Source organism: Flavobacterium sp. W1B (assembly GCF_047344965.1).
Taxonomy (GTDB): Bacteria; Bacteroidota; Bacteroidia; order Flavobacteriales; family Flavobacteriaceae; genus Flavobacterium.
On the sequence record NZ_CP178845.1, the window covers coordinates 2,422,203 to 2,537,545 of the forward strand.

The following is a 115,343-nucleotide window of genomic DNA, read 5'->3' on the forward strand; positions in this document are numbered from 1 at the left end:
TACTGATCAAAAAATTGCTGTTTACGATTTAGGTGGAGGTACATTTGATATCTCTGTTCTTGAATTAGGAGACGGAGTTTTTGAAGTATTGTCTACAAACGGTGATACTCACTTAGGTGGAGATGATTTTGACCACGAAATTATTGACTGGTTAGCTGAAGATTTTAAAGCGGCAGAAGGTATCGACTTACGTCTTGATCCAATGTCATTGCAACGTTTGAAAGAAGCTGCTGAGAAAGCAAAAATTGAATTGTCTTCTTCTGCTGAAACTGAAATCAACTTGCCTTACGTAACTGCTACAGCTTCAGGACCAAAACACTTAGTTAAAAAATTAACTAGAGCTCAATTTGAAAAATTAACTGACGCATTAGTAAAACGTTCTATGGAGCCAGTTGCTAAATCATTGAAAGATGCAGGTTTAACTGTTTCTGATATTGATGAAGTAATCCTTGTAGGAGGTTCTACTCGTATGCCAAGAATTGCTGAGGAAGTTGAAAAATTCTTTGGTAAAAAAGCGTCTAAAGGAGTTAACCCTGATGAGGTTGTTGCAATTGGAGCAGCTATTCAAGGTGGAGTTCTTTCTGGAGATGTAAAAGATGTATTGTTACTTGACGTTACTCCTTTATCTTTAGGTATCGAAACTATGGGTGGTGTTATGACAACTCTTATCGAGTCTAACACAACTATTCCAACTAAAAAATCTCAAGTATTCTCTACTGCTGCAGATTCTCAACCAACAGTTGAAATCCACGTATTGCAAGGAGCTAGAGCAATGGCTGCTGATAACAAAACTATTGGTCGTTTCCATTTAGATGGTATTCCACCTGCACCAAGAGGTGTTCCACAAATTGAAGTAACTTTTGATATTGATGCTAATGGTATCATCAAAGTTTCTGCAACTGACAAAGGAACTGGTAAATCTCATGACATTCGTATCGAAGCTTCTTCTGGATTAACAGCTGAAGAAATCGAGAAAATGAAAAAAGATGCAGAAGCAAATGCTGAGTCTGATAAAATCGCTAAAGAAAGAGCTGAAAAATTGAACGAAGCAGATGGAATGATCTTCCAAACTGAATCTCAATTGAAAGAGTTAGGCGCTAAATTATCTGACGAAAACAAAGTAGCTGTAGAATATGCATTGACTGAATTGAGAATGGCTCACCAATCTCAAGACATTCCTGCAATTCAAACTGCATTAGATAATATCAATGCTGCTTGGAAAACTGCTACTGAAGCAATGTACGCTCAAGGAGAGCAAGGTCAAGCTGCTGCACAGCCACAAACTGAAGCAGAAGGTGACAATGTTCAAGATGTAGATTACGAAGAAGTAAAATAATTTTGATACCGTAGAGACGGACTCTGTCCGTCTTTACTTTTGGTATAAAATAAAAAAAACCGAGCTAGTGATAGCTCGGTTTTTTTGTTTGTATATAAAAATTTAAACCCGACAGGTTTTTAAAAGCTGTCGGGTTTGTTTGTATTTACATTCTTATTTTGGATTTAAAGTTTTCTCAATTCGAGATGCTAAATCCTGTAAATGCAGTCTGCTTAATTTGTCGGTTGTTTTCAAAGCAGCTAATTTCAATTCTGTTTTTAAACTAACCAATTGGCCTCTGGCAATGGAAGGTAAGTCTGTATCGTTTAAGTTGACTGTCGTCGTATTAAAACCATAGGTTACTCCCACAGGAATGCTTCTTACCGTTGTACTTCCCGGTGTCAATAAAGCACAAAGTTTAGTTACGTATAATTTTTGCATATTCCTTCTATAGATATCTATAGTAGCACTCGTTTTTAACTCAGAAAATATTCCGTTTTTAAGATCTGTCAGCAATTCATCTACTGAATAGTAGTTTTTACCAACGGAAGAAGCCTCAAGTAAGCGAACCATTCTGTCTCCAGCCAATAAGTTGCTTAGGGTCGAGTTCTGCATTCCTTTGATTGCTTCGAGCCCATTATCGGGATTAATTTTTGAAAGAATATTTGGATCCATCAACCATTTTGGAGTTGTAAACAATTGAGCATTTAAAAAGCTTACCGCTTCTTTTTGGATATCTCTTGGAACAATTTCAAACTGATTTCCTGCCATATCATAGGTTGTTGGGGTATCATAAACACCACCTACGTTTTTGGTTACATGGCCCATATATCTTCTAAATTGACCAGTAAGGGAGCTATATAAACCATCAAGTTCAGCATAACTTTCTCCTTTTTCTTTGCTCCATTCTAATAGATTAGGAAGGATTCTTTTTAGGTTTTTGATACCATAAGCCGAAGCTTTCATCGCATTGTCTCCAATGTCTTCTGTTTGATATCTCGGATCATAAGGGCTTATTTCGGTACCAAACCATAAACGGTTATTTTTGTAAGCCTCTTTGGTCATTTCATTAAGAATAGCTTTTTCCTCTTTTTCATTATTGGCTTCTGGAAAATAAGAATAACCCCATTTGATTGCCCATTTGTCATAATCACCAATTCTTGGGAAAAGATCTTTTACTCCATCTTCCGGTTGTGCAACATAGTTGAAACGTGCATAATCCATAATTGATGAGGTATGTCCGTGTTCTTTTTGATATTCTTTGTCTCTTAGTTTTTCTACCGGAGTGGCTGAACTGGCTCCCATATTATGACGAAGCCCTAAAGTATGTCCTACTTCATGAGAAGACACAAAACGAATTAATTGCCCCATTAATTCATCATCAAATTGTTTTTTTCTGGCTGCAGGATCTACCGCCGCAGTTTGAATCAAGTACCAATCACGCAATAAACTCATTATATTGTGGTACCATCCGATGTGACTTTCTAAAATTTCACCGGTTCTTGGATCATGGACATTTGGTCCGTAAGCATTTTGGATTTCTGCTGCAAAATAGCGCAATACAGAAAAACGAGCGTCTTCTAAACTCATTGTAGGATCATTCTCTGGCCAATATTCACCACGAATAGCATTTTTCCATCCAGCATGTTCAAAAGCAACTTGCCAATCGTCAATTCCTTGTTTGATGTGTTTCTTCCATTTTTCAGGAGTAGCCGGATCAATATAATATACAATTGGTTTTTCAGGCTCTATCAATTCGCCTCTTTTTTGTTTTTCAGCGTCTTCTTTTGATTTTGGTTCCAAGCGCCATCTTACAGCAAAGACTTCTTTATCTGATTTTTGAGAATCTTCTTCAAACAAACCATATTGATTAGCAAAATAACCTACACGAGCGTCAAATGTTCTTTTGCGCATTGGTTTTTTTGGTAAAGCAATCATCGAAGTGTTTAATTCCACAGTTAGAACTCCAGAATCTAGAGCTGCAGGCAAATTAACCCCTATTCTTGGAGTTGGATTTAATGAAATTAAATTAGGTGTGGTCGAAAAAGTTTTAACCGTTCTGATTTCAGTATTGATAGGATAACTGCTTATTTTTTGGATAAAAGAACGCTCTTTTTGAAAAGCTTGAATATTAAGCGTTTGTTTTTTTACAGGATCTAAAGAAAAAGTTTGAATATCAGTTTCAAAAGTACTGCTCATATCGATAACGTACGAAGCGTCTGTTTTATCGGCATCATTTTTTTTGATGGCTAAAATATCATAGCTCGCTATAATAGGATTTGCAGATGAGTTTTTTACTGCTTGTGCCAATGGCTTTTCGGGATCTGATGACATGATTACATAAGTAACCGAACGCAGCAAAATGGTATTATTGATTCCTTTTTCAAATTGAACAACTTGTCTGTTTACTTCTTCTCCACCAAAAATTCCTCCTCCGGCTGGAGTTTTAGAAAAACGAGTAGTTGTCATAATCTCGGTATCTAAAAGTGTAGCAGGAATCTCAAAAAGATATTTATTATCGGTTTTGTGAATATCGATGAGTCCTTTTTGAGTTACGGCAGTAGAGTCGATAACCTTATTGTAAGGTTTAGGACCCTTTTTTTCTTCCGGTTTTTTAGCGGCCGCAGCCGAAACAGAATTTGTCTGTTTGTCCTTCTTTTTCTTGCTTTGAGCTAATGTTCCCTGATGAAGACCTAAGATTAGGCAGGTACTGATTAAGAGTACTTTTTTTTGCATTTAATTAAAAGATTTAAATTGTTTAAAGAATAGTCATAAATTCATCTAATTTGTTACATATAATAGATGAGTTTTTTTGCTTTTTCCAAAGATAATGTTATTTGTAAGTATTATCGCTTATAAAATTAGGAATATCAATTGTATTAAATTTTTAGTACATGATTTATCTCATATTTAGGATCGATACTTTAAATTACTTTTGTCAGGCAAAGACTATTTATACAGTGGCTGTTTTTAACGATTCCAAAAATGTTAAGGAACTATTCATTGACAAAAGTTTTTCGTAATATTACTATATAAATAATCTTGCATGAGAAAAATTAAATACAAAAAAGGCCGAAAACTGCAACCGTATATCCTTGAATATACGGGCATTCATAAAAATAATGAATCAGAAATGCAGTTGTTTGTGTACGATAGTTTAGATCTTGTAGAATATAAGGATTTTGAGGTTCAGGATTTAGATAAATATATTAATACTCAAAAAACAAATTGGCTTAATATACATGGTTTAAACAATGTTGAATTGATAAAAACTATTGGTAGTCATTTTGAGATTGATAATTTCATGCTTGCCGATATTTTGAATACCACTAAAAGAACCAAGTTAGAAGAACTTCCGGAAATTCTTTTTTTTAATATCAAATCGCTTTTGCCGGTTGAGGATTCGGATAATATAAGAGTAGAACAGATTAGCTTTTTGATGAAAGAAGGGGTTTTGATTTCGTTTCAGGAAAAACGTTCTGATTTTTTTGCACATATTCGAGAGCGAATCCGAACACATTCCGGAATTGTAAGAATTAAAAAGGCAGATTATTTGCTTTATATTTTGCTCGATGCCATTATGGAAAATTTCTATATCACCATCGAAAATGAAGAGGATAAGATAGAAGAATTGATTAACCTTACTAAAAACAGCACCGACCCTGTAATTCTAGAAAAAATTGAAAAACATCGGGATAATTTTAATTTTCTGAAACGTTCTATTATTCCGCTTCGGGATTCTTTGTTTGATATCAAAAGTATCAAAGAGGATAATTTGTTTAATGTAATGGAAGCCGACAGTTTCATTTTTTTTACTCGCCTGCATCAAAAAAGTTTAGAGTTGCTAGAACAAATTGAATCCGATATGGGATCACTGGAAAGTGCTTCGAATTTCTTTTTTTCGGCGCAGACACACAAGATGAATGAAATTATGAAAACCCTGACTATAGTTTCGGCGATATTTATTCCATTGACATTTATCGTGGGAGTTTATGGGATGAATTTTGAGCACATGCCCGAATTGAAATATGAAAATGGTTATTATACCATCATGGGCATAATGATTTTGATAGGAATCATGATGGTATTTTATTTTAAAAAAAGAAAGTGGTTTTAAAATTTTAGATTATTAAAGTAGATAGGATAAAAAACAAAATAAAAATGAACAAAGCCATATATATAGCAACAAGTGAGCATAATAGCGGAAAATCTATTGTTACTCTTGGTTTAATGAGCATGCTTATTGGTAAAACTGCCAAAGTGGGTTATTTCAGACCTATAATAGAGGATTTTGAAGATGGTAAATTAGACAATCATATCGAAACCGTAATTTCTCATTTTGGGTTGGATATTGCGTTTGAAGACGCTTTTGCCATCACAAAAAGCAAACTTATCAAAGAAAAAAATAAAGGAAAGATAGGAGAGGTTTTAGACCTTATCATCGAAAAATACAAACGATTGGAAGAGCAATTCGATTTTGTTTTGGTCGAAGGAACCAGTTTTAGCGGCGAAGGAACGGTCATAGAATTAGATATGAATGTTTTAATAGCCAAGAATTTGGGGATTCCAACGATAATTGTTGGTTCGGGAATTGGTAAAACATTAGAAGAATTAATAGACAGCCTTTATCTGGCTTACGATTCATTCAAAGTGAAAGATGTTGAAGTATTGGCTGTAATAGCTAATAAAGTGCAGCCAGAAAACATCAAATTGGTAACCGACGGTCTAAAAGCAAATTTGCCCAAAGAAGTTTTGGTGAATGCTATTCCCGTAATTTCTAATTTGAGCAATCCCACCATTAAAGAGATAGTTGAAGAATTGCACGCTAAAGTCTTATTTGGGGAAGAATTTTTAAATAATGAAATTGGGAATTTTAGTGTAGGTGCCATGCAATTGTGTAACTATTTATTACACCTAAAAGAAAATGCCCTTGTTATTACTCCCGGGGACAGAGCTGATATTATTCTTGGGGCATTGCAAGCCAATGAATCGGCGAATTATCCAACTATTTCCGGAATCATTTTAACCGGAAACATTTTGCCAGAAGAAAGCATTTTAAAACTAATAGAAGGATTAACAAGTGTAGTTCCAATAATTTCGGTAGAAGGAGGAACTTATGGCATAACCAATAAAATAGGGAATATTAAGTCTAAAATTTATGCCGACAATAAACAGAAAATAGAGACTTCGATAAACACCTTTGAGAAATATGTCGATTTAGATAATTTATCCCAAAAATTGAGTTCATTTGAAGTAGAAGGGATGACTCCTAAAATGTTTCAATACAATTTGGTAAAAAGAGCAAAGCAGCAAAGAAAGCATATTGTTTTACCCGAAGGGAATGATGACAGAATAATAATAGCAACTTCCCGATTATTAGCAATGAATGTCGTTGATATATCTATTATTGGAAATAAAAAACAGATTGAAAATAAAGTGGCCGAATTAGGTATTACTTTCGATTTTTCGAAAGTAAAAATCATAAATCCTATTGAATCAGAAAATTATGAAGATTATGTGAAAACCTATTACGAGTTAAGAAAAAACAAAAATGTTTCTATGGCTATGGCCAAAGATTTAATGGAAGATGTATCTTATTTTGGAACAATGATGGTTTATAAAGGAGATGCTGACGGTATGGTTTCTGGTGCCGCTCACACTACGCAACATACTATTTTACCTGCCTTACAATTCATAAAAACCAAACCGGATACTTGTATTGTTTCTTCGGTATTTTTCATGTGTTTAGAAGATCGGGTTTCTGTTTTTGGAGATTGCGCCATTAATCCAAATCCTACTGCGGAACAATTGGCTGAAATTGCCATTTCTTCAGCCGATTCGAGTCTGGCATTTGGAATAGAACCAAAAGTGGCGATGCTTTCTTATTCTTCGGGGGCATCAGGAAAAGGAGACGAAGTGGAAAAGGTTAGGAAAGCTACCGAGATAGTAAGAGAAAAACGCCCCGATTTGAAAATTGAGGGACCAATACAATACGATGCTGCAGTAGATATGGAAGTAGGGAAAAGTAAAATGCCCAATTCTGAAGTCGCAGGACAGGCAAGTGTGCTTATTTTCCCGGATTTAAATACAGGAAATAATACGTATAAAGCCGTTCAAAGGGAAACAGGTGCTTTGGCCATTGGACCTATGTTACAAGGTTTAAACAAACCAGTAAATGATTTAAGCCGTGGCTGTACGGTGGATGATATCATAAACACGGTCGTTATTACGGCAATACAGGCGCAAGGCTTGTAAAAAGAGTTCAATTTAGAAGATTAACACAAACTAAATCAACTTAGTCACCCTTTTCTTTGGAGAGGGACGGGGAGAGGAACACAAACAAAATCGATTCAGTCTCTTTTTTCTTTGGTGAATGATGATTAAGAAGCAAAATATATAATAATGAAAATAGTAATCATAAATTCGGGAAGTTCTTCGATAAAATACCAATTAATCAATATGCCTGCCTATGAGATTATTTGCAGTGGTATGATTGATAGGATAGGATTAGAAACATCTAATTTGAGTTATGAAACCAAAGAGAATCGTATTGAAGAAAAAATATCTATCCCAAATCATAAAACAGGACTAAAAAAGCTTGCCCAGTTATTGCTAGATGAAAAGGTGGGCGTAATCAAAAGTACGTCGGAGATTGAGGCTGTGGGACATCGTGTGGTGCATGGCGGGAGCAATTTTTCGAATACCGTTATCATTAATAAAGAAGTAAAAGATAAAATAGAGCGACTTTTTGATTTGGCTCCTTTACATAATCCAGCCAATTTAGAAGGAATAAATGTTGCCGAAGAAATTTTTGAAAGCGCCAAGCAAATAGCTGTTTTTGATACTGCTTTTCATCAAACCATTCCGGTTGTAGCCTATAAATATGCAGTTCCGAATAAATTATTGAATGAGAATAAAATCCGTGTTTATGGTTTTCACGGTACCAGCCATAAGTATGTTTCAGAACAGGCTATTCTTTATTTGAGAGATAATTTAAAAATAAAAGCGTCTAAAATCATTACGATTCATTTAGGAAATGGCTGTAGTATGACGGCGGTGAAAGACGGAAAAAGCATCGATCACACCCTCGGTTTTGCCCCGATGAACGGTCTTATTATGGGAACCAGATGCGGCGATATAGATCAATCGATTATCTTTTACATGGTTAATTCTTTAGGATATACACTTGATGAAGTCAATTCAATACTTCAAAAACAAAGCGGCATGCTTGGTCTAACGGGTTTTAGTGATCTGAGAGATATAGAAGAAAATGCCGAGAAAGGAAACAAAGACTGTCAACTGGCTTTAGCGATGAACGCTTATCGAATAAAAAAATATATTGGTTCTTATACAGCGGCTTTAAATGGTTTGGATGCGATTGTTTTTACGGCTGGAATCGGAGAGAATTCCTCTTACATCAGAAAATTAGTTTGTGCGGATATGGATTGTTTCGGAATCGAATTAGACGATGCCAAAAATAATATTCGTTCTAAAACGACCAGAGAAATAAACACCAAAAATTCGAAAACAAAAATCCTTATAATTCCGACCAACGAAGAAATCGAAATCGCTAAACAAGTTCATGAATTGCTATTGGGTTAGAAAAAGCTCCAAAAAAAAACCGTCTCAAATTGTGAGACGGTTTTTTTTAAATAAAACTATACTTTTAATATAAATTCGGGAATTTAGCAGGATTGACCTCATTCATCATAGCGTAAACTTTTTCAAAAATATCTTCTGCAGAAGGTTTTGAAAAATAGTCACCATCCGTTCCATAAGAAGGTCGGTGTGCTTTTGCTGTTAAGGTTTGCGGTTTGCTGTCTAAATAATTATAACCATCTTGTTGTTCCACGATTTGTTGTAAAATATAAGCTGAAGCTCCGCCTGGAACATCTTCATCAATCACCAAAAGGCGGTTTGTTTTAGCGATACTTTTTACAAGATCATGGTTTATATCAAATGGTAATAAAGATTGTAAATCGATGATTTCGCAATCAATACCAACTTCCATAAGCTCTTTGGCAGCTTGTTCTACTAATCTCAATGTAGAGCCATAAGAAACCAGTGTTATATCATTACCTTCTTTCATGGTTTCAACAACTCCAATCGGTGTTTTGAATTCGCCATAATTTAGAGGCGTTTTTTCTTTTAAGCGGTATCCATTTAAACATTCGATCACTAAAGCCGGTTCGTCACATTCCAATAAAGTATTGTAAAAACCTGCCGCTTTGGTCATGTTTCTTGGTACCAATACATGGATTCCTCGAAGGGCGTTGATAATCATACCCATTGGTGAACCTGAGTGCCAGATTCCTTCCAATCGGTGTCCTCTAGTACGGATGATTAAAGGTGCTTTTTGTTTGCCAACAGTTCTGTATTGTAAGGTCGCTAAGTCATCACTCATGATTTGGATAGCATACAATAAATAATCTAAATATTGAATTTCGGCAATAGGTCTTAAGCCTCTTAAAGCCATTCCAATTCCTTGACCTATAATTGTGGCTTCACGTATTCCGGTGTCAGCTACGCGCAGTTCACCGTATTTTTCCTGCATTCCTTCTAAACCTTGGTTTACATCACCAATGGCTCCTGCATCTTCACCAAAAATTAAAGCTTCGGGGTATTTTGTAAAAATAGCATCAAAATTATCACGAAGAATCATTCTTCCATCTGCATCTTCTTTTGTGTTTTCATCATATTTAGGCAAGACTTCTTTTACCGAAAACACATTCAAATCAGAATCAGAATGTAAATTACTACTAAAATTAGGTTGGTTTTCAGTAATGTAAGAGCTAATCCAATTGGATAATTCGTTTTTACCACTATCGTTTTGAACCAAGCGCAATGATTTACGTGCTGCAATAAGAATTTCCTTTTTTAAAGGAGATTTTATACTGCTCAATTCACTAGCATTTTTTAAGATGCTTTCTTTATTATTACTTGATTCGGCAATTTTTTTCAATAAAGAAATCAATTCTTTTTGGCTTTTTACGATTGGATCTATAAAAGCGTTCCAAGCGGCTTTTTTACCTTCAAGGACATCGTTTTTTGCTTTTAAATCAATTTCGGCAATTTCTTCCGGAGATGCAATGTTAATCGCAATCATCCATAATTTCATTTGGCGGATGCAATCAAAATCTTTTTCCCAAGCAAGACGATCCGCATCTTTGTATCTTTCGTGTGATCCTGAAGTAGAATGTCCTTGAGGTTGAGTCAATTCGTTTACATGTATCAGTACCGGAACGTGTTGCTCACGCGCAATTGCAGATGCTTTTTCATAGGTCGCAATCAGATCAGAATAATCCCATCCTTTTACTCTTAGGATTTCATAGCCTTTGGCTTTGTCGTCTCTTTGATATCCTTTTAGGATTTCAGATATATTTTCTTTTGTGGTTTGATGTCTTGCATGAACCGAAATTCCGTATTCATCATCCCAAACACTTACAATCATAGGTACTTGTAGTACACCTGCAGCATTGATGGTTTCAAAAAATAATCCTTCAGAAGTACTTGCGTTTCCAATAGTTCCCCAAGCAATCTCATTTCCGTCAACCGAAAAATTAGATTGATTAGTTATTCCAGAAACATTTCGGTATATTTTTGATGCTTGAGCAAGTCCCAATAATCGAGGCATTTGCCCGGCTGTAGGAGAAATATCAGCGCTTGAATTTTTTTGTTTTGTTAAATTTTTCCAAGAACCGTCTTCATTTAAACTGTGTGTGGCAAAATGCCCACCCATTTGTCTACCGGCAGACATAGGATCTTGTTCTATATTGGTGTTTCCGTATAGTCCGGCAAAAAACTGCTCAATAGTCAATTGACCAATAGCCATCATAAAAGTTTGGTCGCGGTAATAACCTGAACGGAAATCACCATCCTTGAAAAATTTGGCCATTGCTAACTGAGGAACTTCTTTTCCGTCACCGAAAATTCCGAACTTAGCTTTTCCGGTCAATACTTCTCGACGTCCTAATAAACTACATTCTCGGCTTGTTATGGCAATCTTGTAGTCGTTCAATACTTCGGTTTTGAAATCTTCGAATGTCAATGTAGTATTGGTTTTTTCTTTTATCATAATTGAAAAGTATAACTTAGTGCTGCAAATTTACTTAAAAACTAGCTATTATCATAATTCAATAAAAGAAATAAAATTTAATTATGTGTAATTTTACCTATTTTAAATAGTTTATTTTTTAATTATATGTAATTAAAAACATATTTTATTGAGAATAGTTTAATTGAGGTGTTTTTATTTTAGCAATTAAAACCATTTTCGATTAAATAAATTGATTAAAACTTTTGGTGATAGGGTAATCACAAAACGTATTTTTTCATTGTATTTGTTTTGTCCTATTTCCCAACCATTAGAAGAATAGACCGGCAAATACATTTCAAAATAGTCAGGTACTAAATTAAGACGGATTCCACTGTCAAATAAAACTTTGCCATTTTGATAACTGTTCTTGACAAAGCCTACATCGCCATAAACTTCGATCCAGTTCCAAATGTTATAACCTCCATTCAAAGTGGTAATCCATCGATTAGCAAATGGAGTGTTAAGTTTGGATTTAAAACCGCCCTCGGCAATAATTAATTGTTGGCTAAAGAAACCGCTACTCTCGGATCGGCCATAATAATTATAGTCAAATAAATAGTCCGTTGGTCTGTCTAATGCAAAGCTAAAGAAATCCGAATTGGTTTTATTATACAAAAAACTACCGGCGTAAAAGCGTAAGTTGATTTGGTGGTTGTTTTCGAATAGTTTTCTATAACTCACTTCGGCTGCGGCTTTTCCAAATTTCCCCGAAATTTGAAGATCAGTCATCAAACTAAATTGATTGGTGATTTCGTTTGTTGAATTGAAATATTTAGCATTAAAAACCGAATAATTTTCTTTTGAATTATCAATGACTATCTCACTTTTTTGTCGGTTGATCATTATTTGGCGAAATAAAATCAATTGCTTGTGGTTGTCCCTAAAATCGTTTTCGCGAATGCGCAATTGAACCGTCGGATTTATTGATAGGTAAGTGGCATCCGGGGCATAATGAAAATAGGAACTAGAAAGTGAATACCTCACATTGTAAAGCGCACTGTTTCTGTAATTTTGATTGACTACAAAATAGCCCGATCCTGAAAATGTGCTTGATTTTGTAGAATAGGAGGGATTGATATCAAAAACAAAAGGCTTGTCTAGAATGGTTTTATTGTGGAGTCTTAATCCCGGTGATAAACCATCGTATAAATTGTAGGTTAAGGTAGGAACATATAAAACCTGATTGTAATAAGGGTCTTCAAGATCTTTCATAAAGACAAACTTTATGGGGCGATTATTAGGGAAGAAGCTTTTTAGGGATTTCCAGTTGTTTCTTAAATTGTATTCAGGAACTTCATTCTTGTAATTTAAGACAATTTTATCGGCATTGTTTCTTTCCAAAGTAAAGACCGTATCATTAGCTTTAGGTTCTAACCATTTTTTCAATACAATTTTTCCGTTTTTGACTCCATAAATAGGAACAGGAACAATAACGCCAGTTTTATTTTTGATAGAAAAACTGATGCTGTCTTTGGTTTTGCTAACATTTGAAAATTTATAATCGATAATTTTTCTCGAATTTATGATGGTATTGAAAAACCAATCTATATTTTTTTCAGTATTTGATTTTAATAAGTTTTCAAAATCTTTTTCAGAAAGTTGTCTTTCTTTATTTTCGGCATAGAATTGATGGATGCTGTTGGTCACCGAATTTTCGCCAAGGTAGTTGTCTAAATAGCGTAAACTCAATCCGGCATGGTATTTTCCGGCAATCTGTTCGTTGAATTTGATTAAGGTGTTTTTCGGGCTGCCTAGAGATTGATCTAAGTTTTTTCGAGCCATCAACATATAGAAATAGCTGTATTGCTCATTAAAATCAAGATTTGTCAGATTATAACTCCTCAATAATTTAAAGGATGAGGCACTACCCAACATTTTGCTGTTGGGATGATTTTCTTCTATGTATTTCATCATGGCAAAAACCTGTATGCCGTTATAAATCCAACTGTTTTTTCGATTGTCTAACCGAAGACTATTTTGAAGGTAAGCATTCAAATAGGTTTTTAAGAATTTAATCTCAAATGTAAATTCATCCGAAAAAGGGCTTATAAACGAAGGCAGTTGGTTTAATCCGTAAAAAGGATTTCGTTCATAATCGGTTTTGGAAACAACGATTTTGTCAAAAGGATATTTTCCTATCAAATCATTTACATAACGCACCACATTGTCAATAATAAGTGCTTTTTGAACGGTGCTTAATTTTTCTTCCTTCAAATTAGTAATCACATCTAGCGAATTGCTTTTGAAACTGTAAAAGCTGGATTTAGGCTCTATAAAAAGGCTGAAATTAATTCTGTTTTTTCCTGATAATTTATAAATAGAGGAGTTCTCTTTTTGTGCCAATTCAACAATATCTAAATCTGAGGTAACTTCTAGGTTTTTGGGTAGTTTCAATTCGATATCAAAGTCAGAAACAGCATTGGCAATGTCGTCCAAGTTTTCATTGTTGTATTGTGTAAAAGCGTGGTTTTCAAATCGGGCAGGACTTAGGTACCATGTTTTTAGGTTGATGTCTCCCAAGGCATCGTAACCGTATTTTGTAAATTTATCATTGGGGATTTTTACTACATAAGTAAGATGAATAGTCGTTTTTTGTTTTGGAGCTAATTTTTCTCGGAGCTTTACGTTAATAATATCCGGATTTTCCGCTGTTCGATCCCAAGAGAGGAATAATTTATTAGCGTCAATAATGGTAATATTACTGGTACTTCCTTTTTCTTTTTCACTGGACAAATGAAAACCTCTGTAAAATTCATCCGAAAATCGTTTGGCCAAAGGCGATTTTACATTTGAATAAGCATTATTCCAATCATTCAAAACAATGGAAGACAGCGTATCATTAGAATCATTAAAAAAAGAAATTTCTTGCTGGATATTTAAGATTTTATTCTCAGAATCTACTTCAACAAACATTTGGGAATGGTGTTGGGCATATTGTTTTATTGATGTCAATAAAACTAGAAGGCAAACCGCAATTTTGTAGCTTGATTTCAATTGTAGGTTTTGATTTATTGTAGCACAAGTTACATTTATTTATGTAAAATACTTAGTATTGAAGTTAAAATACTAAAAAAAAGATAAGGCTGTTCTTAAAAACAGCCTTATTCTTAAAAATTAGGTTTCAAATTGTACTTTTTATAGAAAGTATCCAATACTTCGACCACTTCTTCCTCGGTATCCACAATTTTTATTAATTTCAAATCATCAGGGCTCACGGTTTGTTCTTTTTCGATTAATACCGTTTTTACCCAGTCAATCAATCCTGACCAAAAGCTTGTTCCCACGAGTATTATTGGGAATTTAGCAATTTTTTTGGTCTGAATTAGGGTTATCGCTTCAAACAATTCATCCATCGTACCAAAACCGCCCGGCATAACCACAAAACCTTGGGAATACTTTACGAACATCACTTTTCGAACAAAGAAATAGTCAAAATTCAAATTTTTATCGCCATCAATATAAGGGTTAAAATGCTGCTCAAATGGTAACTCTATATTCAATCCAACCGATGTTCCACCGCCAAGATGTGCCCCTTTGTTCCCCGCTTCCATAATTCCCGGACCACCGCCGGTAATCACGCCATAACCTGCTTTACTGATTTTATAGGCAATGCTTTCGGCAAGTTTATAGTATTTGTCTTCTGGTTTGGTTCGTGCCGATCCAAAAATAGACACACAAGGACCAATGCGTCCCATGCTTTCATAGCCGTTTACAAATTCGGCCATGATTTTAAAAATCGCCCAACTGTCATTGCTTCTTATCTCGTTCCAGGTTTTTTGTTTTAATTTATCTTGGATTACCTTATCCTCGTCATTGTCAAAATCTTCTAATCTCATATTCGTATTGTATTATTAACTATTATTTTTTTGGAGTTTTATTCAAATATTGCTGCTATCTGAGCTATGACTCCAATCTACTAAAGTAATTCTTTTTTCAAGAATTAGGCACTATAGTTTTTTAATTTTAATAATTTTTTAGAAGTTATTTTCTTTTTTGAATAAGGATTAGAATAAAAAATAGAATTCCCAAGAGACTTTGATAAGTAAAAATAAATAAGAAAATCTATATTCGCGAAAACAGAAAGATTATGCCTATTTCTATTGAGGTTCATCATGGATTAGAAGCCGGTTTTAGTATTGCAAAATATTTGAAGGGATTTCAAACGAAATTAGACAAATAACAACTACCGATGTTGTGTATAATTATTTTATTTTCAGTTTAAGAACCTGCAAATGGTGTTCCTAAAATCCCAACTGCAAGTTCTACCCAAATAAGGAATAATGAAAGTAAAATCCCTAAACAAATGATGATTCTGCTATTGGAACCTTTTACTTTTCTCATTACGATTTCACATAATAAGCCTGTTCCGAGCAATAGAACTCCCATTATTACAAAGTCTGAGATTTTCCAGTCGACTTCATTAGTGAATTGCATTGCTATGAATGGAATGAGTAATAGAATAACTACTACTGTAAGAATGATAATTAGTCTTTTGCTTTTCATTTTTTTGGTGTTTTTACATTTTATTTAAAACCTAATATTTCCTTTGAATAATCAAACCTTATATAATCTGAAGGAAAACCCGCCATTGATCAAAGTTGTTAGTTGTAGGCTGTTATATTTACATTCCCGGCCAATACAGAACATTAAATTTGTGTCCATCCGGATCAGAAAAAACAAAATTATAGCCTTTCTCATAATCTTGCGGATTTGAAAAAATTGTTCCGCCAGCAGACTTTACTTTTTCAGCCCATTTATTTACATCTTCTTTACTATTTGCAGAAAGGGAAAAAATAACCTCATTTTGGTTTTCAGCATTGTTGAGATTGCCGTTTTCTTTCTTTTCTAATCTCTGCTTAGTGAAAAAGTTAATAACAAATTTATTTTGACCAAATAGAAAACTTGTTGACTCTTCTGACGAATATTTTTCATTTGATTCAAAACCTAATTCTGTATAAAACTTTCTTGTTTTATCTAGATTATTTGATACTAAGTTTGCCCATATTAAATTTGATTCCATGACATTTAGCGTTTAAATCCTTTCTTGTAAAGTTATGGAATTTATGAACCAAGTTGTTTTATTCAGATAATTAAAAGTTAGGTTGTTAGCAGTAGGTCGAACTAACTTTCCGTTAATATTTTCCTTAAAAAAATAAAAAATCTCTGAGAATCGGCTGTATAAAATTTTTACCCGACTAGGGGTTCATTGTTTTATTTTTCTGTTATCCTTTGGGTCAAAATCTACCGTCCATTGAATGCCAAATTTGTCGATAAGCATACCAAAGTAAGAACCCCAAGGACTATTAGCAATTGGCATTTCAATTTTTCCATCAACTGAAAGTCCATTAAATAAGTTGTTGGCTTCTTCTTTGTTTTCGGCACTTATTGAAATGTGGAAATTATCTCCAACAGTAAATTTTTTCTCGGTACTTTCTAATATTGCGTCTGAGCCCATTAAAACATTGTTTTTTCCAATAGGCAAAGCAATGTACATTATTTTATCAAGGTATGCTTCGGGTATTTTATGCTCATCAGATTGCGGTAGGTCTTTATAGCGAACCATCTTAATAAATTCTCCACCAAGTATGGATTTGTAAAAGTTAAATGCTTCTTCGGTATTCCCAGCGAAGTGCAAATAAGGATTGAATAGTGCCATAATTTTGTTTTTTAATTTTGGTACAATAACAGTCAACATTCTAGTGCTTGGTGAGTTTTGGGTAAATTGAAACTGAGTTCACTCGGCTGAACTAAACGAAGTTAGGAAATAAAAACGTTCCTGCAACAACAAAAACGGCAATAGCATAAAAACTGCTGCTAGCTGGAATGTTTGATTAACAAAAAACATTAAAATATTATCTTGAGATAAAACTCATACCTATTATAAATTATTTACAAACTGATATTCAATTTCATCATCTTGAAGGTTTGCAATTTTAATAAAATTTAGGCGCTCAAGAAGTTTTGTTGCGCTGTTATTTTGTTTAGTTGTAATCGCAATTATTTTTGTTAATCCAATATCGTTAATCCCAAATTCGGTTGCGAGTTTCATTGCTTCTGTCATAAAACCTTTTCCTCGAAATTCAGGTCTTAAAACGCAACCAAGTTCTCCAACTTTTTTGTCAAACCCACGATAATATCCTAAAGTTCCAATAATTTCATTTGTATTCTTGTCAGCAATGCCCCAATGAATTGATAATCCGTTTTGATAGTCTAAGTTAATTTTATCTTGCATTTCTGTTGCGTCTTCAACAGTCATAGCTGGTCGGGAATCGTAAAAAGATATTTTAACAATATCCTTGATGTCGTCGATTTGAATTTGCCTCAAGACAATAGTGTCTGAAATAATTTCGGGGAATTTATCGTAAGGAGGTAGTTTCATTTTGGTTGTTTCTATCGTTAAATAAATAATTGATATTAAAATAGTTATCGTTATTGCAATAGAATTACTGCTAATGTTATGCCTAACGGAGGTTAGCGGCAGGAATAACTATTTATTCGCTTTTTATCTTTTCGAAAATTTTCTTCATCGTTGTCGCATCAATTGACTCCATATCAATTAGCTTAAGTGATTTTACCATTTTCAATGTGCTTGTCTTATATGCTAAGAAATGTGGCGTTTTTAAGTGCGCTTCGTAAGCAATTCTATTTGCGTAGATTTCAAGAATTTTTATTTGCGCAGGATTGTCTTTCTCGAACATTGGATAAATTGATATTACACCAGGTTCTAACTCAACGGATAAACGCGCTTCTTCCTTTAAAATTTTAATATACTCGGGAAGAAAATTGATGTCAATCTCTATTTCAGACATTCTGACCATCATTTCGTTATTTTGTGCAATCATGTTAGGGATTGATAAAAGGGTTAAAATAAATGTTGCCCAGATTTTCATTTTATGTAGTTTTAAAGATTTTATGACTTGCACGATCAATTATGCCTGAGACGTTCTGATGCTTCAAGAGTTTGGGGATTAAAGATGCGAGTTTTTTCCAATAAACACAAATTTTACAAGTGCAAAACTTGCTGCAAATTCAGTCTAAAACCCAATTATCTTGTAATGGTTGTTTGAGGACGTTATTATATTTCAAATTCATATATTTTCTGTACAAATTCTTTTCTCTGATACCAATCATTGTAAACAAGTTCAATATTTTTAATCTCAAAAGTTCCAAATTCATAATCGGCATATTTGTCAATTATTTTCAAAAAATCGTGTTTTTGGTTAAAAGGACTTTTAAAGCGAACTATTGTTGAATGTGCTGTTTGAATGGAATATCTTTTGTCTAAACTTTGTTCCAATTTAGAGTTCTTAAATTCAACTCTCAAATTATCTCTTATTTCATTTAATTGGTTATTGTTCATAAATCCTTGTAGCATGATACAGGAATTTGAAGCAGTTAAACCTTTGAAATTAATTTCAATATTTTGATTAAGAGGTAAACATTTTTTTACTAATTCAATATACTTAAGTGGTTCGATATTTTCAATACTAAAACCCTCATAACAAGATATTATAGACATAATTGTAATATGAATATCAGAATTAGGATAATAATATTGATTCGGTTCAACCTTTTTTAGTTCGTTTATAAATTTTTGAATTTTGTCTTTTACTTCATTTGAAGGTCTTATAAGTAAAGTGATTCCAAATCTTTGGTCAAACTTTGAATCTATTAAATTGTCAATTTGATATTTGTCTGAAGAAATGTTATAAATAGATTCATTATATAGTTTACTGTAATGTTCTTTTATGTTCATTGATTATCAGTTTTTTTGCGATTTTTTTTATCAATGTCGCTTAACATCCCTCGCTTTGCGTGGTTGCGAGCTTCGGAACTGCGGTTTTTCGGCTAAGATATAATTTCTTGTAAAAAATAAACTTGAATTTACCACATATTTCGCTATCTCGCAAAACCGCTGTCGGCTGCTGGCTATTTTTAACACTAATGGTAACTTTTTACCGTTTAATAGCTTGATTTTCAATATCAGCTCGGTCAAAATGAGCCCGCTTCTCAATAATTTTTCCTTCTTCGATGGTAAGCCACATCATTAATGAAAAACGAATAGTATTTCCTTTGGGTTCCAGTCCCATCAATGGATTTTTGTTATGCTTTCCTTCGTGAATCATATAAACTGCTACTTTATTGCCTTCCGCAATAAGATCTATGATTTGAAAAGAGAATTCTCCAAAGGCATCAAAATTTTCTTTTCTGATGCTACAAATCCTCCTGCTCCAGGAATCGGATGATCTACCTGATGATAGAAGATAAAATATTGGTGTAAATAAGTACTTGCAGATTCGTAGTCTTCGCGATCTACAGCAGCATAAAAGTCACGTACCAGTTGCTTGTTATATACTATATTATTTTCCATTACAAACTTACTGTTTCTCCATCTTCCGGAATGATTATATTCTCGCCAATCGACTTTTGATCAACAAACTGTCTTAGTTCTTTTCTCGATAGCGTATTATGATAAACACCTTCCATATGCACAACAACGATGTCTGCTTTTGGAGCCGCTTGATGTGTTTTGTAAATATCTTCTTTACTCATAACCAATTGATCACCAATAATGAATCGGTTATCACCACCGTTTACTACAATTACTTCTGGCTTAAATTTGGCAATCGTTTTTTCAACTTCTTCATACCAAACTGTATCTGCAGCAATGTAAAGTGTTTTTTCTGATGAATGGCGTAATACAATTCCAGCTACCTGTCCTGCAAGATTAAGAATAAATCCTTTTCCGTGTTGCGCTTTGGTTCTGCTTAATTTAATATCTCCAAAGGTTGAATTCTCGGTCAATATTTCAAGATTGGTAAAGCCCGATTTCGTTATTGTTTTTTTATCATTTTCATCCTGAACAAAAATTTTAATGTTTTTTGGTAATGCATCTGCAGCCGCTTTGTCCCAATGATCAAAGTGAAGATGTGTTAAAACCATAAAGTCAATGTCTTTAATAATCTCTGCAACAGGAAGCGGAAGTTCGTTATTAGGGTTTCTTTTCCAATTCCAATCTTTGGCAGGCATTGGACCACGGGCTAATGCTCCTTTTTTAGAAAACATAGGATCTACCAACATTTTCTTTCCTGCATATTCAACAACCATTGTGGCGTTTCTGATCAATTGTACCTTCATAATATATGTGTTTTAATTATGGTACAAAATTATAGCGGTTATAAGAATGCTTTTCTACCTATTGGTTATCATTACCTACCATTTTGATAAGTCGACTGAAATTCTGAAGCCGTTAATCCTGTTTGTTTTTTAAAAAAACGCATCAAATGATTGGGTTCTGAATATCCAAGTCCAAAAGCAATTTCACTAATTGTTTTACCAGAATATAGCAAGTCATTCTTGATTTCGGTTAACAATCTGTTTTTTAAAAGCTCAGTAGCGGTTTGATGAAATTGCTTTTTTACAGCACTGTTCAATGTAATTCGACTGATGCCTAAAAGTTCGCTATAATCCTCTATGCGTTGTTTTTCTCTAATGTGTTGTTCCAACAATTTTTTAAACGCATAAGCATGATTTGTGGTGTCAATTTGAAATGGCAGATTGTTATTGATGGCATAATCTCTATTAAGACGATGCAATACATAATAAATTAGTGAACGAATAATGTGAGCACTATCCAGATTAGGAGAGATAAGCTCCGATTTAATCTCTTTTAAATTATTGATGATACCTTGAATTTTTCCACTATCTAAATCTAATTTCGTGGGATGGTCATATTGATAAAAATATAATAGCTTATAAGTAAAAAGCTTATCAGCAAAAAAATCGTTTAAAAATTCTTCTTTAAAAATTAGAATCGTAAAATCTAATTCGTTTACATTAACTTCCCATTTTTTGAGTTGAAAAGGCGAGATAAATAAAATACTATCGTCAGTGATTTGTATTTTTCTATTATCAATAAATACAAATCCATTTCCCTTATTGAGAACTATTATTTCAAAATAATCAGAATTATGGGTATCAGGCAGCATATAAGCTTCTGCAACCCAAGCTTCATTTAAAACGTTGAGTAAAAAATCAACGCCGCACTCCGTTTTATTAAAATGTATAGTTTTCAATAGTCTGTTATTTTTTTTTAGCTTGCAGCCAACGTCCTGGCGCTACAAGAGGTTTGGGATTAAAGATGCGAGTTTTTTCCATTATGCACACCCGTGCCATAGCGAACGGACGAAGTAAATTTTACAAATACAAAACTAGCTGCAAATTCAGCCAAATGCCCAAATCTTGTCAAACTGTTGTTGGCAGTGTTTTCAATGTTGTTTATATTCCATATTGTACATATCAAACCCTTCTGCCCAATAGTCTCTTTTAATTTCAAACAGTTCAAAACCTTGTTTCTCATAGAATTTGTATGCGACTTGTGAAGTTCTTACAGTGATTTTTTGTATTCCGTCAATAGAATTTAGTTTGTCTATTCGGTGCTTCAATAATTTTGTACCCAAAGATTTTTTCTGATAATCAGGGTGAAGTATGTCCCAACTAATTTTTCCTGTCGTATTGTTGTCTGCAAAGTTAATTCCACCACATCCAACAATTTTTTGGTCGTAAAGTAAAACATAATAAAGTTCCCTTTCTGTTTCCAAATATTTATTCAAGTCTTCTTCTTCGTCAACTGCGAAATATTCAGGCGTATTTAACTTTATTAAGTTAATGACTTTATTTTTGTCCTTCGTATCGTATTCTCGTATCGTAATTAAGTTTGTCATTTTAATTTTCAATCTGTTAGATAGTTTTCTTTCGATACCGATGTCGTTTTAGCCTGACCGCTAACGTCCTGGCGCTACAAGAGGTTTGGGATTAAAGATGCGAGTTTTTTCCATTATGCACAAATTTTCCAAGTACAAAACCATCTTTAAATTCAGACTAATCCCCCAAATCTCTTGTAACGGCTGTTACCAGCAGGTTTTATTTTAGGCTCCATTTACTATTTCTACTTTTTCCAGAATTTTTAACATAGTTTAATTTTTTTAGAAAATTCGAAGTTGAACCCGCAAACTTGAACCCAAGTAAGGTCATTATTTCTTCATTAGTAGCGTAACGATGTTTTTTTAAGTAAAGGTAAAGCTTAACATGTTTCTCTGAATTTGAGGCAGTTTTAAATGCTTTAGACACACCTAAAGCAACAATTCCTTTGGCTGATGTACAAATATATAGACCATCATAATTTCCATGATATGTAAAATATTCTTTAAAATCTTCTCTTTGCATTGATTTCTCAATTTCATTCCAAGGAGAATGAACAACTTTAGCAAGTTGTTTATCTAGTGAATTTATACTTGCGAAACCTATTTTATGGAGATTGTTAATAATATAAAGATCTGAAATACTACATTTTTTAATATATTTCTGTGTAAGTAAAAACACTTCAGCTTTAAAATATTCAGCAGGCATTCTCACTTCAATATTTTATAAATTTTCTTTCCAAACTGGAAAATCTCTTCCGTAAGTCAATGAATTCAAACCGATTCGAAGAACACCCATTCCAGCTCTATCAACTAATTGGAAAGCCATTAATGTTTTTGCTAGGGCTTTATTTCTGTGGCGTGGTTCATGATAAGAGATATTAGAACTATTAACGCCTCCATAAAATGTGCCTGGGTTTGTAATTACTAATTCATTTTCTTTAAAATTAACGGAAGTCATACCATCCAAAGTATAATCACGATGAACTATAGAATTTAGAAAAGCTTCATGGAAAGCTTGTTCATCCATAGTATTTAATTCATAATCATTTCCTTCATAAGGGAGCATGATTTTCTTGTTACAAGCTAAAAAATATGTTTTTATTTTTTTTACTGAATTCCATATGCAATCGTCCCATACATCATTTATTTTTAGTTCGCCATCAGCAGTTTTCCATGAAAATCGATATTCATATAATCCTAAATTTTTATGAATGATTGACCTATTCCCTAGAAAAAGAAGACCAGAATTATTAAGTCTTCCGTTTTTCGTAGCATCAATTGCTTCCAAAAAACCTAAATCACTAATATCATTTTCTTCAATTCCTCGCCTTTTGCAAAAATCTAATTTTGCTTCCTTAAGAGCAGTCATGTTTAAACTTAGTTCAATTTCTAAGTCATTTTCTTCACCACTCCAATCGTATGACTGAAGATTTTTAACTAAATTTTGAATCTGATCAGGAGTTGCTGGTACACTTGACTTACCTTCTCTTATATAAACTTTTCCAGAACTTGTACTTACTAAAGAATGTGTTACGTTGGGGATTTTTATTATTAAGTAGTTTTTACTATCAAAGTGTATTTCTGAAAGTTTAATTTCAATTTTGGGGTTTATTTTGCCTAATAATCTTTCTTTTGTTGTATCCAAATCTACTTTTTGAAAACCATTTAATTGAGTTTCCCATTTTTGATTTTTAATACTTGAACTATCTACTACACCAACAATTATTTGACCTCCATATTTGTTGGCCAAAGCACAAATTTCATCTGACAAATTTGCATTATGTAATGCGCTTTCGGAATTATAACATTTAAATTCTAAAGTTTCAGATTCAAAATTTTCGCTAGGCTGAGTTTTAAGTTTTTCTAATATATCAATCATTTGATGAAAAGTAAATTTTTGTTAAGTTTTATAATTTGCTAATATATATATAACTTTAACTATTTAACTGTAAGTAAATTCAAGTTATTAACAGTTTTCCAGATAATATGTGTAAACTTGCCACTAACGTTCTGGCGCTACAAGAGGTTTGGGATTAAAGATGCGAGTTTTTTCCATTATGCACAAATTGTCCAAGTACAAAACCATTTTTAAATTCAGCCAAATACCCAAATCTTTTGTAACGGCTGTTATGGGCTGTTATTGTTTTTCAAAGTATTTAACAATAAACGGCAGATAACTTTCATCATCATTATTTTGGATTTTTGAATCTAAAACAGCGTACATATTAAAATGAAATTTTTCGGATGGTATTTCCACGTATTTGAAAGGTTGCCTTTTTAAAGCGTCTGAAATTTTAATTTTCAATGGGTGAGGCAAAATTTCTAATAACTCTAAGTATTGCTGTTCATTAAAATCAAATGTACCTGCGAATTCTTGTGTAATTCCTTCTGCTACATAAGTTCCATAACTACAATTAATTGTATATGAGTTATCTGTTAATTTAGCAATAAAACCAATTCCTTCCATAGGAAAGCACATAGGCAAAAAAAAGTTTTCTTCTATGCCAAATCTCATAATATATAAGCCCATATCACTGTTGAAGTTCCTTAAGTGAGGTTTTTTAACGAATTCTGGACTTAAATATTTTTCTAATTCTTTCCAATTTTTTTTTAAATCCTTAATGTGAAATTTTAAAATGGGATTTGTTTGTTTTACATCAAATATGGAAAATTCCTTTCCATTACAAAGGCAAAAAAAATCACTTCTTATTTCCTGATGTACAGCATAGCTATATGCTTGAGAGACATTTTTTCCTTCAAAGATATTTTCAGAAGGGCGCTTGGCATCTAAAATCCATTTATTCTCACCATCAATCTCGAAAGTATAATCAGGGATTATATTTACGCTATGCTTTTTTGTCCCGAAATAACAAAATGGATGTTTTAGATTCTTACTTCTTATTATCTTGTTTTTGTTTGAGGCACTATATCCAAGTTTTTTTAAAATAGGAAAAACTATTTCTTCTCTTACAGCATCTTCTTTGAAATCTTGTGATTCTAATAAATTAAAGTCAAAATCTTTAAATAAATCTTCAAATTCACTATCATTTCCCAAAAGTTGATTCAAATAATCATATTTCATAATGTTAATTTTAACTCATTTTATTGTTAGTTGCGAGATAATAGCCCATAACTAGTATATACAATCAAATATATACAAGTTTTCAGCAGAAAAGATTAATAAATAAACTTTTACTTTTGTTATTACATAGTTTATTGTCCTCTTTTTAGAAGTTTTTGATGTAATAGGTACAAATGTTTTTGATAGGACATTCAGGGCATTTTGGTTTAGGGCGGCAAATTTCTCGTCCCAGAAAAGAAATTGCCATACCAATTTCACCCCAAATGTTTTTTGGCAATACTTGCATCAATAGTTTTTCGGCTTTGATACCGTCTTTGGTTTCGGGTAGCAATCCAATTCTCGGTGCTACACGGATTACGTGTAAATCAGCAATAATTCCTTCGGCCGGAGCATGAGATTCACGCATGATAACATTAGCTGATTTTCGTCCAATGCCTTTCAAAGCGATCAATGCCTCCATCGTCAGTGGAATGTTTTCATCTTTTTTGATAGTTTGAGCAATTTCGAGTAACCAATTGGCTTTGGTTGCAAAGTTTCGGACTCCTGAAATATAAGGCAATAAAGCATTTACATTCGAAACCGCTAGACTTTCTATATTTGGAAAGACTTCAAAAAGGGCAGGAGCTATTTTGTTGATATTGGCATCAGAATCTTGGGCAGAGAGTACAACCATAACCACCAATTGATACCTATTTTGGTAGTTCAAAGGATGTTTTTGATCTTTGTATTGTTCCAGAATCGGGGCTAATTTTTGTACCCAATTTGTACTTTCTCCAAATAAATCCATCAGTTATTCTTCTTTAAAATCTACAGATAACGAATTCACACAATAGCGCTGACCGGATTTAGTGGGGCCATCGTTGAATACATGTCCTAGATGCCCGCCACAATTGGCACAAACGATTTCGGTACGGATCATTCCATGTGTTTTATCCAGAACATTTTTTACTTTTTCTGGGATGGCATCGTCAAAGGAGGGCCAACCACAATGGGCTTCAAACTTGGAACTGCTTTCAAACAAAGGTTCCCCACAACCGCCACAGCAATAAGTTCCTGTTTCAAAAGTAAGGTTGTATTTGCCTGAATGTGGGTATTCGGTTCCTTTTTGGCGTAGAATTCGGTATCTTTCTTCACCCAATTGTTCTTTCCATTGTTCTTCGGCTTTTTGTAAAGGATATTCCATCTTGTATTTTAAATTGTTATAAAGTTAATACTTTGTTTTATAGTTATTTATTAGTGATGAATTGTACTGTTTTTTCAACCACCTTCTGGTTGCCAAGGATTTTTCGATGACCTAGTCCTTTTGTCAGCAAAAGTTCACTGTTTTTTAAATATTTGTGGATGTGAATTCCTGCCTTTACGGGAACTTCATAATCATTTTCGTCGTGAATTATCAATGAGGGAATTGTAACTTCTTTGGAGGCTTTGTAGGCAGAATAATCATCCATTGTGCCTCCGTATTTTTTTTCGAAATGCAAACGCAAACCTGTGGCTATACTTGGTTTCAATTCTAATTTTGCAATAAAATCGTCAATAATGTCCTGTACGATATCTCCGCTTCCAATAATAGCCAAGCGATCTATTTTTAGTCCGCTTTTTACGGCATTCAATACCGACATTCCTCCTAAAGAGTGTCCGATTGCTGCTTCAAAAGGACCATATTGCCTGTCTAGTTCTAAAATGGTAGCGATAAAATCGACCATGATACTACTATTTCCGGGAGATTTTCCGTGAGCAGGAGCATCAAAACTTATTGTTGAATAACCTGATTTTAATAGTTCATCGGCAATTTTAACCAATTGGGTTCCACGACCGGACCATCCATGAACAAGTAAAATTTTGCGCTCACTTTTTCCATATTGGTATACAACGACTTGTTTGTTTATTGCCGGAATAGGTATTAATTTTTGAAGGCTGTTACGATCCATTTCAAATTCTCTTTTTGGAATTTTATGTTTTATAGGAGTCGTAAATAATTTTACAGCATACAAAGTGGCAAGTTTAGGAGAAATAAAAGCGATTATTTTGCCGGTTATGATAATAAACCTTGGTATTTTTAATATTTTTTCAGGGCTAGCACCGATTTTTGTCATTTTTGATTAAGTTTATTTTATGGGTTTTTCAGCAAATTAAGAAAGTCTAAAAACTTTTCTTTTTAAATGAGGTAAAAATAGCATTTACTTTACTTAGAAAGAATATTTAGTTTATGATAACTAAAAATAATTTTCTGTCATAGACGAATTTTAATTATCCTAAAATTATTATATTTTAGGATAATTAAAATTAAAATAATGAAACATTTGAATTTAATTTATTAAATAAAAACTTATTTAATTGTATTTTTGTTTTTTAAAATTTAACAATCATGAGAAAATATTTAATATTAGGAATTAGCACTTTAGGATTAGTGTTTTCCTGCGCAACAAATCCTATTACAGGGAAAAAACAATTAAATTTTGTTTCTAATAGCGAATTGTTTCCAACTTCTTTTCAGCAATACGGAACTTTTTTAAAAGAAAATAAAGTAATTGTGGGTACTGCCGATGCAAAAAGAGTAGAAAAAGTTGGAATGAGAATCAAAGATGCTTCGGAAAAATACTTAGCTTATTTAGGTAAAGCAGAATTTCTAAAAGATTACCGTTGGGAATACAAATTAGTTGACAATAAAGAAGTGAATGCCTGGTGTATGCCAGGAGGAAAAATTGTGGTGTATTCGGGTATTTTGCCGGTAACAAAGGACGAGGCAGGTTTAGCAACGGTTATGGGGCATGAAGTATCACACGCTATTTCCGATCATGGAGCACAAAGAATGAGTGCTGCTCAATTACAACAATATGGAGCTGCTGGAGTTGCCGCCGCCGTCGGTAATAAAAGCGCCTCAACCCAACAAATTGTGAATCAGGTTTATGGAATGGGTTCAGAAATAGGAGGAATGATGCCATTTAGCAGAAGCCATGAGACTGAAGCTGATAAAATAGGATTGACATTAATGGCAATTGCGGGCTATAACCCGGAGGAAGCTATAACTTTTTGGCAAAGAATGTCGGCTCAATCAAATGGACAAGCCCAACCAGAAATTTTAAGTACGCACCCTTCTGATGCTACTAGAATTGCTAATTTGAAAGCATTAATTCCTGAAGCAAAAGCGACTGCAGCTAAAGTTGGAATACTTCCTAAATAAGACGCGAATTTTACATTTTTATAAATGAAAGGCCATTTCTATTGATTTGGCTTTTTTTATGAAAAAGCATAATATTCTTTAAAAGAAGCGAGTTTGTATTTAAAATAAATTGGAACAAAAATTACATATATGATTGCATTACAAAAAGGTGATAAAAAATTGATTAATGCCTGGGCTTTTTATGATTGGGCTAATTCTGTTTATAGTTTAGTTATTGCAACAGCAGTTTTTCCTATCTATTACGAAGCTGTGACCAATGATAATAATGGAATGGTTCATTTTATGGGAATAGAATTTAATAATTCTACTTTATTGTCTTATTCTTTGTCTTTTTCCTTTTTGATAATTGCTTTATTGTCTCCAATTTTATCCGGAATAGCCGATTATACCGGAAATAAAAAACGCTTTATGCAGTTTTTTTGTTATCTGGGATCATTTGCCGTAATGGCAATGTTTTTCTTTAAGGATCAAGATACCTTATGGATTGGGATTTTAGCCACTATTTTGGCGAGTATTGGTTTTTGGGGAAGTATCGTTTTTTATAATTCCTATTTACCTGAGGTTGCCCATCCGGAGCAATTTGACAGAGTAAGTGCCAAAGGTTTTATGTATGGTTATTTAGGTTCTGTTATTCTATTGGCTTTCAGCTTAACGCTGGTAATGATGCCAGAATGGTACGGAATTACAGATGCTTCTTTACCGCCGCGTATTTCCTTTTTGTGCGTTGGTATTTGGTGGATTGGTTTTGCTCAAGTGACTTTTTATTATTTGCCGAATAATGTGTTTCATAAAAAACCAAGAAAGGACTATATCTTCAAAGGATTGAGAGAGCTTAGAGTCGTTTTTAAAAGCTTAAAACACTTAGGTAGGCTAAAGCAGTTTTTAACCGCTTTTTTTCTATACAGTATAGGTGTACAGACTATTATTTTGCTTTTAGGTATTTATGCAAAGAAAGAATTGGGAATTAGTACTAGCAAATTAATCATAATAATTTTATTGCTAAATGTAGTTGCTATTTTCGGAGCTTATTTATTTTCAAGAATTTCAGATAAAATAGGAAATATAAAAACACTGAAATTGACTATAGCCATTTGGGGATTTATTTGTTTGTGGATTTATTTATTGGATGCTAAAAACATATATATTGATATTCAGGTCTATGCGCTTGGGGGAATGATAGGAATGGTTTTGGGAGCAATTCAGTCCTTGTCACGTTCTACCTATTCAAAATTATTACCTGAAACCGAAGATCACGCCACTTATTTTAGCTTTTTTGATGTAACCGAAAAAATTTCCATTGTATTAGGTACTTTTATTTTTGGTTTTGCGGCTTCCGTTACAAATTCAATGCGAAATTCTATTTTTATATTAGCTATTTTCTTTTTACTGGGTTATATCGCGCTTAGTTTTATGAAGAAAATAAGAGACTCTAAAGACTAGATATTCGCAAAATAGAATTAAAACCAAAAGGTTTTTTATTAGCAGTGCTTTTTTAAAATGGCATGGAGATTGCCTTTTTAATAGGAATAATGGATATATGGTTTTAACTCGATTTTATAGCGATAAAACGATGTGTTTATTAGTTTAATTAAAATTTTTAATGACAAAAAGACTTAAATATATTATGTCAAACCATAAAATACTTACAATTGACAATCTGTCACTTCAAGAATTTGATTCTGATGCCGAATTAATTCCATTATTGACTCCGGAAGATGAGGAAGAAATGATTAACGAAGAATTACCGGATTCTTTGCCTATTTTGCCGTTGCGAAATATGGTTTTGTTTCCAGGTGTTGTAATTCCAATCACTGCGGGTCGTGATAAATCTATTAAATTGATTAATGACGCCAATGCAGCAGGAAAAATTATTGGAGTTGTAGCCCAAAAAAATGAAGAAGACGAGGATCCTACAAAGGATGATATTCATACGATAGGAACTGTTGCTAAAATTTTACGCGTTTTGAAAATGCCGGATGGTAACACTACCGTTATTCTTCAGGGAAAAAAGCGTTTTGAAATTGATGCAGTCGTTTCTGAAGATCCTTATATAACTGCCACAATTAAAGAGTTTGAAGAAAACAGACCCGATAAAAAAGATACCGAATTTTTGGCTATTCTGGATTCTGTCAAAGAACTGGCAATTCAAATTATAAAGGAAAGTCCAAATATTCCTAGTGAGGCAACCTTTGCTATAAAAAACATTGAAAGCCAATCTTTTCTGATCAATTTTGTTACTTCTAACATGAATTTATCAGTTAAAGAAAAACAAGATCTATTAGCTATAAATAGTCTGAAAGACAGAGCTCTAGAAACACTTCGTTATATGAATATTGAGTTGCAAAAACTCGAATTAAAAAACGATATTCAATCTAAAGTTCGTTTTGATCTGGACCAACAACAAAGAGAATATTTTCTTCATCAACAAATGAAAACCATTCAGGAAGAATTGGGTGGTGTTTCGCAAGAAGAAGAAATGGATGAAATGCTTCAAAAGTCTAAGACCAAGAAATGGGACGAGAAAACACAAAAGCATTTCGAAAAAGAATTGTCCAAAATGCGCCGAATGAATCCTCAAGCACCTGATTTTGGAATTCAGAGGAACTATCTGGAGTTGTTCTTAGAATTGCCTTGGGACGAATATTCTAAAGACAATTTTGATTTGAAACATGCTCAAAAGATTCTTGATAAAGATCATTTTGGTTTAGAAGAAGTTAAGAAAAGAATGATTGAGCATTTGGCAGTTCTGAAATTGCGAAATGACATGAAATCTCCAATTATTTGTTTGACAGGACCTCCGGGAGTTGGAAAAACATCAATTGGTAGATCAGTTGCCGAAGCTTTGGGTAGAGAATATGTGCGAATTTCTTTAGGAGGATTGCGTGATGAAGCGGAGATTCGTGGTCACAGAAAAACATATATCGGTGCTATGCCGGGTAGAATTATTCAAAGTTTGAAAAAGGCAGGAACATCAAATCCGGTCTTTGTTTTGGATGAAATTGATAAATTATCGAGCAGTAATCAGGGAGATCCGTCATCCGCTTTATTGGAAGTATTAGATCCGGAACAGAACAATTCTTTCTATGATAATTTCCTTGAAATGGGTTATGACTTGTCAAAAGTAATGTTTATCGCTACTTCTAATAATATGTCGGCTATTCAGCCTGCTTTGAGAGATCGAATGGAAGTTATTAAAATGTCAGGCTACACTATCGAAGAAAAGGTAGAGATTGCGCGCCAGCATTTATTTCCAAGACAATTAAAAGAACACGGTTTAACGTCTAAGGATTTGACCATTGGTAAAAAACAATTGGAAAAAATCGTCGAAGGATATACTCGTGAATCAGGTGTTCGTGGATTAGAAGCTAAAATTGCTCAAGTGATCCGAAATGCGGCCAAATCGGTTGCGATGGAAGAAGAATACAATAAGAAGGTGACCGATGAGGATATCGTGAAAGTTCTTGGTGTTGCTAGATTGGAAAGAGATAAATATGAAAGTAATGATGTTGCGGGCGTTGTAACAGGATTGGCTTGGACTAGTGTAGGAGGAGATATTCTTTTTATAGAATCATTGATTTCTCCGGGGAAAGGCGCCATGACAATTACCGGAAACTTGGGTACGGTAATGAAGGAATCGGCTACAATTGCTTTAGAATATATTAAAGCCAATGCGCAACTTCTAGGTTTAAATTCGGATATTTTATCAAAATACAATATCCATTTACACGTTCCGGAAGGCGCTACACCAAAAGACGGACCGAGCGCGGGTATTGCAATGTTGACCTCTTTGGTCTCTTTGTTTACTCAAAAAAGAGTGAAGAAAAATATCGCTATGACCGGCGAAATTACGCTAAGAGGAAAAGTATTGCCAGTGGGCGGAATCAAGGAAAAAATCTTAGCAGCTAAGCGCGCTAATATTAAAGAGATTATTCTTTGCCAAGATAATAAAAGCGATATCGACGAAATAAAACCACAATATATTGAAGGTTTGACTTTTCATTATGTTAAGGAGATGAGCGAAGTTTTGAAGATTGCAATTACAGATCAAAAAGTAAAAAACGCCAAGATCTTGTAAATTGGTACTTTTTCAGATAAATAAAAATTCCAAAATCAAAACTTAAGAGGATTAAGTAATGGTTTTGGAATTTTATTTGTTTAGAATTTGAAATAGAAAAATAAACATTTGTTGTATTATAATTTTATCTTCGCAATCGAATTCAAGAGGAGAGGAATACCTAATTAAAATTGATTTTACACTAAAAATAAACAGTTACTATAACTTTCAAGAATACTATTTTGGATAAAAAAATTACAATTGCTATAGATGGATTTTCATCTACTGGAAAAAGTACATTGGCTAAACAACTCGCCAAGCAATTAGGATATGTTTATGTTGACACAGGCGCCATGTATAGAGCTATCTCTTTATTTGCGATGCAAAATGGTTATATAAACGAAGATTTTTTTAACAAAGAAACCTTAATTGATAGTTTGCCGACAATCCGTTTGCAATTTAAATTTAATCCTGATTTGGGTTTTGCCGAAATGTATTTGAACGATACAAATGTCGAAAGGGAAATCAGAACCATTGAAGTATCTCGCTTCGTAAGTAAAGTTGCAGAACTATCCGAAGTTCGAGTGAAATTAGTGGAACTGCAAAAAGAAATGGGCAAAGACAAAGGTATTGTTATGGATGGAAGAGACATTGGTACAGTAGTTTTTCCGGATGCCGAGCTTAAAATATTTATGACAGCAAGCGCAACTACACGTGCACAAAGGCGTTACGATGAGTTGCTGCAAAAAGGAGATAGCGTTTCTTTTGAAGAAGTGCTGAAAAATGTGGAAGAACGAGATTACATTGATACCCACAGAGCAAATTCGCCATTAGTAAAAGCAGAGGATGCTATCGAGATTGATAATTCAGAGCTTACGCGAGAAGAACAATTTGGTATAGTTTTGAGTTTAGTTAATGAGATTACTAAAACGATATAATTTTTTGTAAATCTTTTTTTTAATATTAGATTTACGCCTTGTTCTTTTTTAAAAATATAAAATACAATTCATCTTATGGGGATTAAAAATAGATTGGTAATAATGAGCTTTCTTCAGTTTTTTGTTTGGGGAGCCTGGCTTATAACAATTGGGAATTATTGGTTTGGGACTAAAAATTGGGAAGGTACTCAGTTCGGTCTTGTTTTTGGAACCATGGGAATTGCATCTTTGTTTATGCCTACACTTACCGGTATTATTGCTGATAGATGGATTAATGCCGAAAAATTGTACGGCGTTCTTCATATTTTTTATGCACTAGTTTTGTTTGGAATAGCTCAAATAACGACCCCAGATAACTTTATATATGTAATGTTTGCGGCAATGTGTTTTTATATGCCAACTATTGCTTTGAGTAACTCAATTTCATATACTTCGCTAAAATTAAATAATAAAAATATAGTAAAAGATTTCCCGCCAATTCGTGTTTGGGGAACTATAGGTTTTATTGTTGCTATGTGGATTACAAATTTAAGTGGCAGTAAAGCAACAGAATATCAGTTTTATATTGCTGCAATTGGTGCATTAATTCTTGGGGTTTATGCTTTTACATTGCCAAAATGTGAACCACAGCGTTTGATTAAAGAAAATGCAACTTGGATTGAAACTCTTGGATTGGAATCTTTTAAGCTATTTGGAAATTATAAAATGGCTTTATTTTTTGTTTTCTCTATGTTTTTAGGAGGCGCTTTACAGCTAACAAATGCTTATGGAGATGTGTTTTTAGATGAGTTCAAGCATTTTCCAAAATATGCAGATTCTTTTGTAATTCAATATTCGACTATTATTATGTCGATCTCTCAGGTTTCTGAGACTTTGTTTATTTTGGCAATTCCGTTTTTCTTAAGACGTTTTGGTATCAAACAAGTAATGCTTATTAGTATGCTGGCTTGGGTATTGCGTTTTGGATTATTTGCTTTTGGAGATCCTGTTGGTGGTTTGTGGATGATTATTATGTCTTGTATTGTTTACGGAATGGCATTTGATTTCTTTAATATTTCAGGTTCATTATTTGTAGAAAGTAATACCGATTCAAAAATTCGTTCTTCGGCTCAAGGTTTGTTTATGATGATGACCAATGGTGTAGGAGCGGTTTTGGGAAGTTTAACTTCCGGATGGGCTATTGATCGTTTTTTTACAAAATCATTTAAGAACACTTCTGAATTAGCTGGATTTTTGCAAACCGATGCTACAAATTCAAGAATGTTAGAATTTGTAAAAGGTCAGGGGAATTCTATTTCTGTAGATGGAATCTTTAGTAAAGAAATTCTAATGAAAGATTGGCACACCATCTGGCTGTCTTTTGCAGCTTATGCGTTAATTATAGCAATTGCTTTCGCTGTTTTATTCAAACATAAACACGATCCGAAAGAGATAGAAAAATTGAGTCATTAATATATTAGGTATAATGATCAACCCGACAGATTTTTATTTTGTTGGGTTTTTTATTGCCAAAAAATCCCTGTAAAAGCTATTTAGCCCCGATAGAGCCGATATCCTTGCAGTGAAACGGAAAGATAAAGGCGATAGCGGGAACTTTTCTTGGCTGAAAATAACTCAATGATTCGCTTCTTATTGAAAACAAAAATAGTTACTGATTATCAGGTTGTTATGTTTTAATTACTAATTATTGCATCTTTTTTAAAATATTTTGTTGTTTCATATAAAAGAATTACTTTTGCAGTCCTTTTGGCGATGAGCGTTTCCTTTAGGATTCAACTATTTATGTAAAACAACTTCTGTTTTTTTACCGCATTAAGAAACGCAAAGAAAGCAGAATACAAATTTTTATCAGCATGTCTGAACAATTAAAATCACAAGAAGAGTTTTTAGCAAATTTTAACTGGCACAATTTCGAAGAAGGAATTGATGTAGTTGACGAAAAAAACTTATTAGAATTCGAAGAACTAGTTTCAAAAACTTTCATCGCTACAGATCAAGAAGAAGTAGTAGAAGGTGTAGTTGTTAGAATTACAGATAGAGACGTTATCGTTGATATCAACGCAAAATCGGAAGGTGTTATTTCATTGAACGAATTCCGTTACAACCCAAACTTAAAAGTAGGTGACAAAGTAGAAGTATTGATTGATATCCGTGAGGATAAAACAGGTCAATTAGTATTGTCTCACAGAAAAGCACGTACTATCAAATCATGGGATAGAGTTATTGCTGCAAACGAAACAGGAGAAATCGTTAATGGTTTTGTGAAATGCAGAACTAAAGGTGGTATGATCGTTGACGTTTTCGGTATTGAAGCTTTCTTACCAGGATCTCAAATTGATGTTAAGCCAATTAGAGACTACGATGTATACGTAAACAAAACAATGGAATTCAAAGTGGTAAAAATTAACCACGAATTCAAAAACGTTGTTGTATCTCACAAAGCGCTTATTGAAGCGGATATTGAAGTACAGAAAAAAGAAATCATCGGTCAATTACAAAAAGGACAAGTATTAGAAGGTGTTGTTAAAAACATTACTTCTTATGGTGTGTTTATTGACTTAGGTGGTGTTGATGGATTAATTCACATTACTGACCTTTCTTGGAGTAGAATCAACCACCCAAGTGAAGTTCTTGAATTAGACCAAAAATTAAACGTTGTAATCCTTGATTTCGATGATGAGAAAACAAGAATTCAATTAGGATTGAAACAATTAAACGCTCACCCATGGGATGCTTTAGATGCTAATTTAACTATTGGTGATAAAGTAAAAGGTAAAGTAGTTGTAATCGCTGATTACGGTGCATTTATCGAAGTTGCTGAAGGTGTTGAAGGTTTAATCCACGTTTCTGAAATGTCATGGTCAACTCATTTACGTTCTGCTCAAGATTTCGTAAAAGTTGGTGATGTTGTTGAGGCTGTTATCTTAACTTTAGACAGAGATGACCGTAAAATGTCATTAGGTATCAAACAATTGTCTCAGGATCCTTGGACTGATATTACTTCTAAATACCCAGTAGGTTCTAAACATACAGGTATCGTTAGAAACTTTACAAACTTTGGTATTTTCGTAGAATTAGAAGAAGGAATTGATGGATTAATTTACATCTCTGACTTATCTTGGACTAAGAAAATCAAACACCCATCTGAATTTGTAAATGTTGGTGAGAAACTTGATGTAGTTGTATTAGAATTAGATGTTGACGGACGTAAATTATCTTTAGGTCACAAACAAACTACTGCTAATCCTTGGGATCAATACGAAGATTCTTTCGCTGTAGGAACTATCCACAATGGTGAAATTTCTGAAATTGTTGACAAAGGAGCTACTGTAGAATTCGGAGATGATATCGTTGCTTTCATTCCTACTCGTCACCTTGAAAAAGAAGACGGAAAGAAATTGAAAAAAGGTGATACTGCTGATTTCAAAGTAATCGAATTCAACAAAGAATTCAAAAGAGTAGTTGCATCTCACACTGCTATCTTCCGTGAAGAAGAAGAGAAAAATGTGAAAACTGCAACTGAAAATACTTCATCTGCTTCATCTACAAATGCACCAGCTGCAACTTTAGGAGATAACAATGATGTATTGGCTGCATTGAAAGCTAAAATGGAAAAATCTGAGAAAAAATAATTTCTTGATTTTCTAAATATTAAAAAGCCCCACAGCAATGTGGGGCTTTTTTTGTGCCATATTTTTTTAGGAGCAGGACAATAAGTGGTATCAAGATTATTCTCTCCCGCTGTACGCAGTATCTTTTTTATTGCCAGAGCTATATTTTATCCAAAGGTCATTTTCACACGCAATAAAAAAGGATACTTGCTGCCATCGGGGCTAAAAACAACTTCCGTAATATCAATTTTGATTTAAATTTTAAATTTATTAGCCTGTAGAACAGTGGTTTTAAAAAAAAAGTTTCATTTTTTTAAAACCAAAAGTAATCCTACAGCGTAAATGTCTATATATAACTTAAAAAATAGATTTTATGAAAACTAGAAAATTTTTATCAGTAGCATTATTCGCATTAGTATTCGGAGCTACTTCATTTGCTCAAAAAACAGTAATGGTTGGTGGAGCTGCGATGTATCCTTCAAAAAACATCATTGAAAATGCCGTAAACTCAAAAGACCACACCACTTTGGTTGCCGCTGTAAAAGCAGCCGGCTTGGTAGAAACTCTGCAAGGAAAAGGACCTTTTACCGTTTTTGCTCCAACAAATTCGGCGTTTGATAAGCTACCAAAAGGCACAGTAGAGAATTTATTAAAACCTGAGAATTTAAAAACCTTGCAAACTATACTAACCTATCACGTTGTAGCGGGAAAAATGAATGCTTCGGATATTTCAAAAGCAATTAAAGCCGGAAATGGGAAAGCGATGTTAAAAACAGTTAGCGGCGGTACATTAACAGCTTGGATGAAAGGTAAAAAGCTATATATCACGGATGAAAATGGTTCAATGTCAGAAGTTACAATTGCCGATGTTAATCAATCAAATGGTGTTATTCATGTAGTTGATGCGGTTTTATTACCGAAATAAGAGTTTTTTTAGAAGTTAGATTAAATGTCAATTGAAATGCTCTGTTCGTAGAATAGGGCATTTTTTTATAAGTCATCATAAATGATTCAAAAAACATTTTATTTATTGTGTTAAATTAGTTAAAAAAATGTTATTTTTGGCTAAAAACTAAGATATATGTCAAAAAAAATACTTTTTTTTTCCAAATCTGGTGTCTTCCATTTTATTCTTGTTCTCTTTTTTTCTTTATTGGCTACAAAGAGTAAGGCACAATGTGCAGGGCAAGATAATAGTATTGAAGTTTGTGATATTATAAATCCAAGCAGTAAATCAGTAGATCTTTCGGCATTATTAGGAGCTCATACTTTAGGAGGTATCTGGAACGATGACAATCTTTCTGGAGGATTAAACAAAACTACTGGGATTTTAAATGCACAACTCATTCGCAAAAGTGGTACCTATACTTATACTTACTCATTAAATAATGTTAGCGGCTGTACGGATTCTGCGATAATTACGGTAATTATTGGTGGATATGCCGGCGTGGCTGCACCTAATGCTTCGGTATGTAGTGATGATGCCAATTTTAATTTATTTCAGGTTTTCTCGGGAAATTCTCCTAGTCCTCAAATAAATGGGACTTGGATTGATAATGATGGCACTAATGCATTGACGGATAATTTTTTTAATGCATCAATTGCCGGTCCTGGGAATTATTCTTTTACTTATATATTGCCTGCAATTGGTACATGTTCACCACAATCATCAACTATTAATGTTTCGGTATTTCTTGCTTCTGAGTCAGGAAATCCAACTGATTTAAAGTTATGTTCTGATGGGCTGGCAGCTTATACAAATTTTAATTTGAATGAATTATTAACTGGCGAAGATGATGATGGTACATGGAAAGAGTTCGGCACTTCGGAAATAACGGGTCCGACGGACAATCATATAAATATCCAAAATATTTATAATTCAGGAGGCGCTGGTAAGTATAGATTTGCCTATACTGTTTTATCAAAAAATGCTATTTGTACAGACAAAACGACATTTGTAGACATCGAAATTGAAAAGCAACTCGATTATACAGGGGCGACACTGGTAGTAAACTCAGATATTTGCGAAAATGAAATCGCTACAGCAAGATATACTGCTGTTTTAACCCAAGGATTACAAAATATTCCTAATGGAGTTTATGATGTAATATATACCGTTTCTGGGGTTGCATTACCTATTACAATTACTTCAAATTTTAATAATGGGGTTTTGACTTTCCCAATTGCTGCCACTTATTTTCAGCAAGTAGGTAATTATACGGTTAGTATTTTGAATATAATCAATAAGGTAAGTCGAGGTATTTGTGTAAACATAATTCCACCTATTTTTGACGTTCTTCATGTTTATCCGATTCCAAAAATAAATAGTGCTACGCTTAAAATTGATGCTGTTTGTCAAAATTTTGATGCTTTAGTTGAGTTTTCAGGAACCTCAAATCTAACAGATGGGAATTATAACATTCTTTATAATTTATCCGGAAGCAATACAGCTACGGCACAATCAATTGATATTAATGTTACCGGCGGAATCGCTTCATTTTTTATTCCAGCTGCATTAATACCTAATGCCGGGACTACAACATTTACAATTACCAATATCACAAACCTAATTACAAATTGCACAAACACTGCCACACTTGCTAAATCGTTTGTTATTAATGCATTGCCGGATGTTACTAATTTGGTAGTTACAATTAAGGATGTCTGTATAAATCAACCGGCTACTGTAGAGCTTTCTGGATTAGTGAGTTTGACCTCAATTTCTTTGAGCTATATTCTTTCGGGAATAAATAATGTTGCTCAGCAAACGCTAACCTTAACGGTGAACTCGGGGAAAACTAGTTTTACAATCCCAGCTACTGATATTGCTAGCATCGGCAGTACATCATTTAGTATTACTAATCTTATTAATTTAAGTAATGGCTGTTCGGCCATAATTAATCCTAATTCTAAGAGTTTTTCAATTCATGCACTGCCAAACAATCCAATAGTTACAGATCAAGAATTTTGTAAAGCGGCTAATGCTACGGTTGCAAGCTTGATTCCAAATGGAACACAATATCGATGGTATAATTCAGCGACAAGTACGACTGCTTTAATCCCAAATACACTTTTGGTTTCAGGCAATTATTACGTAAAAGAAGTGAATCCTATTACAGGATGTGAATCCGGCTTAGAGCTCGCTAAAATTGTAATAAATGAATTATCATCACCGACTTTAAATCAAGATGGAGAAAAATTTTGTGGCTTAGATAATCCTACTATTCAAAATTTATCAGACAATGTGAGTTCTAATGGTATTTTAGTTTGGTTTGATGCTGCAGTAAACGGAAATCAATTGTCTAGTACTACTTTGCTTCAAGATAATGTAATTTATTACGGATTTGATTCTACGACTGCCAATAGTTGTTTGTCAACAAATCCATTGCAAGTTACTGTGTCACTTACCAATTGTGATGTTACTTCTAATTTCTTTATACCTGATGGATTTTCACCAAATGGAGATGGTGTAAACGAAACATTTAGAATTCCAGATATTGATTTTTTATATCCCAATTATACACTGGAAATTTTCAATCGATACGGAAATTTAATGTACACAGCCAATAGAAATAAGCCGGACTGGGATGGTTCAATATCTGATTCGAGTACTGATATAAATGGAAAAGCAGCAAACGGAGTTTATTTTTATGTCATCAATTTTAATAAAGGGAACACCCCTCCAAAACAAGGAAGACTTTATTTAAATCGCTAATTGTTCTATTAAATTTAAAACAAATTTTTAAATGAAAAAAACACTACTATTTTTAAGTTTTTTCTTTATCATAATAAAAGTATCAGCACAACAAGATCCGCAGTATACACAATATATGTACAATATGAGCGTGGTAAATCCTGCGTATGCAACCGGAGTTGAATCAACTTTAAGTCTTGGGTCTTTATATAGAACACAATGGGTAGGAGCTGTCGGAGCACCAAAAACATTGACTCTTTTTGCCCATATGCCCGTGAATAAAAAAGTTGAAGTTGGCTTTTCATTAATTTCGGATGATATTGGAGACGGCGCCAAAAAGGAGGATAACTTTTTTGCTGATTTTGCTTATTTGTTAGAATTCAATAATAATCATAAATTATCTTTAGGGCTAAAAGCGGGTTTTACATCGATAAAAACTAATTTTAATGGCTTTGTTTTTGAAAGTGGTGACGCTTCAACCGATTTGGCATTTTCAGAAAACGTTAATAATATAATGCCCAACATTGGAGCAGGTGTATTTTATTTTACCGATAAATATTATGTGGGTTTATCGGCGCCTAATTTGCTTGCCACAAAACATATTGAGCAACGTTCCGGAATTTATGCTTTTGGTTCCGAAAATATTCACGCATTCTTAACAGCAGGTTATGTGTTTACTTTATCGGATACGTTTAAATTCAAACCTTCTTTTATGTCAAAATATGTCAAAGGAGCGCCAGTTTCATTAGATGTTTCTGCCAATTTTTTATACAATGATATGTTTGAATTTGGGGCCGCCTATCGATTTGGAGATGCCGTTAGTGCAATGATGAATGTAAAAGCAACATCTAGCATCAGGGTTGGTTATGCCTATGATTACAACACTTCTAATCTGGGACAATTCAATTCAGGAACGCATGAAATTTTTGTATTGTTTAATTTGGATTTATCGAGTAAAGGATTCGATAAATCACCAAGATTTTTCTAAGACATAAAATATGAAAAAAATACTACTCATTTTAATCGTATTTTCAATACAATTAATAAACGCCCAAAATCAAGATTTAAAAAGAGCCAACCGCTTTTTTGACAGAACTTATTATAATGAGGCTATTCCGTTATACGAAACCATTGTTAGAGAAAAAAGTTCGGCAGCAATAATTAAAAACCTTGCCGATTCGTATTATTATACCAATGATTTTGCAAAAGCCCAGCGCTATTATAAACGATTGATAGATAATTATGATAAAGATTTAGGAGAGGAATATTATTTTAGATATTCTCAAACTTTGAAAGCTACTGGGAATTATAAAGAGGCAAATTCAGTTATGAAAAACTATTTTTCTCTATTAGCGGATAAACAAGCTTTGACAAATTTTGAAAAAGGACTTCTTACTCTCGAAAATGTTTCTGCTATTGGTAAACGATTTGAAATTAAAAATTTAGCAATAAATACTTCAAATTCTGAGTTTGGTACTGTTCCAGAAGGAGGAAGTTTGGTTTTTTCGGGAGTAAAAAAGAAAGCGGGTTTATTTGATAAAATGTACAAATGGAATGGTGAAACCTATTTGAATTTAATGTCAATTCCTTTAAAAAACATAAATTCGGGCGATTCAATTGTTAATTATTTTTCTAAGGAAATAAATACTTCGATGCATGAATCCAATGCTGTTTTTACCAAAGATGGAAAAATAGTTTATTTCACCAGAAACAATTATAAAAAAGGGAGAAGAGGCAGGAATAAAGACAAAGTTTCAAATCTTCAAATTTTTAGAGCAGAGTTTGTTGATAATAAGTGGACTAATATAGTTTCTCTGCCATTTAATAGCGATGACTATTCTACGGAACATCCTGCACTGAGTACTGATGAAAAGACTTTATATTTTGCGTCAGATATGCCGGGAACATTAGGATCGTTTGATATTTTTTCGGTATCAATCAATGGCGATGCATATGGCAGTCCTAAAAACTTAGGGAATCAAATAAATACTTCTAGGAAAGAACAGTTCCCTTTTATTTCCAAAGACAATAAATTATATTTTTCGTCCAATGGACACGAAGGTTATGGCTCATTGGATGTTTTTGTTTCGCAATTAAAAAACGGAGTCTTTTCAAAACCAGAAAACGTAGGATTACCTTTGAATTCAGGCTATGATGATTTTGCTTTTTATATAGATTCAGAATCTAATGAAGGTTATTTTTCATCCAACCGATTAGGTGGAAAAGGGAGTGATGATATTTATTCGTTAAAAGAAGTGAAGGCATTGCTAATTGAGGACTGTAAGCAATTTATTTCGGGTATAATTTCAGATGTTGATACAAAATTACCATTAGAGAATGCTGTAGTTATTTTACAAAATTCGGGTGCAATAGAAATTCAAAGAATTTCAACTTCCGCTGACGGTAAATTTAATTTTACGGTTTCTTGCGAAACAGCATATAAGATAAATGCATCGAAAGAAAATTACGATAATAATTCAAAAGCTGTTACTCTTAATAAAGAACGAGATAAAATTAATGATGCTTCAATGGAATTAAAATCGATGGAAGCAATAAAAAGAGAAAAGCAATTACTTTTTGATGAGCAAAACAAAGCAAAATTGGCTGCAATTGAGTTTAAGAAAAAAGAAGCTATTTTAGCTGAGGAGCAAAAGAAAAAAGAACTTGTAATTGCTGCTAAAAGGGATAAAGATCTTGCGGTAGCCAAGAAAAAAGAACTTGAGATTACAGCCAAAATAAATAAAGATTTAGCCGAAGCTAAGAAAAAAGAGAAAACTGAGGCTATTATTGCAAATGAAAAAGATGTCGTGAAAGAAAAGGACAGATTACTAATTAAAACAGATCCGATCTATTTCGATTACAATTTATGGTATATCAGGAAAGAATCCAAGCCTATTTTGAACAGAGTTATTGAATTAATGAAGAAATATCCTGAAATGGTTGTCGAAATTGGTTCGCATACCGATAACAGAGGTAATAGTAAGTTCAATATGGATTTATCTACTAAGAGGGCGCAATCAACAAGAACTTACTTTGTGGAGCAAGGAATTCCTGCGGGACGAATTTTTGCAAAAGGATATGGAGAAACGGTTCAGATTGTAAAATGTGTTCCTGAGGATTCTTGTTCTGAAGAGCAGCATGAGTTAAACAGGCGCAGTGAATTTGTAATTAAAAGTTTGTAAAACGTAAAAATCCCAATTCTGAATTCAGAATTGGGATTTTTTAATTCTATAAAAATAGAATTTATCTTAAACTTGCTCCAAGTTGGGTTTCGAAATTATTTTGCAATTTGCTCATTATTTTGTCAATTTGTGCGTCTGTCAAGGTTTTTGTGCTGTCTTGAATACTAAAGCTCAATGCATACGATTTTTTGCCTTCAGGAAGATTGTTACCTTCATATACATCAAATAGATTGATGTCTTTTAATAAAGTTTTCTCCGTTTGTCTGGCAATCGCATATATGCTGTCGTAAGTAACGTTTTGATCAATTAGCAAGGCTAAATCTCTGCGAACTTCCGGGTATTTAGGAATTTCGGTGAATTTTATTTTGCTTGCTATTGCTTTTAAAATGGCATCCCAATTAAAATCAGCGTAAAAAACCTCTTGTTTGATGCTGAAATGTTTCAATATTGATTTTTTTACCACTCCAAATTCAACCAATGTATTATGTCCGGTACCTATGGCGATTCCTTCCGAGAAAACATCGGATGAAACGGGAATACTTTGTGTTTTTTGAATTCCAAATCTAGAAAGAACGGCATCAACATATCCTTTAAACAAAAAGAAATCAGATGGTTTTTGAGCATTAGTCCAGCTTTCTTTGTTTCTGTTTCCGGTAAGAAACAAAGTCAAATGCTTGTGCTCCTCAAAACCGGAAAGAAATTTATGGTAAGATTTTCCAAATTCAAATAATCTCAAATCGCTGTTTTTTCGATTGATATTGTACGAAATAGCTTCTAGTCCTGAAAACAACAAAGATTGTCGCATTGTAGCTAATTCATTGCTCAACGGATTTAACATTGTTACATTATGAACTTCTTTGAGAACATCAGAAAGTTCTACATAAGAAGCCGTTGTCAACGAATTGGCCATTATTTCATTAAATCCTTGTGAAATTAATTGGTTGGCAACGATATTCTGTATTTTGTAATCTTCGTTTCTAGGGGAATTAGATACGGTAGCATTCAGTTTTTCTGAAAAACTGATGTTGTTGTATCCATAAACTCTCAAGATTTCTTCAATAACGTCAATTTCTCTTTGTACGTCTACACGGTAAGAAGGAATTAACAAGCCTAAACCAATTTCAGAAATACTATTTACCTTAATATCTAAGGAAACTAATATTTGTTTAATGGTATCTTTTGGAATTTCTTGCCCAATAATTTTGGCTACATTAGCAAAATTTAAGAAAACGGAGAAATCCTCAATTTTCTTTTGGTACACTTCACTTACATCAGATGTAATTTCGCCACCAGCAACTTCTTGGATTAACAAAGCAGCACGTTTTAATGCGTAAGCTGTAATTGTAGGATCGATTCCTCTTTCAAATCTAAAAGAAGCATCTGTGCTTAATTGATGTCTTTTTGCTGTTTTTCTAATACTTACCGGATTAAAATAAGCACTTTCTAAGAAAATAGAATTGGTTTGCTCATTTACTCCCGAATTTTTACCTCCAAAAACACCTGCTATACATAAAGGTCCTTTTTCATCACAAATCATTAAATCTTCTTGATGAAGAGTTCTCTTAACATCGTCAAGAGTTGTGAATTTAGTTCCTGCAGCAAGGGTTTTAACAATTATTTTTCCATTGATTTTTGATGCATCAAAAGCGTGCAAAGGTTGACCTAAATCATGCAATACATAATTCGTGACGTCAACTATATTGTTTTTAGGAGTAATTCCTATGGCTTTCAATCGGTCTTGTAACCAGCTCGGAGATGGTTTTACCGTAATTCCTGAAATAGTAACACCACAATAACGTGGAGCTAAAAGAGGTTCTTCAATAATGGTGTCAATTTTGAGAGTTCTCATGTCCACTCTAAAATTGCTTACCGAAGGGGTGATTAGCTCAACATTTACACCGTTTTGTAGCAAACCGGCTCTTAAATCGCGAGCTGTCCCTAAATGACTCATAGCATCGGCACGATTAGGAGTTAGCCCAATTTCGAATACTTCGTCATTTTCTATTTTAAATACTTCAGCGGCTTTTGTTCCAGGAGCAAGCTCATTGTCAAGTATCATGATTCCATCATGGCTGTTTCCTAGTCCTAATTCATCTTCGGCACAAATCATTCCATGACTTTCCTGTCCTCTAATTTTTCCTTTCTTTATGGTAAAAGCGACTCCGGTAGCATCATACAATATGGTGCCAATTGTAGCAACAGGTACTTTTTGTCCGGCATCCACATTAGCTGCTCCACATACAATTTGTACTGGCACACCATCGCCTAAATCAACGGTAGTTATTTTTAGTCTGTCAGCATCAGGATGAGGAATACAAGTAAGAACATGTCCTACGACAATGCCTTCTAAACCGCCTTTTACCGATTGGTATTTTTCAACAACTTCTACTTCAAGACCTAAATCAGTAAGTAATGTTGCTGTTTCCTCGGACTTCCAATCTATTTTTATGAATTGTTTTAACCAGTTGTAAGATATTTTCATCTGTCAATTTTAATAAGGTTGCAAATATAAGGATTGCAGTTTGGAGAAAGAAACATTTTATTGGTTTTTTAAAACTCATTGCTATACTAAATGGGTGAAGAAATTTATACTTTATGGAGTAAAATACAAATGGCTGTATAAAATGAAAAATATATTTAAAACGCCTTTTTTATTCAAGAAAACATATAAAAATTAGATTGATTTTTTATAGTAATTCTTCGACATGCCTTTTGATGTTTTCTGCTATTTTTTTAGTTGGCAAATCATTAGCGTCAATCCCAAAAGGATCTTCAATCTCTTCGGCAATTAACTCTAGACTCGCTAAAACATAGAATATAAAAACAACCACAGGAATCACATAATAGCCCAAGTTAAAAACATACCCAAAAGGTAATGTCATCACATAGAAGAAAATGAATTTTTTAATAAATGCACTGTAAGAATAGGGGATAGGTGTGTTTTTTATTCGTTCGCAAGCACCACAAATTTCTGTAAAAGATTGTATTTCGTGATTTATAATAATCAGTTGATCACCTGATATTTTATGAGTAAGATACAAATCATTTACTTTCTGAAAAAGCATTTTTGCCAATTGATTAGGTCTGTGCTTGTGTTGGTCAATTTCTAAATGAACATCTTCAAATAGTTGCTTGCCTGTTTCCTCATCTTTTAAATGTTTGTTTAAAATAGAAGCATAACCAGGAATTAGTTTTCTGAAAAAAGCACGATCGCTTTCGTCCTTTAAAATTACCGAAAGTTTTATGGCAAGATTTCGACTATTATTTACTAAACTTCCCCATGTTTTTCGACCTTCCCACCAGCGGTCATAGGCGGTGTTGGTTCGGAATACCAATAACAAAGAAATCACAAACCCCAGCATACCATGCATGATGGAAATGTTTTTGACATTGCTGTTTGAAGGCAAATCCCAGTATTCCATTTCCAGATAAGCAACTCCGCCTGAATAAATTCCGATGGTAATCATCATCGGAATCAATTTCCGAAAAGTATCGGCTTTATGAAAGTGAAAAATAAAAGTAATCCAATCCTTTGGGTTGTATGATATCATTTACGCGAAATATTTCCGCAAATTTAATTTAAAAATTAATGCTACCTGCTAATTCTTTCAATGCAATTTCAGATAATTTTGCCTGAAATTGTGCGCTGCTATAACGTACTATTGCATTTACATGATTTAATTGTGCGGTTCTAAATTCTAATGTAGTTATGGTTCCGATATGAAATTTATCCAATGTAATGTCTAAATTCTGTTTGGCAATGGCTACATTTTTTGTTTCCAATTGAATCAACTCTAAATTAGTTAAATAGGTTTGATAGGCAGTCGATAATTGCGCATTTAATGACAAACTTTGTTCTTCAATCAAGATTTTTGAATTTTCAATTTCAATGGCAGCAATTTTTTCGTTTCGGTTTTGTGCAAAACCGTCAAACAAATTTAGACTTGCACTAAAGCCATAATTTAATCCTCTAGCAGAGGATTGTGTTGTAAAACCAAGGCTCGATTGACTTTCAGAGAAATTGTATCCTGTATTTACTTTTACCGTTGGGTATCTTCCAGCTTTAATTTGTTTCAACTGCAATTCACTAACTCTTTTATTTATGATTTGAGCTTCTAGTTGAGGGTTTTGTTTTTCGGCCAAGGCGGTTAATTCAGCAAGTAACAAACTATTGTCTACTACAATTTGATCAGAAACCTTAAAATTCGCTGTGGCTACTCTAGCGAGAATCTGGTTCAATAGTATTTTAGTATTGGCATACAATTCTTTCTGTCTTAATAGGCTAACTTTATCAGTATTTAGATCGACTTGGGCATTTAAAACTTCAAGTTTTGATGCTTTCCCTATCGAAAAGCGATTTTGCGCCAAAGTCAATCTTTGATTCGAAATAACAAGGGTCGTGTCTAAAGCGGTTAATTGTTGTTGTTGTTGTACCAAGTCAAAATAAGTAGCATAAACATCACTTATTTTGGTTAAAATAGCCAACTTTAACTGGGTTTCTCCTAATTTTTGTAACTCCTTTAATTGGTCTCTTTTTGCAAACATTTTCATGCCGTCAAAAACGGTCCAGTCTAAAGTTACACCATAATTCAAACTGTTATTTTTGGCATTATCCAATTTATTGACCGTTCCGTCTGTTCGGGTTTGAGTTAGATTTTGGATGCCATTATTGTCAACAATTGATGCGGTGGCTTTGGGTAGCATTCCCGCATTTCCAGCTGATACATTGGTCTCACTGATTTTTAAATCATTTTTTGCAATCTTGATTTGGTAATTGTTTTCCAATGCTGTTTTTACAGCATCTTCAATGGTTAGCAACTCTTGTGCATTTATATTTGAAATACAAAATAAAAATAATATCAGGCTTTGAAATATACTTTTAGAATTTTTCATGTTATTTATTTTCTTTTTCATATTCATCAATGTGGTCAAATTCTGGGTAATGTTTTCTGGCTCTGGACCACATTAAATACATGGCAGGAATTACAAATAAGGTTAAAATCAAAGAGAAAATGGTTCCTCCAACAATAACAACTCCCATTCCCATTCTACTTACAGAAGCAGCACCAAATGACAAAGCAATAGGTAAAGCTCCTAATGAAATGGCTAAACTGGTCATCAAAATAGGACGAAGTCTGGCTTCTGAAGCTTCTAAAATAGCCTCTAATTTTGGTTTGCCCTGTTCCCGTAATTGATTCGCAAATTCGACGATTAAAATTCCGTTTTTGGTCACCAAACCAATTAACATCACTGTACCAATCTGGCTAAAGATATTCCAAGTTTGGTCGAACAACCATAAAGAGAATAATGCTCCTGCAACGGCCATAGGTACCGTCAAAATAATAATTAAGGGATCAATGAAACTTTCGAATTGTGCGGCCAAAATCAGGAATATAAGCAATAATGCTAATCCAAATGCGAAAGAAGTATTAGAGCTACTTTCTACAAAATCTCTGGATTCTCCACCTAAATCGGTTGTAAAAGTATCGTCAAGAACTTTGGCTTTTATTTCATCCATCGCATCGATACCATCGCTGATACTTTTGCCCGGAGCAAGACCCGCAGAAACTGTGGCCGACATATACCTGTTATTATGGTACAACTGTGGCGGATTACTTTGTTCTTCGATTGTTACAACATTATCCATCTGGATTAGTTGGCCTTTATTATTTTTTACAAACATCGAAGTTAAATCCAATGGTTTGGAGCGGTCTTTTTGTTCAAATTGTCCAATAACTTGGTATTGTTTTCCGCTTTTCATAAAGTAACCAAAACGTTGACCACTCAATGATAATTGTAAAGTTTGTGCAATATCGATTACAGAAATACCTAAACTTTCTGCTTTTTCTCTATTTATAGTTACGTTGATTTCTGGCTTATTAAATTTTAAATTTACATCTGTTGTCGAAAAAGTAGGATCTTTTGCAACCTCATCCATAAACAAAGGGATTTTTTCTCGCAACTTTTCAAAATTGGGTGCTTGAATAATATATTGAATCGGTAAACCGCCACGTCTGTTTACAGCAATTGTAGGCTGCTCTATAACTGATGTTTTTGCTTCCGAATATTTCTTAGTCAACTTAGTCAGTTTCTCAGCAATTTCCTTTTGAGATCTTGTTCTTTCATTTGGTTCAACCAAAGCAATTCGAATTCTTCCACTATTTACTGACGAAGAACCAAATCCAGGAGAAGTAATTACTAAACTCACCTTCTTTTCAGGAATGGAATCATTTATCAGTTGTGATATTTCCTGCATAAAACGATCCGTATATTCATAAGAAGAACCTTCGGGTGTTGTCATGCTCATGACTAATGCGCTTCGGTCATCATAGGGAGCGGTTTCTTTTTGAAGTAAATTAAAAAACAAATATATCAATCCAAAACAGGCAATTAGAATAGGAAAACTCATCCATTTTCTTTTCATGAAAGTTTGCAAAGAATTAGCATAACCGCTGTTTAATTTCTCATAATAAGGTTCGGTAAGAATATAAAATTTTGATTTCTTTTGTTCGCCACCTTTCATCAAATAAGCATTTAACATTGGGGTTAATGTTAAAGAAACAAAGGCCGAAATTAATACCGCAGCACCAATGACGACACCAAATTCCCGGAATAATCGCCCGACAAAACCTTCGAGGAAAATTACAGGAAGGAAAACAGCTGCCAGAGTTATTGATATAGAAATTACGGCAAAAAAGATTTCGTTTGAACCTTTTATCGCAGCTTCAATTGGCGACATTCCTTCTTCAACTTTTTTGAAAATATTTTCGGTAACTACGATTCCGTCATCCACTACAAGTCCGGTTGCAAGGACAATAGCAAGTAAAGTCAATACATTTATAGAGAAACCAAAAAGCCACATGATGAAAAAAGTAGCAATTAAGGAAACGGGAATATCAATTAAAGGTCTAAAGGCAATTGCCCAATCTCTAAAAAATAAATAGATGATTAAAATTACCAGAATAATTGAAATTCCTAAAGTTTCGGCAACTTCGATAACCGATTTTTTGACAAAAATGGTACTGTCAATGGCAATGTTTAATTTGATGTCTTTGGGTAAATCCTTTTTTAAAGACTGGAATTCTTTATAAAATGCAGCCGAAATATCTAAATAATTAGCCCCAGGAAGAGGAACGATAGCCACACCCACAAGAGGCGCACCCGATTCGCTCATTTTGGTTTCTAAATTTTCAGGGCCAAGGCTTGCATTTCCAATATCACTGAAACGAACAATTTTTTCTCCTTCGGAACGGATAATAATATTATTGAATTCTTCGGCTTTAGATAAATTTCCAACGGTTTTTACAGTCAATTCCGTATTGTTTCCGGTTAATTTCCCCGAAGGTAATTCTACGTTTTGCTTGTTTAGTGCTTGACGAACTTCGGCAACTGTACAACCGTAAGAAGCTAGTTTTACCGGATCAATCCACAATCGCATGGCATATCTTTTTTGCCCCCAAATTTGAACACCACTTACACCCGGAATAGTCTCTAATCTTTGTCCAATTACGTTTTCAGCATAATCACTAAGTTCTAATGCATTTCGGGTATCGCTTTGAACGGTCATCGAAATGATTGCTTCGGCATTGGCATCTGCCTTCGAAACTACAGGAGGAGCATCAATATCTTGCGGTAAGCTTCTTATGGCTTGCGAAACTTTGTCACGAACATCATTAGCAGCCTCTTCGAGGTTTTTATTCAAATTAAATTCGACCGTAATATTACTGCTTCCTTGAGCACTTGACGATGTTACATTTCGAATTCCATCGATTGAATTGATTGCTTTTTCAAGCGGTTCTGTAATTTGCGACTCGATAATGTCGGCATTGGCTCCGGTATAATTGGTACGAATCGAAATTTGTGCAGGATCTATCGAAGGAAATTCCCTTACACCCAAATAACTGTAACCAATAATTCCGAATAAAACGATTGCCAGATTAATAACAATAGTAAATACGGGCCTTTTTATGCTTAAAGTAGATAAACTCATTTTTTTTAAATTATAAATTATGGGTTATGAATTATTAATTCCGAATTATAAGATTGTTTTTTAGAGACTAAAAAACATAATTCAAAATTCATTACTTATAACTTAACTTTTACTTTCACCGGTGTTTCGTTTTTTAAGCTCATGACTCCGCTAGTTATAACAGTGTCTCCTGCTTTCAAACCAGAAAGAACTAGAATTGAAGCATCTGTTCTTGTAGCTGTTTCAACAATAATTTCTTTGGCTTGACCATTATTGGAAATAAAAACTTTTTTCCCATCTTGTATTGGAATAATCGCTTCGGTTGGGACAACGATAGCATCTTTTATAGCATCCAAAGGCAATTCTACATTAGCAAAAGTACCCGGTAATAATTTCCCATCTTTATTTTCTGCGATGGCTCTTATCTGCAATGTTCTGGTAGCGATTTCGACAGCAGGTTCTATAGCATATATTTTGGCGGTATATTTTTCAGAAGAACCGTCTACGGAAAAATGCAAGTTAGTATTGGTTTTCATTTGACTAGCATATTTTTCAGGAATCGAAAAAGTGATTTTTAGCTTGCCAATATTTACCAGTTTAGCCACTAAAATTGCCGGTGTTATGTAAGTTCCCACAGATATAGTACGCAATCCTATTTTTCCTGAAAATGGAGCTCTAACCGAAGTTTTTGCTATTTGTGCTTTTATCAACTGACTTTGTGCCTTTGCAGAGGCATATTCGGCTCTAGCCACATCGTATTCTTCTTGACTAATGGCTTCTTTTTGTAGTAAGAGTTTGGCTCTTCTTTCATTTTCAGAAGCTAAGCTTTCTTTGGTATTCGCCTGACTCAGTTGCGCTCTTAACTCTAGATCATTTACTTTAAAAAGCAATTGTCCTTTACTAACATTGCTTCCTTCTTGAAAATTAATACTTTCTACAATTCCAGAAACTTCAGAGCGAATTTCGACTTGCTCATTGGCTTCGAGCGAACCAGAAAGAGAGAGATTGTTGTCAAAATTATGTGTTTGTGCAATTATTCCGCTCACTGTCATAGCGTTTGGTTTGCCTGACTTATCTTTAGTGTCATTAGAATTACTTTTATTTTCTATAATTCTATAAGTTATAAATGCGCCAAAACCGATTGCTAATAGTGCGTATGTAAAGTATTTAATTTTCATAATGAATAAAGAGGATATGATTTAATAGTATTGGTTATGTAAAAAACAAATTTAGGTTTTAGAATTGAAATTTTTGTAAGTTAATTATTATTTAACATTTGTACATACAAGGATTGACATTCAGATAAAAAAGCCAACTTCATAACAGTGTATAAACATAGCAATTTAATGCAAGTGCTGAATAAAAAATAATAGATGTCAATCTTGTTAATCTGTTATTTTATCAGATTAGATTAATCAATAGGAAAAAGGTTTAATGGGGAAATTGTTTTTTTTAGTGTTTTAGACCAAATAACTAATGCTAAATCTGTAACTATTTGTTAACTAATGTAATTCCAGATGTTTTTCTTTTTAGTAAGTTCAATATACACGGCTCTGAGTGTGGCGTGTTCCGGTTTTTGTAAAGGAGCATCTGTGCTAAGAATTTTCTTGGCATGCTCTCTGGCTAAAGCCAAGATATCTCTGTCGCGAACAATATCAGCAATTTGAAGGTTGAGTACTCCGCTTTGTTGGGTTCCCATTAAGTTTCCCGGACCACGAAGCTTCAAATCGACTTCAGCAATTTCAAATCCGTCATTGGTTTGCACCATGGTTTCCATCCTGGTTTTACTGTCGCTACTTAATTTATGGCTCGTCATCAAGATGCAATAGCTTTGATCGGCACCACGACCTACACGGCCACGCAGTTGGTGCAGTTGAGAAAGCCCAAAACGCTCGGCACTTTCAATAATCATCACCGAAGCATTTGGCACATTGACACCCACTTCAATCACGGTTGTGGCAACCATAATATTAGTTTTTCCGTCTGAGAAGCGTTTCATTTCGGCATCTTTATCGGCTGGTTTCATCTTTCCGTGTAAAATAGAAATAGAATATTGAGGCAAGGGAAAATCACGAGAAATACTTTCGTAGCCATCCATCAAATCCTTGAAATCCATTTTCTCCGATTCTTGAATCAATGGATAAACAATATAAATTTGTCGGCCAATAGCAATTTCATCTCGAATGAATTTCCAAACTTTCAGGCGGTTGCTGTCAAAACGATGCACGGTTTGTATTGGTTTTCTACCTGGTGGCAATTCATCAATTACCGAAATATCTAAATCGCCATACAAACTCATCGCTAAGGTTCGCGGAATAGGAGTGGCGGTCATCACTAAAACATGGGGCGGAATAGTATTTTTCTTCCACAATTTAGAACGTTGCTCTACGCCAAAACGATGTTGCTCATCAATTACAGCTAAACCTAAATTTTGAAATTTTACTTTGTCTTCTAATAAAGCATGCGTGCCTATTAGAATTTGTAAACTGCCGTTTTCTAGTTCTTCGTGGATGATTTTTCGTACTGAAGTTTTAGTAGAACCCGTAAGTATTTGAATGTTTATATTGAGTTTATTAGCCAATTCTGAAAGACCTATGAAATGTTGGTTGGCCAAGATTTCCGTTGGCGCCATCAAGCAAGCCTGAAAGCCATTGTCTATGGCTAAAAGCATACTCATAAAAGCGACAATTGTTTTGCCCGAACCCACGTCTCCTTGCAACAAACGATTCATTTGTGCATTACTGCCCATGTCTGTTCGTATTTCTTTGATCACTCTTTTTTGTGCATTGGTCAATTCAAAAGGCAAATGATTTTGGTAAAAATCGTTGAAATTTTCGCCTACTTTGGTAAATGGATGTCCTTTTATTTTGTGCTTCTGAATTAGGTTTTTCATAATCAGTTGCATTTGGATAAAGAACAGTTCTTCAAACTTTAATCGGAATTGGGCTTTCGCCAAAGCGTCTGCACTTTTGGGAAAATGGATATTGAATAAGGCTACTTTTTTGGGAATCAATAGCAACTCTTGGGTTAAATAATCGGGTAAGGTTTCTGTAAACAAGTCTTGGGTTTCCAGAAACAATTGTTGCATCATTTTGTTTATCACCCGGTTTGAAATCCCTCGATTGGTCAAGGTTTCGGTAGATGGATAAACAGCTTGCATGGCAGAGCGTAAACTTTGTTCGTGCTCGCTTAAGAGTTCAATTTCGGGATGTGCCATATTGTACATACCGTTGAACGAAGTACATTTTCCAAAAATCACACTGATTTCGTTGATTTTTAGTGATTCTCGGATCCATTTATGACCTTGAAACCAAACCAATTCCATTTGTCCTGTATCATCCACAAAAGTTGCCACGAGGCGTTTTCTGCCTTTGGCAAATTCTACCGTTTTGATATTGATGATTTTTCCGATGATTTGTACCTCGGCAACATTGTTTTGCAGCTCGTTAATTTTGTAATAGCGGGTTCTGTCAATGTAGCGGTTAGGATAAAAATTAATTAAATCTCCGTACTTATGAATCCCCAATTCCTTACGTAACAATTCACCTCTGTTGGGACCAACGCCTTTTAAGTATTCTATGGGAGTAAGTAGGAGATTATTAGAAGACATTTGTGGATTTTAGATATTCGATTTTGATTTTAGAATTAGTAGTTCCCCTATTTTCAGGAAATCTTAAAATTCTTCAATCTTTGAATCTTTCAATTTAAAAAAAAACGAAGATAGTTTTTAATTGGGAAATTAGAAAATGTAGTGTTTCATAATTCTTTGGATGTAAATCGATAAATTAAAAAAGGTATATCGCCTCAATAATCGATTATATTAATTATTGCATAATTTAACGATATTTTAAATTAGGGGTATTTATATTATAAAAACACAAAATTTCACCATTTCTTAAGATACTATTTTGACGGCTGTTTTATTTTTTTCTTAAATTTACGTGGTAAATGAATTGAAAATCAATAAATTAAAATACGATGGCAAGAGTAAACACCTATCTCAATTTTCCTCGTAATACAGAGGAAGCTTTTCTTTTTTATCAATCGGTATTCGGCGGTGAGTTTAGCGGTGGCGGAATAGCCCGTTTCAGTGACATTCCACCAGCCGAAGGTGCTCCCTCGATTCCTGATGAGGATAAAAATCTTATTATGCATATCGAATTGCCGTTACTTGGCGGTCATATATTGATGGGGACAGATGCACCTGAATCTATGGGTTTCAAAGTTAACTTTGGCAATAATGTGTATATCAGTTTAGAACCGGATTCAAGAGCCGAAACGAAAAAACTATTTGACGCCTTGGCTAATGGAGGAATAATCACGATGGAATTGCAGGATATGTTTTGGGGGGCTTATTATGGAAGTTGCACGGATAAATTCGGGGTTCAATGGATGTTTAACTTTCCGGAAAATAAGAAGTAAAACCTTAACAATAAGAAGATGGCCTTAGAAAAGAAAACAAATATCACAGTACAAAACACCGTTCAAGCACCCATTGACAAGGTATGGAAGAACTGGACAACTCCTGAGAATATTGTCAAATGGAATGCTGCATCTGATGATTGGCACACTACCAAAGCCGAGAATGATTTGCGCACCGGTGGAAAATTCGTTTGGCGAATGGAAGCAAAAAATGGAAGTATGGGATTTGATTTTAGTGGTGTATATGATGATGTAAAAAACCATTCGCAAATTGCCAGTACCCTTGATGATGGTAGAAAATGGAAAATTACTTTTACAGACAAAGGTGATAAAACGGAAGTGGTAGAAACTTTTGAAGCTGAGACAGAAAATCCAATTGAAATGCAACGTGATGGTTGGCAGGCTATCTTAAACAACTTCAAAAAACATGTAGAGGTAGGATTGTAACAAATAAATTTTGCGAAATGAAAAATCTAAAAATAACCCCTTGTTTATGGTTTGATAGCCAAGCCGAAGAAGCAGCTCATTTTTATGTTTCAATTTTTAAGAACTCAAAAATGGGCTACATCAGTTATTATACCAAAGAAGGTTTTGAGATACATGGAAAGAAAGCAGGATCTGTTTTGACGGTTAGTTTCGAATTGAACGGACAAGTTTTTACAGCAATGAACGGAGGACCTATTTTTAAGTTTAATGAAGCAATTTCTTTTCAGGTTTTTTGTGATAACCAGCAAGAGATAGATTATTATTGGAAAAAACTCACTGAAAATGGAGAAGAGGGGCAATGCGGCTGGCTAAAAGATAAATACGGACTTTCATGGCAAATTGTACCAAGTATTCTTCCAGAATTAATGTTGGATACGCTAAGAGCAGAAAGGGTAATGAAGGCTTTATTACAAATGACAAAGCTTGATATTCAGAAATTAGAGGAAGCTTAGAGAAAGAAATAATTACTTAAATAAAAACTCCGAAGTTGACTCCGGAGTTTTTTTATTTAAGTAACAGACTGTTTTTGACTGCTAAATTATTTGATTTAATAGTCAGGATTAATGTCCACCTGCTATTTTTGAGTCAAAATTGATTCCTTGACTTTTAAGAATTCCGCTCACTTTCCATGCATAAAATGCTAAATAAGCAAAACATAAAACGCCAATGATATAACTATTTTGGATACCAATTATTTCTGAGATGAAACCTTGTAACCAACTGATAATTCCTCCACCCATAATCATCATGATTAGGAAACTACTTCCTTGGCTGGTTTTTGAACCTAATCCGCTTACTGCTAAAGTAAATATACAAGGCCATAATGTACTACAAAATAAACCAACACTTGTAATGGCATAAACACTTACCATTCCATCTGTCAACATTCCTATTAAAAGAGCTAAAATTCCTAGAGAAGAAAATATAAGCAACATTCTAGCCGGATTCCCTTTACTAGCTATATCAGCAGCAATAAGTACAAAGATGATTAATCCATAAATATAAAAAGGAGTTAAATCATGTTTTGCAATAGCATTTACGGCTAAGAATACACCAAAAGCTAGGTAAGGAGCTAAGAAACGCAATAGTTTTCTTAAGCTGATATCATTAGTGAAAGCTTCTACAGCTCCAGTCCAACGACCAATCATTAAACTCGCCCAATATAGGGAGATATATGGAGCCACATCTTGCGTCAAAAATCCTAAATGTGTTTCCATATAGGCCGGTAAATTACTGGCTGTGGATACTTCAACTCCTACATATAAAAAGATTGCAATCATTCCTAATACCAATTGTGGGTATTGAAGTGCCGACTTTTTTGTAGAAGTAGTTTCGTCTGCAACTTCCAAAATAGTTGCCGGACGCTCCGGAATAGAAGAGAATTTTAATAAAATAGCAACCAATAAAAAGGCTAATCCTAGAATTAAATATGGAATTTTTACACTTTCGATACTCATGGTAGTAGTTCCATTTGTATTAGTTCCAAAAATGGCGAAACTTACAATAAGTGGACCAATTGTAGTTCCAAGATTGTTGATTCCTCCAGCCATTGTTAAACGTTGAGAACCAGTTGAAATTGGTCCCAATGCAATTGCTAATGGATTGGCAACCGTTTGTTGCAAAGAGAAACCTAATGCTACGATAAATAAACCAGATAACATTAAAGGAAATGAAGCTGTATTTGCAGCCGGATAAAACAATAAAGTTCCTACAGCAGAAATAGCTAACCCTAAAGCTAATCCATTCTTGTATCCAATTCTATTTACTATGTCTTCTTTGATTAAAACAGAAATTCCCATATATATTAACGAACCCACTGTGTAAGCTATATAAAAGGCTAAAGATACTAATTGACTTTCCCCTTGTGTTAAATCAAAAGCTGTTTTGAAAACTGGAATTAAAATATCATTACTGGCAGCAACAAATCCCCAAAAGAAGAACACTATCGCTAATGGAATAAATTGTCCCCATTTGGTTTGTAAATTTTCTGAATTCATATTAAAGTTTGGTTAAGTTTTTAGATTATTAAATTAGTTCAAGTCGTAAAAGTATCTTTTAAGGAAATTAAAAAAAAATTATTTATCAGAAAAATGATTAAAATTATACAATCGACAATATTTCTATAATCAACAACATATTTTAATGATTTCGGATAGTTATTGGTTTTAGTCTAAAATCCTAACTTTTACATCTTTACTGTAATTTCGCCCTATGGGTAGAGTATAGGAATGTACTTGGATTCTATTTCCCTCTATAGATTTTACTTTGTTGACAGCAATAATGTAAGATTTATGGATGCGGGTAAATTGGTCCACGGGCAATTCTTCTGATAAAGCGGTCAATGATTTGTGAGTAATATAGGTTTTATCAGCAGTTACAACCTTTATGTATTCTTTCATGCCTTCAATAAAAAGGATTTCATCGATAATGATCTTTACCATTTTTTTATCTACTTTGATAAAAATATGTGGATCTATTTTGAGGGTTTCTATTTTAAGATTATTCTTAAAATTGTAATCTGCTTCAATTTTGTGAATGCATTTGATAAAACGAGGAAGCGGAATAGGTTTTACTAAATAATCCAAGACATCTAGTTCGTAACTCTCTGCGGCAAATTCCCTAAAAGCGGTTGTAATTACAATTTTAGTTTTGTTTTCAATTAATCGAATTAATTCAAATCCTGTCATCACCGGCATGTGTATGTCTAAAAAGACTACATCGATGGTATTGTTATTTATAAAATCTAAGGCCTCTATAGGATTGTGAAAGGTGGCAATAATCTCAAAATCTACAAAATTAGTAAAATAATTCTGTAGGATTTTTGTAGCTAATGGCTCATCATCAATCAAAACACATTTAATCTTCATTTTGAACGGGAATTTGTAATCGAATGATATAATAATTGAATTTTACTATTTTTTCTAAAGTAAAATTGTTCTGAAAAATCAGTTTTAATCTCTTTTTGGTGTTTGATAATCCAATGCCTTTTTTAGTATTAGTATTTTGTGAAAGTACAAAATTATTTAGAATCTCAAATTGTAAGATTTTTTTGTTAATAACTTTACAATTGATCTTGATTCTGAGGTTGTTGTTACAGGGACCTCCGTGTTTGAATGCATTTTCGATTAGTGTAATAACTAATAAAGGAGGGATTTTTATGTCATCAATGTTTGATTCTATGTTTACGGCCACATCTACATGCTCAAACCGAAGTTTCTCTATTTCAATATAGTTTTGAATGTAATCAATTTCTTTTGTCAAGTCGACCATTTGTGTTCCCTTGATTTCATAAAGTACATATTCCATTAATCGGGAGAGTTTCAGGATAACATCTGGAACCTTTTTAGAAGATTCTAACGACAAAGCGTATAGATTATTAAGCGTATTGAAAAAAAAGTGAGGCTGTATTTGAGTTTTTAAGTATTTGAGTTTCATTTTGGACTGATTCTGCTTCATTATTGTATTTCGGTCTCTTTCTTTTAACCAATTCATTGTCGAAAAAACCGAAGAAGCAATCGATAGTACATAAATTTCCCCAATTGTTACAGCAACAATGTGGTTAATGTCAAATGGCTTGTATAATTCTTTTGCCTCTGGCCATATGTTTTCCGAAATCATATAATAGGTTAAAGCTGTTTTGAGTATATAAATAACAGCAAGACTTGCAAATAGCGCCAAAGTGTATTGGTAGTATTTGAATTTTACAATATAATGGGGGATGAGTAACAATAAATTTAAATACACAAAGGGAATGTGTAGTGCAAACTCGATAAGGTTTGATTTGAATGAATAGAGATAATCATCAAAATAGGATCCCCAACGCAAGAAGTTGATTAAAAAAAACACAATCCAAAACCAAAAATGGTTTCTAAACTCAGTATTAATTTTTATTTTTTCAAAGATGCTCAATTGTAAGTGATTTAGGGGTTAAATCTTTGTTTTCAAAAAGATTAACACGATTGTTCTGCAACTTTAAGGAATTTGAAAATAAAAATCGAGTTTTATCGGATGAAAATCCAAAATAATATGGATTTAACATATTAACGACTTATAAAAAACACATTGTTGAATAAATTGTGCTGTTTGTTTAATATTTAATTTTTTTTTAGGCTTAATTTCGCCGCAATATGCACATCGTTTATAGAAACGAGTGGTTAATGTCGAATTTGATGTTGTTAGTATAATTTTTTTTTTTAAGAATGTTTTAACAAATAGATTTACATTATAACTAACAAAAAAATCATTTAAAATGAAAAAAATTATCTTAATCTTTATGATTATTTTCACTGCACAGGTTTCGCTGGCTCAAGTGAAAACTGTCAAGGGAACGGTAACCGATGCATTCGGTTCACCCTTACCTGGAGCTAACATTAATGTACAAGGTGAAAAAAAGGGAACTACTACCGATTTTGACGGTAACTTCTCTATTGAAGTACAAAAAGGAAAAACTTTAGTAGTTTCTTATATGGGTTTCGATACTCAGAATGTTATTGTTGGAGATGAAAACATTAAAGTACGATTGAAAGAAGCTGACGGAAATGCTCTCTCTGAAGTTGTGGTTACTTCTCTTGGAATCACTAAAGCTAGGAAGTCATTGACTTATTCTACTCAAGAATTAAAAGGAGAAGAGTTGGTGCGTGTAAAAGACCCTAACATTATTAACACAGTTGCGGGTAAGATTGCTGGTGTTGCTGTTACAAAAAGTTCTTCAGGAACTGGTGGATCTACAAAAGTGGTTATTCGTGGTAATTCTTCTTTTACAAACAATCAACCTTTATATGTTATTGACGGTATACCATTATCAAACGCTAATGGAGGTCAGCCAAATGGTACTTTTGGAGATTTAGCTGGTGGAAATAGAGATGGTGGAGATGTTGTTTCCTTAATAAATCCGGATGATTATGAAGGAATGACTGTTCTTAAAGGAGCGGCTGCTTCAGTATTGTATGGTAGTCAAGGAGCAAATGGTGTTATTATGTTAACATCTAAAAAAGTAAAGACCGGTGTTGAAACATTTAATGTAAACTCAGTATCTACTTTTGAATCTGCTGCTTATTTACCTAAATTTCAATCAGATTATACATCAGCAGTCGCTAATGATAGAACTTGGGGTGCAAAACAAAAAGTAGAAGATGATGTAAAAGGTTTCTTTAATGTTGGAAATACACAAATTACTTCAATGTCTTTTTCAAAGGCTACAGAAGGAAATTCAACTAGTTTGACTTATGCAAATACTGATGCTAATGGAATTATTCCTGGAAATCATTTGAAGAAAAATAACTTCGGAATCCGTCAAACATCCAAATTTTTTAATGATAGACTTAATGTTGCGGTTACAGGTAACTATGCTGGTCAGAAAATCAATAACAGACCTGTAAATGGTTTGTATTTTAATCCAGTTGCAGGAGCTTATTCTCATCCAAGGGCTTTTAGTTTTGCAGATTTAAAAAATTATGAAGTTTTTGACGCATCAAAAAACTGGATGGCGCAAAATTACCCTGGTTTTGCCAATGTTAGTGAAAATAATGAAAATCCATATTGGCAAATCAATAAGCAAAAATCGGTGGATACCAATAATTTCTTCAACGGTGCTATTGCTTTGGAATATAAAGTAACTGATTGGTTTCGTTTGACTTCAAGATATAGTTACAATAGAAGTGAAAGTAATTTTCAAAAAGAAATGCATGCAACTTCTGCAACATCTCTTGTGCATCCAAAAGGTAGGTTGATTGATGTTACAACTATAGCTACCCAAAATTATGCGGATTTAATAGGTTTGATTAATACAAATTTATCTCAAGATTTCTCTTTTGATGCAACTATCGGTACAAGCATTAATAATGGAAAATCGAGAGGTGTAATTCTTGATTCTGGTATTGGTGGAGGATTGAAAAATGCTAATATCTTTACTTTAGGTAATTTTTTAAGCAACAATGGTAATGTACAATCTGCTTACGAAAGAGAAGTGCAATCGGTATTTGCTACAACTACTTTTGGCTATAAAAACTATTTATATTTAGATGTTGCAGGAAGAAACGACTGGTCTTCAACATTGGTTAATACTAATGATGCAAGTTTCTTTTATCCATCTTTAGGTTTGTCAGCAATTGTTAGTGAAATGACTGCAATGCCGAATTTTGTTAATTTTGGAAAAGTTCGTGCTACTTACGCACAAGTGGGTAATGATATTGCTGCTTATATTACTAGCCCAACATCTTCAATTGTAGGAGGAGAAGTTATTAATCCTCCAGTAGGACCAAGACCTGGCACAACTTTGAAGCCAGAATTAAAATCAGAACTTGAATTAGGTATGGAATGGAGGATGTTTAATAACAGATTAGGCTTTGAATTTTCTTACTATGATTCTAAAACTAAGAATCAATATATGCAAGTTGCTGCTGAATCAACAAATGAAAATGGATACACATTCTATGCAATAAATGCAGGAAGTATTTCTAACAAAGGTTTTGAGGTTGTATTATTTACAGATATTGTTAAAGGAGAAAAAATCAATTGGGAATCAAGAGTTAACTATTCTCAAAATAAGAGTAGGGTAAACGATATTCCAGCGGAAAATCCAGAAGGAAGAATTGTTGTTACTGATCCAGGATCTAATAATTACAGATATTCATTAATTGAAGGAAGACCATTTGGTGTAATTGAAGGTATAAACTTGAAAAAAGATGATCAAGGTAGAATAATTGTTGGAGATAAAGGTGTGATTGAAAGAACAGGTTGGGAAGAAGTTGGTAACGCAAACCCTGATTTTATGTTAGGTTTCTCTAATACATTCAGATTTGGAGCTTTTACAGCAAATATCTTAATTGATGGACGTTTTGGGGGTGAAGTTTTGAGTTTAACAGAAGCGATCAATGACTTTAACGGAGTTTCTAAAGCTACTGGTGACGCTAGAAATGCAGGAGGGAAGAAAATAAATGGAGTTTCTAAAGCAAATGGTTCGGCTGTTACATCAATGGATGCTGAGTTGTATTATAATGGGGTAGCTGGAAGAAACGGTGCAACAGGAGAATATGTTTATGATGCAACTAATATTAGTGTAAGAGAGGTTTCTATTGGATATACTTTTAATAAAAATAAATTACCATTAGTACAATCAGCAAGTATTTCTTTGATAGCTAGAAATCTATTCTTTATTCATAAAGACGCTCCATTTGATCCTAATGTAGCTTTAAGTACAGGAGAAGGTCTACAAGGTGTTGATGTTTTCGGAATGCCATCAACAAGAAGTATCGGTCTTAATTTAAACTTAACATTCTAATTTTACAATCATGACAATAAACAAAATAAAAAGAACGGCATTATGCTTTTCTTTACTAGCAGCTTTTAGTTGTACTGATAATTTTGAAGAGATAAACACAAATCCAGAGGGTGCTACTACAGCACAATTGGATCAAGATTATAATAGTATTAAATCTTTGTTCTCATCAACTTTTAATAATTTATATGTTTGTGAGCCTACTTGGAAATACCAAACACAGCAAAGTTTACAAGCTGATGGTTGGTCAGGTTATATGATCACTCCTAATATGTTTGGAGCGTCTAATAATCACGATTATGCTTTACGAACGGATTGGAATAGTAATGCTTGGAATATTACCTACGTTGACATTATCTCATATCTTTATAAGGTTGAACAAAAAGCAAAAGGTAAATTTGATCATTTTTATTCATGGTCTTTGATATTGAAAGTTGCTGCAATGCAAAGAGCTACTGATATGTATGGACCTGCGGTATATTCAAAATTCGGTCAAGGGTTAGCTACATACGATTCTCAAGAAGAAATCTACAATCAGATGTTTAAAGATTTAGATTTTGCTGTTGCTGAATTAACAAAAAGAAATACTGCTGGTGAAAAAACAGCATTTGATGAAACTGATTTATCATTATATAAAGGGAATTATGCTCAATGGGTTAAGTATGCTAATTCATTACGTTTAAGAATGGCAATGCGTATTGTAAAAGTTGCCCCTGCATTAGCAAAAGCGGAAGCAGAAAAAGCAGTAAGCCATTCAATAGGTGTTTTTATGACAGACGCAGATGCAATGAGGATCAAATCCCCTAAAGATTTGAATGTGATTGATGCAATGAGTCATGGTTGGGGGAGCTTGTTTATGGGAGCTGATATGGAGTCTATCTTGGGTGGATATGGAGATCCCCGTATGGCAAAATACTGGAATACTTCAGGAATTATTCCTGGTGAAATTAAGGGGATAAGAGCAGGTATTGTATATCCAAAAGGAGCTTATTCTAAATTTTCACAAACAGGTCCTAGAACTAAAACAGGCGAAATGACTTGGATGTCAACCGCAGAAGTTTATTTCCTAAGAGCTGAAGGTGCTTTAAGAGGATGGAATATGGGGGGTACGGCTCAAGACTTATATGAGTCTGGAATTAAAGCTTCTTTTGTACAAAATGGAGTTGCAGGTGCAGATGCCTATATAGCTGACAATACAAAATTACCTAAGAATTATGTAGATCCTATTAATGCAGCCAATAATTCTCCAGCAGTAAGTAAGATTACAGTAGCATGGGGAGCTGTGAAAGAGGTTAACTTAGAAAAAATCATTACTCAAAAATGGATCGCTACTTATCCTGACGGTCAAGAAGCTTGGTCTGAATTTAGAAGAACTGGATATCCTAAACTATTCAGAATTACGAATAATAATAGTAACGGAGTTATTACTACTGAATTTGGAGTTAGAAGATTAGGATTTTCAGAGTCAGAAATTGAGAATAATAAAGCCGGCATTACTTCCGGACTAAAAGCTTTAGGTGGTCCAGATAACGGAGCTACAAGACTTTGGTGGGATACTACCGGACCTAATTTTTAAAAATTTAATTTGATTATCTAAATGGCATAAGTAGACAGTTGCTTATGCCATTTTTTATATTGTTTTTTAAATGGTGCTCTATTGTGTAATCAAGTAAGGATCTCTTTAAAGAAAGGATTTTTTAAAATAACCTGTTATTGTTTAATTCGTGTTGTTTGTATAAAATATTGAGTAGTTTGTATAATTAATTTTCATAAAAAAATCGTTTTAGGTACTTTTATCTTATTGAAAATCAAATAAATTTATAAACAAAACGAAATTAGACTTAATGCAAATTTAAAGAATAGTTAAAATGATTTTAATCTTATTTTTTTGCAGTAAGTATCTAGCCAATTGATTAAAAAGAAATAAATGAAAAATGCTTTAGAGATTAAACCGGATATAAGCTATAAAAGCGCAGGAAAATTTGAAGATACCAGATTTGAAAAAATTCACAATGAAATCTTCAAAAATTCTACTGAAGCTTCCATAATTGTTGCCCAAGAAATTGCCCAATTAATTAGGTTCAAACAAGAAAAAAATAAACCATGTGTTCTTGGTTTAGCTACCGGTTCTTCCCCTATAAAAGTGTACGAAGAATTAGTACGTATGCACAAAGAGGAAGGACTTAGCTTTAAAAATGTTATCACTTTTAATTTGGATGAATATTATCCAATGACTAAGGAGAATAATCAGAGTTACCATTATTTTATGCATCAGCATCTTTTCAATCACATTGATATAAAACCGGAAAATATTAATATTCCCGATGGAACTGTGGCAATAGAAGAGTTGAATCAGTACTGTGTTGACTATGAAATGAACATTAGAAATTCGGGAGGTTTAGATTTTCAGTTATTAGGTATTGGACGTACGGGGCACGTAGGTTTCAATGAGCCAGGTTCTCATATTAATTCGGGAACCCGAATAATAACACTGGATCATATCACAAGAGTGGATGCGTCATCTGATTTTAATGGGATTGATAACGTTCCTAAAAGAGCGATTACGATGGGAGTTTCCACCATCTTGAGATCCAAAAGGATTATATTGATGGCTTGGGGACAAAACAAAGCAGATATCATTAAGAGAACCATTCAAGGTGATATAAGTTCAGATGTTCCTGCGACTTTCTTGCAAAACCATACGAATGCGACTTTCGTTTTGGACCAATCCGCTGCCTCTGAATTGACTCGATTCAAAACACCTTGGCTAGTTGGCGAATGCATCTGGACATCAGAATTGAAAAGCAAGGCTATCGTTTGGCTTTGCCAGAAAACCGAGCAATCTATTTTAAAATTAACGGATAGAGATTACAATAATAACGGGATGTCAGATCTTTTGGCTCAAGAAGGTTCTGCTTATGATTTGAATATTAATATGTTCAATGTGCTGCAGCATACCATTACCGGATGGCCGGGAGGTAAACCCAATACTGATGATTCACACAGACCGGAAAGAGCAAATCCTGCCAAGAAAAGAATTATCCTTTTTAGCCCGCATCCAGACGATGATGTGATTTCTATGGGGGGAACTTTTTCAAAATTGATAAAACAAGGACACGATGTTCATGTAGTATATCAAACTTCTGGTAACATTGCCGTTACAGATGATGAGGCACTTAAATTTGCCGAAGTTTGTAATGATTTTATGGAAAATGAGAAATGTAATATCAATTTTCAGTCCACTATTGACTTTTTGAATAACAAAAAAGAAAATCAAATTGATTCGCTTGAAGTTAGAAAATTGAAAGGATTAATCAGAAGAAGGGAGTCCTATGCTGCCACAAGATATATTGGTTTGAAAGATGAAAATACCCATTTTTTAGATCTTCCTTTTTATGAAACCGGACAAATAAAGAAAAATCCATTAGGAAAAGAAGACATCGCTATCGTAGCTGCTATTATTGCCAAAATAAAGCCACATCAGGTTTTTGCGGCAGGCGATCTTGCTGATCCACATGGAACTCATGAGGTTTGTTTGAACGCGATTTTTGCCGCGCTGAAACAATTGAAGCCGGAACCCTACATGAACGATTGTTGGTTGTGGTTGTACCGTGGTGCTTGGCATGAATGGGATTTGCACGAGATCGATATGGCTGTTCCTTTAAGTCCCGATGAGGTTTTATTGAAAAGACACGCTATTTTATATCATCAATCTCAAAAAGACAGAGTAATGTTTCAAGGAAACGATTCTAGAGAATTTTGGGTAAGAGCTGAAGATCGAAATAAAAATACGGCAAAACTGTATGATGATTTGGGTCTGGCCGAATACGAAGCAATTGAAGCTTTTAAACGCTTTGATTATTAAAAACAATATTAAAAATTAGTTATTAATATGAAATACCTTTTAACCCTATTATTTGTGGCTTTTGTTTCTAATGCGCAAATAAAAAAAGAGCAATTAGATCTTATGCCATGGCCTCAGAATATAAATTTGAAGGAAGGTATTTTTCCCCTAACTAAAAATTTTAAAGTAAATATTACCGGGAATCCAAATCCTAGAATTTTTGTAGGAACTACAAATTTTTTAAGAAGATTAGACGGAAGAACTGGTTTGTTCTTGACACAAGGTTTTATAACTAAAGTGAACGAATCGCCAGTAGCCGAATTACAAATAAATTGTGCTCAAAATGGTAAAATAGGATTGTATGAAGACGAAAGTTATCAGTTAGATATTCAGCCCAATAAAATAATGATTAATGCTACGACGGATCTTGGAGCGCTACACGCTCTGGAAACTTTATTGCAAATGTTGCAAAATAATAGCACATCGTATTATTTTCCGTCAGCTACAGTTACAGATTTGCCAAGGTTTACTTGGCGAGGAGTAATGATTGATGTGGCAAGACATTTTCAGCCAGTAGACGTGATCAAGAGAAATCTAGATGCCATGGCAGCTGTAAAAATGAATGTTTTTCATTGGCATTTGACAGATGATCAAGGTTGGAGAATTCAGGTGAAAAAACATCCAAAATTAACCAGCCTGGCTTCGGATGGCTTCTTTTATACTCAAGAGGAAATCAAAAGTGTTGTAAAATATGCCGATGAAAGAGGGATTCTGGTTGTTCCGGAAATTGATGTACCCGGACATGCTTCTGCCATATTAACGGCTTATCCTGAAATTGGCAGTAAAATGATTCCTTTTTCTAACGGAACTTCAGAGAAGAACATGCAGTCAACAGCTTTGGCGAGTTATGGAATCGAACGAAATGCGGGTATTTTTAATCCAACTTTGGATCCATCGAATCCTAAAACGTATCAATTATTAAGTGAAATTTTTGATGAGGTTTGTCCTTTATTTCCGGGCGCCTACTTTCATATTGGCGGAGATGAAAATGAAGGAAAAGATTGGGATTCGAACCCTAAAATTCAGGAATTTAAAAAGAAAAACAAGTTAGTTACAAATCATGATCTTCAGACTTATTTTACGATGCAGTTAATTCCGATGCTAAAAAAACACGGGAAACAATTGATGGGATGGGAAGAGATTATGACAAAAGATATGTCTAAAAATGCCATAATTCATTCCTGGAAAGGACCAAATGAAGGTGTTCCTGTAGGACAATCGCTTGCTAATGCGGCAAAGAATGGTTATAAAACTGTTTTGTCGAATGGTTATTATATTGATTTGGTGCAAGGTGTAGATAAGCATTATTTGAATGATCCAATTCCGAAAGGAAGTAATCTTACCGTTGAAGAGAAAGCCAGAATATTAGGAGGCGAAGCAACGATGTGGAGCGAACTTGTAACCCCTTTAACGCTGGATTCTAGAATTTGGCCAAGAACAGCAGCAATTGCCGAAAGATTATGGTCAAATCAAGATGTTGTAGACTTGAATAGTTTGCACAAAAGGATGAAAACCATTTCATTCCGATTGGAAGAACTCGGAATTACACATTTAAGAAACAAAGATGTTATTTTAAGAAATATCAGTAATAATCAGGGAATAAAAGCGCTGGAAGATTTCTCGAATGTTTGCGAACCGCTTAAAATCTATAAGCGAAATGCCGGAGGAACCGAATATCAGATGTATTCTCCATTTACTTTATTTGCCGATGCCTGTACGCCTGACGCTTTTGATGCTTTTGATTTTGATACTGCCGTAGATCGCTATTTGAAGAACAAAAATCCTGAAAATCAGCTTTTGGTGAGCAGTTTCTTGAAAAAGTGGATTGCAACAAATAATGATTTAGTTCATTTAAGTTTGAATGCGCCGCTTGTTCATCCTATTTTACCTTTATCAAAAAGTTTAAGCGACTTATCGCAGCAGCTTTTGTTGGTTATGGAAAATAAACAATCTCTTAATGTTTCTTTATTGCATGATTTGCTGGAGCAATGTAATTCTAAAGATCATGCTGATGTAGAATTGGCAGTTTACACAAGTTTGAAAAAATTAATAGGAGCTTAATAAGCTGAAAATAAAGTGGAATTGTTTGAATTTAGTTTGGTTATTTATGTTTTAATTATTTTATTTTAGTAAATATTAATTTCTTTTTTAAGAAACTAGTATTAAAACCTGGTGATTTTTCACCAGGTTTTTTTCTATAATTTTAATTTGTGATTGCCTATTTTTACAAGTATAAACGAACCTAAATGTTTTTAATATGAAGTATTTAAAATTACTCTTTTTATTATCTGTAGCGCCCTTGTTTTCGTTTGCCCAAGGACAAAAAGATTTATCAGTTATTGCTTATTATACAGGTGATGACAAAAAAATAGATGAATATGAAGTGAATAAACTCACTCATATTATCTATAGTTTCTGTCATTTAAAAGAAGGAAAATTAACAGTTGATAATGCTCAAGATTCGCTTGCAATCCAACATTTGGTTTCTCTTAAAAATAAAAAACCAAAACTAAAAGTAATGTTGTCTCTAGGAGGATGGGGAGGTTGTGCTCCTTGTTCGGAAGCTTTTTCGACAGCAGAAGGACGAGTACTTTTTGCAGAATCAGTAAGGGAAGTGAATCGTTATTTTAAAACTGACGGAATCGATTTAGACTGGGAATATCCAACAATCGAAGGGCATCCGGGACATTTGTATCAGCCAGCCGACAAGAAAAATTTTACTGAGTTGATAGTGATTTTGCGTAAGGTTTTAGGACGCAAAAATGAACTTAGTTTTGCTGCTGGCGGATTTCAGAAATTTTTGGATGAATCTGTAGAATGGAAAAAAATTATGCCTTTGGTTGATCGTGTGAACATTATGAGCTACGATTTGGTAAACGGATACTCAAAAGTTACGGGACACCATACGCCAATATTTAGCACCAATGCCACCGAAGAATCAACGGATCGCGCGGTAGAATATTTATTAAAACTAGGAATACCTGCTAAAAAACTAGTCATCGGAGCGGCGTTTTATACCCGAGTTTGGAAAGATGTTGCTAATGTAAATAATGGCTTGTACCAATCTGGTGTGCATAATAGCGGAGTCAATTTTAAAGATTACGCCACTACTTTTACCAAAGAGAAAGGATGGAATTACTATTGGGATAAAAAAGCAAAAGCGGCATATTGGTACAATGAAAAAGAAAAATTATTTGCAACAGGTGATGATATTCCTTCGGTAAAAGAAAAAACAAACTATGTAATAAAAAAGAAACTAGGAGGAATTATGTTTTGGGAGCTTGTGCTGGATAGCCCAAGAGATGGATTGCTAGATGCGATATATCAATTAAAAACTGCCAATTAAGCTTGTTTCTTTGATATAAAAGAAGCTTTAACCTTCCAAAACGGGATAGTTTTTATCAGGTTTTTTTTTGGATAAAAAATCGGTATTTTTTTTGTATTTTTGCAGAAATTTTATAAAAAATATTCATGTTAACAGTTAATAATTTATCAGTTCAGTTTGGCAAGCGAATTTTATTCGACGAAGTAAATACCACCTTTACACACGGTAATATCTATGGAGTCATCGGTGCAAACGGTGCTGGAAAATCTACTTTTCTTAAAATCATTTCAGGTGATATGGATCCTACTTCGGGACACATACATTTGGAACCTGGTAAACGTATGTCGGTTTTAAACCAAAATCACAACATGTTTGATGAGCATACTGTTCTAGAAACTGTTTTGATGGGGAATAAAGTCCTATATGCTGTTAAGAAAGAAATGGATGAGCTTTATTTAGACTATAACGATAAAAATGCGGACAGAATTGGAGAGTTGCAAGTGCAATTTGAAGAAATGAACGGTTGGAATGCTGATTCAGACGCTGCATCGATGTTGTCGAATTTAGGAATCAACGAAGAGCACCATTATACTTTAATGGGAGATTTGGAAGGAAAAATTAAAGTACGTGTACTTTTGGCGCAAGCACTTTTTGGAAATCCAGATATGTTGATTATGGATGAGCCTACCAATGACTTGGATTTTGAAACCATTGCTTGGTTAGAAAACTTCTTGGCAAACTATGAAAATACTGTAATTGTTGTATCGCATGACCGTCACTTTTTGGATGCAGTTTGTACTCATATATCGGATATTGATTTTTCTAAAATTAACCATTATTCAGGAAACTATACTTTTTGGTACGAATCTAGTCAGTTAGCGGCGAAACAAAGAGCGCAACAAAACAAGAAAGCGGAAGAAAAGAAACAGGAATTGGAAGAATTTATTCGTCGTTTTTCTGCGAATGTAGCGAAGTCTAAACAAGCTACTTCTCGTAAAAAGATGATTTCTAAATTGAATATTTCTGAAATCAAACCTTCAAGCCGTCGTTATCCTGCGATTATTTTTGACCAAGACCGTGAAGCGGGAGATCAAATTTTGAATGTAGAAAACTTAAGTGCTTCGGTAGATGGAGAGCTTTTGTTTAAAGATGTTCATTTGAATATGGCAAAAGGCGATAAAATTGTTCTTTTCTCTAAAGATTCTCGTGCTACAAGTGCTTTCTATGAAATTTTGAATGGAAATCAAAAAGCAGATTCTGGAACTTTTGATTGGGGAATTACAACTAATCAAGCATATTTACCAGCTGAAAATCATTCTTTCTTTGAAAATGATTTGTCTTTGGTAGATTGGTTACGTCAATATGCAAAAACAGAAGAAGAGCGTGACGAAGTATTTATTAGAGGATTCTTAGGGAAAATGATTTTCTCTGGTGAAGAAGCCTTAAAAACAAGTCGAGTGCTTTCAGGAGGAGAAAAAGTACGTTGTATGTTGTCTCGAATGATGATGGAACGCGCCAATATATTAATGCTTGATGAGCCAACAAATCACTTGGATTTGGAATCGATCACAGCTTTCAATAATTCATTGAAAAATTTTAAAGGATCTGTGATATTTACAACTCATGACCACGAGTTTGCACAAACTGTTGGTAATCGTGTGGTTGAATTAACTCCAAATGGTGTTATTGATCGCTATATGACTTTTGATGAATATCTTGATGATGAAAAAGTTCAGGAATTAAGAACTAAAATGTATTCTTAATTTGTTAAATAGATAATTTTATATTGCCCTGAGTTTTTCTTGGGGCTTTTTTATACCTTGGTTTTAAATTTAAACAGTTTGAGAAAATCAATATTATCCAGAAAATGAAAATGACTTTATTTTCTCGCTTTATAAATATAAAATCATAAATCGGAATTTGTATATTTGCAACACCAAACCCAATCTTTACTATGACTCAAAAAGTATTGCTCAATTTCAAAGAAGTCAATATCATTCTACATCGTTTGGCTTGTCAGTTAATTGAAAAACACCTTGATTTTTCGGATACTATTTTGGTTGGAATACAGCCTAGAGGAACTTTTCTGGCAGAACGACTAAAAGAGATATTGGAAAAAGAATACAATACACCTGAAATTAAATTGGGCTACCTTGATATCACGTTCTTTAGAGATGATTTTCGTAGAACCGATAAACCATTGGAAGCCAATAAAACCAAAATTGATTTTATAGTCGAAAACAAAAAAGTCATTTTTATAGACGATGTTTTGTATACCGGTCGAAGCATTCGTGCTGCCTTAACGGCCATTCAATCCTTTGGAAGACCTTCTGAAATAGAATTGCTGGTTTTGATTGACAGACGTTTTAGTCGTAATTTGCCGATTCAGCCTGACTATAGAGGAAGACAGGTAGATGCAATAAATGACGAAAAAGTGAAGGTAAATTGGAAAGAAAATGAAGGAGAAGATGGTGTTTTTTTAATTAATAATAATCAATAAATAAAGATGAGCGAACTGAGTGTAAATCATTTATTAGGTATAAAATACATCAACAAGAAAGATATTGACCTTATTTTTGAAACCGCCGATCATTTTAAAGAAGTCATCAATCGACCAATAAAGAAAGTGCCTTCGTTACGAGATATTACCATTGCGAACATATTTTTTGAAAATAGTACCCGTACTAAACTTTCTTTTGAATTAGCCCAAAAAAGATTATCCGCGGATGTTATTAGTTTTTCGGCAGCACAATCTTCGGTAAAAAAAGGAGAAACGCTGATAGATACTGTAAACAATATACTTTCTATGAAGGTAGACATGGTAGTAATGCGCCACTCTAATCCCGGAGCGGCTTATTTTCTATCCAAAAATGTAAAAGCAAGTATTGTAAACGCTGGTGACGGAGCACATGAACACCCTACTCAAGCTTTATTAGACAGTTATTCGATAAGAGAAAAACTAGGTGATGTAGGAGGGAAGAAAGTGGTGATTGTTGGGGATATATTGCATTCCAGAGTGGCCTTATCCAATATTTATGCGTTACAAATGCAGGGAGCAGAAGTTAAAGTTTGCGGACCGAAAACATTAATACCAAAACACATTGAATCACTTGGAGTAACAGTTGAACCTAATTTGCGAAAAGCATTGGAATGGTGTGATGTTGCTAATATGTTAAGGGTTCAAAATGAGAGAATGGATGTAAATTTCTTTCCATCAACAAGAGAATATGCGCAACAATATGGTGTGGATAAACCGCTATTAGATTCTCTAAGCAAAGAGATTGTAATTATGCATCCAGGTCCAATTAACAGAGGAGTGGAAATAACATCTGAAGTGGCCGATTCTAATCAATCGGTAATTTTGAACCAAGTAGAAAATGGTGTAGCTATCAGAATGGCGGTAATCTATCTTTTGGCATCTAAAATTCAGTAATTTTAAAGTAAAAGCAAAACTAACAACACTGTATAATTTTGATAAAACACATACAATGAAAGTAGATCAAAAAGGACATACCATTACAATCAAAGATACTCAAGGTGATATTACTTCTTTTTTGACGAAGGTAACAGATCAATATAAAACATTCGAAAAAGACAATTTAATTATAGATCTTCTTTCTCATAATGATTTAACCCTAACCGATGTTAAGTCGTTTATGCCTTTATCAAAACAGCATAAAAAATCAAAAAAATCATTTGTAATAGTGATTTCTGATTTTGATTATAACGCAATTCCTGTTTCCCTGACCGTCGTTCCTTCTTTATTGGAAGCACATGATATCATTGAAATGGAAGAGATTGAAAGAGATTTGGGTTTTTAAATTGATACATACGGTTTTTGTTTTTCCGTTTAATTGATTTCGTCCAATATACAAAAACCGATCAACCGCTTAAACAAGTAACCGAATATATAAAAAATTGAAACTAACTATACTTGGTTGCTATGCAGCAACGCCACGTACTTTTACTAATCCCACTTCTCAGATTTTAGAAATAAAAAACAGATTGTTTCTTATTGATTGTGGAGAGGGAACTCAAGTGCAACTTCGTAAAAACAAAATAAGTTTTTCTAAAATAAACCATATTTTTATTTCCCATTTGCATGGTGACCATTTTTTTGGATTGATAGGTTTGATATCTACTTTTACTTTATTGAATCGAACTACAGATTTACATATCCACGGACCAAAAGGTATCAAAGAAATTATAAAATTACAATTGCGATTAGCCAATTCATGGACTAATTATGGTTTGTATTTCCATGAATTAGAATCAAAGGAAAGTGAAATTGTTTTTGAAGACGATAAAGTTGTCGTAAAAACAATCCCTTTGAAACATCGTATTTATACCAATGGTTTTTTGTTTCAGGAAAAAATAGATAAAAGGAAACTTAATCTAGAGGCTGTTCAAAATTACGATATCGATAAATGTTATTATCAAAACATCAAAAACGGAAAAGACATCGTTTTAGATGACGGTAGAATTATCAAAAATGAGGAACTGACTTTTGATCCGGTAGCTCCAAAAAGTTATGCTTTTTGTTCTGATACGGCCTATGATGAGAATATAATCCCTGTAATAAAAGGAGTTGATGTTTTATATCACGAAGCTACTTTTTTAGAAACAGAAGAAGCTTTAGCCGCCAAAACAATGCATTCTACAGCAAAAGAAGCGGCGACGATTGCTTTGAAAGCCAATGTAAAACAATTGGTTCTAGGGCATTATTCAACCCGATACGAAAACATAAAACTTTTTAAAGAGGAAGCCGAGACCATTTTTCCCGAAGTGCTTTTGGCAGATGACGGGAAAAATTTTGAGTTTTAATTAAACTTAAATAAAAATTCCTTAAAAAGAGATATTTGAATTTCTCGAAACTTTAAAATCAGTAAATTTAAAAAACCAAATAATCCTTAAATAAATAGAGATGCAAGATTTAAGTAATTATAGAAAATCCTATGAGAAAAGCGAATTATTAGAGACTAATATTCCTGAAGATCCAATAAACCTTTTCAATAGATGGTTTCATGAAGTAGAAGATTTTGGCGGAAATGAAGAAGTGAATGCAATGACAGTAGCTACGATTGGCTTGGACGGCTTTCCAAAGTCTAGGGTTGTTTTATTGAAAAAATTCACAGAAGAGGGCTTTATTTTTTACACCAATTATAATTCTGAAAAAGGGAAGGCAATTGCGAATAATCCTAATGTATGTCTTTCTTTTTTTTGGCATAATATGGAACGTCAGGTTATCATCAAGGGAATTGCACAAAAAACGACCGAAATTATCTCGGATAATTACTTTGATTCAAGACCTGAAGGAAGCAAATTAGGAGCTATAGTTTCAAACCAGAGTGAGGTTGTTCCATCTCGTTCATTTTTAGAGGAAAATTTAAAGAAACTGGAAAATGAATTCGAAAGTATGGTTATTCCAAGACCAGAACATTGGGGCGGCTATTTAGTTGTTCCTTTTGAAGTCGAATTTTGGCAAGGAAGAGCCAATCGTTTACATGATAGAATTAGATATACAAGCCAAGAAAATTATGCTTGGAAAATAGAACGTCTCTCTCCTTAACAACAGGAAAAAACACAATACTAAACTAATGCTTTTGTAAAAGATAAGTTTAGTTTATCCTATTAGAATTTAAAGGCTGTCTTTCTTCAGGAGGACAGCCTTTATTTTTACAGTTATTAAAGAATTCTTCTGCCTATTACTTGATATAATAGTTTATTGCTAAATATTTCATTCTGATATTCGTTTTTAGTCAAAGTGATGAAATTCAGTAAGTTTTGATTACAAAGATTACTAATTAAGGGAATAATTTATTTGTCTATAATGTAAGATATATACTTAGTTATTTGTTGATATTGTGTAGTTTGTCGATTTTTTTTGGCAGTTCAGCGGTAAAATATGTAGTTTTAAATAGAATTAAATGACAAAATATAATATTCTTAAAGGAGTTTGCCCTACAATCTACTTTAAACTTAAACTACTATTTTATGAAAACAAATTTACTTAGTGCAGTATTGCTTTTTGTGGTGTTATGTACATTGAATTCCTGTTCTTCTGATGCTTCTGAAGCAACTACGGTAGATATTAAATTAAAAGTTGTCGAAAAATACGATTATAGTGCTACGGAATTGGAAGCAATGAATTTGATAAATGAGTATAGAGTTAGTGTTGGATTAAATAGGTTGGAGAAAATCAACCATATTTCATTTAAATCCGAGGAACATGACAATTATATGATTGCGAACAAAGTAGTCAATCATAATGATTTTGTAGCTCGCTCAGAAAACATAATAAAGCTTTTGGGTGCCAAAACGGTAGCTGAAAACATAGCATTTAATTTTAGTACTCCACAAGGAGCTTTAAATGCTTGGTTGAATAGTCCGGGACATAAAGAGAATATTCTTGGAAATTTTACTCATTTTGGGATTGCAATAAAAGAAGATCCGGAAAGTGGTAAAAAATACTATACTAACATTTTTGCAAAAATATAAGTTAGTTTTTTTATTTTGTAATTAGAGGCTGTTTCCCCCAAATCACAGCCTCTTTTTTATTATTACAAAGTATTATTGTAAAATTTATTGCAGCTGTTTGATTTATCCCCTTTTTCAGTTTACTACATGATTGGCAGAACATTTGTTTGCGAGTGAGTTTAACTTAAAATTTTCTTGCTACTAGTTTGTTACAATTCACTTCATTTTTTATTGCGATGTTGATGGCTTACTTAGGTCATCTTTAAATTTTTTTATCGTTTGGGTAATATACCTTTCAAAATTAGCTTCTATACAAAATTATTTGTTTTTTAAAAGTAGGAAAATAAATACGTAAAAAATAAAAAGATGTATTTCGTCGATAATATTTGGCTTTTTAACGTTTAAATGTGTAAATTTAGTCAACAAGATAAAACACATTAAAGAAGTTTGCCCCACAATCTACTTTAAACTTAAACTGCTATTTTATGAAAACAAATTTACTTCGTGCAGTATTACTTTTAGTAGTAATATGTACATTGAATTCCTGCTCTCCCGAAGTAACTATGGATACAGCTAATTTACATGTCGTAGAGAATTATGATTATAATACAACTGAATTGGAAGCGATGGATTTGATAAATGATTATCGCGTTAGCGTTGGCTTGAATCCTTTGGAAAAAATCAATCATGTCTCATATAAATCTGATGAACATAATAATTATATGATAACTAATAAAGTAGTAAATCATAATGATTTTTTGGCTCGCTCAGGAAATATAATGAAACTTTTGGGAGCCAAAAATGTAGCTGAGAATATAGCATACAACTATAATACTCCTCAGAAAGCTTTAGAAGCGTGGTTAAATAGTCCAGGGCATAAAGAAAATATTCTTGGAAATTTCACTCATTTTGGGATTGGAATAAAAGCAGATCCGGAAAATGGTAGAAAATATTACACCAATATTTTTGTAAAAATCTAAGTTGGTATTTAATTGTAAAACAGTCATTTATGTGGGTTTGTTTTAAGCGTTTTTTCTGATTAATTGATTGCTTTTATTTTTAACAATAGTGCGAAAAATAATATCTAATAGTTAAAAAAACGTAGTTGGTCGATATTATTTGGCTTTTAAATGGAGAAGCATGTAAGTTTGAAATAAAAATAAAAGATTTTAAACACCAAAAAATTTTCTCGATTGCCATATGAAATTGTATTTACTACCTAAAATATTGCTTGCTATAGCCGTATTTATATTAATCTCTTGTTCTTCTGATATGTCCTCTGGAGGAAAAGATACAGAAACCAAATCTGAAATCGTTTTAAATTACACTTATAATGCTTCTGAATTAGAAACCATGAATTTGATAAACAATTACCGGGTTAGTGTTGGATTAAATCGCCTCGAAATAATCAATCACCTTTCTTCTAAATCCGAAGAACATGATAATTATATGATAATTAATAATGCTATAAGTCATGATGGCTTTGTGGCCCGTTCGGAAAATATAATGAAAACCTTAGGAGCCAAAACAGTAGCCGAAAATGTTGCACGTAATTATGATACGCCTCAATCCGTTTTAGTTGCTTGGTTAGAAAGTCCCGGACACAAGGAGAATATAGTTGGAAATTTCACTCATTTTGGTATTGCAATAAAAGAAAATCCAGAGACAGGAAAAAAATATTACACGAATATTTTTGTCAAAATATAATTTAACTTTTTATAAAAAACCCGAGCTTGTTTGAAAACAAGCTCGGGTTTTTAAATTATAATTCAGTTATAATAAATTCACTTCGTCTGTTGAGTTGATGTTCTTCTTCGGTGCATTCTACTCCATCAGCACATTTATTTACGAGTTGGTTTTCGCCATAACCTTTACCGATTAATCTGTTTTTATTAACTCCGTTTTTTATTAACCATTTAATAGTTGATTTGGCTCTTCTGTCAGATAAAGCTTCGTTGTATTTAAATGTTCCTCGGCTATCAGTATGTGAACGTATGTCTAGCTTCATATTAGGATATTGGTTCATTACATCTAATATTTTTTCTAAATCAATTGCTGCTTCCACTCTGATATCTGATTTATCAAAATCGAAATAAATCATTTTTATACCAAAACATTTACCTAAATCATCACCTACAGCCACTTTACATTGCGCTTTTTCTAAAGCAATAGGTAAATGTGTTTTTCCATTGTCTTTAGCAATTGTTATTTTTTGTTCTTTGGTTGTATAATCCGTTTTCTCAGCTCTAACATTATAGGTTTCGCCACATTCTACAGCAAAAGAATAATTCCCTTTTTCATCGGAAACAGTGTTTTTAATTAGATTAAAACGGCTGTCATACAAACTAATTTTAGCGTCAGATAAGATTTCGGCCGTTGCTAAGTCCGTTATTTCACCATAGAGTAGTTGTTCACAAACAAGTCTTCTGGTTTCTAAGAATTTATAAATATCATCAAATCCTTGTCCGCCGGCTCTATTGGAACTAAAAAAACCTCTTCTTGACTTTGTGTCAATTAAATAAGCAAAATCATCCATTGGAGAATTAACATCAGTTCCAACATTTTGTACCTCACCAAAAGCGCTGTTTGAATTCATTTTAGATACAAAAACATCCAACCCTCCGAGACCGGGATGTCCATCTGAAGCAAAATAAATTTCATTTTCATCAGTGACAAAAGGGAAGGTTTCTCTGCCTTCGGTATTAATTGTATTGCCTAAGTTTTCAGGAGTACCGAAGGTTCCGTCTTCGTTAATTTGCACTTTAAATATATCGGATTGTCCTGATGTACCGGGCATATCTGATGAAAAATACAAGATTTTTTCGTCTGGACTCAAAGCTGGATGTGCTGTACTATAATTATCGCTGTTAAAAGGAAGTTCGGAGATATTTATCCATTTTTCATTTTCCAGAGTAGCTTTGTATATTTTTATTAAAGTAATTTTATTTGCATCCTTTCCTTTTTTGCCATCGATGTAATTATTTCGGGTAAAATACACGGTCTTTCCATCTTTTGTAAAAGTAGGAGTGGCTTCATTAAATCTGGAGTTGATATGTTTATCGAACTTTTTTGGTGAGTTGGGTGTCATGTTATCTCCTAAATCAGCACTATACAAGTTGGTGAAGTGTTGATTGGTCCATGCATGTTTTCTTTGTCCAAGACTACCGGTATCTCTAGCGGAAGTGAATACAATTTTGTTTGAATAAATGGCTGTTCCATAATCAGAATATTTAGAGTTGATTCCCGCATTTTCTATTTGGTACCTTCCTGAATTTGCCTTAATTTCATCTAAATAGTTTCTGTTTTTTTTGAAAAGAGTTCCTCTGCTATCGTTTGCTGCTATTTGATTGAATTTGTCTAAAATTTGATCTGCTTTAGCGTTTTCCCCTATAGAGCGTAATGATTGGGAGTAGCGATAATAATAAACAGGTTCTAGATCAGTAGTCATGGCAAATAATTCACCATACCATTTAGCCGCTTTGTCTAATTCTCCGTTGAAATAGTAAGAATTTCCAAGTTTTTCAAATATATCTGCTGATTTGTATCCTTTTTCGGCAACCTTTTCATAGGTTTTTATGGCATCTATATAAGCATACTTTTCATATTTTTTGTCGGCAGCAATTACTTTCGCTTTTTGGGAATAAATGTTAAATGAAAAAATGCTGACTATTGCTATGTAAAGAAGTATATTTTTTTTCATAATAAATATTTTTAGAAGAATCTTGGAGTTGTGATTTTATCGATTTTTTTGAATATTTCATAGCGTATAAAAACTTCATGAGAGCCTGAATTGTAGTTGTTTAGTTTTGTAGTTTCATGATCATAGGCATAACCAATATACAAGCCATCAGATACTTGGAATCCAGCCATTGCACTCAGAGCAGCACTCCATCGATAGGCAACTCCTAACATAAATTTATCATTAAACATAAAATTTCCTGAAATGTCTGTTTGAAGGGGAGCTCCCTTAACCATTTTGGTCATTATGGCAGGTTTAAATTTGATACTACTGTTGATATTGTATACATAACCAGCTATTAAATAATAATTTATTCTTTCTTTGAAAATAGCTACTTCGTTATCATCATAACGGCTTGATTCGATGAAATTAGGAACAGAAAACCCAATATAAGCCTTGTCAGAATGGAGGTAGATACCGGCACCAAAATTTTGTGTAAATTTATTATTAAAGTCATGTAAACTCGGGTCATCATCGACAGGGTTTAATTTGTTTACGTCTAAATCGAATAAATTAGCTGTTGCCTTAATACCAAATGAAAGCTTAACTGTTTCTGAAGTTGGAATGGTATATGATAAGTCGGCTGATAGCGTATTTTCATGTGTTGGGCCGATTTTATCGTTTATGATTGATACACCTAATCCTAATCTACTATCGTTTAAAGGGGTGTTTATTGATATCGCATTGGTAGTTGGTGCTCCGTCTAAGCCGACCCATTGCGTACGATGTAAAGCGAATATACTCATGGCTCCCCTCGATCCGGCATAGGCAGGATTGACATTGATTGTGTTATACATGTATTGTGTAAATTGAGCATCTTGTTGTGCGTAACTTACAATTCCTGTAAAAATCAAACTGAATAATAGTATTCTTGTCTTCATTTGGTTTCTTTTTTAAACCAGAGGTTTTTTTAAGCCTCTGGAATTAGATTTGAGTTAGTTTTATCTAGTGAGATACAAATATCCTTCTTTCTTGTTGGTAATGATTTCATCTTGTGAACCAATAGAAGTATAGTTTAATATGTAAAAATAGGTTCCGGTAGGTAAACCAGATGATTGACTAATTGTTGTTCTACCTCGAGAAGTACCGTTAAAATTATTCGTTTGATTGTTATAGTTTTTAGTTTCAAAAACTAATACGCCCCAACGATTGTATATTTCAACTGTATTTTCAGGATAACAAACGGTATCATCTATATTATCAATTACAAAATTAGAGTTGATATTATCTCCATTTGGAGAGAATGCATTATGAACAACTATATTTCCACAAGCTAATACAATTCCGCAATCATTATCAATAACACTTATTTTTATAATGAAACTTTTAGGACATCCTTCATTATCAATTGTATATTTAAAATTATAGACACCAATTGGAACGTTTAGAGGTGTGAAAATGCTGCCTTGTAAGGCTCCCGTATTATCGTCAATCCAGGTTCCGTTGATTGAAGTACCTTCAGGTAATAAAGTTTTTAAGTCAACAGTTAATGTGTTATCATTATTACAAATAGGATTGCTTTCTATTTGTACTATTGAATTTTCTGCAGCTTGAGTAATTGTCACATTTGCTGTAGTAGAACAACCTTTGCTATCTGTTACCCTTACGGTATATGTTCCGGCAGCTAATGCTGTTGCTGTCTGAGTAGTTTGTACCGGATTAGTATTCCAAGAATAGGTATAATCGGCTGTTCCGCCCGTTACGCTAACCGTTGCAGTACCTGTAGTTGCACCAAAACAGTTTACATTGGATTGTGAAGCAACAGTGGCTGTTAAGGCAGCAGGTTGAGTGATTTCTTGATCGCCTAATGTAATCACACAGCTGTTGTTTGCTGCGTCACGAATCTGCACGCTATAAATTGCATTTGCAAGAGCCGTAAAGCTACCGCTAGTTTGCCAAGCTCCAGAGTTTAATCTGTACTCATAGGTTCCATACCCCCCAACAGGAGCAGTCACCGTAATAGTTCCATCATTAGCACCATTACAAGTCACATCTGTTTTAGCAACAGTGGCTGTTAAGGCAGCAGGTTGAGTGATTTCTTGATTGCCTAATGTAATCACACAGCTGTTGTTTGCTGCGTCACGAATCTGCACGCTATAAGTAGCATTAGCCAGAGCGGAGAAGTTCCCGTTATCTTGCCAAGCTCCAGAGTTTAATCTGTATTCATAAGTTCCATACCCCCCAGCAGGAGCAGTCACTGTAATGGTTCCATCATTAGCACCATTACAAGTCACATCTGTTTTAGCAACAGTGGCTGTTAAGGCAGCAGGTTGGGTGATTTCTTGATTGCCTAATGTAATCACACAGCTGTTGTTTGCTGCGTCACGAATCTGCACGCTATAAGTAGCATTAGCCAGAGCGGAGAAGTTCCCGTTATCTTGCCAAGCTCCAGAGTTTAATCTGTATTCATAAGTTCCATATCCTCCAGCAGGAGCAGTCACTGTAATGGTTCCATCATTAGCACCATTACAAGTCACATTTGTTTTAGCAACAGTGGCTGTTAAGGCAGCAGGTTGAGTGATGATTTGATCTCCCAATACAATTACACAAGCAGTATTTGCTGCATCACGAATCTGCACGCTATAAGTTGCATTAGCCAGAGCGGAGAAGTTCCCGTTATCTTGCCAAGCTCCAGAGTTTAATCTGTACTCATAAGTTCCATACCCCCCAGCAGGAGCAGTCACCGTAATAGTTCCATCATTAGCACCATTACAAGTCACATCTGTTTTAGCAACAGCGGCTGTTAAGGCAGCAGGTTGGGTGATGATTTGATCTCCCAATACAATTACACAAGCTGTATTTGCTGCATCACGAATTTGCACGCTATAAGTGGCATTAGCCAGAGCGGAGAAGTTTCCGTTATCTTGCCAAGCTCCAGAGTTTAATCTGTACTCATAAGTTCCATACCCCCCAGCAGGAGCAGTCACTGTAATAGTTCCATCATTAGCACCATTACAAGTCACATCTGTTTTAGCAACAGCGGCTGTTAAGGCAGCAGGTTGGGTGATGATTTGATCTCCCAATACAATTACACAAGCAATATTTGCTGCATCACGAATCTGCACGCTATAAGTAGCATTAGCCAGAGCGGAGAAGTTCCCGTTATCTTGCCAAGCTCCAGAGTTTAATCTGTACTCATAGGTTCCATATCCTCCAGCAGGAGCAGTCACTGTAATAGTTCCATCATTAGCACCATTACAAGTCACATTTGTTTTAGCCACACTGGCTGTTAGGCCAGCAGGTTGGGTGATGATTTGATCTCCCAATACAATTACACAAGCAGTATTTGCTGCATCACGAATCTGCACGCTATAAGTAGCATTAGCCAGAGCGGAGAAGTTCCCGTTATCTTGCCAAGCTCCAGAGTTTAATCTGTATTCATAAGTTCCATATCCTCCAGCAGGAGCAGTCACTGTAATGGTTCCATCATTAGCACCATTACAAGTCACATCTGTTTTAGCAACAGTGGCTGTTAAGGCAGCAGGTTGGGTGATGATTTGATCTCCCAATACAATTACACAAGCAATATTTGCTGCATCACGAATCTGCACGCTATAAGTAGCATTAGCCAGAGCGGAGAAGTTCCCGTTATCTTGCCAAGCTCCAGAGTTTAATCTGTACTCATAGGTTCCATATCCTCCAGCAGGAGCAGTCACTGTAATAGTTCCATCATTAGCACCATTACAAGTCACATTTGTTTTAGCCACACTGGCTGTTAGGCCAGCAGGTTGGGTGATGATTTGATCTCCCAATACAATTACACAAGCAGTATTTGCTGCATCACGAATCTGCACGCTATAAGTAGCATTTGCAAGAGCCGTAAAGCTACCGCTAGTTTGCCAAGCTCCAGAGTTTAATCTGTATTCATAAGTTCCATATCCTCCAACAGGAGCGGTCACCGTAATAGTTCCATCATTAGCACCATTACAAGTCACATCTGTTTTAGCAACAGCGGCTGTTAAGGCAGCAGCTTGAGTGATGATTTGATCTCCCAATACAATTACACAAGCAATATTTGCTGCATCACGAATCTGCACGCTATAAGTAGCATTAGCCAGAGCGGAGAAGTTCCCGTTATCTTGCCAAGCTCCAGAGTTTAATCTGTACTCATAGGTTCCATATCCTCCAACAGGAGCAGTCACCGTAATAGTTCCATCATTAGCACCATTACAAGTCACATTGGTTTTAGCAACAGTGGCTGTTAAGGCAGCAGGTTGGGTGATGATTTGATCTCCCAATACAATTACACAAGCAGTATTTGCTGCATCACGAATCTGCACGCTATAAGTTGCATTAGCCAGAGCGGAGAAGTTCCCGTTATCTTGCCAAGCTCCAGAGTTTAATCTGTACTCATAAGTTCCATACCCCCCAGCAGGAGCAGTCACTGTAATAGTTCCATCATTAGCACCATTACAAGTCACATCTGTTTTAGCAACAGCGGCTGTTAAGGCAGCAGGTTGGGTGATGATTTGATCTCCCAATACAATTACACAAGCAGTATTTGCTGCATCACGAATCTGCACGCTATAAGTTGCATTAGCCAGAGCGGAGAAGTTCCCGTTATCTTGCCAAGCACCAGAGTTTAATCTGTACTCATAAGTTCCATACCCCCCAGCAGGAGCAGTCACTGTAATAGTTCCATCATTAGCACCATTACAAGTCACATCTGTTTTAGCAACAGCGGCTGTTAAGGCAGCAGGTTGGGTGATGATTTGATCTCCCAATACAATTACACAAGCAATATTTGCTGCATCACGAATCTGCACGCTATAAGTAGCATTAGCCAGAGCGGAGAAGTTCCCGTTATCTTGCCAAGCACCAGCATCCAATCGGTATTCATAAGTTCCATATCCACCAGTTGGAGCAGTCACACTAATGGTTCCATCATTGGCACCATTACAAGTCACATTGGTTTTAGCCACAGTGGCTGTTAAGGCAGCGGGTTGGGTAATTTCTTGGTCACCCAATACAATTACACAAGCCGTATTTGCTGCATCGCGAATCTGTACGCTATAAATTGCATTTGCAAGAGCCGTAAAGCTACCGCTAGTTTGCCAAGCACCAGCATCCAATCGGTATTCATAAGTTCCATATCCACCAGTTGGAGCAGTCACACTAATGGTTCCATCATTGGCACCATTACAAGTCACATTGGTTTTAGCCACAGTGGCTGTTAAGGCAGCGGGTTGGGTAATTTCTTGGTCACCCAATACAATTACACAAGCCGTATTTGCTGCATCGCGAATCTGTACGCTATAAATTGCATTTGCAAGAGCCGTAAAGCTACCGCTAGTTTGCCAAGCTCCAGAGTTTAATCGGTATTCATAAGTTCCATATCCTCCAACAGGAGCAGTCACCGTAATGGTTCCATCATTAGCACCATTACAAGTCACATTGGTTTTAGCAACACTGGCTGTTAGGGCAGCAGGTTGGGTGATGATTTGATCTCCCAATACAATTACACAAGCTGTATTTGCTGCATCACGAATCTGCACGCTATAAGTAGCATTAGCCAGAGCGGAGAAGTTTCCGCTAGCTTGCCAAGCACCAGCATCCAATCGGTATTCATAAGTTCCATAACCACCAGTTGGAGCGGTCACCGTAATGGTTCCATCATTAGCACCATTACAAGTCACATTGGTTTTAGCAACACTGGCTGTTAGGCCAGCAGCTTGGGTGATGATTTGATCTCCCAATACAATTACACAAGCTGTATTTGCTGCATCACGAATCTGCACGCTATAAGTAGCATTAGCCAGAGCGGAGAAGTTTCCGCTAGCTTGCCAAGCACCAGCATCCAATCGGTATTCATAAGTTCCATAACCACCAGCAGGAGCAGTCACTGTAATAGTTCCATCATTAGCACCATTACAAGTCACATCTGTTTTAGCAACAGCGGCTGTTAAGGCAGCAGGTTGGGTGATGATTTGATCTCCCAATACAATTACACAAGCAGTATTTGCTGCATCACGAATCTGCACGCTATAAGTTGCATTAGCCAGAGCGGAGAAGTTCCCGTTATCTTGCCAAGCACCAGAGTTTAATCTGTACTCATAAGTTCCATACCCCCCAGCAGGAGCAGTCACTGTAATAGTTCCATCATTAGCACCATTACAAGTCACATCTGTTTTAGCAACAGCGGCTGTTAAGGCAGCAGGTTGGGTGATGATTTGATCTCCCAATACAATTACACAAGCAATATTTGCTGCATCACGAATCTGCACGCTATAAGTAGCATTAGCCAGAGCGGAGAAGTTCCCGTTATCTTGCCAAGCACCAGCATCCAATCGGTATTCATAAGTTCCATATCCACCAGTTGGAGCAGTCACACTAATGGTTCCATCATTGGCACCATTACAAGTCACATTGGTTTTAGCCACAGTGGCTGTTAAGGCAGCGGGTTGGGTAATTTCTTGGTCACCCAATACAATTACACAAGCCGTATTTGCTGCATCGCGAATCTGTACGCTATAAATTGCATTTGCAAGAGCCGTAAAGCTACCGCTAGTTTGCCAAGCACCAGCATCCAATCGGTATTCATAAGTTCCATATCCACCAGTTGGAGCAGTCACACTAATGGTTCCATCATTGGCACCATTACAAGTCACATTGGTTTTAGCCACAGTGGCTGTTAAGGCAGCGGGTTGGGTAATTTCTTGGTCACCCAATACAATTACACAAGCCGTATTTGCTGCATCGCGAATCTGTACGCTATAAATTGCATTTGCAAGAGCCGTAAAGCTACCGCTAGTTTGCCAAGCTCCAGAGTTTAATCGGTATTCATAAGTTCCATATCCTCCAACAGGAGCAGTCACCGTAATGGTTCCATCATTAGCACCATTACAAGTCACATTGGTTTTAGCAACACTGGCTGTTAGGGCAGCAGGTTGGGTGATGATTTGATCTCCCAATACAATTACACAAGCTGTATTTGCTGCATCACGAATCTGCACGCTATAAGTAGCATTAGCCAGAGCGGAGAAGTTTCCGCTAGCTTGCCAAGCACCAGCATCCAATCGGTATTCATAAGTTCCATAACCACCAGTTGGAGCGGTCACCGTAATGGTTCCATCATTAGCACCATTACAAGTCACATTGGTTTTAGCAACACTGGCTGTTAGGCCAGCAGCTTGGGTGATGATTTGATCTCCCAATACAATTACACAAGCTGTATTTGCTGCATCACGAATCTGCACGCTATAAGTAGCATTAGCCAGAGCGGAGAAGTTTCCGCTAGCTTGCCAAGCACCAGCATCCAATCGGTATTCATAAGTTCCATAACCACCAGTTGGAGCAGTCACTGTAATGGTTCCATCATTAGCACCATTACAAGTTACATTGGTTTTAGCCACACTGGCTGTTAAGGCAGCAGGTTGGGTGATTTCTTGATCGCCTAATGTAATAACACAGCTGTTGTTTGCTGCGTCACGAATCTGCACGCTATAAATTGCATTTGCAAGAGCCGTAAAGCTACCGCTAGTTTGCCATGTTCCAAAGTTTAATCTGTACTCATAGGTTCCATATCCTCCAACAGGAGCAGTCACTGTAATGGTTCCATCATTAGCACCATTACAAGTCACATTTGTTTTAGTAACAGTGGCTGTTAGGGCAGCAGGTTGGGTGATTTGAACTTCAGAACTTGTATTACTACATCCGTTCACTTCAGATACAACTACTTTATAAAATCCTAAACCTAAACCAGTATAACTTCCATTTGAATCACCATTTGTAGGCAAACCGGTTGCAGTAAAAGATCCTCCAGAAGTTGCTGAATATAACAAATCATAAGTTATTGTTCCAACCCCGCCTGTTTTAGTAGCTGTTACTGTACCATTAGAACTTCCATTACATTGCACATTGGTTTTTACTATTGAATTAATAGCTATTGTGCAACATGATGCTAACGTTATATCATTAATTGTTTTAGTACTTGGACTTACTACATTTGTTGGGTGTGAAACCGTTAAACTTGCGCTATGTAGACCAGCCGAAGAATAAGTTACCGTATATGGCCCCTTTGTTGTTAGACTAGTTGGAGAAACCGTTACAGCTCCAGGAAATGACCATGCGTAAACATTATTTGCAACACCTCCAGTAGTTAAGTCTGTATAAGTAACTTGTTGAAAAGCTCCGCCATTACATACTTGATTTGTAGAAAAATTGGCAAATATCGGTGTATTCACAATTATTGTAGATGTAAGTAATTCTTTATTACACATAGAATTTTGCTTATGACAACCAGGAGGACTTTGACTATTAACCTGCCAAGACATAAATAAATTCTTGATTTCTAAAATCTCTCCGCAGGAATAGCTTGGTACGGCAACAATTCTATATTTTCCAGGTGAGAAAGTCCCAACATGACCTACACTGATTTTTTGTGTACCTACATAAGGTGCTCCATTAATATCTATTTTATTGTTATTCTTGAACAAATCGAATTGTACATACATGTTCTCTTTAGTAGAACTCAAAACATTTACCCAAATATAAACATCTGTCAAAGGAGATCCAAAAGTACATGATGTAATCGCGACTCCGCTTGAATTACCTAAATACACTTCTCCAATAGTTACTGCAGAGGTTGTGCAGTCAGTTTGACCCAAAGCACAAGCATTGGCTAAAGTTGGTGTGCCTGAGAATATAGTTTGTGAATAACCTATTGTTGCTGAAAACAACAATATTAGAAAAGCTAAAAATCGAAGAAAAGTAATTTTTTTCATAATATTTATTATTTAAATAAACGAGTAATGAATTCCTTAAAATATGAGGTTTGATCTAATTTTTGGATAAAAGAATTTGTTGATAGTTTTTTAACAGCTCAATTAGAGCAGGTAAATTATATTTAAATTATAGTTTGCTATGCCTAATATTAATCTATGGGATAGTTGTTTTTTTAATTTCAATATTCTGAAACTAAACTAATTATAAATATTTAACTACAAGTTTATTTTCTATCAATAACCAAAAAACCCGATAAAAGCTACTTTTCTTGTTAATTAAATGTAAAAAATGACTTTTTTAGATATGATGATTGATTATTAGTGAGTTATAAAAGCAGCCTTGTTTTTTAAAAAAAGAAGTGGAATTTTATGCTCAAAAAAACAGACTAAATTGATTCTCGATTTTCTTGTTTGATTTCAGTTATAAAAAAAAAACAAAACTGCTTTGATAAAAAGATAGATCATTAATAATTCTTTTGTAAATTGTATAAATATTGCCACATTCTTTAAATGTTTATTTATAAAAGGAATCTTATGAAAAATCTGATATTAATAAGGCATGCAAAATCAAATTGGGACACTCCTTTGAAAGATATTGACAGGCCATTAGATCAAAGAGGAATGAAGGATGCGCATTTGGTTTCTTCAAATATTTTAGATAGTATTCCTAAAACCTATGTAATGTGGAGTAGTATTGCAAAAAGGGCTTCGGATACAGCTATTATTTTTGCCCAAAATATCTTATATCCTATAGAATGCATTGTTTATAAGAAAGAGCTTTATACATTTGATGAAAATCAATTAGAGAAAACCATAAAATCATGCGATAATTCATTTGATAGCGTGATTCTTTTTGGACATAATGCTGCAATTACAAATTTTGTCAATAAATTTGGAGATGTTTTTATAGATAATGTTCCTACATCCGGATTTGTTTTTTTACAGTTTGATACGGATTATTGGCAAGAAATAAATAAAGGCAAAACGAAAAAAATACTAATACCCAAAGATTTAAAATAATATAGAATAGTGTCAAATAATAAATATATAGATAGAGAAAAAAGTTGGTTAGCATTTAACGCAAGAGTTCTTCAGGAAGCCGCAGATAATTCAGTTCCACTTTTAGATAGATTACGATTTTTAGGGATTTTTTCCAATAATTTAGATGAGTTTTTTAGAGTTCGATTTGCAGCAATCAGAAGATTGAGTTTGTCGGGAAAATCTGGAGAGAAAATTCTGGGCGGAATTTCGGCTCAACAACTGGTTAAAGATATTACTGAAATTGTGATTGAACACCAATCAGAGAGTTTAAGAATATTAAAAAGAATAGAAACGGAATTGGAAGCCGAAAATATTTTTATTATCAATGAAAATGAAATTTCAGAACAGCAAGAAATCTTTTTAAAAGATTTTTTCAATCAAAAATTAAGTCCAGAGTTGGTAACGATAATCTTGAATGATTTAGCAGAATTCCCATTACTCAAGGATAATGTAGGCTATTTAGCCGTAAAATTGGTGATGAAAAAGGATTCTGAAGTTCGTTATGCCATTATAGAAATTCCAAAAACGATAAACCGTTTTGTTGTTTTACCATCAAATACCGAAAAGCAATATGTTATTCTTTTAGATGATGTTATCAGACGCAATTTGAAGAGTATCTTTAATATTTTTGATTATGAATGTGTTTCGGCACACATGATTAAAATCAGCCGCGATGCTCAATTGGAGATTGACAGTGATTTGAGTAAAAGTATGCTTGAAAAAATTTCCACTAGTGTAAAAGACAGAAGAATTGGAGAGCCGGTTCGTTTCATTTACGATCAATTAATTGAAGAGGACACGCTTGAATTTTTTCTGGAAAAAATGAAGATTGTTTCTACCGATAGCATTATCCCCGGCGGAAGATACCATAATAGAAGGGATTATATGGATTTTCCTAATTTAGGAAGGTTTGATTTATTGTATAAAAAGAATGTCCCTTTGCCTATTCCCGGACTAAGTCTGGAAGGAAGTATATTAGAAAAAATAAGTGAGAAAGATTATTTGTTAAATGCTCCTTATCAATCTTTTTCTTATCTCACTAAATTCCTGAGAGAGGCAGCTCTTGATCCAAAGGTGACTACAATTAAGATTACGCTTTATCGATTAGCCAAAAATTCTCAAATTATAAGTTCACTTATAAATGCAGCCAAAAACGGAAAAAAAGTAACTGTACAAATAGAATTGCAGGCTCGTTTTGATGAAGCATCTAATATTTCGTATGCAGAGCAAATGCAGACAGAAGGAATTGAGCTTATTTTTGGAATAAAAGGACTGAAAGTACACAGTAAAATATGCGTTATTGAAAGAAATGAAAATGGTAAAATAAAACGATATGGTTTTATTTCTACCGGGAATTTTAATGAAACAACTGCCAAAGTTTATACCGATGTCACTTTGTTTACAAGCCATCAACAAATTCTGAAAGACGTTTCTAAGGTATTTGAATTTTTTGATATCAATTATAGAATTCATCGTTACAAGCATTTAATCGTTTCTCCACATTATACTCGAATTAGATTTTATAAATTGATTGAGAGGGAAATTTTGAACGCACGCGCCGGACGAAAAGCCTATATTAAGCTTAAAATGAATAGCCTCTCTGATTTTGCCATGATTGATAAATTATATGAAGCCAGTAATGCAGGGGTAAAAATACAATTAGAAGTGAGGGGTATTTGTTCGTTGATACCCGGAGTCAAAGGAATGAGTGCCAATATCGAAGCAATCAGTATTGTTGATAATTATTTAGAGCATTCCCGAATTTATATTTTTGCCAATGCCGGACAAACGGAGGTTTATATTTCATCGGCAGATTTTATGACCCGAAATCTTGATGGAAGAGTCGAAGTAACCTGTCCGATTTATGATGAAGCAATTAAAAATGAATTGATTGATAATTTTGATTTAGGCTGGAAAGGAAATGTAAAAGCGCGTTACCATTCGTATAAACTGGATAATAAATACCGAGAAAGAGGAGATAAACCTGTATTTAGAGCACAATTAGAAACCTATAAATACTATCAAAAAAAGGTTGACTTATTAGAGGAAAGCTTTTAAGAAGCAATTTCCCTATGTTTTAAAAGCAAAAATAAATTACAAATTATAATCAAGAATGATTAAATTAAGAAAATATGCAGCTATCGATATTGGATCTAATGCCATGCGTTTGTTGATAGTGAATATTGTTGAGCAGGAGGGAAAGGAAACCCAGTTTAATAAAAGTTCCTTAGTTCGTGTACCTATTCGTTTGGGACAAGATGCCTTTACCGTAGGGGAAATTTCGCCAGAGAATATTGAAAGAATGTGTGATGCCATGAAGGCATTCAACCTCTTGATGAAAGTGCATAAAGTTCAGTCTTACAAGGCTTTTGCAACATCAGCAATGCGAGAAGCATATAATGGAAATGAGGTTGTGGAGATTATAAAAGAGAAAGCGGATATTAATATAGAAATAATTGACGGAAAAAAAGAAGCGGCTATAATTGCTTCAACAGATTTATACCATTTATTGAATACGGATCAAACCTATCTTTTTGTTGATGTTGGCGGCGGAAGCACCGAATTTACATTGTTTTCTAACGGCAAAATAGTAAATTCGAGATCGTTTAAAGCAGGAACGGTTCGTTTGTTAAATGATATGGTTCATGATGTTGTTTGGGAAGAAATTGAAAAATGGATTAGAGCGATTACGGTAGATTTTGAGGAAGTTACATTAATAGGTTCGGGAGGTAATATCAATAAGTTGTTCAAAATGTCCGGAAAAATGCAAGAAAAGCCGCTGTCCTATATTTATATCAACTCACAATATTCTTTCTTAAATTCACTAACTTATGAACAAAGAATTTCTGAATTGGGTTTAAACCCCGATCGAGCCGATGTAATTATTCCGGCTGTTCGCATTTATCTTAATGCAATGAAATGGAGTGGAGCCAGACAGATATATGTTCCTAAAATTGGACTTTCCGATGGAATCGTAAAGTCGATGTATTACGATAAAATTTAATTTTCTTATTTATGCTTTATAAATGACAGTGAACTAAGATTATGAAATGAGCATAATGGAGATTCGATAAAAAACCGATGAAGATCTATGCTAATTACATATTCCAACAAAAACAATATAATCTACATATGAATAAAAACAGATTAGAGGCTTTTAGTGATGGAGTTCTGGCAATCATAATTACGATTATGATATTGGAGATAAAAGTACCGAAAGGATCCGGTTTTATGGATCTTTATCCTTTGTACCCTAAGTTTATAAGTTATGTTTTGAGTTTTATTTATGTAGGTATATATTGGAATAACCACCATCATTTGTTACAAAGTTTAACTAAAGTTAACGGTAGGATTCTTTGGGCAAATTTGCATCTACTTTTTTGGTTGTCGTTAATTCCCGTTTCAACAGGCTGGCTAGGAGAACATCATTTTGCAAAGGCTCCGGTGACTTTATATGGAATTATTCTCTTCATGTCAGCAATTGGATTTAAGATTCTTCAAAGCGTGATTATTTCTAGCGAAGGAAAAAAATCGCTCTTGGCCACAGCAGTAGGAAAAGATTCTAAAGGGAGAGTTTCACAGCTTTTATACCTGGCCGCAATTTTTATATCCTTTTTTAATGAATGGATTGCGATTTCAATTTATTTTATTGTTGCAATAATTTGGCTGATACCGGATACCAGAATAGAAAAGATTCTTATAAAGAAAGAGAAAGAATCGATTTAATAAAAAAATCAATATTAGACATCCAAATCCAATCCAAATGTTGTTCTTAGCAGTTCAATGTTTGGATTTATTTCAAGTAATCTATTGTAGCGATCTTGGTCGTTAAAGCTTTTTCTGTTTTCAATACTTTCATTTACAATAACTTCAATTGTAATGTCGTGGTTGTGTAAATGTCCTCTTAAATGTCCCAAAAGACCGTTTAATTCTTTTTCAAAATCTAATTTAGAACCTTCATTTGGCAATTCGATACTGATGGCTGTGCCATTCAAAACCGGATCGTTAATGAGCAATAAGGATTCCATTATTTTATAACCTTTATCGCCTAAACGCTGTGCGTATTTGGTCCATTGCAATAACATTTCAGTTTCTGTAAAAGCTTCTGTAGGCAGGTGAACAGTCTCTTTTACTATTGTTTTTTTGTTTTGTTCCAATGCTTTTTTGGCACGAATACTAGACAATGAAAATGCCGATATTTTTGGCTCATTAGATTCAGGAGACTCAATTTTTGAAACTGTTGCAAGAGCAGGAGTTTGTTCAGACTTTTTTTCAGATGCAACTTCGGCCGTTTTAACATCAGGATTAGTTGCAACAGGAATTTTTTCAACAGCCTTGGTTTGATCTGCTATTGAATAATCGTTTTTTCTGAAATAAGTTGGTGGAATTATAAAGGTGTCAACTTTTTTTTTTCTCCATCAAAAGTGATAGAGGCAAGTTGCATCAGACAAAGTTCTACAAGCAATCGTTGATTTTGACTTAATTTGTATTTTAAATCACATTCATTTGCAATCGCAATTCCCTTTAATAGAAAGTCTTGGCTGCATTTTTGTGCTTGTACCCCATACATTTTTTGTGCTTGTTCTCCAACCTCTAATAAAGAGAGAGTTGAAGGGGTTTTGCTTACCAATAAATCTCTAAAATGCGAAGCTAATCCCGATACAAAATGATGTGCGTCAAATCCTTTTGAAAGAATGTCATTGAAAGCCATCAATAAATCCGGAATTCTATTCTCTAGAATTAAATCGGTTACTGTAATATAGGTTTCGTAATCGAGTACGTTTAAGTTTTCGGTAACAGCCTGACGAGTCAAATTTGTTCCGCAATAAGAAACAACCCTGTCGAATATTGATAAGGCATCACGCATGGCACCATCGGCTTTTTGAGCGATAATGTGCAAAGCATCGTCTTCAAAAACAATTCCTTGATTCGTGGCTACTTCGGCTAGATGTTCTTTGGCGTCTTTAACGGTGATTCTTTTAAAATCAAATATCTGACAACGAGAAAGTATGGTTGGAATAATCTTATGTTTTTCGGTCGTTGCCAAAATAAAAATGGCATGCTTTGGCGGTTCTTCTAATGTTTTCAAGAAAGCATTAAAGGCAGCCGAAGATAACATATGCACCTCGTCAATAATATAAACCTTATATTTTCCGGTTTGTGGTGGAATTCGAACCTGATCAATCAAATTACGAATATCATCAACAGAGTTATTCGATGCTGCATCGAGTTCAAAGACATTAAAAGCAAAATCTTCGTTGGGATCGTCATAACCGGGTTGGTTAATTTTTCGAGCCAAGATTCTGGCGCAAGTCGTTTTTCCAACCCCACGAGGTCCAGTGAACAATAGAGCAGAAGCAAGGTGATTGCTGTCTATGGCATTCAATAAAGTATTGGTAATGGCTTTTTGTCCCACAACATCATTAAAGGTTTGTGGGCGGTATTTACGCGCCGATACTACAAATTGTTCCATTAGCTTTTTTATTCGAAAGCAAATATAGGCAATGGGAATCTATTATGAAAATGATACTTTATTTAATTCTGAAATTAATAAGATTCTAAGAATAGCTCTACTTTTCAAGTGATCCCTGGACTGGTTGAATTTATGAATTTCAATCCGGATAAAGAATGTTGTGGCGCTCCTTTTTGTTGAACCAAGACTTTGAATTTTAATCCCATACTCATTAATAATCCGTAATTTATATAGGATTCGTGAATTTTTGTTTGTGAGCTGCTAACAGTATTCATTAAAGTAGTATTGTGGTATTCTTTTATGCCAAGTGCGGTCAGGAAATTAGTTTGGTCAGTTAGGCCGCAATAATCCAGTCCGCATTCAAAACCCCATTGGGATAGGGCAGTAAAGTTAGTGTGCGTGGTAATGTCTTGACTCCCGATAAACTGATAAGGATTGTCGTTTTTTTTATGTTTATTATAGCACAGGAGCGTTCCGGAGCTTCTGCGATTGTCGTAAAGTTCAGAAGACGAGCAGCCATAATCAATTGTAATTACGTAACCCTTTTTTAAAAATTGGGAAATTTCTTTTATCCAAGATAACGCCTCTAGATTTACTTCGGTTCTGAATCCTTTCGGTAATTTTACGTCTAATGCTTCAAAATAATTCAGGAGTTCTTTTTTTGCAGGAATTAATATTTCTTCAAAACCATTATTGTAATCAACAAAAACTTCTTTCAGTTGGTCTTTCATAACAACCTGATGCACCGAAAAATTATCGACTAATTCATTGGATAAAATACAACCGTTAATCTCAGGAATGTCTTTGATTGAATCGTGCCAGCTTACCTTTTCAAGCAAATATTGCTTCTCTATTTCTTGCATGGCAAGGCTTTTTTCTATGATACAATAATTTAAATACTCATATAAAGAAGCATTGTTTTTAAGGTAATCTAAGATATCATGGCATAAAAGCCCTGTTCCAGCACCATACTCCACAATTTTAAAAGGTTTTTTGTCTAATAGTCGCCACATTTCTTCTATTTGGCGCCCAATCATTGCTCCAAACGAAGCGGAAAGATTGGCGCTGGTATAAAAATCTCCATTTGCGCCTATTTTATTTTCGACGGAATTATAATAGCCCAGTTCTGGGTAATAGAGCGCCATTTCCATAAAATCCCGGAAAGATAAAGGACCTTCATTTTTTATTCGCTCTATAATTATTTGAGAAAGTAACATCTGATTGATGATATAAAAATCAAACTTAATTTTTTTGGAAATTATGGAGAAATCCTTTCCCTTTAAATTAGTTTAAGGAAAAAGTATAATTAGTTCAAATTTCGCATTGCCCGCTGCTTTCTATGCACAATTTGGATAATACGCGTGCCGCTTCACTATCTGAATTTGCAGAAAATCCGGCTACAAAAACTCCTTTTTTTCCCGAAGAAGATTTTATTCCATAAACAACAGCTTCATCTCCAGGATCAGAATCTCCTTCGTAACGGTAGACGTGTTTGACTTCGTATTTATGCGGGTTTTTGGCTATTTCACTCTCATGAATATTAAAATCATAGGTAAACCCTAGTTCATTTAAATTGTCTAATGCTTCAGAAACGGTTGAATAATGATAAATGGGCTTCATAATTAGAGGGATTTAAATTAGTATTTAAAGATAACTATTTTATTATTAAGTTGTTGCGAAAAGACATGTAAAACAATTCATTATTCAAAAACAATTTCAAATGCTTAAAGTTTAAAATTCATAATTTGTTATTCGGTAATCTTAAATCTAAAATCCTTACTTTTGCACCACAGACCGCCTTATCGCCGTTTTGTGCCGATAATTTCGGTACAAGAAGGAGGAAAGTCCGGACACCATAGAGAAGTATAGCGGGTAACACCCGTCGGTTCGAGCAATCGGATTAGGACAAGTGCAACAGAAAGTATGTACAGGTAATGCTGTAGTGAAACCAGGTAAACTCTATGCGGTGAAATATCAAGTATATCAGCATTTAAGGGCTTCTCGTCCGTTGTTGAAGGGTAGATAGCTTGAGTCTAGCAGTAATGCTAGATCTAGATAAATGGTAAGGGTTCACCTTCTGGTGGATACAGAATCCGGCTTATAGGTCTGTTTTTTTTATTTTAATTTTTTCGAATATATTTTGGTTATGAATGCAAGAATTGGAATTTTGGGATTGGGTGGAGTAGGTGGTTATTTTGGTGGACTTTTGGCCAAAGCCTATGCTGATAATGACGAAATTGAAATTGTATTTATCGCTCGTGGCGAAACCCAAAAAGTTATTGCTGATTCCGGATTGAAAATAATTAGTGATGACAATGAAAGCATTGTGTTTCCAAGTATTGTTTCAAACAATCCTGAAGTAATCGGAAAATTAGATTATCTTATCTGTGCCACAAAAACTTATGATATTGAAGAAAGTCTTCTTTTATTAGAAAAATGTATCATAAAAAACACGGTTTTTTTACCTTTATATAATGGTGTCGATGCAACGGAACGTATCAGTACGATTTATCCCGACAACGAAGTGTTGCAAGGTTGCGTGTATATCGTTTCTATGATTGAAACTCCTGGAGTGATCAAAAAAGTGGGATCTTACGAAAAACTATTTTTTGGTTGCGGAATGACATCAATAAAGAGATTGAATGCACTACAATCCATTTTCAAAAATGCGGGTATCGAGAGTTATTTGGTGGATAACATCGAGGAAACTCTTTGGGAGAAATTCATATTCATCTCGTCATTGGCCTCAGCAACTTCTTATCTAAATCAAAATATTGGCGAAATAATAAACAGCAATTCCAGTAGAGCTCTTTATGTAGAATTGTTGAATGAGATTACGATGATCGCTGCCGTAAAAGGCTTAAACTTGCCGGCCGACATTATCATGCAAACGATTCTAAAACTGGAAAAATCACCTCAAAACGCAACCTCCTCTATGCATAGGGATTTGATGGCGGGCAGAAAATTTGAGTTGGCTTCTTTGACCGAATTTGTGGTTAACGAAGGCTTGAAATACGAAATAGAAACGCCAACCTATCAAATGGTGTTGGATAAATTATCCGAAAAAACAACAGCTTAATTTGTTATTTTAAATTCCATTCCAATATTTCGAATACTTTCAATACTAATCCGATAATCTTCTTTGAAATATTTTCGGATTTTACTGATATACACATCCATGCTTCTCCCGGAAAAAAAATCGTCACTGCCCCAAACAGCTTTTAGTATTTGTTCCCTTTTTATAATTTGGTTTTTGTGGACATAAAAATAATGAATTAAAGCGGCCTCTTTTTCTGTGAGTTGTTGTGTTTTAGTGCTACTTTTTAATAATAAACGCTTGGTGTCAAATGAGTAAATGCCTATCTGTAATTCATTAATTTCCGAAAAAACAACCTTTTTTTGTTGACTCCTTTTCAAAATATTATTTAGCCGTAGAACGAGTTCTTCTGCTTCAAAAGGTTTTGCGATATAATCATCTGCGCCTAGCTTTAGTCCGGTGATTTTGTCTTCTTTCAATTTTCTCGCCGTCAGAAAAACAAACGGGATTTCAGGATTAATTTTAATAATTTTTTCGGCAAGTGTAAATCCATCAACTTTGGGCATCATTACATCAAAAACACAAATGTCGAAGTCTTTAGTTTGGAAAATAGCCAATGCTTCTTCTCCATTTTCGGCCCAAGTTACCTAATAATTATATAATTCTAAATATTGTTTTAGAACGCTTGCAAAATCATAATCATCTTCGGCTAAAAGTATTTTTTTCAATGGAGATTAATTAAACTTTAAACATAATATTAAATACGGCACCTTTACCTAAATCACTGACAACAGCAATCGAGCCTTGATGTGCTTTTATAATTTGATCGACATAATAAAGTCCTAATCCAAGGCCTTTTGCGTTATGTAAATTACCTTGTTCGACTCTATAAAATTTATCAAAAACTAAAGAATGTTTGTTTTTAGAAATCCCAATTCCATCGTCTTTAATACTGATATTAAGTTGGTTTTGATTTAATTCGGTTTTGATTGTAATAGTTTTACAGCCATATTTCACGGCATTTTCGAGTACATTTAAAATTGCTGTGGTCAAATGGAATTTATCTAATACCAAAATTGTTTTGTCAGTATAAAAATGAGTTTCAATGTTTACTTTTGGATGAATAATCTTAAAATCCTCAATAATTGTATTCAAAAAATCTTCAGTTACAATTCTCTCTTTATGCAATTCAATTTCGTTAGCTCCCAATGAATTTGCCATTACTTGGTCAATCAAATTTTGCAAACGATTATTTTGACGCGAAATAGTATTGAGAATAGAGTTGAAATCAGCTTCATTATCCCGAAAGTTTTTTCGCTCCAATATTTTTGTGGAAATCCCCAAAGTGGTCAAAGGCGTCTTGAGTTCATGGCTAATATTATTGATAAAATCGGTTTTGATATCGCTCATTTTCTTTTGCTTTATTAATGCTTTAATGGCAATTATAAAAAGAGTGATTAATGTCAAAATAGAAAGTAAGGATAAGAATAAAATCATTCCCATTCTCTTGAAAATTATTGTTTCCCAATCGATTACAGAAACATACAAGGAGTCCTCGGTAAGTAATTTGTAATCCTGTTTTAAAGAGGTTCCGCTTGTCGTACCAACATAAGACCGAACCAAAAATGCATTTTTTAAAGAAGCTAAATTACCGTACAATTTGTTTTTAATAAATGTTTTTTCGGCAAAAATTGTATCCGCTTTTTGCGTCTTATTATATAGGATAAACTTGTTGAGAACAACGGCAAAATCAATCTTGTTATCTGGAAATTCTCTTTCTAGTTTTTTCCTTAACTGACTAGTTAATATATCTCCATATTCATTTTCACTAAATTTTTTTTTAAAATGAACTTTAAAATTTTTATCCTGAATATAATTTTGCACTAACTGTTTGTATAACAAATCTTTTTTGTTGAAAACAGTAGAATCAATATCACTAAAATCATTGGTCATTTTGGCGATTTTATCTTTCACCTCCATGTGAAACTGTTCTACTTTATAGTCATAAGCAGTTTTTACCAGATAATATTGCATAGCAGAAAGGGCAATTAAAACTACTGCGGAAAATGCAATTAAAAGATTTATTTTTTGTTTCATTTAAAGAATATCACTTATCAAAAATAAGTTATTTATTGTCAAATTTATACTTTAACCTAGCATTAACCTCCAATTAACTTTCAGAAAAAAGGAATAATATCAATTTTGCTCAAAACAAATTATTTATGCAAAAGCTTATTATCCTGATTGCCTTATTTATTTTCCAACTTATTTCCTCTCAAGAAAAACCAGAAGTATTGGAAGAAGTTAAAGTGAAAAAAGTTACCAAAACTTTCACTAATAAAAATGGAAATGTCCAAGTTGATATTGCAAATTCAATCTATAATTCGGTTCCTAATACAATTGATTTATTGGCCAAACTTCCAAGTATTCAGGTAAGTCCGGACAAAGAATCCATTTCAGTTATCGGAAAAGGAAATCCTTTGCTATATATTGATAATCAAAAAGTAGGAATTAACGATCTGAATGCTTTGTCTGTTGAGGATATAAAAATTATTGAAATCATAACTAATCCATCTTCTAAATATGAAGCAGAAGGAAGAACCGTTATTTTGATTACAAGAAAATTTAGTAAAAAAGAAGGCTTTCAAATGACCTTATCTGAAGTTGTATCATTCAAAAAATCATATAATAATTATTTGGGACTGAATTCAAGTTTCAAAAAAAATAAATTGGAATGGAAACTCAATTTTAATTACAATAAATTAAATCCTTGGGAAAGTCATCGTATCGATTATCAAATTCCCGATGCTGATATAATTTCAAATTATGATGTAACTGCTTATACAAAAAGAAGGCAATTTATTTTTGGAGGCGGAATGTTTTATAAAATAGACGAAGAAGATTATTTTTCATTTAATATAAACAGTAAATTACAAAATGATACTTTCGGTATAGACACCCAAACCTATAATAAACAGAAAGATACGGAAAATAATATTCTTACATTGAGTGATAATAATAATGGGAAATCTTTTATAAACTCGTTTGTGAATTATTCTAAAAAAATAAAAGCGATTGATGCACAATTTTTTACTGGTTTTCAGTATTCCAATTTCGATCAATATTTAAATAGTTTGGTCGAAAATAATATCAATGAAACTCAATTCCATTTGGCACAAGACAGAAAGCAGAAATTCAATGTTGGTGTTTTTTCAGGAAGAACAGATTTGGAGAAGAAATTTAAAAATGATTCGAAGTTAGAATTTGGTGGATTATTTTTGTCGGCTGTCGCAAAAACTGATTTTCAACTATTTGATTATAATGCGAATAACACGACTATTTCAAATTACGATTTAGAGGAAAAAAACATATCAAGTTATGGACAATATTCAGGTAAGATAACGGGAATAGGTTATTTGGTTGGTTTTAGAGTTGAAAACACGGATGTTGTCGGAAAATTTAAGAAAGATAATGCGCCCTTGATCAATAAAAAATATACTAATTTCTTTCCTAAATTACAGTTTGATTTTCCAGTTGGTACTTCTAAAAGTATAACTTTAAATTATTCCAAAAGTATTGTAAGACCCAATTATTCATCTATGAGCCAAGGATCAACTTATATAAATCCTTATTTTTTGTATTCAAGAAATATCAATTTAGATCCCACAATTACAAATGAGCTTGCCTCCAATTTTCAGTATAATGACAAATCGGTGAAACTGAGTTATTATCGAAATGTAAATCCGGTTTACAGTAGCTTTTCGTATGACAATCAACAAAATATATTGACTTTTAAAGAAATAAATTTCGAAAAAGAATCCGGATTTAATTTAGAATTTACTTTGCCTTTTAACTATAAATTTTGGAGTTCTAGCAATAGTTTAAATTTCACTTTAAATAAAATAGAAGATAAATCGGCATTATTTAAGGAGTCGAAACCGTATTTGTATTATTATTCTAATCAAACCTTCAAACTCCCAAAAGAGTATTCAATTTCATTGACAGCCTGGGGATTAACCCAACAGGAAGATGGCGTTTTTGAAAGAAATGCTAAATTTATTATGGATTTTGCAGTTTCAAAAACGTTTTTTAAGAATTGGAACTGTACTTTAAGTTATAATGATATTTTTAGGAATACGATTTACAATGAAAATTTTACAATCAATAATATTAGTTCAAATGCAAGGTATTTGGTCGATTCGCATGAATTTTCATTGGCTGTCAAATATTCATTTGGTAAAATAAAAAAAACCGAATTTAAAGAAAAAAACATCGATGATAATTCCAATAGAATTCGATAGATTTTTATGCAATAATTCTTACTTTATTTTGGTTTAATTATTATTTTTGAAAAAACTAATCAAACCAAATTTTATTCATGCAATATATCCCATTCAAAAAAGCGAAAAGGTATCTTATCATCTTTGGATCCTTATTTACAGCGCTAAATTTAAATGCCCAAGAAAAACCAACTGTAGAAAAAAATCAATTTAAAATTAACGTCTTATTACCAGGTGTAGTTTATGAACATGGTTTAAGCGAAAAAAATACCCTGTATTCAGAATTGAGTTCGGGTTATGGATATAGGTCAAATAATTTTGGAGAAGCCTTTACCTTTTATCCTTATATTAATGAGCAGTTCCGTCATTATTACAATTTAGAAAAAAGAGCGAATAAGGGAAAAGTAACTTCCCATAATTCGGGTGGGTTTGTTGCTATGGCGGCTTTTTATAACTTTAGATCAATTTCCACAAATGATAATTTTTTGGAGACTAATTCATCGCTGACAATTGCTCCGGTTTGGGGATTTCAAAGGACATATAAAGGAAATTTCAATTTAGATTTGAATATGGGAATAGGTTATAACATGGGTAAATATGATAATGATGTTGTGCCGGTAATCAATTTTACATTAGGATGGGTAATTGGCAAATAGTAAGTTATTCCATATAAAACAGAAACCCCTTTGCGATGTGCAAAGGGGTTTCTGTTTATAAAAGATTTTGATTATTCTTCTTCGCCATCTTCAAAAAGCTTTGAATCCGATTCTTCGTTTTCACCTGAATCAAATTCGAAGAAACTAAAAATAGAACCACCGTAACTTTTCTTGAAAGAAAAATTAGGCATATGGTCTAACTTGGTGTATTTAGAATGTTCAATTACCATCATTCCGTCTTCATTAAGCGCATTCGTTTCAAAAATCAATAATACAATTTTTTCAAAAGTAGCTTGATCAAATCCATAAGGAGGATCAGCAAAAATAATATCAAAAGTAGCCTTGTTCTTTTCTAAAAATTTAATGACATCACTTTTGGTTGCCGCAATATTAAAATCGTATTCGGCGGCGACTTGCTTGATGAATTTTACACAACCAAAATCACCATCTACTGATGTAATAGGGCTGCTGCCTCTGGAAGCAAATTCGTAACTAATATTTCCTGTTCCGGAGAACAAGTCCAAAACTTTTAATCCCTCAAAACTAAAATGGTTGTTCAATACGTTAAATAATGCCTCTTTAGACATATCGGTAGTAGGGCGAACTGGTAATCCTTTTGGAGGACTGATGCGTCTTCCTTTGTATTTCCCTGAAATGATTCTCATGAGTTGAAAAGTATAAAATGATTTCTGTTTTCGGCCTCAGAAAAATAATTGTTCCATCGTAAATCTTCCACATCAATTAGGGAGACGTTTCGGATGTATTTGTATGCTATTTTAAAATAATCGCTTTCAGTATCAATTGTTCCGATTAATTCCAATGGAAAATTCTCGGGATTTAAATTTAATTGTTCGGCAGTAAACAAAATGTAATAAATAAAGTCTTCGGGTGTTTTGTAATCAAACGAATTAAATAACAATAACTTTTGATTTTGGATTACAACAACTTCAAAATGATTTGGATTAAAATGAACCATCATTTTTTTGTCATCGATATTTTTGGATGCATCCAATAATTTTTGCACCAAAATACTGTTGGCATGTTTGTAATCGAAAGTGCCAAATTTGTCAATAAAGAAATTATTCATATTGACATAAGGAATGTAAACCGAATTGATTTGGTAATTACTGATTTCGTCAAATGCAAAAAAATCAGTGTCAAAAACCTTGGTATTGTATTGCAAATAACTTCCCAGGAAATTTTCGTCAAAAAGGGGAGTGGGAACAAAGGTTGAAAGATTGTTATTGTGTATAATGAGTATATCATCATAAGAATCATTCAATTCCGGATACTCACGGAAAGCATTCGAGAATAAATCCTCAATTTTTATTCCTGTATGAAAACTGTCAAAATGCACTTCCCTAAATGAAGTAATAGTATTGTTGAGTGTGTCAAAACAACAAAAAGACAGTCCGGTCAAGGAAACCTGAACGGAGAGTTTTTTATATTTCTTTTCGGTAATATTCGTATTTTGTGTAGACATAATCTGATTTATCATCCATTCTTTCTATAGAATCCAGCACGGATTAAAAGCGGTGACAAACTTACAATTTTTTTTTATTCTAAAGCTATTTAATGTTATTCCCTCGAATTTCATCCTTATATTTGATGTTCATTTTATAGCAATTATCCACAATGAATTCCTCCCTGTTTTATAGTCTTTTACGAAAAAAATTCCCTTTTAGTCCAACGTACAATCAGGATATTTTTTTTCAAAAAATCGCTATTTTTTTGACCGAAGCCCATAATGACACCATTTTTGTACTTAAAGGATATGCAGGAACAGGAAAAACGACCGTGATTTCGACCATTGTAAATAATCTTTTGGAGATTAATAAAAAATATGTTTTGCTGGCGCCCACGGGTCGCGCGGCAAAAGTAATTGCCAATTATTCGAACAAACCCGCATTTACGATTCACAAAAAAATCTATTTTCCCAAGAAATCTTCGGGCGGTGGCGTTTCCTTCACCTTGCAGCAAAACAAACACAAGAACACCATTTTTATCGTCGATGAAGCCTCGATGATTTCGGATACGAATTCGGATTCTAAGCTGTATGAAAATGGTTCTTTATTAGATGATTTGATTTCCTATGTGTATTCGGGCACTAATTGCAAAATGATTCTTTTAGGAGATACTGCCCAATTGCCGCCGGTGAATTTAGATATTAGTCCTGCTTTGGATATTCGCACTTTGGGGATGAATTACAACAAAGAAGTCGATTATATAGAGCTCGATGAAGTAATGCGTCAGGAAGAAAGTTCCGGGATTTTGCATAATGCAACCGAACTTCGGGAATTGTTGAAGGATTCTTTCATAACCGATTTCCAATTCGATGTCCGAAAATTTAAAGATATCGTTCGATTAACGGATGGTTATGATATTCAGGATGCCATTAATTCGGCTTACAGTAATTATAGTATTGAAGACACCGCTTTTATTGTTCGTTCGAATAAAAGAGCCAATCAATACAATGAGCAAATCAGGACCAAAATCCTCGATAAGGAAAGCGAACTCTCAACGGGCGATTTCCTGATGGTGGTCAAGAATAATTATTTTTGGCTAAAAGAAACTGACGAAGCCGGATTTATTGCCAATGGCGATATCATTGAGGTTTTGGAAATTTTTAATATCAAAGAATTATACGGTTTCAAGTTTGCCAAAGTAAAAATACGAATGATCGATTATCCGAGCCAGATTCCGTTTGAAACGGTTTTGTTATTGGATACGATAAAAAGTGAATCGCCGTCTTTGACTTACGAAGAATCGAATAGATTGTATCAGGAAGTGCTGAAAGATTATGAAGGAGAAACCAAATACAAACAATTTCAAAAAGTGAAAGCCAACGAATATTTTAATGGTTTGCAGGTTAAATTTTCGTATGCAATAACCTGTCATAAGTCCCAAGGTGGTCAGTGGAATACGGTTTTTATAGAGCAGCCTTATTTGAAAGATGGAATCGACAGAGATTACATTCGCTGGTTGTACACGGCGATGACCCGAGCCAAAAATAAGTTATATTTGATAGGTTTTAAAGATGAGAATTTTGTGGAATATTAAGAGTTCCAATTATTGCTAATAAATTATTTTAACCGCAGATTTCTTTGTTTCTTTTTAAATTAAAAAATGTGTGAATTAGCCGTTAAAAAATAAATAAAGTTGATAATTATTACTTTAAAATTGGAATTATGAACACATTAAACGATTTACATACAATTTCAAGTACTTTTTCGAATACCGAAAAAATGCCCGTACTATTCTTGGGACACGGTAGTCCGATGAACGCCATTGAAGAGAATCAGTTTGTGGCGGGTTTTCGGAACTTAGCCAAAACATTGCCGGCACCCAATGCTATTTTGTGTATTTCGGCACATTGGTTTACTAAAGGAACCAAAGTCACCGCAATGGAAATGCCACGAACGATACATGATTTTGGTGGTTTTCCGCAAGCCTTGTTTGATGTGCAATATCCTGCCGAAGGTAGCCCTGAATTAGCTATTGCAACGAAGGAATTACTATTGCCCACTGAAGTAGAACTCGATGACGAATGGGGCTTGGATCACGGTGCTTGGAGTGTAATTAAACATTTATATCCCGATGCAAATGTTCCTGTAATTCAATTGAGTATTGATTATTCAAAACCAGCACAATTTCATTTTGAGTTGGCTCAAAAATTAAGTGCCCTGCGTCACAAAGGCATCCTGATTATTGGTAGCGGTAATATTGTTCATAATTTGCGATTGGTCGATTATCACAATTTTGATAAAGATAATTATGGTTATGATTGGGCAATTGAAGCCAGAGCAACGGTAAATGATTATTTATTAGATGGCAATTTTCAAGCTTTGATTAATTTTGAAAAACAAAGCAAAGCACTGCAATTAGCGATTCCTACACCGGAACACTATTTGCCTTTGATTTACACCCTTGGATTAAAAGAAAAAAACGAAGAATTAAGTTTGTTTAATGATAAACTAGTAGCGGGTTCGCTGAGTATGACTTCGGTGCGGATTTTATGATTTATCTTGCAAAATAAGCCCTTTTTTTAACTTCAACTAAAACAAACTAATATTTTTAATAACAAATGATTAAACCTTTAACTTCTTTAAGATTTGTATTCGCTTTTATGATTTTTGCTCATCATTTGACTTTTTTGAGTAAAAGTGATTTGCCTTATTTCAGGTGGATTCATGAGTATATATTAAAAGAAGGGTATATAGGAGTTAGCTTTTTCTTTATTTTGAGTGGTTTTATACTTGCTTATAATTACCGCGACTCGATCCTGAATAAAAAAATATCGAAGTCCAGTTTTATGATTGCAAGGATAGCCAGAATCTATCCACTTCATTTGTTGTGCCTGTTAATAGCGGTTCCATTGACACTACAAAATGTTACTTTTGAGCTTTCAACTTGGTTAAAGCAGTTGTTTTTTAATTTAACATTGACCCAAAGTTTTATTCCAATTAAAACGTTTTATTTTTCTTTTAATTCTCCATCGTGGAGTATTTCTAATGAGCTTTTTTTCTACCTGCTTTTTCCGTTTTTGATAATTCTAATTTCGAGAATTAAATTTTATAAATACAATAAAGGATTATTAGCTTTGTTTCTACTGTTATTGCCCTTATTGATGTTAGTGATTCCGCCGATTCATTACAAAAGTCTGTTTTATGTAAATCCTCTTTTTAGAATTTTTGATTTTATCATTGGGATACTGCTTTATGAATTATATCTCAAAATAAAGGACAAAGAAAGACTAATTAGTTATAATATATTAGAGCCTTTTTCTATTTTGCTATTAGTTTTTTTCTTTATTTTCCATAGAGAATTACCATTAGTTATGCGATATTCAGTATATTATTGGCTACCAATGAGTTTATTGATATTAATATTCTCGTTTCAAAAAGGAAAACTATCGAATTTTTTGTCAAGCAGGGTTTTGATTTTTCTAGGAGAAATAAGTTTTGGGTTTTATATGTTTCATCAATTAATTTTGAAATATTTCAAAGATTTCAATAAGCTTTATTTCCATATAGAAAATGAATATTTGATCATCAGTATTCTTTTTCTAGTTTCGATATTGGTAAGCTATATCAGTCTTATTTGGTTTGAAAATCCAGTAAATCGGTATTTAAAAAAGGCTTTAAAGCCCAAAGCTAAAATGTAAAACAACAGTATAATTAATCCATTAGAATAATAATATAAAAGAGATCAAAATGAAAATAATAGCTGTCATTCCTGCCCGTTACGCTTCTACACGATTTCCTGCTAAATTGATGCAGGATTTAGGCGGTAAAACCGTGATTTTAAGAACCTATGAAGCCGCTGTAAACACCCAACTTTTTGATAATGTGTTTGTGGTAACAGATTCTGATTTGATTTTTAAGGAAATTGTTTCTCATGGCGGAAAAGCCATTATGAGCATTAAAGAACATGAGTCTGGAAGTGATCGAATTGCTGAAGCCATCGAAAGTCTTGATGTAGATATCGTTGTCAATGTACAAGGAGATGAGCCTTTTATCAATGAAGAACCTTTAGAAAAACTGATAGAAACTTTCAGAAGAGATTCGACTAAATCAGTTGATTTGGCGTCCTTGATGCGTGAAATCAAAGATGAAGACGAAATCAATAATCCCAATAATGTAAAAGTTGTCGTGGATCAAAATGACTTTGCTTTGTATTTTTCCCGTTCGGTAATTCCATATCCAAGAGAAAAAAATGTAGGGGTTCGCTACATGCAGCACATCGGGATTTATGCTTTCAGAAAACAAGCATTGTCTGATTTTTACAGTCTACCAATGAAATCGTTGGAAGCTTCCGAAAAATTAGAGCAATTGCGCTATTTGGAATTTGGCAGACGCATCAAAATGATTGAAACCACCCATGTGGGAATCGGAATTGATACAGTTGAAGATTTAGAAAAAGCAAGAACGATGCTTTAAGAATAAAAAAATGGATGTAATCCTTAAAAAAGACTACATCCAATACTTATTTGTGGACTTTAAATTTATTTATTTTTCAGTTCTAAATATTTTCTTGACGCTTGACTCATGGTGACCAAAGCGGCTCCCAGCATAATCACATCTTTGATGACTAATCGTCCGGCTGCACTTAGGTAAGGAAAACCAAATTCGCTGTCGCCTAAATCGGGAACCCAGGTTTCAGGAGTGGTGATTAAGAAAGAAAGCGTCACAAATGACATTCCGAATGCTAAAAAGCTTCCTATTGCTGATAATTTTGGTGCAACGGGATAAAGTGCAATTAAAATACCGATTCCAACAATTACTGCCCCTAAACCGTATGAAAATCCGTAAGTATTATTAGCTTCGTGCCATTCAATATTTTCAGCTTTGTATTCGCCCTCCTTATTCATGTGAGTTTTATATTCTGGAGCATCATAATTGTAAAAGAAACTCATAAGAGGACTATTAGCCACAAAAGGAACGATGCCCACAGCTTCATAACGAAACGCTTTTAAGCCACCGATCCAAACCAATACAATAATTAAGCCTAGTCGGGTTAGATGAATTCCTGTTTCCTGTAATTTTGCGGCATATTTGAATAATTGTTCCATAGTTTTTTATTTTAAGGTTATGATGCAAAGTTCATTTAAATAAAAAGACCAAAAAATAGACAAATTACTTTAAGGGATGGACAAAAATCCCTTTCGGATGCTCCATTCTTCTTCACGAAAGTGTTTTGGAGATAATCCGATGTGCTTTTTAAAGAAACGACTAAAATAATATTCGTCTTTAAAACCCAAATCGTTTGCAATACTTTTTATTGGTGTATTGGTATGCAATAATTCCCATTTTGCTTTCAAAATCAGTTTTTCATGAATTAATCCTGAGATTGTTTTTTGGAAATGTTTTTTGGAAGTTTTACTCAATGTTTTTACGGTAATATTGAGTGCATTGGCATAAAAAGCGGGGCTGTGTTCTTTTTTAAAATTTTCATTGATCAGAATCACCAAGTCTTTCGGATAATCAGAAAGCGCGGAAACAGTATCTTTTTGGATAACTCCCTTTTCAGATTTTATTCGGGTCAATTTAATAAGGAATATTTTCAAATAAGAAAAAACCAATTCATTGGAAGCTAACTCATCTTCTTTGATCTCTTTTCTGATATTATCAAGAAGAATGGCCAGTTCTGTTTTGTCTGTTTCAGGAAGTACAATTTTTGGAGTATCATAGCTATTGTTGAATAGTACACCATTGCATCCCACTTGATGATGGTAGGTTTCGATACAAAAAAAATTAGCGTGAAATAATAGGATTGAGGCAGTCGTTTTTCCTTTTGAATGTAAGGCAAACGCCTGATAGGTATTAAAGCAGAAGATTTGATTTTCGCTATAAGTCGTTTTCATCAAATCAGTTTCTACAATTCCCTTTCCCTCATGTATCCATACAATGGCAAAATAATTAGAATGCAATTGCCAGTCATTATTTTCAATTTCAATTGTCGAAATTAAAATCGGAGTGCTTTCTTTGGACGCTTTCTGGATATTGAGCTGAATGTGATTGCTGAGCATTTTGATGAAAAATTTAAAAACAAGATTATAAAAAACAAAAATAATAAAGATTGTGTGCTAACTAAAAATTTGCCTTGTGTTGTTAGAGAGTAAAATAGTTATATTCTATAGAGAATGAAGATGCAACACTAAATCCTTTTCGAGTCTATCTAAATTACGAAATTTAAAGTTTTAAACTTTGAAAAAATCCGTTAAACTAATTTCTCAACCACAATCAGTTCATTGTGTTTTTCAACTCGGGGAATCGATTTGATCTTATAATCTACAGGGCTGAATTCGGATATGAATTTTAGGTTTCTTAAATTTTGTTCCTCGTTCAAAAGCATAGTATTGAAAAGCACAAAACCTTTACTTTTTAAAAGAAAGCAAATGCGATTAATAAAAAAAGATTCAAATAAAAAATTAGGCATTGTGGTATCTTGAAAGATGTCAATAATGATTAAATCGTATTTTTCTTTGGTTTTCAAAACAAATTCAAATGCATCATCGATAACAATCTCGAGTTGTGGAATTTCATTCAAGTTGAAATATTTATTTGCCAATTGGATGATTTCGGAGTCAATTTCAACTCCTGTAATTTTTCCATCAAATTTTATTTCATCTACTAATGTTTTTATAACGCTTCCTCCGGCGACTCCAAGAACTAGAATATCTTCCATGGCTGCGATTTTATCGAAGCCTATATTCTTTAATCCGAATCTTAAAATGCGTTGCAAGCTGCCGTAGGAATAATTGGCGTTTTCTGAATCCATAACTAATTCCCCGTTTGCCCAAGTAACTTCAATAGATTTGTTTATAGTGGATTTTACAGTATGAATATTTATAGGAATGAGGTAGCTCAGTATTTTATTGATCATCTTTACTGGTTTTTATCAAAAATAAGTTTTAAATTATTTATTTTGCGCTAAATTGGCAAACAATGAAGAAACAAATTTATAAATGGATATTTTTCAGACTTATGGGCTGGAAAATTGTTGGAACGATAGATCCAGAAATCAAAAAATGCGTATTGATGGTAATGCCGCATACTAGCGCACATGATTTTTATTTGGGAATTTTTACCCGAGGAATCTTAGGATTAGAAATGAATTGGGTAGGCAAGAAAGAATTATTCCGCTTTCCGCTTGGATTTTACTTTAGATATATGGGAGGAGAGCCACTGGATCGTTCTGGTGGATTGAATAAAGTAGATTCAATTGCTGAAATTTTTAATCGAAAAGAAATCTTTCGTCTTGCAGTTGCTCCCGAAGGGACACGTAAAAAAGTAGATCAACTCAAAACTGGTTTTTATTATATTGCTTTAAAAGCAAAAGTGCCTATTATCCCTGTTGCTTTCGATTTTGGTAAAAAAGAAGTGAAATTCGGAGAATTATTATTTCCATCTGGAAATATTGAAGAAGATATGATTCTTTTGAAAAAGCACTATATAGGTGTAAAAGGCAAAATTCCCGAAAAGGGATTCAAAGATTAATTTTTTAGAAAATTTAAAATTATAAAAGCAGTTCTTTTTTATTTGAAAAGGAACTGCTTTTTAATTTGGTGTAAATACCTTAAAAGTTCCGTTTTTGTAAAAGAATACAATTTTTTCTATTTCATCCGAATTATCGACCGCATTTTGAATTGCTATATTTTTTGCAATTTCGTTGTTTCTGATATTTGGTTTATTTACCTCCGAAAATAAATCCTCCGGGATTAAGGAAGTATCGGTTGGAGTAGGGACATCCGGTTTTGTAAATTCGACAATTTTGTTTTCTTGACTTTGAAACGCTTCGATGGTTTTTGGAAATGAACCTTTGCCATTCAAAATCCAATATAAATCTACATCCGGAAAAACATCCAAAATTTTAAGAATAAAGTCTAAACTAGGTTTGTTCCTGCCAGATAAAAGATGGGACAAACTAGAACGCTGTACGCCAATTTTATCAGCAAATGCAGAAGCATTTAGACCATAATAATCGAGTATAATTTCCAAACGTTTGATAAAATCTTCGATGTTTACCATTGTAAATCGCGGTTTAAAAAAGTTAGTTTACAAATGTAATTAAAAGAAAGTTAAATAACAAAATTACAACTGTAAATAGTGAAATAGGCTCCGTTTTATATAAAGCAATATAGTATATAAGCAAATGTAAATTATTGATAATGAGTTGTATAAATTATATTTTATAATTAGGTAACATTTGTTATTTGCAGGGAAACTTTTATGGATAAGCATCTAGTCGATACTGTTTACAATTCTAATATTCGTTGGTTTTTTATTGTTTACAAATGTAAAAATAAAGATGTTTACTTTTGTAAATTAAACAAACAGCATGAATTTAGAGCAATTATTCATTGAAAATAAAGAGCAATCTATTGAGGGAAGGTACCTTACTTTAGATGCGATAGAACCCTTATTAAGAAGATTAAACACAGATAATCAACTTACGGTAATCGGCAAATCAGTACTAGGAGAACCGATTTATAAATATCAAATTGGAAGCGGAAAAATCAAAATATTTCTTTGGTCACAAATGCATGGAAACGAAAGCACGACCACAAAAGCACTATTTGATTTCTTAAATGTCTTGAATAATGGTTCGGTTTTTGCAGAAAAGCTGTTAAATGGATTTACTTTTTGTTGTATTCCGATGCTAAATCCGGATGGATCGCGTTTGTATACCCGTGAAAATGCGAATAAAGTAGATTTAAACCGCGATTCGCAAGACCTTACACAGCCTGAAAGCAAGGTGTTGCGAGAAACTTTTGAATCCTTTAAGCCGGATTATTGCTATAATCTACATGATCAACGCACTATTTTTGGAGTTGCTGATACCGGGAAGCCTGCTACTTTGTCTTTTTTAGCTCCTTCTTATAATGATGCAAGAGAGGTAAATGAGTGTAGATTGAAGGCGATTAATCTCATAGCGGCTATGAATGAGGTGTTGCAGCAGTATATTCCGGGGCAAATAGGGCGATTTGATGATTCTTTTAATATTAATTGTATTGGTGATACTTTTCAATATTTTGGAGTGCCTACCATTTTGTTTGAAGCAGGGCATTTTCAAAAGGATTATCAGAGAGAAGAGACTCGAAAATACGTATTTATGGCATTGGTTTCGAGTTTTTCAGTACTTAGCGAAAACGATATAGTTAGCAATAGAATTGATGA

89 protein-coding genes, 1 other RNA gene and 1 pseudogene (2 of these 91 cut by a window edge) are annotated in these 115,343 nt (G+C 33.9%); 46 read left to right on the top strand and 45 right to left on the bottom strand.

The window, feature by feature from the left end; all coding sequences use genetic code 11:
- A protein-coding gene (dnaK, locus tag ACMDB5_RS10525; RefSeq protein WP_413998213.1) for a molecular chaperone DnaK crosses the window boundary here: on the top strand, window positions 1–1,336 show its 3' portion. It extends 548 nt beyond the left edge of the window; the window shows 1,336 of its 1,884 coding nt (coding positions 549–1,884); its start codon lies beyond the left edge, outside the window; it ends in the stop codon at window positions 1,334–1,336.
- Window positions 1,337–1,489: 153 nt separating this feature from the next.
- On the opposite strand, the gene ACMDB5_RS10530 is transcribed toward dnaK, so the two are convergent.
- Entirely contained in the window at window positions 1,490–4,051 is a 2,562-nt protein-coding gene (locus tag ACMDB5_RS10530; protein ID WP_413998214.1) for a zinc-dependent metalloprotease, read from the bottom strand.
- A gap of 310 nt (window positions 4,052–4,361) precedes the next feature.
- Between ACMDB5_RS10530 and corA the strand changes: the two genes are divergently transcribed.
- The 3 genes from corA to ACMDB5_RS10545 all read left to right on the top strand — a co-directional run bounded on the left by corA (window position 4,362) and on the right by ACMDB5_RS10545 (window position 8,917).
- Complete coding sequence (corA, locus tag ACMDB5_RS10535; protein ID WP_413998215.1) at window positions 4,362–5,432, top strand: magnesium/cobalt transporter CorA; 1,071 nt, start codon at window positions 4,362–4,364, stop codon at window positions 5,430–5,432.
- Between the two features lie 44 nt (window positions 5,433–5,476).
- Window positions 5,477–7,570 (top strand): phosphate acetyltransferase, encoded by a 2,094-nt coding sequence (gene pta, locus ACMDB5_RS10540; RefSeq protein ID WP_413998216.1) that lies wholly within the window; start codon window positions 5,477–5,479, stop codon window positions 7,568–7,570.
- A 147-nt stretch (window positions 7,571–7,717) separates the two neighbouring features.
- Window positions 7,718–8,917, top strand: a complete 1,200-nt coding sequence (locus ACMDB5_RS10545) for an acetate/propionate family kinase (protein ID WP_413998217.1) — start codon at window positions 7,718–7,720, stop codon at window positions 8,915–8,917.
- A 64-nt stretch (window positions 8,918–8,981) separates the two neighbouring features.
- On the opposite strand, the gene ACMDB5_RS10550 is transcribed toward ACMDB5_RS10545, so the two are convergent.
- From ACMDB5_RS10550 to ACMDB5_RS10645, 20 genes are all read right to left on the bottom strand, one after another.
- Entirely contained in the window at window positions 8,982–11,390 is a 2,409-nt protein-coding gene (locus ACMDB5_RS10550) for a thiamine pyrophosphate-dependent enzyme (RefSeq protein WP_413998218.1), read from the bottom strand.
- Window positions 11,391–11,576: 186 nt separating this feature from the next.
- A complete protein-coding gene (locus ACMDB5_RS10555; protein ID WP_414000380.1) occupies window positions 11,577–14,324 on the bottom strand; it encodes an aminopeptidase in 2,748 nt (915 codons plus the stop codon).
- A gap of 194 nt (window positions 14,325–14,518) precedes the next feature.
- A complete protein-coding gene (locus ACMDB5_RS10560; protein ID WP_413998219.1) occupies window positions 14,519–15,247 on the bottom strand; it encodes a TIGR00730 family Rossman fold protein in 729 nt (242 codons plus the stop codon).
- A 382-nt stretch (window positions 15,248–15,629) separates the two neighbouring features.
- Window positions 15,630–15,914: a hypothetical protein gene (locus ACMDB5_RS10565; protein WP_413998220.1), complete on the bottom strand. Its 285-nt coding sequence runs from the start codon at window positions 15,912–15,914 to the stop codon at window positions 15,630–15,632.
- Window positions 15,915–16,032: 118 nt separating this feature from the next.
- Window positions 16,033–16,431: a VOC family protein gene (locus tag ACMDB5_RS10570; protein WP_413998221.1), complete on the bottom strand. Its 399-nt coding sequence runs from the start codon at window positions 16,429–16,431 to the stop codon at window positions 16,033–16,035.
- 183 nt (window positions 16,432–16,614) lie between these two features.
- Window positions 16,615–17,067 (bottom strand): VOC family protein, encoded by a 453-nt coding sequence (locus ACMDB5_RS10575; protein WP_413998222.1) that lies wholly within the window; start codon window positions 17,065–17,067, stop codon window positions 16,615–16,617.
- A 222-nt stretch (window positions 17,068–17,289) separates the two neighbouring features.
- Window positions 17,290–17,790, bottom strand: a complete 501-nt coding sequence (locus ACMDB5_RS10580; protein ID WP_413998223.1) for a GNAT family N-acetyltransferase — start codon at window positions 17,788–17,790, stop codon at window positions 17,290–17,292.
- A 112-nt stretch (window positions 17,791–17,902) separates the two neighbouring features.
- Window positions 17,903–18,301 carry a putative quinol monooxygenase gene (locus tag ACMDB5_RS10585; protein WP_413998224.1) on the bottom strand — a complete coding sequence of 133 codons (399 nt, stop codon included), beginning with the start codon at window positions 18,299–18,301 and terminating at the stop codon, window positions 17,903–17,905.
- 185 nt (window positions 18,302–18,486) lie between these two features.
- Entirely contained in the window at window positions 18,487–19,167 is a 681-nt protein-coding gene (locus tag ACMDB5_RS10590; RefSeq protein ID WP_413998225.1) for a 2'-5' RNA ligase family protein, read from the bottom strand.
- A 199-nt stretch (window positions 19,168–19,366) separates the two neighbouring features.
- Window positions 19,367–19,633 (bottom strand): ester cyclase, encoded by a 267-nt coding sequence (locus tag ACMDB5_RS10595; RefSeq protein ID WP_414000381.1) that lies wholly within the window; start codon window positions 19,631–19,633, stop codon window positions 19,367–19,369.
- Window positions 19,573–19,782, bottom strand: coding sequence for a hypothetical protein (locus ACMDB5_RS10600; protein ID WP_413998226.1), 210 nt, complete (start codon window positions 19,780–19,782; stop codon window positions 19,573–19,575). Before ACMDB5_RS10600 ends, ACMDB5_RS10595 begins: the two co-directional genes overlap by 61 nt.
- A complete protein-coding gene (locus ACMDB5_RS10605) occupies window positions 19,782–20,549 on the bottom strand; it encodes an MBL fold metallo-hydrolase (RefSeq protein WP_413998227.1) in 768 nt (255 codons plus the stop codon). The genes ACMDB5_RS10600 and ACMDB5_RS10605 overlap by 1 nt, the downstream gene beginning before the upstream one ends.
- Before the next feature lie 71 nt (window positions 20,550–20,620).
- Window positions 20,621–21,487, bottom strand: a complete 867-nt coding sequence (locus tag ACMDB5_RS10610) for an AraC family transcriptional regulator (protein WP_413998228.1) — start codon at window positions 21,485–21,487, stop codon at window positions 20,621–20,623.
- 192 nt (window positions 21,488–21,679) lie between these two features.
- Window positions 21,680–22,135, bottom strand: a complete 456-nt coding sequence (locus tag ACMDB5_RS10615) for a GNAT family N-acetyltransferase (protein ID WP_413998229.1) — start codon at window positions 22,133–22,135, stop codon at window positions 21,680–21,682.
- Between the two features lie 199 nt (window positions 22,136–22,334).
- Window positions 22,335–22,820 carry a hypothetical protein gene (locus tag ACMDB5_RS10620; RefSeq protein WP_413998230.1) on the bottom strand — a complete coding sequence of 162 codons (486 nt, stop codon included), beginning with the start codon at window positions 22,818–22,820 and terminating at the stop codon, window positions 22,335–22,337.
- Between the two features lie 15 nt (window positions 22,821–22,835).
- Entirely contained in the window at window positions 22,836–23,993 is a 1,158-nt protein-coding gene (locus ACMDB5_RS10625) for an RNA-binding domain-containing protein (protein ID WP_413998231.1), read from the bottom strand.
- Between the two features lie 258 nt (window positions 23,994–24,251).
- Entirely contained in the window at window positions 24,252–25,196 is a 945-nt protein-coding gene (locus ACMDB5_RS10630) for a restriction endonuclease (protein WP_413998232.1), read from the bottom strand.
- A 145-nt stretch (window positions 25,197–25,341) separates the two neighbouring features.
- A complete protein-coding gene (locus tag ACMDB5_RS10635; protein WP_413998233.1) occupies window positions 25,342–25,983 on the bottom strand; it encodes an endonuclease III domain-containing protein in 642 nt (213 codons plus the stop codon).
- 3 nt (window positions 25,984–25,986) lie between these two features.
- Window positions 25,987–26,379, bottom strand: a complete 393-nt coding sequence (gene msrB, locus ACMDB5_RS10640; RefSeq protein ID WP_413998234.1) for a peptide-methionine (R)-S-oxide reductase MsrB — start codon at window positions 26,377–26,379, stop codon at window positions 25,987–25,989.
- Between the two features lie 43 nt (window positions 26,380–26,422).
- Window positions 26,423–27,289, bottom strand: a complete 867-nt coding sequence (locus ACMDB5_RS10645) for an alpha/beta fold hydrolase (protein ID WP_413998235.1) — start codon at window positions 27,287–27,289, stop codon at window positions 26,423–26,425.
- 272 nt (window positions 27,290–27,561) lie between these two features.
- Here ACMDB5_RS10645 and ACMDB5_RS10650 point away from each other — a divergent pair, with 272 nt between their 5' ends.
- The 10 genes from ACMDB5_RS10650 (at window position 27,562) to ACMDB5_RS10695 (ending at window position 43,856) form a co-directional block, all read left to right on the top strand.
- Window positions 27,562–28,377 carry a M48 family metallopeptidase gene (locus tag ACMDB5_RS10650; RefSeq protein WP_413998236.1) on the top strand — a complete coding sequence of 272 codons (816 nt, stop codon included), beginning with the start codon at window positions 27,562–27,564 and terminating at the stop codon, window positions 28,375–28,377.
- A 129-nt stretch (window positions 28,378–28,506) separates the two neighbouring features.
- Window positions 28,507–29,817 (top strand): MFS transporter, encoded by a 1,311-nt coding sequence (locus ACMDB5_RS10655; RefSeq protein ID WP_413998237.1) that lies wholly within the window; start codon window positions 28,507–28,509, stop codon window positions 29,815–29,817.
- Between the two features lie 184 nt (window positions 29,818–30,001).
- Window positions 30,002–32,452: an endopeptidase La gene (lon, locus tag ACMDB5_RS10660; protein WP_413998238.1), complete on the top strand. Its 2,451-nt coding sequence runs from the start codon at window positions 30,002–30,004 to the stop codon at window positions 32,450–32,452.
- A gap of 221 nt (window positions 32,453–32,673) precedes the next feature.
- Window positions 32,674–33,369: a (d)CMP kinase gene (cmk, locus tag ACMDB5_RS10665; RefSeq protein WP_413998239.1), complete on the top strand. Its 696-nt coding sequence runs from the start codon at window positions 32,674–32,676 to the stop codon at window positions 33,367–33,369.
- Window positions 33,370–33,444: 75 nt separating this feature from the next.
- Window positions 33,445–34,821, top strand: a complete 1,377-nt coding sequence (locus ACMDB5_RS10670; RefSeq protein WP_413998240.1) for a nucleoside permease — start codon at window positions 33,445–33,447, stop codon at window positions 34,819–34,821.
- A gap of 401 nt (window positions 34,822–35,222) precedes the next feature.
- Window positions 35,223–37,001 carry a 30S ribosomal protein S1 gene (rpsA, locus tag ACMDB5_RS10675; RefSeq protein ID WP_413998241.1) on the top strand — a complete coding sequence of 593 codons (1,779 nt, stop codon included), beginning with the start codon at window positions 35,223–35,225 and terminating at the stop codon, window positions 36,999–37,001.
- A 352-nt stretch (window positions 37,002–37,353) separates the two neighbouring features.
- On the top strand, window positions 37,354–37,905 hold the full coding sequence (locus ACMDB5_RS10680) for a fasciclin domain-containing protein (protein ID WP_413998242.1): 552 nt from the start codon (window positions 37,354–37,356) through the stop codon (window positions 37,903–37,905).
- Window positions 37,906–38,061: 156 nt separating this feature from the next.
- A complete protein-coding gene (locus ACMDB5_RS10685) occupies window positions 38,062–40,695 on the top strand; it encodes a gliding motility-associated C-terminal domain-containing protein (protein WP_413998243.1) in 2,634 nt (877 codons plus the stop codon).
- 31 nt (window positions 40,696–40,726) lie between these two features.
- On the top strand, window positions 40,727–41,662 hold the full coding sequence (locus ACMDB5_RS10690) for a type IX secretion system membrane protein PorP/SprF (protein WP_413998244.1): 936 nt from the start codon (window positions 40,727–40,729) through the stop codon (window positions 41,660–41,662).
- A 10-nt stretch (window positions 41,663–41,672) separates the two neighbouring features.
- Complete coding sequence (locus ACMDB5_RS10695) at window positions 41,673–43,856, top strand: OmpA family protein (protein WP_413998245.1); 2,184 nt, start codon at window positions 41,673–41,675, stop codon at window positions 43,854–43,856.
- A gap of 61 nt (window positions 43,857–43,917) precedes the next feature.
- Here the strand turns inward: ACMDB5_RS10695 and pheT are convergent, their stop codons facing one another.
- The 6 genes from pheT to recG all read right to left on the bottom strand — a co-directional run bounded on the left by pheT (window position 43,918) and on the right by recG (window position 55,435).
- Entirely contained in the window at window positions 43,918–46,338 is a 2,421-nt protein-coding gene (pheT, locus tag ACMDB5_RS10700; RefSeq protein WP_413998246.1) for a phenylalanine--tRNA ligase subunit beta, read from the bottom strand.
- A gap of 205 nt (window positions 46,339–46,543) precedes the next feature.
- The gene (locus ACMDB5_RS10705; protein ID WP_413998247.1) at window positions 46,544–47,407 is read right to left on the bottom strand and encodes a bestrophin family protein; all 864 of its coding nucleotides are present in this window, start codon (window positions 47,405–47,407) and stop codon (window positions 46,544–46,546) included.
- 28 nt (window positions 47,408–47,435) lie between these two features.
- A complete protein-coding gene (locus ACMDB5_RS10710; RefSeq protein WP_413998248.1) occupies window positions 47,436–48,770 on the bottom strand; it encodes a TolC family protein in 1,335 nt (444 codons plus the stop codon).
- Window positions 48,751–51,846 (bottom strand): efflux RND transporter permease subunit, encoded by a 3,096-nt coding sequence (locus ACMDB5_RS10715; RefSeq protein ID WP_413998249.1) that lies wholly within the window; start codon window positions 51,844–51,846, stop codon window positions 48,751–48,753. Before ACMDB5_RS10715 ends, ACMDB5_RS10710 begins: the two co-directional genes overlap by 20 nt.
- Before the next feature lie 95 nt (window positions 51,847–51,941).
- Window positions 51,942–53,003 carry an efflux RND transporter periplasmic adaptor subunit gene (locus ACMDB5_RS10720; protein ID WP_413998250.1) on the bottom strand — a complete coding sequence of 354 codons (1,062 nt, stop codon included), beginning with the start codon at window positions 53,001–53,003 and terminating at the stop codon, window positions 51,942–51,944.
- A gap of 320 nt (window positions 53,004–53,323) precedes the next feature.
- A complete protein-coding gene (gene recG / locus ACMDB5_RS10725) occupies window positions 53,324–55,435 on the bottom strand; it encodes an ATP-dependent DNA helicase RecG (protein ID WP_413998251.1) in 2,112 nt (703 codons plus the stop codon).
- Window positions 55,436–55,803: 368 nt separating this feature from the next.
- Here recG and ACMDB5_RS10730 point away from each other — a divergent pair, with 368 nt between their 5' ends.
- From ACMDB5_RS10730 to ACMDB5_RS10740, 3 genes are read left to right on the top strand one after another with little or no spacing between them, the layout of a single operon-like run.
- A complete protein-coding gene (locus ACMDB5_RS10730; RefSeq protein ID WP_413998252.1) occupies window positions 55,804–56,247 on the top strand; it encodes a VOC family protein in 444 nt (147 codons plus the stop codon).
- A gap of 18 nt (window positions 56,248–56,265) precedes the next feature.
- Window positions 56,266–56,694 carry an SRPBCC family protein gene (locus ACMDB5_RS10735; protein ID WP_413998253.1) on the top strand — a complete coding sequence of 143 codons (429 nt, stop codon included), beginning with the start codon at window positions 56,266–56,268 and terminating at the stop codon, window positions 56,692–56,694.
- Between the two features lie 17 nt (window positions 56,695–56,711).
- Window positions 56,712–57,185 (top strand): VOC family protein, encoded by a 474-nt coding sequence (locus tag ACMDB5_RS10740; protein WP_413998254.1) that lies wholly within the window; start codon window positions 56,712–56,714, stop codon window positions 57,183–57,185.
- A 108-nt stretch (window positions 57,186–57,293) separates the two neighbouring features.
- Here the strand turns inward: ACMDB5_RS10740 and ACMDB5_RS10745 are convergent, their stop codons facing one another.
- The 3 genes from ACMDB5_RS10745 to ACMDB5_RS10755 all read right to left on the bottom strand — a co-directional run bounded on the left by ACMDB5_RS10745 (window position 57,294) and on the right by ACMDB5_RS10755 (window position 60,642).
- Entirely contained in the window at window positions 57,294–58,730 is a 1,437-nt protein-coding gene (locus tag ACMDB5_RS10745; protein ID WP_413998255.1) for an MFS transporter, read from the bottom strand.
- Between the two features lie 168 nt (window positions 58,731–58,898).
- Window positions 58,899–59,600: a LytR/AlgR family response regulator transcription factor gene (locus ACMDB5_RS10750; protein ID WP_413998256.1), complete on the bottom strand. Its 702-nt coding sequence runs from the start codon at window positions 59,598–59,600 to the stop codon at window positions 58,899–58,901.
- On the bottom strand, window positions 59,590–60,642 hold the full coding sequence (locus tag ACMDB5_RS10755; RefSeq protein WP_413998257.1) for a sensor histidine kinase: 1,053 nt from the start codon (window positions 60,640–60,642) through the stop codon (window positions 59,590–59,592). Before ACMDB5_RS10755 ends, ACMDB5_RS10750 begins: the two co-directional genes overlap by 11 nt.
- Window positions 60,643–60,982: 340 nt before the next feature.
- Here ACMDB5_RS10755 and ACMDB5_RS10760 point away from each other — a divergent pair, with 340 nt between their 5' ends.
- From ACMDB5_RS10760 to ACMDB5_RS10825, 14 genes are all read left to right on the top strand, one after another.
- Complete coding sequence (locus ACMDB5_RS10760; RefSeq protein WP_413998258.1) at window positions 60,983–64,012, top strand: SusC/RagA family TonB-linked outer membrane protein; 3,030 nt, start codon at window positions 60,983–60,985, stop codon at window positions 64,010–64,012.
- 10 nt (window positions 64,013–64,022) lie between these two features.
- Window positions 64,023–65,585, top strand: coding sequence for a RagB/SusD family nutrient uptake outer membrane protein (locus tag ACMDB5_RS10765; RefSeq protein WP_413998259.1), 1,563 nt, complete (start codon window positions 64,023–64,025; stop codon window positions 65,583–65,585).
- A 351-nt stretch (window positions 65,586–65,936) separates the two neighbouring features.
- The gene (gene nagB / locus ACMDB5_RS10770; protein WP_413998260.1) at window positions 65,937–67,874 is read left to right on the top strand and encodes a glucosamine-6-phosphate deaminase; all 1,938 of its coding nucleotides are present in this window, start codon (window positions 65,937–65,939) and stop codon (window positions 67,872–67,874) included.
- A 27-nt stretch (window positions 67,875–67,901) separates the two neighbouring features.
- Window positions 67,902–69,974 carry a beta-N-acetylhexosaminidase gene (locus ACMDB5_RS10775; RefSeq protein ID WP_413998261.1) on the top strand — a complete coding sequence of 691 codons (2,073 nt, stop codon included), beginning with the start codon at window positions 67,902–67,904 and terminating at the stop codon, window positions 69,972–69,974.
- Between the two features lie 196 nt (window positions 69,975–70,170).
- Entirely contained in the window at window positions 70,171–71,259 is a 1,089-nt protein-coding gene (locus ACMDB5_RS10780) for a glycoside hydrolase family 18 protein (RefSeq protein WP_413998262.1), read from the top strand.
- Between the two features lie 125 nt (window positions 71,260–71,384).
- Complete coding sequence (locus ACMDB5_RS10785) at window positions 71,385–73,001, top strand: ABC-F family ATP-binding cassette domain-containing protein (RefSeq protein WP_413998263.1); 1,617 nt, start codon at window positions 71,385–71,387, stop codon at window positions 72,999–73,001.
- A 191-nt stretch (window positions 73,002–73,192) separates the two neighbouring features.
- On the top strand, window positions 73,193–73,738 hold the full coding sequence (gene pyrR / locus ACMDB5_RS10790) for a bifunctional pyr operon transcriptional regulator/uracil phosphoribosyltransferase PyrR (RefSeq protein WP_413998264.1): 546 nt from the start codon (window positions 73,193–73,195) through the stop codon (window positions 73,736–73,738).
- Window positions 73,739–73,744: 6 nt separating this feature from the next.
- The gene (locus ACMDB5_RS10795; protein ID WP_413998265.1) at window positions 73,745–74,671 is read left to right on the top strand and encodes an aspartate carbamoyltransferase catalytic subunit; all 927 of its coding nucleotides are present in this window, start codon (window positions 73,745–73,747) and stop codon (window positions 74,669–74,671) included.
- 55 nt (window positions 74,672–74,726) lie between these two features.
- Entirely contained in the window at window positions 74,727–75,059 is a 333-nt protein-coding gene (locus tag ACMDB5_RS10800) for a ribonuclease Z (RefSeq protein ID WP_413998266.1), read from the top strand.
- A gap of 97 nt (window positions 75,060–75,156) precedes the next feature.
- Window positions 75,157–76,062, top strand: a complete 906-nt coding sequence (locus tag ACMDB5_RS10805; protein WP_413998267.1) for a ribonuclease Z — start codon at window positions 75,157–75,159, stop codon at window positions 76,060–76,062.
- Window positions 76,063–76,162: 100 nt separating this feature from the next.
- A complete protein-coding gene (gene pdxH, locus ACMDB5_RS10810; RefSeq protein WP_413998268.1) occupies window positions 76,163–76,807 on the top strand; it encodes a pyridoxamine 5'-phosphate oxidase in 645 nt (214 codons plus the stop codon).
- Between the two features lie 425 nt (window positions 76,808–77,232).
- Window positions 77,233–77,736 (top strand): CAP domain-containing protein, encoded by a 504-nt coding sequence (locus ACMDB5_RS10815; protein ID WP_413998269.1) that lies wholly within the window; start codon window positions 77,233–77,235, stop codon window positions 77,734–77,736.
- A gap of 464 nt (window positions 77,737–78,200) precedes the next feature.
- Entirely contained in the window at window positions 78,201–78,695 is a 495-nt protein-coding gene (locus ACMDB5_RS10820; RefSeq protein ID WP_413998270.1) for a CAP domain-containing protein, read from the top strand.
- A gap of 220 nt (window positions 78,696–78,915) precedes the next feature.
- Complete coding sequence (locus ACMDB5_RS10825) at window positions 78,916–79,422, top strand: CAP domain-containing protein (protein ID WP_413998271.1); 507 nt, start codon at window positions 78,916–78,918, stop codon at window positions 79,420–79,422.
- A gap of 55 nt (window positions 79,423–79,477) precedes the next feature.
- On the opposite strand, the gene ACMDB5_RS10830 is transcribed toward ACMDB5_RS10825, so the two are convergent.
- Genes ACMDB5_RS10830 through ACMDB5_RS10840 form a run of 3 tightly spaced genes read right to left on the bottom strand, consistent with a single transcriptional unit; the run spans window position 79,478 to window position 90,177 of the window.
- A complete protein-coding gene (locus tag ACMDB5_RS10830) occupies window positions 79,478–81,415 on the bottom strand; it encodes an OmpA family protein (RefSeq protein WP_413998272.1) in 1,938 nt (645 codons plus the stop codon).
- A gap of 11 nt (window positions 81,416–81,426) precedes the next feature.
- Window positions 81,427–82,335, bottom strand: coding sequence for a type IX secretion system membrane protein PorP/SprF (locus ACMDB5_RS10835; RefSeq protein WP_413998273.1), 909 nt, complete (start codon window positions 82,333–82,335; stop codon window positions 81,427–81,429).
- A 60-nt stretch (window positions 82,336–82,395) separates the two neighbouring features.
- Window positions 82,396–90,177 carry a gliding motility-associated C-terminal domain-containing protein gene (locus ACMDB5_RS10840; protein WP_413998274.1) on the bottom strand — a complete coding sequence of 2,594 codons (7,782 nt, stop codon included), beginning with the start codon at window positions 90,175–90,177 and terminating at the stop codon, window positions 82,396–82,398.
- A gap of 534 nt (window positions 90,178–90,711) precedes the next feature.
- Here ACMDB5_RS10840 and ACMDB5_RS10845 point away from each other — a divergent pair.
- From ACMDB5_RS10845 to ACMDB5_RS10860, 4 genes are all read left to right on the top strand, one after another.
- A complete protein-coding gene (locus ACMDB5_RS10845) occupies window positions 90,712–91,197 on the top strand; it encodes a SixA phosphatase family protein (RefSeq protein ID WP_413998275.1) in 486 nt (161 codons plus the stop codon).
- A 9-nt stretch (window positions 91,198–91,206) separates the two neighbouring features.
- The gene (gene ppk1, locus ACMDB5_RS10850; RefSeq protein ID WP_413998276.1) at window positions 91,207–93,276 is read left to right on the top strand and encodes a polyphosphate kinase 1; all 2,070 of its coding nucleotides are present in this window, start codon (window positions 91,207–91,209) and stop codon (window positions 93,274–93,276) included.
- A gap of 55 nt (window positions 93,277–93,331) precedes the next feature.
- The gene (locus ACMDB5_RS10855) at window positions 93,332–94,222 is read left to right on the top strand and encodes a Ppx/GppA phosphatase family protein (RefSeq protein ID WP_413998277.1); all 891 of its coding nucleotides are present in this window, start codon (window positions 93,332–93,334) and stop codon (window positions 94,220–94,222) included.
- Window positions 94,223–94,350: 128 nt separating this feature from the next.
- Entirely contained in the window at window positions 94,351–94,944 is a 594-nt protein-coding gene (locus tag ACMDB5_RS10860; protein WP_413998278.1) for a TMEM175 family protein, read from the top strand.
- A gap of 14 nt (window positions 94,945–94,958) precedes the next feature.
- On the opposite strand, the gene ACMDB5_RS10865 is transcribed toward ACMDB5_RS10860, so the two are convergent.
- Complete coding sequence (locus tag ACMDB5_RS10865; RefSeq protein WP_413998279.1) at window positions 94,959–95,375, bottom strand: DNA polymerase III subunit gamma/tau; 417 nt, start codon at window positions 95,373–95,375, stop codon at window positions 94,959–94,961.
- 7 nt (window positions 95,376–95,382) lie between these two features.
- Here ACMDB5_RS10865 and ACMDB5_RS10870 point away from each other — a divergent pair, with 7 nt between their 5' ends.
- A complete protein-coding gene (locus ACMDB5_RS10870; protein ID WP_413998280.1) occupies window positions 95,383–95,562 on the top strand; it encodes a hypothetical protein in 180 nt (59 codons plus the stop codon).
- A 43-nt stretch (window positions 95,563–95,605) separates the two neighbouring features.
- On the opposite strand, the gene dnaX is transcribed toward ACMDB5_RS10870, so the two are convergent.
- From dnaX to ACMDB5_RS10885, 3 genes are all read right to left on the bottom strand, one after another.
- Window positions 95,606–96,691, bottom strand: coding sequence for a DNA polymerase III subunit gamma/tau (gene dnaX / locus ACMDB5_RS10875; protein WP_413998281.1), 1,086 nt, complete (start codon window positions 96,689–96,691; stop codon window positions 95,606–95,608).
- A 104-nt stretch (window positions 96,692–96,795) separates the two neighbouring features.
- Window positions 96,796–97,908 (bottom strand): class I SAM-dependent methyltransferase, encoded by a 1,113-nt coding sequence (locus ACMDB5_RS10880; RefSeq protein ID WP_413998282.1) that lies wholly within the window; start codon window positions 97,906–97,908, stop codon window positions 96,796–96,798.
- Between the two features lie 94 nt (window positions 97,909–98,002).
- Entirely contained in the window at window positions 98,003–98,311 is a 309-nt protein-coding gene (locus tag ACMDB5_RS10885) for a hypothetical protein (RefSeq protein WP_413998283.1), read from the bottom strand.
- A gap of 166 nt (window positions 98,312–98,477) precedes the next feature.
- On the opposite strand from ACMDB5_RS10885, the gene rnpB reads away from it, so the two are divergent.
- Together rnpB and ACMDB5_RS10895 are read left to right on the top strand one after the other, a co-directional pair.
- An RNA gene (gene rnpB, locus ACMDB5_RS10890) (RNase P RNA component class A) lies at window positions 98,478–98,808 on the top strand.
- Between the two features lie 29 nt (window positions 98,809–98,837).
- Window positions 98,838–99,770 carry a ketopantoate reductase family protein gene (locus ACMDB5_RS10895; RefSeq protein ID WP_413998284.1) on the top strand — a complete coding sequence of 311 codons (933 nt, stop codon included), beginning with the start codon at window positions 98,838–98,840 and terminating at the stop codon, window positions 99,768–99,770.
- On the opposite strand, the pseudogene ACMDB5_RS10900 reads toward ACMDB5_RS10895, so the two are convergent.
- Both ACMDB5_RS10900 and ACMDB5_RS10905 read right to left on the bottom strand, forming a co-directional pair.
- Window positions 99,767–100,456 (bottom strand): annotated as a pseudogene (locus tag ACMDB5_RS10900) (response regulator transcription factor). The gene ACMDB5_RS10895 and the pseudogene ACMDB5_RS10900 sit on opposite strands and share 4 nt — an antisense overlap.
- Window positions 100,457–100,466: 10 nt before the next feature.
- Window positions 100,467–101,825, bottom strand: a complete 1,359-nt coding sequence (locus ACMDB5_RS10905) for a sensor histidine kinase (protein ID WP_413998285.1) — start codon at window positions 101,823–101,825, stop codon at window positions 100,467–100,469.
- Between the two features lie 125 nt (window positions 101,826–101,950).
- On the opposite strand from ACMDB5_RS10905, the gene ACMDB5_RS10910 reads away from it, so the two are divergent.
- Window positions 101,951–104,029 carry an outer membrane beta-barrel protein gene (locus ACMDB5_RS10910; protein ID WP_413998286.1) on the top strand — a complete coding sequence of 693 codons (2,079 nt, stop codon included), beginning with the start codon at window positions 101,951–101,953 and terminating at the stop codon, window positions 104,027–104,029.
- 77 nt (window positions 104,030–104,106) lie between these two features.
- On the top strand, window positions 104,107–104,664 hold the full coding sequence (locus ACMDB5_RS10915) for a hypothetical protein (protein WP_413998287.1): 558 nt from the start codon (window positions 104,107–104,109) through the stop codon (window positions 104,662–104,664).
- Between the two features lie 71 nt (window positions 104,665–104,735).
- On the opposite strand, the gene ACMDB5_RS10920 is transcribed toward ACMDB5_RS10915, so the two are convergent.
- Window positions 104,736–105,329 carry an RsmD family RNA methyltransferase gene (locus ACMDB5_RS10920; RefSeq protein WP_413998288.1) on the bottom strand — a complete coding sequence of 198 codons (594 nt, stop codon included), beginning with the start codon at window positions 105,327–105,329 and terminating at the stop codon, window positions 104,736–104,738.
- A complete protein-coding gene (locus ACMDB5_RS10925; RefSeq protein ID WP_413998289.1) occupies window positions 105,326–106,147 on the bottom strand; it encodes a DUF3822 family protein in 822 nt (273 codons plus the stop codon). The genes ACMDB5_RS10920 and ACMDB5_RS10925 overlap by 4 nt, the downstream gene beginning before the upstream one ends.
- A gap of 152 nt (window positions 106,148–106,299) precedes the next feature.
- Here ACMDB5_RS10925 and ACMDB5_RS10930 point away from each other — a divergent pair, with 152 nt between their 5' ends.
- The 4 genes from ACMDB5_RS10930 to kdsB all read left to right on the top strand — a co-directional run bounded on the left by ACMDB5_RS10930 (window position 106,300) and on the right by kdsB (window position 110,603).
- On the top strand, window positions 106,300–107,724 hold the full coding sequence (locus tag ACMDB5_RS10930; protein WP_413998290.1) for an ATP-dependent DNA helicase: 1,425 nt from the start codon (window positions 106,300–106,302) through the stop codon (window positions 107,722–107,724).
- A gap of 128 nt (window positions 107,725–107,852) precedes the next feature.
- Window positions 107,853–108,683 (top strand): 4,5-DOPA dioxygenase extradiol, encoded by an 831-nt coding sequence (gene ygiD / locus ACMDB5_RS10935; RefSeq protein WP_413998291.1) that lies wholly within the window; start codon window positions 107,853–107,855, stop codon window positions 108,681–108,683.
- A 65-nt stretch (window positions 108,684–108,748) separates the two neighbouring features.
- A complete protein-coding gene (locus tag ACMDB5_RS10940) occupies window positions 108,749–109,828 on the top strand; it encodes an acyltransferase family protein (protein WP_413998292.1) in 1,080 nt (359 codons plus the stop codon).
- Between the two features lie 49 nt (window positions 109,829–109,877).
- On the top strand, window positions 109,878–110,603 hold the full coding sequence (gene kdsB / locus ACMDB5_RS10945; RefSeq protein WP_413998293.1) for a 3-deoxy-manno-octulosonate cytidylyltransferase: 726 nt from the start codon (window positions 109,878–109,880) through the stop codon (window positions 110,601–110,603).
- Window positions 110,604–110,668: 65 nt separating this feature from the next.
- Here kdsB and ACMDB5_RS10950 read toward each other — a convergent pair whose 3' ends face one another.
- From ACMDB5_RS10950 to ACMDB5_RS10960, 3 genes are all read right to left on the bottom strand, one after another.
- A complete protein-coding gene (locus ACMDB5_RS10950) occupies window positions 110,669–111,235 on the bottom strand; it encodes a DUF417 family protein (RefSeq protein WP_413998294.1) in 567 nt (188 codons plus the stop codon).
- Between the two features lie 69 nt (window positions 111,236–111,304).
- Window positions 111,305–112,192, bottom strand: a complete 888-nt coding sequence (locus ACMDB5_RS10955; RefSeq protein WP_413998295.1) for a helix-turn-helix domain-containing protein — start codon at window positions 112,190–112,192, stop codon at window positions 111,305–111,307.
- Window positions 112,193–112,383: 191 nt separating this feature from the next.
- Window positions 112,384–113,049: a spermidine synthase gene (locus ACMDB5_RS10960; protein WP_413998296.1), complete on the bottom strand. Its 666-nt coding sequence runs from the start codon at window positions 113,047–113,049 to the stop codon at window positions 112,384–112,386.
- Window positions 113,050–113,111: 62 nt separating this feature from the next.
- On the opposite strand from ACMDB5_RS10960, the gene ACMDB5_RS10965 reads away from it, so the two are divergent.
- Window positions 113,112–113,663 (top strand): 1-acyl-sn-glycerol-3-phosphate acyltransferase, encoded by a 552-nt coding sequence (locus tag ACMDB5_RS10965; RefSeq protein WP_413998297.1) that lies wholly within the window; start codon window positions 113,112–113,114, stop codon window positions 113,661–113,663.
- Window positions 113,664–113,723: 60 nt separating this feature from the next.
- Here the strand turns inward: ACMDB5_RS10965 and ACMDB5_RS10970 are convergent, their stop codons facing one another.
- A complete protein-coding gene (locus ACMDB5_RS10970) occupies window positions 113,724–114,194 on the bottom strand; it encodes a helix-turn-helix domain-containing protein (RefSeq protein WP_413998298.1) in 471 nt (156 codons plus the stop codon).
- Between the two features lie 310 nt (window positions 114,195–114,504).
- Between ACMDB5_RS10970 and ACMDB5_RS10975 the strand changes: the two genes are divergently transcribed.
- A protein-coding gene (locus ACMDB5_RS10975) for a M14 metallopeptidase family protein (protein ID WP_413998299.1) crosses the window boundary here: on the top strand, window positions 114,505–115,343 show its 5' portion. The gene runs 316 nt beyond the window's last position; only the first 839 of its 1,155 coding nucleotides appear in the window; it begins with the start codon at window positions 114,505–114,507; its stop codon lies beyond the right edge, outside the window.

Bases quoted from the DNA above. Each gene is read 5' to 3' on its own strand.
- ACMDB5_RS10530 (WP_413998214.1), bottom strand. From the start codon at position 4,051: ATGCAAAAAAAAGTACTCTTAATCAGTACCTGCCTAATCTTAGGTCTT.
- ACMDB5_RS10965 (WP_413998297.1), top strand. From the start codon at position 113,112: ATGAAGAAACAAATTTATAAATGGATATTTTTCAGACTTATGGGCTGG.
- rpsA (WP_413998241.1), top strand. From the start codon at position 35,223: ATGTCTGAACAATTAAAATCACAAGAAGAGTTTTTAGCAAATTTTAAC.
- ACMDB5_RS10885 (WP_413998283.1), bottom strand. From the start codon at position 98,311: ATGAAGCCCATTTATCATTATTCAACCGTTTCTGAAGCATTAGACAAT.
- ACMDB5_RS10930 (WP_413998290.1), top strand. From the start codon at position 106,300: ATGAATTCCTCCCTGTTTTATAGTCTTTTACGAAAAAAATTCCCTTTT.
- dnaX (WP_413998281.1), bottom strand. From the start codon at position 96,691: ATGGAACAATTTGTAGTATCGGCGCGTAAATACCGCCCACAAACCTTT.
- ACMDB5_RS10780 (WP_413998262.1), top strand. From the start codon at position 70,171: ATGAAGTATTTAAAATTACTCTTTTTATTATCTGTAGCGCCCTTGTTT.
- ACMDB5_RS10765 (WP_413998259.1), top strand. From the start codon at position 64,023: ATGACAATAAACAAAATAAAAAGAACGGCATTATGCTTTTCTTTACTA.
- ACMDB5_RS10840 (WP_413998274.1), bottom strand. From the start codon at position 90,177: ATGAAAAAAATTACTTTTCTTCGATTTTTAGCTTTTCTAATATTGTTG.
- ACMDB5_RS10815 (WP_413998269.1), top strand. From the start codon at position 77,233: ATGAAAACAAATTTACTTAGTGCAGTATTGCTTTTTGTGGTGTTATGT.
- ACMDB5_RS10575 (WP_413998222.1), bottom strand. From the start codon at position 17,067: ATGGCACTATTCAATCCTTATTTGCACTTCGCTGGGAATACCGAAGAA.
- ygiD (WP_413998291.1), top strand. From the start codon at position 107,853: ATGAACACATTAAACGATTTACATACAATTTCAAGTACTTTTTCGAAT.
- ACMDB5_RS10670 (WP_413998240.1), top strand. From the start codon at position 33,445: ATGGGGATTAAAAATAGATTGGTAATAATGAGCTTTCTTCAGTTTTTT.
- ACMDB5_RS10940 (WP_413998292.1), top strand. From the start codon at position 108,749: ATGATTAAACCTTTAACTTCTTTAAGATTTGTATTCGCTTTTATGATT.
- ACMDB5_RS10785 (WP_413998263.1), top strand. From the start codon at position 71,385: ATGTTAACAGTTAATAATTTATCAGTTCAGTTTGGCAAGCGAATTTTA.
- ACMDB5_RS10740 (WP_413998254.1), top strand. From the start codon at position 56,712: ATGAAAAATCTAAAAATAACCCCTTGTTTATGGTTTGATAGCCAAGCC.
- pheT (WP_413998246.1), bottom strand. From the start codon at position 46,338: ATGAAAATATCTTACAACTGGTTAAAACAATTCATAAAAATAGATTGG.
- ACMDB5_RS10630 (WP_413998232.1), bottom strand. From the start codon at position 25,196: ATGAAATATGATTATTTGAATCAACTTTTGGGAAATGATAGTGAATTT.
- ACMDB5_RS10605 (WP_413998227.1), bottom strand. From the start codon at position 20,549: ATGAAGGTACAATTGATCAGAAACGCCACAATGGTTGTTGAATATGCA.
- ACMDB5_RS10910 (WP_413998286.1), top strand. From the start codon at position 101,951: ATGCAAAAGCTTATTATCCTGATTGCCTTATTTATTTTCCAACTTATT.
- ACMDB5_RS10955 (WP_413998295.1), bottom strand. From the start codon at position 112,192: ATGCTCAGCAATCACATTCAGCTCAATATCCAGAAAGCGTCCAAAGAA.
- ACMDB5_RS10830 (WP_413998272.1), bottom strand. From the start codon at position 81,415: ATGAAAAAAAATATACTTCTTTACATAGCAATAGTCAGCATTTTTTCA.
- ACMDB5_RS10560 (WP_413998219.1), bottom strand. From the start codon at position 15,247: ATGAGATTAGAAGATTTTGACAATGACGAGGATAAGGTAATCCAAGAT.
- ACMDB5_RS10920 (WP_413998288.1), bottom strand. From the start codon at position 105,329: ATGAGAATCATTTCAGGGAAATACAAAGGAAGACGCATCAGTCCTCCA.
- ACMDB5_RS10580 (WP_413998223.1), bottom strand. From the start codon at position 17,790: ATGAAACTACCTCCTTACGATAAATTCCCCGAAATTATTTCAGACACT.
- ACMDB5_RS10600 (WP_413998226.1), bottom strand. From the start codon at position 19,782: ATGGAAAATAATATAGTATATAACAAGCAACTGGTACGTGACTTTTAT.
- ACMDB5_RS10635 (WP_413998233.1), bottom strand. From the start codon at position 25,983: ATGGATTTATTTGGAGAAAGTACAAATTGGGTACAAAAATTAGCCCCG.
- ACMDB5_RS10750 (WP_413998256.1), bottom strand. From the start codon at position 59,600: ATGAAGATTAAATGTGTTTTGATTGATGATGAGCCATTAGCTACAAAA.
- recG (WP_413998251.1), bottom strand. From the start codon at position 55,435: ATGTCTTCTAATAATCTCCTACTTACTCCCATAGAATACTTAAAAGGC.
- corA (WP_413998215.1), top strand. From the start codon at position 4,362: ATGAGAAAAATTAAATACAAAAAAGGCCGAAAACTGCAACCGTATATC.
- ACMDB5_RS10565 (WP_413998220.1), bottom strand. From the start codon at position 15,914: ATGAAAAGCAAAAGACTAATTATCATTCTTACAGTAGTAGTTATTCTA.
- ACMDB5_RS10970 (WP_413998298.1), bottom strand. From the start codon at position 114,194: ATGGTAAACATCGAAGATTTTATCAAACGTTTGGAAATTATACTCGAT.
- ACMDB5_RS10800 (WP_413998266.1), top strand. From the start codon at position 74,727: ATGAAAGTAGATCAAAAAGGACATACCATTACAATCAAAGATACTCAA.
- ACMDB5_RS10625 (WP_413998231.1), bottom strand. From the start codon at position 23,993: ATGATTGATATATTAGAAAAACTTAAAACTCAGCCTAGCGAAAATTTT.
- ACMDB5_RS10655 (WP_413998237.1), top strand. From the start codon at position 28,507: ATGATTGCATTACAAAAAGGTGATAAAAAATTGATTAATGCCTGGGCT.
- ACMDB5_RS10715 (WP_413998249.1), bottom strand. From the start codon at position 51,846: ATGAGTTTATCTACTTTAAGCATAAAAAGGCCCGTATTTACTATTGTT.
- pta (WP_413998216.1), top strand. From the start codon at position 5,477: ATGAACAAAGCCATATATATAGCAACAAGTGAGCATAATAGCGGAAAA.
- ACMDB5_RS10570 (WP_413998221.1), bottom strand. From the start codon at position 16,431: ATGGAATCAAATTTAATATGGGCAAACTTAGTATCAAATAATCTAGAT.
- ACMDB5_RS10615 (WP_413998229.1), bottom strand. From the start codon at position 22,135: ATGACAAACTTAATTACGATACGAGAATACGATACGAAGGACAAAAAT.
- ACMDB5_RS10905 (WP_413998285.1), bottom strand. From the start codon at position 101,825: ATGAAACAAAAAATAAATCTTTTAATTGCATTTTCCGCAGTAGTTTTA.
- ACMDB5_RS10710 (WP_413998248.1), bottom strand. From the start codon at position 48,770: ATGAAAAAGAAAATAAATAACATGAAAAATTCTAAAAGTATATTTCAA.
- ACMDB5_RS10685 (WP_413998243.1), top strand. From the start codon at position 38,062: ATGTCAAAAAAAATACTTTTTTTTTCCAAATCTGGTGTCTTCCATTTT.
- msrB (WP_413998234.1), bottom strand. From the start codon at position 26,379: ATGGAATATCCTTTACAAAAAGCCGAAGAACAATGGAAAGAACAATTG.
- ACMDB5_RS10555 (WP_414000380.1), bottom strand. From the start codon at position 14,324: ATGTTTGTTGAAGTAGATTCTGAGAATAAAATCTTAAATATCCAGCAA.
- ACMDB5_RS10895 (WP_413998284.1), top strand. From the start codon at position 98,838: ATGAATGCAAGAATTGGAATTTTGGGATTGGGTGGAGTAGGTGGTTAT.
- ACMDB5_RS10545 (WP_413998217.1), top strand. From the start codon at position 7,718: ATGAAAATAGTAATCATAAATTCGGGAAGTTCTTCGATAAAATACCAA.
- ACMDB5_RS10720 (WP_413998250.1), bottom strand. From the start codon at position 53,003: ATGAAAATTAAATACTTTACATACGCACTATTAGCAATCGGTTTTGGC.
- ACMDB5_RS10650 (WP_413998236.1), top strand. From the start codon at position 27,562: ATGAGAAAATATTTAATATTAGGAATTAGCACTTTAGGATTAGTGTTT.
- lon (WP_413998238.1), top strand. From the start codon at position 30,002: ATGTCAAACCATAAAATACTTACAATTGACAATCTGTCACTTCAAGAA.
- ACMDB5_RS10860 (WP_413998278.1), top strand. From the start codon at position 94,351: ATGAATAAAAACAGATTAGAGGCTTTTAGTGATGGAGTTCTGGCAATC.
- nagB (WP_413998260.1), top strand. From the start codon at position 65,937: ATGAAAAATGCTTTAGAGATTAAACCGGATATAAGCTATAAAAGCGCA.
- ACMDB5_RS10950 (WP_413998294.1), bottom strand. From the start codon at position 111,235: ATGGAACAATTATTCAAATATGCCGCAAAATTACAGGAAACAGGAATT.
- ACMDB5_RS10705 (WP_413998247.1), bottom strand. From the start codon at position 47,407: ATGATATCATACAACCCAAAGGATTGGATTACTTTTATTTTTCACTTT.
- ACMDB5_RS10620 (WP_413998230.1), bottom strand. From the start codon at position 22,820: ATGCCTGCTGAATATTTTAAAGCTGAAGTGTTTTTACTTACACAGAAA.
- ACMDB5_RS10960 (WP_413998296.1), bottom strand. From the start codon at position 113,049: ATGATCAATAAAATACTGAGCTACCTCATTCCTATAAATATTCATACT.
- ACMDB5_RS10735 (WP_413998253.1), top strand. From the start codon at position 56,266: ATGGCCTTAGAAAAGAAAACAAATATCACAGTACAAAACACCGTTCAA.
- ACMDB5_RS10835 (WP_413998273.1), bottom strand. From the start codon at position 82,335: ATGAAGACAAGAATACTATTATTCAGTTTGATTTTTACAGGAATTGTA.
- ACMDB5_RS10645 (WP_413998235.1), bottom strand. From the start codon at position 27,289: ATGACAAAAATCGGTGCTAGCCCTGAAAAAATATTAAAAATACCAAGG.
- pyrR (WP_413998264.1), top strand. From the start codon at position 73,193: ATGACTCAAAAAGTATTGCTCAATTTCAAAGAAGTCAATATCATTCTA.
- ACMDB5_RS10820 (WP_413998270.1), top strand. From the start codon at position 78,201: ATGAAAACAAATTTACTTCGTGCAGTATTACTTTTAGTAGTAATATGT.
- ACMDB5_RS10775 (WP_413998261.1), top strand. From the start codon at position 67,902: ATGAAATACCTTTTAACCCTATTATTTGTGGCTTTTGTTTCTAATGCG.
- ACMDB5_RS10730 (WP_413998252.1), top strand. From the start codon at position 55,804: ATGGCAAGAGTAAACACCTATCTCAATTTTCCTCGTAATACAGAGGAA.
- ACMDB5_RS10880 (WP_413998282.1), bottom strand. From the start codon at position 97,908: ATGTTACTTTCTCAAATAATTATAGAGCGAATAAAAAATGAAGGTCCT.
- ACMDB5_RS10915 (WP_413998287.1), top strand. From the start codon at position 104,107: ATGCAATATATCCCATTCAAAAAAGCGAAAAGGTATCTTATCATCTTT.
- ACMDB5_RS10925 (WP_413998289.1), bottom strand. From the start codon at position 106,147: ATGTCTACACAAAATACGAATATTACCGAAAAGAAATATAAAAAACTC.
- pdxH (WP_413998268.1), top strand. From the start codon at position 76,163: ATGCAAGATTTAAGTAATTATAGAAAATCCTATGAGAAAAGCGAATTA.
- ACMDB5_RS10585 (WP_413998224.1), bottom strand. From the start codon at position 18,301: ATGAAAATCTGGGCAACATTTATTTTAACCCTTTTATCAATCCCTAAC.
- ACMDB5_RS10795 (WP_413998265.1), top strand. From the start codon at position 73,745: ATGAGCGAACTGAGTGTAAATCATTTATTAGGTATAAAATACATCAAC.
- ACMDB5_RS10825 (WP_413998271.1), top strand. From the start codon at position 78,916: ATGAAATTGTATTTACTACCTAAAATATTGCTTGCTATAGCCGTATTT.
- ACMDB5_RS10690 (WP_413998244.1), top strand. From the start codon at position 40,727: ATGAAAAAAACACTACTATTTTTAAGTTTTTTCTTTATCATAATAAAA.
- ACMDB5_RS10680 (WP_413998242.1), top strand. From the start codon at position 37,354: ATGAAAACTAGAAAATTTTTATCAGTAGCATTATTCGCATTAGTATTC.
- ACMDB5_RS10745 (WP_413998255.1), bottom strand. From the start codon at position 58,730: ATGAATTCAGAAAATTTACAAACCAAATGGGGACAATTTATTCCATTA.
- ACMDB5_RS10590 (WP_413998225.1), bottom strand. From the start codon at position 19,167: ATGAACATAAAAGAACATTACAGTAAACTATATAATGAATCTATTTAT.
- kdsB (WP_413998293.1), top strand. From the start codon at position 109,878: ATGAAAATAATAGCTGTCATTCCTGCCCGTTACGCTTCTACACGATTT.
- ACMDB5_RS10845 (WP_413998275.1), top strand. From the start codon at position 90,712: ATGAAAAATCTGATATTAATAAGGCATGCAAAATCAAATTGGGACACT.
- ACMDB5_RS10695 (WP_413998245.1), top strand. From the start codon at position 41,673: ATGAAAAAAATACTACTCATTTTAATCGTATTTTCAATACAATTAATA.
- ACMDB5_RS10855 (WP_413998277.1), top strand. From the start codon at position 93,332: ATGATTAAATTAAGAAAATATGCAGCTATCGATATTGGATCTAATGCC.
- ACMDB5_RS10760 (WP_413998258.1), top strand. From the start codon at position 60,983: ATGAAAAAAATTATCTTAATCTTTATGATTATTTTCACTGCACAGGTT.
- ACMDB5_RS10550 (WP_413998218.1), bottom strand. From the start codon at position 11,390: ATGATAAAAGAAAAAACCAATACTACATTGACATTCGAAGATTTCAAA.